The organism is Thermoflexibacter ruber (genome assembly GCF_900113045.1).
Classification (GTDB): domain Bacteria; phylum Bacteroidota; class Bacteroidia; order Cytophagales; family Thermoflexibacteraceae; genus Thermoflexibacter; species Thermoflexibacter ruber.
The window spans coordinates 1-115,343 of the sequence record NZ_FONY01000016.1; the positions used below are offsets into that span (position 1 = coordinate 1).

The window sequence follows — 115,343 nt, forward strand, 5'->3', positions numbered from 1 at the left end:
ACCTATGGTGCGCCTGATTTAGTGATAGAAATTCTTTCAGAAAGTACTATACACCAAGATTATGAAGAAAAAATGAAAGTTTATGGCAAATATGGAGTAATAGAGTATTGGATAGTGAATGTAGAAAAAGCAAGTATAGAGATTTATCACAATGAAAACGGTGTAATGCAATTAGCCGAGCAAGTAGCAAAAGGCAGCCCTATTCAAAGTAAGGTCATAGAAGGTTTAGTAATAAATACAGGAGAAATTTTTTAAATACTTTTTCTATCTTTGCCGAGTGAAAATTGATGCTTTATGAAACATAGTCTTTCTGAGATAGACCTTGACAAAACCTATACCTATGCAGACTACCTTACTTGGCAGTTTGATGAGTGGGTAGAGTTGATTAAAGGGAAAGTTGTGCCTATGGCAGCACCGCTTCGCCTCCACCAAAGAGCATCAAAAAGAATACAATATCAGTTTGAGCATTTTTTTAGTATAAATCACTGTGGTTGTGAAATTTATAATGCTCCCTTTGATGTTCGCTTTCCTACTAAGCCCGAGGCAAAAAAAGAAAAGGAAATTTACACGGTAGTCCAGCCAGACCTATGTATTTTTTGTGATAAAGAGAAATTAGATGATAAAGGCGGGATAGGTGCCCCAGACCTCATCATTGAGATTATCTCACAAGGTACTCAAAAAAGAGATAAAATATTAAAAAAGGAGCTTTACCAAGAGTTTGGCGTAAAAGAGTTTTGGATTGTTTACCCCAAAGATAAATTAGTAGAAGTTTTTTTATTAAATGAAAGTGGAAAATATGCAGAAGCACAAGTTTATGACCAAGAGGATAACTTGCCAACAAGCATCATTCCCCAATTTAGTGTTAATTTAAAAAAAGTATTCGAGGATTAAAGCAAAATAATTTTTATGCAAGAGCAACTCCATCAAATCAATCAAATTATTGAAGAAATTAAAGACTTTCAAGCAGATACCAAAGAAAAATTAGAAGTTTTCAAAAGCAAGTTTACAGGGAAAAAAGGGGTAATTACTGCCCTTTTTGACCAAATGAAAAATATAGCGGCAGAGAATCGCAAGGCTTTTGGGCAGGAACTTAACAAACTCAAAGACATCGCCCAAGAAAAGTTCAAAGAACTTGTAGAGGCAGTAGAAGCAAAAAGTGAAGGCAGCAGTGGTAAGCCTAACGACCTGACGCTCCCTCCCATTCCGCATACCTTGGGTTCTATCCACCCGCTCGTACAAACGCGTGCGCGCATTGTAGAGATTTTTGAACGAATTGGTTTTACCCAAACGGAAGCGACTGAAATTGAGGACGACTACCACAACTTTACCGCACTGAACTTCCCTCCTAATCACCCCGCCAGAGAGATGCAGGATACTTTTTTTATAGAAAAAAAGAAAAGTGATAGCGAAACAAGTTCGGATATACTCTTGCGAACTCATACCTCTTCGGTGCAGATTCGCTTGATGGAAAAGCAAAAACCGCCTATTCGTTCCCTAATGATAGGACGTGTATATAGAAATGAAGCTATCTCTGCCAGAGCGCATTGCTTGTTCCACCAAGTAGAAGGACTGTATGTAGATGAGAATGTGGGGTTTGCAGATTTAAAGCAAACACTTTATCATTTTGCTAAGGAAATGTTTGGTAAAGATACCAAAGTACGTTATCGTCCTTCTTACTTCCCATTTACAGAACCAAGTGCAGAAATAGATGTTACCTGCTTGATTTGCAAAGGAAAAGGCTGCAATGTCTGCAAATATTCAGGCTGGGTAGAGATTGCTGGCTCGGGCATGGTTCACCCTAACGTGTTGGAAAACTGCGGAATAGACTCAGAAAAATATACAGGCTTTGCTTTTGGCATGGGCATAGAAAGGGTAACTATGCTCAAATACCAAATCAAAGACTTACGTTTGTTTACTGAAAATGATGTGCGTTTTCTAAGACAGTTTTAAAGTAGGGTATTTTTACCTATCTACTTCTCCCATAACTAAGTCCAAAGAACCTACAATAGCAATCAGGTCTGCCAGCATTACGCCCTTGCTTAGTGCAGAAAGCACTGACAGATTACAAAACGAGCAAGCTCTGGCTTTTATTCTGAAAGGAATATCGCTATTAGGGATAGTTCGGAAAAAAAATCCTAACTCTCCCTTGGGGTTTTCCGCTCTTGCATAGTAGTCTATCTGTTCTTTGAATCGTATTTTCTTAGGAACTGCTGCTTGCGGGTCAAACTCTCGTGTGCGTTTCAAATCCGTTGTGAGCCTTAGTAAACACTGTTTGACGATTTTTAAAGACTCGGCACACTCCATTGCCCTTACATAAGTCCTGTCCCAGCAATCACCCAAAGTCCCCATTTGCCCTTGCCCTACGGGTATTTCAAAATCCAACTCAGGATAGACAGAATAAGCATCAACCTTTCTTAAATCAAATTTCAATCCTGAAGCCCTCAGCATAGGACCTGTAACTCCGTAGTTAATTGCCATTGCTAAGGGAAGCACGCCTATATTTGCTGTTCTTTCTACAAAAATCTTATTTTCTACTAACAGTTGCTGAAATTCTGTCAATTTGGGTTGTAGATAGTCTGCAAACTCTTGGCACTTCTCCTCAAAGCCTACAGGCAAGTCGTAGTAAAGCCCTCCAATCCAAATGTAGTTATACAACATTCTTGCCCCTGAAACCCATTCTAAAAGCCTCAAAATATGTTCTCTATCTCGCATTAGCCAGAGAAAGGGAGTTACCGCTCCTATATCCAAGCCATACGTTCCCAGAGCCACAAAATGAGAAGCAATACGATTTAATTCTGCCACTAACACCCTGATATACTCCACCCTCTTAGGTATCTGCTGCGTAATGCCTAACATTTTTTCTATGCCCAAAGCGTAAGCGTGTTCAGAGTTCATCGCCGCTACGTAGTCCATTCTATCCACATACGGAATAGTTTGGTTATAAGCCATAGACTCGGCGTGTTTTTCAAAGCACCGATGCAAATAGCCTATATGCGGAACTACCTCCTTGATAATCTCTCCATCAGTTATCACTTCCAGACGCAATACTCCGTGCATGGAGGGGTGCTGAGGTCCTAAATTAATCAGCATTTCCTCCGTCCTGAGCTGCTCCGCCTTGTGCTTGGTTGGCTCGGAAATAGCAAGATTTTCTTTTTTAAATTGGTATTGAATTTTACTCATCTGCTTAAATAGCCTACTTTAATTTTCCCAAATTTCTATAATTTTACAAGAAAACAAGAGCATAAGGCTTAAAGAAATGGTAAAAATTCTAAAATGATGCAGGAATGATTGCAAAAGTTATATCTTTGCTTAGGACAAACAAAAACTCTTGACTGAATGACTAATCTATTTACGGAATACTCTCCTTATTTCTTGATTTTGTGCGTATTAGTGGGTTTGGCGTATGCTATTTTGCTCTATACCAAAGAGGCACCTTGGGGACTGTCGCTAAATCGTATCTTGGCTTCTTTGCGCTTCCTATTAGTAAGTCTGATATGTTTTCTATTGCTCAATCCCTTTATCCGACTGATAAAAAACTACTTTGAGAAACCTGTAATAGTCATTGCCATAGACAATTCTCAGTCAATTCCCCTTACCAACGATACTACGGCTATCAATGCTCTTAAAAAAGAATTAGATGTATTATCTAATGAGTTGAAAGACAAAGAGTTTGAAGTAGCTATTCAAACACTGAACGAGGGAACTTCAGAAGAAAAAGTAAGCAATGTAAAGTTTGACCATCCTTCTACTAACTTAGGTAACTTACTCTCTACCGTGCAAAGTAACTACGAAAATAGAAATCTTGCAGGCGTAATCTTACTTTCCGATGGTATTTACAATCAAGGAGTTGCTCCTACCTATAGCACCTATAATATGAGCATACATACCATTGGCATTGGGGATACCGTCCCACAAAGCGATTTGAGCTTGAAAGCAGTATATCACAACAAAATTGCTTATTTGGGTAATAAATTTCCAATTTTAGCTGAAATCAATAATACAGGTTTTTTAGGAAAACAGACTTCTTTGGTGCTTTCTCAAAATGGGAACATCATAGAAAGCAAAACTTTAAATTTTACAAAGGAAAATGAACTGCAACAAGTACAATTCTTGGTAGAGGCAAAGGAAAAAGGCATGAGCCATTATATAGTAGAGTTAAAAGCCTTAGGAGGGGAGTTTACTGCTCGCAACAACACCAAGCACATCTATATAGACATTTTAGACGGTAGAGAAAAAATTTTGATGCTTGCCGCCTCGCCCCACCCAGACATCAAGGCGATACGCTCTGCAATGGAGAAAAATGAAAATTACCAAATAGATGTTTTTATTCCAGACCTCATGCCTGCTGAGCAGTTGAAAAAAAATGAGAAATACGATTTAGTCATTTTCCACCAACTGCCCTCTAAAAGAGGAGTTACTGCCAATAACCTGATGAAGGAAATCATGGCAAAAAATATTCCCTCTATTTTCATCATCGGAAGCGAAACAAATTTATTGAATTTCAATAACTTGCAAGTAGGTGTAAATGTGTTGGCAAGTGGCTTTCAGACAGACAAGGTTACTCCTGCCTTTAACAACAATTTCAATAGATTTAACTTTTCTGACGAGAAAAAGTCAGTAGTAGGAAGGTATCCCCCTATCACTGTACCTTTTGGCAACTATCGCATAGCGGCAAACTCAGAAGTAGTGCTTTACCAAAGAGTAGGGAGTTTAGTAACGGAGAAACCTCTGCTCGTAGTCAATGAAAATAATGACAAAAAAACAGCTATTGTCATTGGAGAAGGCTTGTGGCAGTGGAGATTACAAGAGTATGCTAAAAATGAGAATCAAGAGGCTTTTGATGAGTTTTTTCCCAAATTGATACAGTACGTATCTGCCAAAGAAGACAAGCGAAAGTTCAGGGTAAATACCACCCTTAGCGAATACCTAAGTACCGAAAGCGTACTTTTTGAAACCGAAGCCTACAACGACATCTACGAGAAAATCTACGGGCAAAAAATTGATTTACAACTTACTGATGAAAAAGGAAACCGTACTAACTACACTTATACCAATGCTTCCGAAGGCTTCAAGTACAAAATTAATGAACTGCCCCAAGGCATCTACCGCTTCAAAGCCAATACTGTCATAGAAGGCAAGCAGGAAAGTGCCACAGGTGAGTTTACCATCAGGGAGTTGCAAATAGAAGCACTGAACACCACTGCGGATTTTAACCTACTTAGGCAACTTTCCAAGCAGACGGGAGGCATCTTTGTAAAAAGCGAAAATCTCAATCAACTCAAAGAAAAACTGCTCACCGCCAAAGCGCAAAGCACTATCCACAGTAGCGAAGAAGTTAGCGAGTTGATTCATCTTAAGTGGTTATTTTTCTTGCTCATCAGTTTGGTAAGCGTAGAATGGTTTGTAAGAAAGTTTAGAGGAAGCTATTAGGACAAAAATACTTAAAGTTTTACTTTAACTTTTTACTGTAAAAATTTGACTATTAAGTTTTTTTACTTAATTTAGCGGTAGAATTACTTATGCCAATCGCTTACTCATGTTATTTTCTCGTAAAAATATGAATATCAATATTAGAAAAAGTATGATTTCGCAAGCAAGCCTCATTCGGATTGTAGTAATTATACTTTTGGCAGGTTTGGGGGTGTACTTGGTAGCGAAGCCCAGTCTTTCCCAAGAAGATGAGCAGATACTTCGCAATCTCGAGGCAAGTAACCAAGAACTTGCTAAAATAAATGAATCGCATTTGAAAACGATAAAAAATCGCGAAGAGGAAATAGTGGACTTAAAAAAGAGTATAGAAGAATTGAAAAAAAACATAGAAAAGCGCGACCAAATGCTCGAAGCCAAGGGGCAACAAATGAATGAAAAACAGATGACACTCTCCGAGTTAGAAAATATGATTCGCGAACTCAAAGATGATAAAAAGCGTCTGCATGACATCATAGAAACTAAAAGTAAAGAGTTAGAAGCCCTCGCCGAGAGAAGCAAAGAACAAAACAACTTGCTCAAATCTAACCAAGACCTGCTCGCAGAATCTCAGAAACAACTTAAAGAAGCCAAAGAAGAACTAAAAAGGACGCAAGATGACCTCAAAAATATTACACAATCTAATGGCAACGCACAAAACGAGGTCAAAGAACTTAGAGCGCAGGTCAATAAACTCATGGAAGAACTAAGCAACTCGCGTACAGAATTGAATAAATCAAAGATTGAGTTAAGCGATGCAAAAACGGAACTCCGCATCATCAAGGATTTGACTGCCACTACCCAAGCCAAAATGCAAGCTGAAGATACTAACTCTGGCTTGCTCAAACTTTTGGCAGTACTTTGCGTAATCATAGTATTTGTGATGTTTGTGATTTACATTTGGCAGCGTTCCCCTAATCAAAATCACTCACAGCACAATAATAATGGTGGGAACTTTAATTCTTCTCATTTTTAAAGTTTGATAGTATATTGACAGAGAATAGTATTTTTGACAATATCAGTTCCTTAGACGGAATTATTTTGCTTTTTCTGATTTTAGGAGCATACAAAGGCTACAAAAAAGGACTGATTGTAGAAATTATCTCCTTATTGATTTTTATTGTACTTTTAATTTTGATTTTCAAAGGCTTGCAAGTAGGACACGACTGGGCAGAGCTTTCTAAAAGTGTTTCATTTACAAGTTTTTTATTATTCTTTGTGTTGATAGCCTTGGCAGTGAGTTGGATAGGTAAGCTGCTCAAAACCATAGTAAAAAAAGTGCTTTTTGAAGGTTTTGACAATATTTTAGGAGCAGTATTTGGAATGTTTAAGTATGCAGTGGCGATGGCGATTCTCTTACAGCTATTTACCTACATAGGCATTACCAATGCCAATAAACTTTCCAATTCCAAATTTTATCCCTTACTTACACGCTCAGCGGAAGTTACCTCCCAAGTTCTGTCCCATATTCCTCAATATCAAGAAATGATAGAGGCAATCCAACAACAACTACAGAGAAAGTTTTAAACTGATTTACGACTATGGCATCATTTGACATTGTAAACAAAATAGACCACCAAACACTTGATAATGCTATCAATACCTCAAAGAAGGAAATTACTACGCGCTTTGATTTCAAAGACTCTAAGACAGAGATAGAATTGGATAAAAAGAACCTCATTGTGCATATCACCACAGAAAACGACCTGAGAATGAAGGCGGTCATCAAGGTTATCATAGAACGCATGGTCAAACAAGGTTTAGATGCCAAATCTTTGGACCTGAGCCAAGAGGAATACCAATCTGGTGCAGTATTGAAAAAAGAAATCCCTATCAAAGAAGGTCTGGACAAAGAGATAGCCAAGAAAATAGTCAAAGAAATCAAAGACCTTAATCTCAAAGTCCAATCTGCCATCATGGACGACCAAGTACGCGTAACAGGGAAAAAAATAGATGATTTGCAAAAAGTGATTGCTTTTTGTCGCCAAAGACAAGAGGCATGGGGTGTTCCTTTGCAATTTGTCAATATGAAAAGTTAGAGAATTTTATCGCTCTCGAGAATTGGAGAAGTAAATTTGATGACTTCATAAGGCTATATTTAGAAGCTATTTTCATAAGTACTTCAAAATTAATCTAATAAATTCAATTTTATCTACAAAGATGTGCCTTTTGCCTCCATTTATCTTCTTGCCTTCGTCAATCTAATCTTTTTTGCACAACTATTAAAAAAAGTAGTAGTGAGTTTCTAAAGATAGTCTTAGGAAAAGTTATTTATTTTGCAAGCCAACATCATAATAAAGAAAGACTATAAAAGCGTATGATTCCGCACATAGCAGATTTACAAGGTAAAAAAATTTATTTTGCCTCAGACTTTCACCTTGGTGTGCCTAACCGCAAGGAGAGTTTGAAAAGGGAGTTAAAAATTATTCGCTGGTTGGATATAGCGAGGCAAGATGCGGCACATATTTTCCTGATGGGAGATATTTTTGATTTTTGGTTTGAGTATAAGCACGTTATTCCTAAGGGTTTTGTGAGGTTTCAAGCCAAAGTAGCCGAGATAGTAGATGGTGGAGTGCCCATTAGCTTTTTTACGGGGAATCACGACTTGTGGATGTTCTCTTACTTTACTGAGGAGTTGGGAGTAAGCATATATGATAAACCACAAACTGCTCGCTTTCAGGGAAAAGATTTTTTGCTCGGGCATGGAGATGGTTTAGGGCATGGAGATTATAAGTACAAAATGTTAAAAAAGTTTTTTTTTCAAGTACGGCTTTTCCAGTGGCTTTTTGACCGATTGATGCCTTCTTATTTTGGAATGTCCTTTGGACATAGATGGTCTAAACATAGCAAACTTATCAAAGGCGACCCTCCTGCTTTTTTAGGCGATAAAGAATTTATTTGGCAATATTGCAAAGAGGTAGAAAAGCAGTGGCATTTTGATTATTATGTATTTGGACACAGGCATTTCCCTCTTGACTTAGAAGTTGGGGGCAATCCAAATGCTCCTGCGGGCAGGTATTTCAACATCGGTGAATGGGTAAAAAAGTGTACTTTTGGGGTTTTTGATGGGGAGAAGTTTCATCTCAAAACTTTTAAAAACGACATCATAGAAGATTATCTGGCTTAGATGGTAATTTCTATTCTGTTATTTTCAGGGTCTAAAACCACACTTTCGTAATAGCCGTCTCCTGTCCATCGTGCCTCACCCAATACTTTATAGCCTTCAGAACGCAGTGTTTCAGTAAGTTCATCTACTTTTTCCTTGCTTCCTACTGACATAGCAAAATGAATCAGTCCAAGATATTGCTTATCCAAGTCATTTTGATTGGCAGGAATAGTAGGAATGTGCATCAGTTCGAGTCTTGCCCCTGTATCAAAACTAATAAAGTACGAAGTATAATTTTTCTTCGGATTGGTATATTTTTCTCCTGCTTTCCCACCAAAAAAACGAGTGTAAAAATTTTTTTGGGCTTCTAAGTCTTTTACCCATAGAGCGATGTGTTCTATTTTCATTAAGAATATAATTAAGTAAAGTTTATTGAGTAATCAAAATTTTCTCTAATCTACGGGGTATAATATTAAATTAACTGCTCTACGCAAATAGATAAGTTATTTTTCAAAGAACTTCGGTCAGCAAGATTTCCTCTTGCTGAGGAAGTTTATAAGCCTCTGCAACCTCATTAATCTTCTCTATAACTTGGAAAAAATGGGCTAATTGCTCTTGAGTAAGTTGCTCTTTGACTTTGCGGTTAAACTCTTTTACGACTTGGCGTGCAAACTCTCTTTTTTCCTTTCCTTTTTCTGTAAGACAGACTAAAACTTTTCGCTTGTCTTTTTTATCTATCTGCCTGTAAATCATCTGTTCGTCTTCCATCATTTTGAGCATTCTACTCAGGCTACGTGCTTCCATGCCCATCAGGGGAGCTATTTTAGTGGCAGGCGTTCCATGCTCTTTGTCTATATTGAGTAATACATATCCTATGGAGTGGGTAACATGATGGTCTGCTCCTAAGGCATTATACATCTTGGCAATAGCTAACCAAGCGGCTTTTACGCTGAAGTCTAATGACTGCTTCTTCTTATTATCTTCCATACTTTATCCTAATCTATGACAAAGATAATAAAAAATATTATGCAAGCATACTATTTCTCAAATTATATCAAATTTAATTGGAAAGGCAAGGGCTAATATTCTTATCGGTAATCAGCAAACTTTGACTATTTCCACAGATGTCTATTTGCTTAATGATGCATTGGTGCTTGTCTGTATCGATGAGCTTCACATCGTAAATGTTACACTTTGCTTTGATAATCACTGCCCCCCCTCCCGCTACAAGCCAATGATTGTCAGAAAGCAAATTCTCACTCCAATCATTTTTACCTACTTCGCTTACTTGTATGGAAGTAATTTCCCACACCGACTCATTTACTACACTAATTCTTTGCATAGACTCAATAGCGGTATTTTCGCTTATTGAAACTATAAAAAACAAATAAAAAGCTATCAGTAGCATATTTTTAAAAATTTTGATTGAACAGGAAAACCAATAAGAAGAACTATCAGTTAGGTTGCTAATAGGTAGCTTTCGTTAGTTTTGTTAGAGTTGGATTGTAGTGATGATTTACTATGCAAAGATACGCAATCTCAGGTAGATACGTTCTATGAATACTTCTTGTATTCTCAGATATGTAAGAATGCAGAGATGATTCTACAATAAATTAACAAGATAAGTACCTGAAATAATTGATTTACAAGTGTTTAGATAATATGCTATAAATAACATAATTATTTGTTTTACAATATTTTAACTTAATAAAATGCTATTTTTAGCTTTTTTTAGGTTATTTTTGGTATTATTAAGTCAAAAGCCACATTTTAACACACCGCCAAATTAGATACAGATATGATAAGCGTTCTTTCTAAAGCTCTATTTTCGGTATTCTTAACTCTTTTTTTTACATTTTCTCTTCTGGCGCAAGTCATAGAGGAGAGAAGATGTAACTTAGAAATGACAGTACCTAACAGCGAATTTCAGCAGAAATTGACCCAACTTGTCCAAGAAAAAAAGAAAAAGCAAGCCGCCTTTCGTACAGAAGAAGACCAAGAAATATATCGCCTTCCCGTAGTTTTTCACATTATTCACCAAGGCGAGCCAATAGGTACAGGCACGAACCTCAGTGCAGAGCAGATTTATAGCCAATTCCAAGCCCTTAACTTAGATTTTAGAAGGCTTAATCCTGATACAGTAAGAACTCCTATACGTTTTAAACCTGTGGCGTCAGATACGCGTATAGAGTTTGTGTTGGCTCGTATAGACCCCGCAGGCAAGATATTAGAAGAAGCAGGCATCCACCGCTACAATGGGCAAAAAAGTCAATGGACGCAAAGCGATTTTAACCAAATTATCAAACCTATTACTATTTGGGATACAGATAGTTATGTAAATATTTGGGTTACTAATATGGCAGGTGGGATTCTTGGAGTGGCTACTTTACCTATACTATCGGGAGTCCAAGAAACTACTAATTGGGCTAACTTTGTAGGTACAGAGAGTACGGACGGGGTAATCGTAGATTTTAATGCTTTTGGGTCAAATAGTAGAGGCAATTTTTTTAGTATCTCTCCCAAGTATAATTTAGGGAGAACACTTACTCATGAGATTGGACACTTTTTAGGGCTGCTTCATATCTCTGGCGATGGAGGGTGCAATGTAGATGACTTTTGTGAAGATACGCCTCTCCAATCCAACAACTCGTTTAACTGCCAAACAGGGCGAGTATCTTGTGGGAATATTAACATGGTAGAGAATTACATGGACTACTCCGATGATTCTTGTTTGAACCTTTTTACCAAAGAACAAGCACTAAGAATGAGAACTGTGCTGGAGAATAGCCCACGTAGAGTTTCACTGCGTTTTTCAAGAGTAGGAAATATCCCTGCAAATGGGGCTTATGCCTACTTTGAAGCTACTGAGCGTAATTTATGCCCTTCGCAAACGGCAGTTTTTACTCAGAAAGCAGCGATTTTCGGCGCAAATACTAAAATTGAGTCTTTCCAGTGGTTTTTTCCTAATGGTACTCCTTCCAGTTCTACTTTGCCCAACCCACGAGTAAGATACACACAATCAGGAACTTACGATGTAATATTGATAGTGCGAAGTAATTTTAATACGGATACACTCATTCGGAAAAATTATGTAAGGATAGCCCTGCCCGATGCCAATATCCGAGCTCTTCAGCAAAATTTTGAAAACTTGGCGTTGATAGATGGGTGGAGAATCACAGGCAACTCTTGGGGAAGGACTAACATTGGGGGCTTTGGACTTAGCACGGGTTCATTTTTGGCTACTAATACCAAAGATAGAGATAAAATCTCCACCATTATTTCCCCTATACTGAATACCCAAAACAAAAGTCTTTTGCATATCACTTTTGATATGAGTTATCGTGCTATTGCTGGCAAGACCGATTCATTGGAAATCATGCTTTCTAATGATTGTGGAGAATCTTTTAAAACGATTTGGAAACAAGGAGGCAATTTCTTAGGAACGGCTGTTCAGTCGCTTTTCAGGACTACACCACGAAACAATGATTGGGAAAAAGTCAATTTGTTTGTGGACATCAGCAAGGCGGCAACAGCAAGGTTAATTTTTAAAAACATCAATTATGAAGGGAGTAGCCTTTACATAGACAATATTGCGATTACAACCTTAGACGAAAGCCAAGTAATACAGGCTAATGTTGATTTCCAAATAGTTCCCAACTTTTTACTTAAAAATGAAAGTGCAATAGTCAAAGAAAATGTACAAGGTATGCCTGTAAACTTCAATTGGAACTTTGCAGACGGCTTGCCTTCTACTTCCACAGAAAGAATTTTGTCAGTTAAATATACCTCAGAAGGTAGGAAAAATATTTCTTTGAAAGTAGATAATATGCGTTTCCAAAATGAAGTAAGTAAGCAGGCAGTACAAGTAGTTGCTGGAAATAAACTGAGCAATACAGGAAGTAAAAAATTAGAAATTAAATTTATAGGGACAAATAACTACTTAGCAGGGCATAACACATTGTTTGACAGGGCAAAGGCGGAGCATTTTACTGATTTTGGCAAGTATGAACTGCTGCACGGGGCAGATATATTCTTTGGCTATGTGGAAATCTTTAACAACTTATCAGAAGTTACTTTTACTGTTTGGAGCGAGCAGAACGGTAAGCCCAGCCAAGTCTTAGCCACTAAAAAGCTGCTACTTTCAGATATAAAGCGCGATGTGGTACGCCGCCAGCCTACCAGAATTATTTTAGATAGTCCTATTCCTGCACCAGAAAGTTTTTTTGCAGGGATTCAGCTAAATTATAGCCCATTTAGCAATGAAAAAGTAGCGATTTACACAGCAGAAACTTTGAGAAATACGGCATGGGAACTCACTGCTCAAAATATTTGGCAGCAGTACAACGAGCCTGTGGTTGGAAAAACAGGTACTTTTGCCTTTGCCCATGCCATCTATCCAATTCTCAGCCCAGAAAAAGGGCAGTATGACAAGGATTTTGCCAGTAGAAAAATCCTTCTTTACCCTAACCCCACTACTCAAAGTGTCAATATAGATTACAAAGAAGTCAAAATCTTGACTTGCCAAATCTACAATAGTATGGGGCAATTAGTAAAAAAGCAAGATTTTGAACAGTTAGCTACACTTACTAAAATTGAGTTTCCTACTATGAGTGCAGGAATTTATCTGCTTGTTTTTGAAACAGATAAGGGAGTAGCTGTGAAAAAGTTAATACTTGTAGAGTAAACCTTTAATCCAAGTAGCTCGGCAATGCTCCTTCATACAGCTTTTTTGCCTCCTCTGTAGTGATTAGCACTTGATTGTCCACGGTAAAATAGTTGTCTTTGGTAACTTTGCCTAAAAAGGTGAAATCTGTTTGGCAGTTTTTCTCAAAGGCTTCTTTTTGTTCAGGTTTTATAGAAACGACTACTCTGCTTTGGCTTTCCCCAAAAAGAAAGGCATCTTTTCTGTAAGTTGGTGAAGTCAATATGTTGAAACCAAAACCCTTGTGCATAGCAGATTCAGCTAAGGCAATGAATAAACCTCCTTCGGAAATATCGTGAGCAGACTGGATTAACTTGTTTGCAATCAATTTTTTGAGGGCTTGATGTACCGAAAACTCATAGTCCAAGTCAAACATAGGGGCAGGAGATTCCTTCACCTTGCAATAAGAATAGAGGTATTCCGAACTTGAAATGCAGTTTTTTGGCAAGCCAATTAGGTAAATCAAATCTCCTTCATTTTTAAAACTCAAAGTCATTTTGTTTTCTACACCTTCTAAAAGCCCTAACATTCCGATAGTAGGTGTTGGGTTTACGGCACTTTCTACTCCCGCCACTACATTTTTAGGCGTACTTTGATTATAAAAACTCACATTCCCCCCTGTTACAGGCGTTCCAAATTTTTCGCAAGCTGCTTTCATACCTTTGATAGCCCCCACAAACTGCCAATAAACTTCTGGTAAATAAGGATTCCCAAAGTTTAAGTTATTGGTAATAGCCACAGGTTCGCCTCCCGCACAAACTACATTGCGAGCCGCTTCGGAAACAGCAATCATGCAACCTACTTCAGGGTCAGCTTTGACATAGCGAGAGTTGCAGTCGACAGTAATGACTATGTTTTTATTAGTACCTTTTACGTTTACCACTGCCGCATCAGAAGGCTCGTTTACGCCTGTAAAGGCTGTGCCTACCATAGAATCGTACTGCTGGTAAATCCATTTTTTAGAAGCAATATTGGGGTGAGAAAGCAAGTATTTGGCAATTTTTACATAGCCTTCGGGATTAGGCTCATGAATTTTATCAATGTCAAATTTCTTATATTCTTGATAATAAGCGGGTTCTTTCCACTCTCTATAGTAAACAGGTGCGCCCCCTCCCAACACTAAGTCTTTGGCAGGAACGTCAGCGACCAATTCGCCATTCATGTAAAAATGCAAGCGTTTGGTATCAGTAACTACCCCGATTTGAGCGCAATTCAAGTCCCATTTATCAAAAATTGCCTTCATTTCTTCCTCCTTGCCTTTTTTTGCTACTATCAACATTCTTTCTTGGGACTCAGAAAGCAAAATTTCAAAAGGTTTCATATTGGGCTGACGCATAGGTACTTTGTCCAACCAAATTTCCATACCATGCTCGCCTTTGGTACTCATTTCTGAGGTAGAGCAGATAATTCCCGCTGCTCCCATGTCTTGTATGCCTATATAGAGTTCTTTATCAATAATTTCCAAAGTTGCTTCTAAAAGCAATTTTTCTTGGAAAGGGTCGCCCACCTGTACGGCAGGGAGTTTTTCTGCTGTTTTCTCAGAAATATCTTCAGAAGCAAAAGTAGCCCCATGAATACCGTCTTTGCCAGTCGCCGAACCAACTATAAATACTGGATTCCCCACACCATAGGAGGTTGCTTTGGCAATTTTCCCATTTTTCAAAATTCCTGCGGAAAAGGCATTGACAAGGGGGTTTACATTGTAGCAGTCATCAAAATAGACTTCTCCGCCCACTGTAGGAATCCCAAAAGAGTTGCCATAATCACCAATTCCCTTGACTACGCCTTTCACTAACCACTTGGTTCTTTCTAACTCTAAGTTTCCAAACCTCAATGAGTTCAGCTGAGCAATAGGTCTTGCGCCCATAGTGAAAATATCTCTATTGATACCTCCAACTCCTGTTGCCGCCCCTTGGTAAGGCTCAACAGCCGAGGGGTGGTTGTGAGATTCTATCTTGAAGCAACAAGCCAAGCCATCGCCAATGTCCACTAAACCAGCGTTTTCTTCTCCTGCTTTGGCAAGCATACGAGGAGAATCTTTGGGTAAGGTTTTGAGCCAAACGATAGAGTTTTTATAAGAGCAATGCTCTGACCACATCACAGAAAAAATGCTCAGTTCAGTAAAGTTGGGTGTTCTGCCAAGAATTTCCTTAATTTTTTCAAATTCCTCAGGCAGCAAGCCTAATTTTTTGGCGGTATCTACGGTTGGGAGTGCTTCCATTTTTTTAAAATTAGAAATTAAAAATCTGGAATCTGGAATGAGAAATGACGAACTTTTTAATTCCAGATTTTCAGATTCTACATTCCAGATTTCACCTGCAAACTTAGCTATTTTTTAAAAGAGTGGAAAAAGAAAAAGGGAAATAAATAAAGAAAGGCTATTTTGTAAAATATACTACTCCCACACCTCTTGCATTAAGCGATAGCCTATTGGGTCAAAGGTTTTCAGTTCTTGTCTGGTAAAGGGTATGTAGTAGCCTCTTCCAAAAAAAGCTACGGTCAGTTCTGCAAAATACTCGCCTTCATTATCTAAGGCATAGTGCCTGACTATCTCCCCTTGAAAATCCTCTACCTGCTCGTACTTTTTACTTTTTAGTGCATTGTTATAGGCAGCAGCTATTTTTTCTTTGAGTTCTTCTGAGAGAGAATGGTGATAAGCATGTCCCAATTCGTGCAAGATGACATTATATGGCTGGTCTTGCTGAAAGTCAATGAAGTTCTGAATATCACAAACCTCTATGGAATTAACCATTTGTGCAGGGTAGCCATTATTAACCAACCAGCCTTCTGAGATATGGCACCATGCTAAAGCTTTTCCATATTTTTTGAACTCTAACCAAATAGGTATAGTTTTTAGAAAATTCAACGGCTTTGGTTTCAAGGCTTTGGTAACTTCCTCCAATTTTTCAGAGAGAATACTCATGATTTTTTTTGTTTTTTCCTCTTTTTCTGTTCCTTTTTTGACCATTACCTTAAAGCCGTGTAAAAGTACAGCCTTGAAATCTTCTAATTTTGCCTCCGTTTCTTCTGTATCTTCCTCAAGCGAATAAATAAGTTCCATTTTCCAAAACTGTCCGCCTACACTCTCCGTATTCGCCATTTGCAAGTAACTCCCCGTGTCATCATTTAGCACATCTAAAGACTTTCCATCTCCTAACCACTTGTTAGTCAGGCGATAGTAACCGTTCCCCAAAGGAGTAAATTTCCAGAGTTGCCCAGTAACATTAGTGGTATTTGCCATTTGCAAGTGGTTATTAGTTCCATCATTTACTATATCCAATGCCTTTTCCTCACCTTGCCACTGGTTAGTCAAGCGATAATATCCATTTCCCATAGGAGTAAACCTCCAAAGCTGACCAGAAACATTCTCTACGCTTGCTAAGGTCAACTGGTCGTTTTGTCCATCATTTACTACGTCCAATGCCTTACCTTTTCCTAACCATTTTGTAGTTAGCCGATAATAACCATTTTCAAATGTTTGTGAATATATATTTGAATAAGATAGTAGGGCAAATAAAATCAGTACTGAGAAAAGAACTTGCTTCATAAAATTGAATTGATAATTGGTAAAAAGTAAAGAAAAAAAGGAAGGCTAAGATTCTATGATTTTAACCAATAAACTTCTTGCGAAAGTGTTTCTTTATCGCCTCACCCCCTGCCCCTCTCCTTCTGAGAGGGGAAATAGGTACTTTCACAAGAACTCTACTTAATAACTAAGACCATAGAACCTTTTTATTTCTCATGCAATGTTTTACAAAAACCTTGCCCTACTTGCCGCCTCAGCCATTGCCTTGTTGCCTTCAGGAGTAGTAAAATAACTCATGTGGTCGCAAGCAGGATAAATCACTTCGCTTTCTTGTACCCACTTTACACTCCTGATGCTTTCTAAACTTACTGCAATGTCGTTAGGCGAGCCAAAAAGGAAATCGTCCAATACTTTGCTTTGGATTTTGCCTAAGAGTTTTTTCAAAGCCCCATTTTCTGCTGTTCCTTCTGCCAAAAGTGGAGTGAGTTTGGTATTGCCTGCGATGATGGTGTAAGGTGTTTTGGGTTGTGCCGTTTTTGCCAAGTTCTGCAAAAAAGGCTCATTTCCATTGAGTTGCTTGAGGCTAACCCCTATTTCTTTCATGGTTTTGTTGAAAAGGAAAACCATAGGAGCGGTAGCCCATGCAAACAAGGCTATCTTACTCATTGCCATAGAAATAGCCATTTGTATCCAATCTTTAAGGGCAGAAAAAGGCGAGCCAGCATTAGGCGTACCCAGCATAATGAGGTGATTGACTATCTCGTCCCCTCGCAAGTTTTCTATCATGTATCGACTGACCAAACCTCCCATAGAGTGTGCGTAAATATGCACGTTTTTGTCATGTCCCGCTTTGATTCCGATATGCTCCAAACGTTCCTTGAAAAATTGAGAATTTGCCTCTATGGGGGTGTTGAGATTTTCGTAATCTAAGGTCAAAACTGCATCATATTTTTCTAATAATGGATTGCCCTTGTCGTCTTTTGCCAAGACTAAACTTTGAGGCATGGTTTCTGTGTCGCCAATGATGCCATGCACAAAAACAGCAATATTCTTTTTCGTTTCTATTTCGCGAGCTACTTTGTCAAGTACAAACCCATAATCTTTATCGCTGTGAAGTTGCCTCATATATTTGAAGCCATCTGCTCTGATGTCGGTTGCCATGTCCAACAAAGGATATTGGAACTCTCGTCCTAACTTTTTACTGACTACTTTTTGGAAGAAAATCTTGACCGAACCTGTCAGGCTTCGGGTTTGCGTTTCGGGGTCTATCTTGGGTTCTGCTGCATCTTTGGGGAGGTCGTCCACGCTTACGACCACTTCTCCATTTTCGTTTACTTCCGAACTTGCTTTGATAGGTAAGAAAAATTCCCCATCAAAAGTAATAGGGAAAACCACATCGCTTTCCTCTGCCTGAGCATCTAATTTGAGGTTGAAAAGCGGTTTGCTCTCATCTGTTTTTTGCAAGTTAGCAATGCCTTTTACTTCCAAAATACTTAAATCGGTGGTATCACCATCAGAGTTATTAAAGCTAATCGGTTGGAATTGAGGACTTTCTCTAAAAACCTGTGGAATAGCAAAGTCTTTAGGTTTTTGGCTTATATCTCTGGTCGCAAACTGCTGTTGTGGACTTGCCAAAGCTACCTCAATGCCCCCTGCGAAGTTGCTGGTAATGCTATTTTTACCCAACAAACCTGTAGGTTTTCCTGTCATAACTTTTTGAGGCTGAGAGGGTTGAGTTACGGTAATGAATAAGTTAAATACTGACCAATCCGCCCCTGATGCTTTTCTTACCAAACCTCTGGTCGCTGAGTCTTCGTCAGGTGTAGCAGGGAAAGGCAGAGGAGTTAAAGTCATATTTTTTACAAAATCAGGAGAAAATTCTTCTGTGCTGTAAATCAATTTAATCACTATTTTTTCTTGAAATTCTCCTCCTCTAAGCAAGTTTTCGTTTACCGTCAAATTCACTGGTGAGCCATCTAAGATGTCAAAACTTGAATTTGGAGGTAATGGACGATTGAAAATTTGTAAACTTGCCTCGCTGGTAATATCTGCCCCAAAGTTTTGCGACATCCAAATCGCTGTGCAGTAGAGTTGTTTTCCTGTATTATTTTTCACTCGCCAATACATATCTGGGGTAAGCATGATGCCTTCATACGCTTGATTAGCAAGCAGATTTAAGCCATTAGACACGTCCACTGTAACTCGTTCTTCAATTTTCTTTTCTATTTCTTTAGCATCTATAACCTCTATTACTACTGCATTATCAGAAAAAGAAGTATCAGGATTGCTCATTTCCAAAGTTTTCTCCCACTTTGCTATAGTTTGTATGTAAGCCCATGCTTTCTGTGCCATTGCACCTTCTCCTACCTGCATGGAGTTGGCTGGAGTAACTACTTGTCTGCCTTTTACATCTTTGCATACTTTTTTCCCATCTTGGTTGAGCAAAAACTCATATTTCTTAGTGAATTGGTCTTGGGAAACAACTACCCTGTATTTGGCTTCGGCAGGATTGTCTGTAAACTTGGCGTAAGGCTGGCTTCCACCATCAGTTTCCACCATGTTTCTCAAATATTTGGTGTCCTCTTCTGAACCTTCCATGTAAAACAAAGTAGGTTTGACGGAAGAAGACGTTAATTTTGCCTTGTAAATCGCATGGAGGTCTGGAGAAAAAGGAGTGCGTTTGGGGTGGTCTTGAAATTCTATCTTGCTGTAATCTTTTTCTACTTTGGTAATGATAGCCTTTGCTACATCATTGCCTTTATTTTCATCAGTCATCAACTTATATTCCTTATTCCCAGAGGCATCAGCAAAATTGAAGACAGAAAGAATATTGGGGTCGGAAGGAGAGGTGTTTTTGGGCAACCCTTGCATCTGCCCCATATTTACCACCCAACTTTTTACGTCATCTCTGTAATAAATCCTCAAAAAATCTTCTTTGGGAGGCAAACCACCTAAAAAAGTATTGTCCAAACTTGCTAATTGCATTGCTCCCTCTATCTGCGTAGGTACGCAAATCTCGATTTGTGGGTTTTGCTCAGGCACAAGGCTAATGACTTTTGCCTTCACCTTGGACATCAAATCCCCATAGCTCAAATCCCCTTTGGCAGATTTCAAAGTTTCTATCAAAGAAAAGTTAAAAGCACCGCGTTTTTGACCGTCCAGTATAGTTTCTTTGGCAAACTCATTGGCGCGTGCGGCTGCCAAAGCCACGTAGTTCCCTCGCTTCATGATGACTTGCCCGTCTGCACGTATCTGGTAAAAACCTTCATTAAAGCCCAAATATTCATTGATTTTACGCATCTTGTTTGCTGTAGGGATTTGGCGAGTGGTGTACTCCACCTTAGAAGGGGCAGCACTGCGCGTTCCCGAACCCGAGTGGCAACAATCCATGACTACCAAAATACGCGGATTTTTGGCACTGACTTTCCACAGCAAATAGCCTATCTCTTTATCTACCAAATCACCTACGCCTCCGCTTTCTGTACGGCTGTCCACACAAACCATAGATTCATTGAGTTTATCTGGCTCCATTTGCCAAAACTCAGGGGGAGCAACTTCCTGCGCTCCATGCCCGCTGTAGTAAAAAAAAGCATCATCTTGGTGAGTCGCCGAGCCAAGATGCTCCAAAAAACCTTTGACAACATTTTCCTTAGTGGCTTCGTGGTTTAAGAGTTTCAAGACTTTGAGTTCAGTATTTTCTGATTGACAGCGAAAGTCTAAAAATTCGTGCATAGCGTTCACATCGTTCACACAGCCATTGAGTTTATGGCTGGCAATAGGATAGTCATCAATGCCGACCAAGAGCGCGTAAATAGTTCGTTTGGACATATTTTTATTGGTTTGTTGAAAATTTGTTGTGAGTGAGAGTACGAATCGTAAGTTTAGCAAAATTTACTTTGAAAAACCAAGATTTAGGTAGGAAAAGTTAAAACTTGGCTTATTGGCTTTTATTTTTCGTTCCCCCAAAACCTATTTTGTTTAGGTACGCTTTAACTTCACTTAATTATTCAACAGGCAGTATCTTGCTATCATGGAAAACGAAGACAACACAAGCAGAAGTAGAGGGGGCAGGGGTGAGGCGATAAAAAATACTTTCTAAAGAAGTCTTATGTACTTTCTGAATACTTCCACATTATTTTGCTATTTTATCTTTTAACAAGTTTGGCAAGGAGTTTCTGAACACTCTGCCAAATTAGATTTTTATTTAATCGGATAATTATTTAAAAATCAACTTTATACAAAAAATAAGGTAGGAAAGGGAACTGATATTCTGTATTGATGTCTTTGATGCTATTATCATAGTAAAGTCTAAACACATTTTCACGATTGGTGAGGTTTTGTATGTCTATGGCAAAGGTTCGAGAATAGTTTTGCTTATCCTTTTTCCAACTCAGACGCAGGTCTGTGCGAAAGTAATCAGGGAGTTGTGCCTCATTGACCTTGTCTGCAAAACCTACCTCCCTACCTGCTCTGCGAGATGCTTCTAAGTTGATAGGGGTGTATCGAAAGCCACCTGTATAGACTATGCGAAGGTTTATGCCTAAGGTGTGTACTTGCCTATTTTTGTTTAAGAGCCATTCTTTCCCAGTGGTGAGGCTATGAGCAAATTTGCCGTTGAAGCGAGTATTTCGCTCTTTCCCATCAGCGGTCGTATATTTGGATTCGTACAAAGAAGAAGAAAAAAGAAAATAGTAGTTGTTACTAAAAAATCTTTCCAAAGTCCACTCCAATCCGTAGTTTCTACCCTTCCCCTTATTTACCAAAGAGTCAGTTACAAAACCACTTAGTTGATTGAGGATAGAGAAAGTACTTGTAGGATTAGGATTAATAGGCACATTAAACAGAGATTGATGATAAGTTTCTATCTTACTTCGCCAATTTTCATTCATTACCCAGTCATAGCCCAAGACGAAATGATGAGATTTGGTAAAGTCTAAATTAATATTGGCTTGATTGATAGAACGGTCGCTTGCTCGAACATTAGCAAAATAAGTTCCTATGGGGTGATGCTGAGCATGTAAGCCATAGCCCAGCGTAATAGCATGTTGAGGGCTTATTTCATAGCGTAAAGATGCTCTTGGTTCAAGTGTATATTTTTGATTAAGACCAAAGTATAAAAAATGTAGCCCTGTTTGAAAAGTAATAGCTTCATTGATTCGGTATTTCCATTGGCTATACAACTGCCAAAGCATTGCCCTATTTTTTTCTAAGAGATTATCTCTCAAAGGTTGGTTTTCCGCAGGACGCGAGCGGTTGAGCAAGTCGTAGCCTATATTTTTCAGGAAAAATCCTGAACGCCAAGTACTTTTTGCATTGAACTTGTGATTGAGCATAGCTGAGAAAGTAATCCTATGCTCAAAATATCTATTATTTCGGTTTTCGAAGAGTTCGTAGCGGTTATTGTACCTTTTTTCTATGAATTGATTTCCACCGTCAGAAAGGGCAAGCATTGTTTTTAGGTAGGTATTAGTGCGAAAATTGTAAGTATGGGTAAAGCCGATGACACCCATTTGATAGTCATAACTTCTTTGATTCCTTAAACTTCCATTTTGTTTCCAACGAGCAGAGTCAGCTACAGCCTGTACGAATTGCTGACTTATACCTCCCAATCCAAAAATAGTGAAACTTCCTAATGTTTTCGTGGGAAGATGAAGGTTAAATGATAAGTCTTGGAAAGTAATCAAGCCACTTCTCAAGGTTACTACTTTGCTTACTAAACCTAAGGTTGAGTACCTGTAATTGATTAAAAAAGAGGCATTTTTGTTTTTAGAAAGAGGAGATTCTACGGCAATATCCAATCCTATGACACTAATTTGGGTTGTAATTTCGCGTTTTTCGTTATTGCCTTTTCTTAGTTTCAAGTCAAATGCGCCAGAGATAGCATTTCCATACTCTGCGGGAAAGGCACTAGTCATAAAATCTGAATTGGCTAAGACCTGCGCACTCAACATACTAATACCCCCGCCTGCGGAGCCTTCGCTTGCAAAGTGGTTAGGGTTGGGAATATCAATGCCTTCTAATCGCCAAAGCAAGCCGACAGGAGAGTTTCCACGAATAATTATCTGATTATTAGCTTCCGAAGCCGCTATTACGCCTGCATAAGAAGCCGCCATGCGCAAAGGGTCATTGAAGGCAGCGGCATAGCGTTGAGTTTCTTCCACAGAGAAGGTACGCCCGCTAATGGCTATCATCTCGTTCAAAGGTTGGCTTTTGGAGGTTTCTGCAAGTACTGTTACAGCATCCATTTCTTTGAGTGATTCTGTAAGTTCTATGGTCAAAATCACTTCTTTGCCTGCATTTACTTGGAGTTCTGGGATAGCAAAGTCTTCATAGCCTACAAATTTGACTTTCAACAGGTGTCTGCCTACAGGGACTTTCTCGATGCGAAAATTTCCCTGCTCATCGGTAGCTGTTCCAAGCATAGGAGAGGTTTGAGGTAAGAAAACCATCGCCCCTACTAACGCCTCATTAGAGGCTTTGTCTATGACTTTACCTCTGATAGTTTGGGTAATGAGCTGACTGTAAGATATATAGGGGAAGAGAAGAATAAAAATAAGTACATTTTTTTTCATATTTTATTGGCGAAATAAATAAACCAGATGCCAATAAAGCCTATCAGATGTAATAAGCGGCAAAACACTTACATTTTGATACCTATGATAGTAATATCATCTCGTTGTTCTACATCTTTCATGTGTGTATCTAAAATTTCCTCTAATCGTTGCTTTTGCTCTTCTGTGCTAAGAGAGGCATTGGCTTCGATAATTTCTGAAAGTTTAGACGAAGTAAAGCGATGTCTTTCTGTATCGTTTTGGTCTGCAAAGCCATCAGTAGTAAGGAAAATCATATCTCCCTTATTCAAAATGATTTCGTGGTTTTGGAAAGGGTGTTCTTTTTTGTACTGCCCTCCGATTGAGCGTTTTTCACCTTTGATGATTTCCAACTTGCCTTCATCTTGTCTATAATACAAAAGAGGTCTTTTGGCACCAGCAAATACTATTTTGGTTTGCCCGTCCAAGAGTTTTTCTATCGTGCAAAAAGCTACGTCCATGCCGTCATCGTTCATCTTTTCGTACTGCTTGAGTGCTTCTCGGAAGCGTGCATCTAATTGTTCTAACACAAGTGCAGGTTTGTAATAGGTAGTATCAGCCCCTCTCTTACTCAAACCCACCAATGAAGTTTCTACCTCACTTAGCAAGTAACTTGCTATTACTGACATAAATCCACCGGGTACGCCATGTCCCGTGCAATCAATCAGTGCAAAAGAAGTCCATGTTCTTCCGTCAGTAATGATTGGATTGTGTCCGAGCCAATAAATATCGCCAGATACTATGTCTTTGGCTCTATAAATGACAAAGTAATCGTCAAAAAAGGTACGCATCTGGCTTTCCGAAGGCATCACAGCCTCTTGGATAGTTTGGGCATAGCGAATACTATCAGTGATATTTTTATTTTTACTTTTAATAACATCGTAAGCATTGGCATTAGAGAGTGCAACAGAAACATAAGATGCCAAAGTTTGCATCATTTTCAGGTCTATGTCATTAAAAGCATTTTTTTCCAGACTTTGAGCAGTAATTACGCCTAATATCTTATTCTCAAAAGTGAGCGGTAGGTAAATCATAGACTTAGGGGTATGCTCATCTATTTTAATTGGTTTTTTAAAATAGTTCCTATATTGCATTTCTAAGTTATTGATAGTTACTGGCTGGTTGTTTTTGATACACCAAACACCAAACTTGTCCTCCTCGTCCATGTACTCAAAGTGGTCTTGCTGTGCCTCTCCTTTTACAAAGTCTAAAAACTCGATTCTTGCCTCTGCCTCATCATAAATCCCTACACCAAAGAAAGAGGAGTGAATCAAAGAAGCCATGTTAGAATTGGCGGTTTGTACCATAGTACGAAAGTCCAAAGTAGAGGTTACTTTTTGCCCTATACTACTGATATTCTTAATGTTCTCGTAGGCGTGTTGTATTTCTTCTTTTTGTTTGCGAAGACGCTTAGATAGAAAATAAAATCCTACCACCAACCCTAAGAGAATTATCCCTGCGATAATAGCTACATAAAGTTCTATTTCTAAAATATGAAGTTTTTGGTCTTCTTTTTTAATTCTTTCACTTTGCTCAAGAATAATTTTCCTTAGTTCTTCTACTACCTTGTTAGACTGGTCTTGTAGTGCCTCAAAGGTACTATCATTCTCAATGAGAGCATCTTCTAAATTCCTCAGATATACTTTCAATGCAGAGCGTTGGTCAGGACTAATTTCTTTTTCATTTCTGAGTTTTTGAGCAATAGATTCCATTTCCCCACGAATCACCGTGCTTTTTTCCATAAGGAATTGCTTTTTGAACTCCAATTCATTAATTACCTTCTTAAAATCAGCACGATAATCTAAAATTAGCGAATCAAGTTTTACTTGTGCAGGTATTATCTCTACCTTAGTAGCATTTTCAGAATCTTTGGCGCGAATCACCAAGAATACATAGTTCCCGTTGGCATCTACATTGAACTTGCTAATCTCAAATCCATTAATTTTAAATTTATCTACATGAATATCAGAAGTTACTACTTGAAATCTTCCTTCTTTATCAGTTTGATATTCTTTTTCCTCTACTTTGACTTTTAAATTGCTTATAGGAGAATAATCCTCTTGGAACAAAACCGTTACACTAAAGAGTTGGGGGTTGCTTTTATCATCGATATGGCTACTTTCCGAACCGCTGTGCGTTATGGCAGACTTGATAGTATAGTAACCTCTACTTTTATCATAAGTATAGCTTTCATTCCCTATGATAACTCCTTCTATATCAAACTTAATATTCTCATTTGGTTCTATCTGAGGGGGCAGATCCATGATAAACTCCCCGTTATTATTGGTAAAAACAGGGCTGACTTCACTTACTCCTGCCAATGAAACAGCGATATTTCTCACGATTTGCCCTTGGTTGCCTAAGAGTTTACCTGTAAGAAAATTATTAGAAGAATATAGGGAGATTTGGATTTCGTCGCCTGCTAAATCCCATTTTTTTAGCTTATATCCTTTTTTTAAAGCTCTTACCTTTTGTGGTTTAGCCCCTTTGAGTGCAAGTGTATTAAATTCTCCTTTGGCGTTAGAAGTAAGGCTCACACTATCATTTATCGTAACTTCTACTCCTTGCAAGGGTTTGCCTTTATCATCTCTGACCTTGCCTGTAATGATGCGGTTTTGAGCAGATAAAAATGAATTGTTGAAAAAAACAACAGATAAAAAAAGGGATATGAAAAGGAATCTTATTTTCATTAGTAATCAACCAAATGTCTGCGATAACTTCGTGCAAATATATTCTAAAGGGGAATTTGCTATTTTCCCTTACAAAATTAGGGAAATGATTTTTCTTTCCTGCAAAATAAAAATTATTTTATGTATTCCCAAAACATAAAGAAGTATTTTTAACATTTTAGAATAAGGCATAATGGTATGCTGCTTAGCAGACAAACTGATGTTTTGCTATCTCTAATCTTTTTTGAGCAATATCAAAATAAGTTTTATCTAATTCATAACCAATAAATTGTCGATTGTTTTCTATGCAGGCAACTCCTGTGCTTCCGCTCCCCATAAATGGGTCTAAGACCGTCTGCCCCTCAAAACTTACTAATTTGACCAAATGGCTCATTAGGTGAGTGGGTTTTTTAGTAGGGTGAATATTAAAATCCTCAGCGTGTTGGCGTACTTTGGGGACAAGGAAAAACTTGTCATAACCGTCATTGAGTTCTTCTGTTCTTAAAATATTGGCAGTTACTCTGCCTTTGGGGTGTGGATTATGCCCTACCTTCCCTTCGCCTTCTTCGTAGGGGATACGGGTTTCTTCCAGATTTAATGCGCCTACTTGGTGCTTGATGATGTTTTTAGCTACTGTCAAGCCTTTTTCCAAAGGCTTTTGTATCAATATAATAGGCTCATAAGCAGGTTTGATTCCTAAACCAGCGCCCTTGTATTTCAAGGCAGTTTTAGAAGTTGGTTCGTGCTTATTTTTACCTTCTTTGGCATAGTAGTCTTCTGCCCCTCCTTTTTTATAGCCCTGCACATAGGTATACTGCCCCACAACTTTGCTCTCTACTCCTAATTCCTTATCAATGTCTAAGGCTATGTCCCTGCTCTTAGGCATGCCATTTAAGTATGCCCAAAAAAGTACATCTTTAATGAGAAAGCCACTATCTTCTAAGCTCACCATTAGCCTGTGCATCAAGCGGATAGAGGAAAAAACCAAACCAAACCCTCCACTTTTCAAGACTCGTAAGCTATCTGTCCAAATCTGCTTATCGGGCAAGTCCCTGTCCCAATAGCTATTTTGAAATGAAATACCATAAGGAGGGTCGGTAACTAAAGCACTGATGGAGTTGTCAGCAAGTTCAGCAAGTCCGTAAGAAGATTGATTATATATCCAATAATCAATGTTTTGCATAAATTTTATACTGATAAAGCTTATACTTTGGGCAATTTCCAACCGTTTTGGTAATTGGACTTCATCAACTCATTTGCTTTGCTGTCTGCGACAAATTCATTTTTAGTATAATCCCAAAAGACTCGCCTACCTGTTTTAAAAGCAATGTTTCCCATTTGACAGACAGTAGCCACATGCGCCCCTATTTCTATACTACATTTGGGCGTACCTCTGGTTTTGATACAGTTGATAAAATCTTTGGCATGTTCGTCCAAATATCCACCTCCTTGAGGCTGGAAAGGAAGTTTCTCCATTTTATAAACAATGTTTTTTCTGTCATCGTTATTGACCTCTGGCAGGATTTCCCAACCTCCTCTATCGACTACCAAAGTGCCATTATTCCCGATGAAAGCGATACCATGATTTCTTCCGTAGTTACCGCCGTCTATGCCTACAGCGTGTTCCCAAATCATGCTAAACTTATCAAATTCGTAAACAGCTTGCAAGGTGTCTGGAGTTTCTGCTGCATCATCAGGATAGGCAAACTTTCCTCCCAAAGCCACTACTGAGCGAGGCACAGAGGCGTTCATACCTGCTAAAGCAATGTCTATGAGGTGAACTCCCCAATCGGTCATCAAGCCACCTGCATAATCCCAAAACCATCGGAAAGTAAAATGAAAGCGATTTTTGTTGAATCTTCGCTTGGGAGCGGGACCAAGCCACATATTGTAGTCCACGCCAGGAGGAGGGTCAGAGTCTGGTACAACCGGTACGGATTTCATCCAACCCTGATATGCCCAAGTTTTTACCAAGCGAATCTGTCCAAGTTTTCCTGATTGTACATATTTGATAGCATTATCAAAATGATAACCACTCCTCTGCCACTGCCCTACTTGCACCACTTTTTTATACCGCTTTGCAGCAGCTACCATAAGCTGACATTCTTCTATAGTATTTGCCACAGGTTTCTCTACAAAAACGTCTTTGCCCGCTTCGCAAGCATGAATCATTTGGAGAGCGTGCCAATGGTCTGGTGTGCCGATAATGACTGCGTCTATGTCTTTATTGTCCAATAGTTTACGGTAATCGTCATATTGCTTAGGTTTCTTCCCTTGTATTTTCTCTGCATCAGCTGTGCGTTGGTCAAGCACGCTTTTGTCCACATCGCAAAGTGCTACACATTCTATCTCAGGGATTTTGAAGTGTGCATTCATATTTGACCAGCCTTGCCCTTTACAGCCAATCAACCCTATTCTTACCTTGTCATTGGCACTTATTTTTTTCTTTGCCGCCAGCAGGTCAGCAGGCAAAAGCGTGAGCAAACTCGTTCCTGCACTTATTTTTACTGCATCATTGAGAAATTTTCTTCTTGATTTTTCCATATTTACCTTGTATTTTATAATCATACCTGACAAATTTGTGAAACCTCTCAGGTGTAAAAGATTTTGGTTATAGCATGTCAAATTTAGCAAAGATATTGATTTCCCCCAAATGATTTGATAAACCTTCTGAAATTTAAAAAGTTCTGCTTATACAAACTTCATTTTATGGATAGGTGTTTTTGTACTAAAACAACAAGTATTTACACTTATGCAAGATTTTTGCTATTTTTTGTGTTTTAATCAAAAAATGCACTTGTAATTATACAAAATTTTACCATGTTTGCGTTCTATAAGATTACCCTTTTAGAAAAGTCTTTGTGTCTGTTCCTTTGTACCTTAATCAAACTTAATAAAGCATAATTAGAATTATTGGGGAAAGGTCTAAATAAAAATATCATACAATCCTATACATTCAAATCAAAATAAACTAAGAATTAACAAGCTGAAAATGGCAATTGGCGTAATAAAATAACTGATAAGGAGAACAATAACATGCTATCAAATGATTTTGCTGGCTCTGAGGACTTACTTCAGGCAATTTTTGACAGTAGTTTTTACGCATTAGTAATTATGGATACTGATTTGCGTATTAGAGCTATGAATGAAAAGGCAGTGGAAATTAGACATTTGTATTTTGAAAAAACAATGAATATAGGAGACTATGTAGGTGATATTGTATTGCAATCTAACAAGGAAGCTATTGTCAAACAACTGCAAGAAGTATTACAAGGTAAGGTCATACACACAGAAAGTGAGGTCAAAGCGAAAACAGACCAAAAAACATATTGGTTTGACATTACTATCTCTCCTATACATAACAAGGAAAGAAAAGTATTGGGGATATGCTACGGTGCTATCAATATTACCGACCGCAAAATAGCAGAACAGAAAATAGAGAATATGCTCGCCCAAGAGCAACTTCTTACAGAAGAACTCAATGCACAAAATGAGGAACTTCAACAAAACTTAGAAGAGCTTAACCACACACAGAACGCGCTCTTTGAATCCCAGCAAAATCTCCAAGCTATTTTTGACAGTAATTTGATTAGTATTGTGGTGTATGACCGCAATTTTAGAATAGTGCGTATCAATAGGAAAGCTCACGCAGACTATTATAAAATATCAGGTTTGGACTTAAAAGAGCGAGATGATATTTTGCAAGCTATGAACGAAGAGGAAAAAAAATATTTTTGGGAAGCATCTCAGCAAGCTTTTAGTGGACGTACTATTCGTGCAGAGCGGCGTTTCACGGCTAAAAAACGGGATATTTGGATAGACGTTATTTACACACCTGTTTTTTCTCGCCACCAACAAGTAGAGTACGTAGTGTTTGGGGCTTTGGACATTTCTGAACGCAAAAAAGCAGAAATAGAAGTAAGGCATACGAAAGAACAGCTACAAAATATTTTTGATACTTTAGACGAAATTTTCTGGTCTTATGATATTGCTAAGAAAAAACTAACCCTCCTTTCTCCTGCATTTGAGAAAATCTTGGGCTACAGCGTAGCGGACTTTATCAAATATAGGGGGAGTTTGCAGTCCATAGTGCATCTGGAAGACCGTCCAGCTTTTGAAGCGGCACTACAGCAGGCTACCCAAGCAGGCAAGGAGGCACATCTGGAATACAGAGTTTACACCATAGACAATCAAGTCAAATGGGTGCAATCCCATATCAAGCCGTATTATGGAACTTCACGCACATATCCTATTCAATTAGAAGGCTTTACTACTGATATTACAGCACGCAAACAAGCAGAGTTAGCCCTCAAAGAATCAGAGGCTAATTTAAGGGCTACTTTTAATAGCAGCCGTCAGATTTTTTACCTCATTGATAAAAATTATAAGATAGAGGGATTCAATAAGTTAGCTTACGAGAACGCCAAAGAAACCACAGGTTTTATTCTGGAAAGAGGTGATTCGGTCTTAGAGCAGATGAACGCATGGGGGTTTGCAGAATTTTCAGAAAATTTTATCAAAGCACTTGGAGGAGAGGTAGTTACTTATGAGAAAAGGCTACTTACCCCTGAAAGAAGAGAGCAGTGGTACGAAGTTACTTACTATCCCGTAACCAATGATTATGGAGTCATAGACAGAGTGGTGTTCAATGCCCAAAGTATTGCAGCTCGCAAAGAAGCAGAGAAAGCCTTAGTAGAAAGCGAACGCAATTTTAGGTCGGTATTTGAGCAAGCCGCAGCAGGGATTTTCCAATTAGACCTCAACAAAAACATTATCCAATGCAATGACACTTTCAGCGCGATGGTTGGCTACTCGCTTGAGGAGTTAAAAAACAAAGGATTGTGGACAATCATACAGCCTGATTTCCTCATAGAGGCAGAAAAAGTATTTGACCAAGTAGCTAAAGCAGAGTTGGAAAGTTTCAGAGCAGAAACGCGTTATGTGCATAAAGACGGACATATCGTTTGGGCTTTAGTAACGATTTCGCTGGTGAGAGATATTAATGAAAAGCCCAAATATATTCTTGGTATTGTGCAGAATATTTCAGAACTCAAAAAAATTCAAGAAGACTTGTTATTCAAGAAAAATGAATTAGATACCTTCCTTTATCGCACTCCTCATGACCTAAGAGGTCCCGTAGCTACCCTCAAAGGATTAAACTCCATTGTAAAATTAGAGGCACAAGAGCCCTCTATAGGGGCTTACCTCAAAAATATGGAAAGAACTGTTAATCAGTTAGATAATATCATTACTAATCTTATGGAGATTACCAAAATCAAGGAATCAGAAATTTTCAAAGAAACGGTAGATTTCTCAGCCTTAGTCAAAGACTGTATTTCTACGGTCAAAGACCTGCCAAAATTTTCTCAAATTGATTTTAAAACACATATTAGCGTCAAGCGAGAGGTACGTAGCGATGTAGGGCTTTTGCGTATTATTTTACAAAACTTGATAGAGAATGCGGTTAATTATGCAAGGAATCGCGTGGACTCTTTTGTAGAAATCTTTATAGAGGAAACGGATTTTGGCAATATCAAAATCATAGTAGCTGATAACGGCGAGGGTATTCCTGAGCAGTACCAAAACAAAATTTTTAATATGTTTTTTAGAGGTACAGAAAGCTCAAAAGGCTCTGGATTAGGGCTTTATATTCTTAAAAACGCCTTAGATAAACTCAATGGCACCATCAATGTAGAGAGTGCCTATGGGAAAGGTAGCAAGTTTACCATTTTCTTACCTAAATAAAATAACCCAGCTTAGGTAGAAATCCCCTTGTATTTAGAAAAAAAAACTTTCCCATATAGAGTAGTGTAAGAAATTTTTTATATTAGCAAGTGTATTAGAAAGTGCAAACTATTAACCAAAACAAAATTTTTACAAACTATGGCGTATAAAATTATTGATATCGAGGGCATCGGACCCGTTTATGCTGAAAAATTGGAAAAAGTAGGAGTGAAAACTGTAGAAAAATTGCTTGAAACAGGGGCTTCTAAAAAAGGTAGAGAAAAATTAGCTGAGGACACAGGCATAGATGAAAGCAGGATTTTAAGCTGGGTGAATATGGCTGATTTGTTTAGAATCAAAGGAGTAAGTTCGCAATATGCTGAGCTGCTCCACGCCGCAGGCGTAGATACAGTCAAAGAATTAAAGCACCGAAAAGCAGAAAACTTGCACGCTAAGATGATAGAGGTAAACAACGAAAAAAACTTAGTAAACCAAATTCCCTCGCTTAGCATGGTAGAAGGTTTCATCAAGCAAGCAGCAGAATTAGAGCCTGTGATTACACACTAAGTATTATTCTTTAAAAATCTACTTGTAAATTCACTTTGATACCTATTGGGTACATCTATGCCTAATAGGTATTTTTATTTTCCACTCAATCCAACTTTTTTGCATAACTTTGAGTTCTCAAATAACATCATTAGCAATATACCTTAGTTATGTCAGTTATATTACAGTCTTTCACCGTCAAATTTGAATACAAAACTTATTTTACTGAAAATGTCTTTTCTATTGACAATGAGCTTTTTAAACAAGTCATAGCAGAGGATGGAAGTCAGGGCAAAAGAAAACTTTTCTTTATCATAGACGATGGAGTAGCCCAAGCACACCCCTATCTACCAACTCAAATCGAGCAGTACTGCCACCAATACCATGCAGTATTAGACTTGAGAGGGGAAATATGGATAGTACAAGGCGGGGAAGCAGTGAAAAATAGCGACATAGAGGTCAAAAAGATTCTGCAAGCGGTCAATGACTATGGTATTTGTCGGCACTCTTACATAGTAGCTATTGGCGGTGGAGCAGTCTTAGACATGGTAGGTTTTGCGGCAGCGATTGCTCACAGGGGCGTTAAGCACATTAGGATTCCTACCACAGTACTGTCGCAGAACGACTCTGGCGTAGGGGTAAAAAATGGCATTAATACCTTTGGGAAAAAGAACTTCACAGGAACTTTCAAACCCCCTCAGGCAGTCATCAATGATGCCTCGTTCTTGACTACTTTGCATATAAGGGACTGGCGTGCAGGCATTTCTGAGGCTATCAAAGTAGCACTTATCAAAGATAAAACCTTTTTTGACCAGATTGTGGCTGATGTGCCTTTGCTCAACCATCGCAATATGGAAGCGATGAGAAAACTTATCTATCGTTGTGCAGAAATGCACATTCAGCATATCGCAGGCGGCGACCCCTTTGAGATGGGCTCTTCGCGTCCCTTAGATTTTGGGCATTGGTCAGCTCATAAGTTAGAACAACTGACCCATCACCAAATCAAGCATGGAGAAGCAGTAGCTATAGGCATAGCCTTAGATACTACTTATTCCTTTTTAAAAGGGTTGCTTACAGAAGCAGAGTGGAAGCAAGTGATTCATCTGCTCAAAGATTTAGGATTTGAGGTTTATCACCCCGCACTGGATTTGGTAGTGCATGGGGAACACCTTATCATCAAAGGACTTCAAGAGTTCAGGGAACACTTAGGAGGGGAACTTACTATTATGCTTTTGGAACGTTTAGGTAAGGGCTTAGAAGTTCACAGCATAGACACAGAAACAATGATAAAGGCAATTAACTATTTAAGTTCCCTCTAAGTAGATTGGCAATTCGATATTACCTCACCTGAAATAATCTTTAATCTTTAGGTTGGGTCTTAGAGTTAATCCTTGTAAGCACAAAGATTAAAAAGGATATAAATAAAATTTCAGTGATAATCATAGGAATAAGAAATGTACTTTTACAAAAGCAAAGACGCAATTTCCCTGCTAATGTTGCAAATACCTAAAAAATATTATGTTAAATATTGCTAAGACCTTTCCTTCTTTGGAGGTTTAAACTGACTTATCTAATAATTTTATAATTTTGTAAGAATTTTAGGATTAAATATGCAATGCAAAACATAGAGGAACTCAAGCGAATATTGTCCTCTCCTAAGAAAGTGGTCATTATTCCTCACCAAAAGCCTGATGCAGATGCTTTGGGATCTTGCTTGGCTCTGAAAGGGTATTTGAATAAACTTCAACACGAAGTGCAAGTTATCTCACCCACAGATTATCCTCAGTTTTTAGCTTGGATGCCTGAGAATGAGAGCGTGCTAATGTGTGAATCATACAAGGAAACTATATGCAAACAGATTATTTTACAAGCAGATGTAATATTTTGTTTAGATTATTCAGATTTGGCAAGAATAGCCCCCTTGGATACTTGGGTATCTCAGGCTTCTGCTATCAAGGTAATGATAGACCATCACATAGATAGAAAAGCATTTGCCCAGTTTGAGCTATGGAAACCTGAGGCTGCCGCTACCGCAGAGTTGGTCTATGATTTTATTTTGCTTATGGGAGATGAGGCTTTGATAGATATTCCTATCGCAGAATGTATCTACGCAGGTATTTTAACAGATACAGGCTCTTTCAAATACCCAAGCACAAGTAGCAAAATACATCGTATAGTAGCCAAACTTATAGATATTGGGATTAATCATTCTAAAATTCATCACTATATCTATGATACCAATTCAGAAAACCGCCTTCGTCTGATAGGTTTTGCTCTCAAAGAGCGACTTACTATCCTGAGAGAATATCGCACCGCTTATTTTGCACTTAGTTCTGCTGATTTGCGAAATCATTATTACCAGACAGGCGATACAGAAGGTTTGGTAAATTATGCTCTTTCTTTGGAAGGAATCATCTTTGCCGCCATTCTCATTGAGGACATAGACAAAATCAAACTTTCCTTCAGGTCTATTGGTGACTTTTCCGTGAATGATTTGGCTCGTATCCATTTTAGCGGCGGAGGACATAAAAATGCAGCAGGAGGTCGCGTAAATAACGCTAAGTTAGAAGAGGTAGTCCAGCAGTTTGTTAGCATCTTACCAAATTATAAAGAGCAGTTAATCAGTGTTTAAAAATAAATTTTCAAATTGGTTATTAATCATTCATCATACATAGAATAAAACTCATGAAATCAAATCAATACTTTAATTGTTTTACGAAGTTCAGTAAATCGTTACTTTTTTCATCATTCATGCTACTTATCATAGGTTTGGTAGTTAGCTGCAACCAAGGTAGGCAAAAAACTAACTTTGGCTTAGAGTATGAGTATCATTTGAAAAATGGCGGGAAAACACCCAAACAAGGTGATAATATTAGCCTTAATTTTAAACTTTTTGCTAAGACACTCGACCAAACAGGCAAAGAAAAAGACACCTTGCTAAGAAATACATATACCTCCATGCCAATTAATCTGACCTATGATACAGCCTCCCTTGACCCTATTGTCAAAGGAATGAGGATGGTATCCGAGGGAGATAGTATTACTTTTTACATGAATGCCGATTCTTTATTCAGAGGACAAAGACCATTTTTTGTCAATGCAGGGAGCGAGGCTCGCATAGTAGCTAAAATATTAAAAATACTCTCAAATGACGAATATGTAAAAGAGCAGCAGAAAAAAATGGAGGAAATGCAAAGAGATGACAATTTTAGCTATACACATTTTATTAAAAATAATGGTAGAAAACCTCAAAATGGAGACATTGTTTCTATGCACCTCCTGATGTATGCCAAGAGCAATGGCAGAGATACGCTCATCAGAAGCACCTACACGGAAGGGGTGCCTTTCGCTACCCAATACAACACTTCTGCTATTGACTCTATTAATAAAACACTCGCTATCGTTTCCCCTAACGATAGTATTGCATTTGATATAAGTGCTGATGTTCTGTTCCAAGGACAGTTGCCTCCTTTTGTTGATGCAAAAAGCAGGGTAAAATTGACCGCTAAAATCGTCAAAATACAGTCAAGAGATGAATACCAAGCCGATGCTCAAAAAGAGAACGAAAAGAAACAAAAAGAAATGGAAAAGAAAGCAGAGGCACAGAAAAGCATAGACGACCAAATCATCAAAGATTATGTGAAGAAAAACAACCTCAAAGCTACTAAAACCGCCTCGGGATTGTACTACGTCATTACCGCTACAGGTAATGGCAATAAGCCTAAGAATGGCGAGCAGGTAAGCGTACATTACAAAGGTTCTTTACTTAGTGGGCAGGTATTCGATTCATCTGAGGGGAAAGACCCTCTATCTTTCGCTTTCAATACAGGGGCTATGATTAAAGGATTTGATGAAGGCGTTGGCTTACTTGCCAAAGGAGGGAAGGCTACCCTGATTCTTCCTTCTCACTTAGCATATGGAGCGCAAGGAGCAGGCGGGTCTATTCCTCCCTTCTCTGTACTTAGGTTTGACATCGAATTAGTAGAGATTAAAGACGCAAATCAATAAACCTCTTAGCACTCAACTTTTATAAGGCTATACATGCCTTATAAAAGTTTGCTACAAAGCAACCTATTCATATTTGTTTACGTATTGGGCAAAAAGTTTTAAAAGATATGAAAAAAAACGGTTTATACTTTGTTTATTTATTTGTACTTGTTTCTTTAAGTGCTTGTTTGAAATCAGAAAATTCTTTTTTAAACCAACAGCAGGAAGACGAGCAGAAAATTCTGGCATATCTCAATCAGAACAACATTAATGCTACTCGTTCGCCTACTGGACTATATTATGTAATTACACAACAAGGAACAGGAAAAAAGCCAAATTCGCTTGAGGAGATTGCTAACATAGATACGGATATATTTTTATTAGATGGAGTAAAGATTATTACAGAAAAAGACTTTACATTTCGTTTTAAAAATGGTATTTCTATTAATGGACTTTTAGAAGCAACTTCGCTCCTTAATGAAGGAGGAAGTGGACGCTTTTTTATTCCTTCTGATAGAGCATTTGGGCAAGGTTCTGGTACTATTAACGGGGTAAATGTACCTGCTAATGCCATTTTGATTGCAGAAGTTAAACTCAATAGTCTTAGAGATGATGAACAGCAAAAAGTTTGGGAAGCCCAACAGATAAGTAATTACTTTACGCAAAAAAATCTTACCCTTACCAAAGATACTATCGGTGTTTTTTACAGCAATCTACTGTCAGTTGCAGAGGGTACTCGTATCAGAACGGGCAATAGAGTAAGTATATCTTATAAAGGTTTGCTACTAAATGGAAAAACTTTTGATAGTGGTAATATTTCTTTTGCAATAGGTACAGGAGCGGTCATTCAAGGTTTAGATATAGGGATTCGCCTTATGAAAAAAGGAGAAAAAGGAATATTGGTCATACCTTCTCATTTGGCTTACCAAGACAGAGGGAGGGGAGAACTTATCAGACCGTTTGACCCTTTAGTATTTGAAATAGAAGTTACAAATGTGGAATAAAAAGATAATCATTATAAATATTTTATATTATGAAATTTATTAGCCTGATAGCTATTAGTTTGATTACCTGCCTTGCTTTGTTGGGTTCTTGCAAAACAAAGAGTGCTTTAGATGCGGAAGCCTTAGCTAATAGAGAAGACATGATTATCAGGGAATATCTGGCTGATAAGGGAATCAATGCAGAAAAATTCTCCTCTGGGGTTTATTATCAAAGACTACAACAAGGGTTAGGCAGTAAACCCTCCAACGGAGATACTGTTTTTGTACACTACACAGGAAATATTATCTACAGCTATGTTTTTGATAGCAGTAGATTCAAAGGAGAACCTTTCCGATTTAGAATAGGAACTAACCAAGTAATAAAAGGCTGGGACATTGGCGTAGCTAACATGAGTGTAGGAGAGCGTGGTGTTCTTTTTATCCCTTCTACTTTAGGATATGGTAGCTGCGGTTCTCCTTGTGGAAGTTCTACCAGCAGCATTAAAACTATTCCACCCAATTCTATCCTTATTTTTGATGTTGAGTTGTTAGAAATACGCAAACAGCGATAGATAGCCAATACTTTGGAAAATATTGCGGGGTTATTTGTAGGACACAAACAACAGCACCATCACCTACTTATCTCACGGAACAGCCTTGCTTTTGTGAAGTCTATGTTATTGCATTATAGAGATGTATTTTAGTGATGCTGTTCCGTTCTTGTCAGTTCTGAGGAACTGACAGCGCACAAATATTTGCTGTAGGTGGGTTGGGCTTACTCTTTTCTACTAAGATGATAGCCATACGTGCTTAAAGTTAGATGTAGTATTGTTCATTGGCTAACTCCACAAAAAGTGTCAGAAAACCAAAGTCCCTTTCTCTGCAAGAGAAAGGGATTGAAAAACCATTTTATTTTGAGTATAATAAAAAATAAAAGCAAGTAGATTTTGAAGTTTTGCCTAAGCAATGGATAGTTAAAAGAACTTTGGCTCGGTGGGAAGGAACAGGGAGGTTAGCTAAAGACTATGAAATTACTACAATTTCAGCAGAAGCATCTATCCTTATTTCTATGATTAGACTAATGCTAAAATTTATAAAAATTTCCAAACAGATTCTAAACCCTTCCTCTTTTTATTACGTCTAAGCAAGGCTAAATCTAATTATCTCTAAATTTATCTAAAAATGTCAAACCTTGCGTTTCTATGTAACTCTAACTCATGGGGAGGGTTGGAGATGAACATCTTAAAGATGCTCAAATGGATTCAATCAGAAGGAAAACAAGTCATTCTTTTTTGTCCACCTTATAGTAAGATAGCTCATCAAGCCCAACAAGCAGGAATTGCTGTTTATCCTTTCAAACAAAAAATCAAGTTTATCGATTTTAGTGCTGCTTACCGAATAGTTAAAACACTTAAATCACTCAAAATTAGATATTTATTTCTATCTCAGTCAAATGAAATAGCTACAGGGGTAATGGTTAAACTGTGGGTAGGAAAAGAACATGGATTGAGGCTAATATACTTCCAACAGATGATGATAGGGATAAAGAAGAAAGATTGGCTACACAACTTCATGTATCAAAAATTGGACTCTTGGATTGTGCCTTTACCTACCGTAGTTGAGAATGTGCTAAGATATACGCAATTACCCAATGAAAAAATAGAACTGATACCTCTTTGCATAGAAACAGAGAGGTTTATCCATAAAAAATACACGAAAGCAGAAGCAAGAAAAATGTTTCGTCTGCCAGAGGAGGGCTTGATAGTAGGTATTGTAGGACGCATAGACCGCCAAAAAGGTCAGGATTTTCTTATCAAAGCCTTGCATATTATCAAACAAAAAGGTATTTCCTTTTATGTAGCATTTTTTGGAGAAGAAACTAAGGGAGAGGAAGGAACTTATTTGCCTTACTTGCAGAGTTTAGTCCATGAATTGGGCTTGGAAGATTTGGTGTTTTTCAAACCCTTTGTAGAGGATACAAGTTTGGCTTATGCCTGCTTAGATGTGTTTGTCATGGCTTCTTGGCAAGAAACTTTTGGCATGGTGACCATAGAGGCAATGGCTACCGGGCTACCTGTCGTAGGGGCATACTCAGGGGGAACCAAAGACCTAATCAAAGAATATCAAAATGGGCTATTTTTTGATGCCAAAAGTCCAGACTCGCTTGCCCTCCAATTAATTAAACTAATTAAAAGTAATAAGCTGAGAGATGTGCTTGCTTCTAACGCACTTGAGAGCGTAAAATCACAATTTTCTCACAACGTTTTTCTGAATAACATGAGTTTTTTGATAAAAAAACTTCAATAGGTAGGTAAAAGCTAATGGATTTAATTTAGGTTGTGATAAGCGTTTATGCTTCGCGGCAAGATGTGTTTACGTTTGGAATAAAAAAGTAAACTGGGCAAAGATGTGCTGAGAGAGAGGTAATCGCTATTTTGATTGGTATGTAATACAAAATCATATAGAATTTTACATTTTTTGCGATTTTAAAAAATATTTGCCAAATTTACTTTTGAGTTAGGCAACGCTCCCCCTCTTTTCCTCATTTTTAAATAAAAATTCGTCTTAAAAGCTCTATCTATGAACGACTTTGATTATGATGATTACTTGATGATAGCCCTTAGCTATCTCATTGATATATTTTTTATTTGGATAATTTTTAAAATTGGTACTTTCTTGCCCTTGAAGCCACGTAAAAAGAAAATGATTAGCAGTTTGCTGGCTGTCTTGGCTTTTTCTCTTTTGTACCTGAGCGAAAACTACATTTTTGGCATTACAGACAAATTTACAGACAAGCATAAAGAATATGCCCAGTATGGCGTAGGGGTTGCTTGGTGGCTTTCTATTGCTTATTTTTTTAGTCAGTTGGCACACTCGGTACTTTGGGAAGGCATTTTTGCAAGGCAACAGCAAAGTATTGTTCCTCAGCTATTTAGGAATATATTTGATGCCATAGTATATGCGATAGCCCTCATTCTTATTATGCACTTTATCTTCGGGCAACCTGCCAATGGGCTAATTGCCGCCTCGAGTGTGCTGGCATTTATATTAGGCATTGCTGCCAGAGATGCTTTGGCGACTATTTTCTTAGGTATTTCTCTAAGTCTGAATGAAAGTTTGAAAAAAGGAGACTGGATTACGATTAATCACCAAACCGGACAGATTATTGACATGGACTGGCGAGCTGTTACCTTGCAAACTCTGCAAAATGCCATTTTGATTATCCCTAACAATGTATTTGCTAATGCTACTATTGCCAATCATTCTCGTACTCAGCCACACAAAATGTTGGAAATAACAATATTGCAATCTTACGAACACTCTCCTCAAAGGGTCAAAGACTTGCTTCTGAAATCTGCAAGCCAATCTTTCTTAGTACTGAAAGACCCTAAACCACAGGTTTTCGTAAGCAAGTATGAAAAAGATGGTATTAGGTACACCCTTCAAGTCTATACTAACGAGTGGCAAGACCTCAAAGTAAGCAATGAGGTGCTTTCTATTGCTTGGTATGCTTTTTATCGCGAGGGCATAGACTGGGACTTAGACCCTTCTACACAAATACTCCCTCACTTACAAGTGCCTGAGGATAAGTCAGATGAAGAGATTACTAAGCATGTTACTATTCTGAAGAACAAAGGTATTTTTACTGCCTTGAATGAAAGAGAACTGACGGCGATGATTGCTATTGCCAAGAAAAAAGTCTATGGGGCATTGGAGGTAATTGTGAAGCAAGGAGATGAGGGTTCGTCTTTATTTTATGTAGCTGAGGGAGTCTTAGAAGTCCTGATAGACCAAGAGGACGGTTCAAAACTCAAAGTAGCGGAACTAAAAAACGGGGATATTTTTGGAGAAATGGCTTTACTCACAGGACAGAGGCGTACAGCTACCGTAGTAGCCGTAACAGAGGTAGCCCTTTATGAGATTTCTAAAGAAATTATTACCCCTGTTATAGACCATAGAAGGCAGATTCTCAATGATATGAGTATGCTGTTGGCACAGCGAGAGGTAGAAAATTACTTGAAAAAATTGGACTATAAAGACCAAGACCGCGAACGCAAGCTACAAGAAGCTGAATCTAAATTTATGCAGTTGATTAATCAGTTTTTTGGAAGTTAATGCTCAAAGGGTAGAGTTATTTTGTTGTCGTAATCGCAATTTTCTAAAAAAAAATTATTTGTTTAATTTATTGATTATAAATGAGGTAAAATTTATTCATATTAAAATAGTAAAATATAATGGAAATGAAAAAAATCATTACTAATATGCTTTTATTAGGGATTGGTTTCTATTTTGTACTAATCACCACCAGCCAATATGTTCAAGCTCAGGGAGTAGGAGTGGGAGTGAAAGCCCCTAAGGGAGCAGAAATTTTCTTTGATGGCTCTCGCAAGATGTTAGACAAAAAATGGACATATTGGAAAGGCCCAAGATTGAAGGCTACCTTACCTATCAAGTGGCAGATAGAAAAAGACCCTGTGGACGAGGGTACTGTGATGAATAGCAATGACCCCGCCGCCGCAGGAGGACTTTATGGTGCGGCAGACATCGTAACTAAAAAGAAATTTAGAGATTTTCGCTTGCACGTAGAGTTCCTTATCAAAGAAAAAGGAGGAAACAGTGGTGTATATTTACAAAATCGCTATGAAATACAGATACTTGATGGAGATAGTACTACTCACGGTATGGCTACCGTCATCAATGAAACCCCCTCACCGTACTATGCTTACAAAGGAGTAGGAAAATGGAATGCGTATGACATAGTATTTAGGGCGGCTCGTTTCAAAGACGGAAAGTTGGTAGAAAAAGCCATGGTTACAGTTTATTTTAATGGTATCAAAGTACATACTAATCAAATCATTAATCAAGTATGGGGAGGTCCCAACTCAGGAGTAGATGGAGGGAACGATAAGGGCAAAGGCATTACAGATACCGAAGAGGGCTTAAAACTGCAAGCAGAGGGGCATAATGTACTGTACCGAAATATTTGGATACAAAAGTTGAATTTAGAAAAGGCAGATACCAATTTTTGATGGGCATACTGCATTTTGAACTTTCATCATACAAATAGGTTTATATTTACAAAATAAACTGAAAAAATAGACTTATAGAGATGACTGTTTTAGACGAAGATAAAATCATCAATAAAGTAGCTAATAGCTCTCTGATAACATTGGACTTAGAAGACTACTACGACCACAGTGAGAGGGTAGTCTATGACCTCAAACAAAATCTTTTTCAGGAGTTGATTTTGAGAGAAAAAGACTTGCGAGATTTTGTTAAAACACATGATTGGAGCATGTATGAGGGGAAGCACGTAGCAATTACCTGCTCTGCTGATGCCATAGTACCTGTGTGGGCATATATGCTCATTGCCTCCCAATTAGCCCCTTATGCTAAAAAAGTGATTTTCGGAACGTTAGAAGATTTAGAAAATCACCTTTTTAGAGAGGCTCTGTCCAAGATAGACCTTAGTAAGTTTCAGGAGGCGAAGGTAGTCATCAAGGGCTGTAGCAAATATCCCGTTCCCGTGGCTGCTTATGTAGAAATCACTCGCTTACTGCGACCTTTGGCAAGCTCTATCATGTACGGAGAACCTTGTAGCACCGTACCAATTTACAAGAAAGCAAAAAAGTAAGCGTTATAAAAGAATTTTACCAGCAAGCTAACAATTTACTCTTACAGATGCTTTATTAAGCATAGAAAGTTAAGAATATCTATGCAAAACTTCGCAGAATATCTTGAACAGTGCCGCTATCAAACAGACGCTTTGGCTGATAAAGTGACTCAGCAACTTTTTCAAGAAAATTATTTTCATTCGTTTAACGAGCAAATCAAATGTATCCATACCAATCAGGCACTTGATTTTTCCAAGTTCCCAAAGTACGTTCAGACTTATTTCAAAGAAACCATGATACTGCCTGATTGGGCTGATACAAAGAAAATGCAAGTGGGGAGTGAGTTTTTCAATCGCAATGCAGATAACATTATCCTCTTGCTAAGTTTTCTTTCTTTACCTTATTGCTATGCCAACGCAAGCGGCTCAAAAGTACTGAGTTACTCTCAACGCATTGCTAATCAAACTCAAAAAAGGCTTTACGAAACTGCCCAATTTGTTTTTCATGTAACTTCGGACAATGCCTTTGAAAAAAATGGAGCGGGTTTTATCTGTATCCAAAAAGTGCGTCTTATGCACGCTACTATCCGCTATTATATCAATAAATCCAATCGTTGGGATACTTTGCAGTTGGGTGAGCCTGTGAATCAAGAAGACTTAGCCATGACACATCTTTCTTTTAGCTTCATAGTTTTGCAGGGCTTGAGAAAAATCGGGGTAAGCGTCAGTAAAAAAGAAGCAGATGCCTATTTGCATCTGTGGAAAGTCATTAGTTTTTTATTAGGCGTGGACAAGGAATTACTACCTGATAATGAATTGGAAGCACAAAAACTTGACTTACTTATACAGCAACGACAGTTCAAAAAATCAGACGAGGGAATAGCTCTCTGCCATGCCTTGTTTGCTTTTTTGGAAAAATCCATGCAAGAGGCTGCCAATCCCTTAGCGCGGGTAAAAGGTTTCGTAAGTAGTTATGCTCGCTTTGTTTTAGGAGAAAAATTGGCGGATTTGTTAGCTATCCCTGCGGCAAGTTGGTCTGGAGAAAACATAGCCTATTTTCTGAAGCTGTCCAATGGATTTCAGGACATTTTTTCTACTTCTAAACCCAGCAAAGGAGGCAAAGATATTTTGAATATGATTTATAAAACCGAAGGAAAAACTGATTTTAGCTTACCCATAAGGTAATAATGAGGTAGCAAAAATTAGGTTTCAACGGAAATAGTTTTCATTGCAATCCATTCTCCATTAGGAAGCTGGGCGATAATGTAGATATGTACTTCTATCTCCCCAAACTTGTAAGCACTTACATTTTTTACTTCTTCTTTGAGTAGAGAAAGAAACTGACGATATTTCTCGGCAGTAGCTAACTCCTCTGTACTGTACCAACTCTCATCTTTGGTATGATTTCTAAGTAAATGCTCTACCTCTATGGGACGTGCTTGGGATACATCAAAAGGAAGGCGATTCAAAGCTTGTGCTTTATCTTCGCCCAAGTACAAAGTTTGCCAAGGATATTCAGATTCGCTGATAAAAAGCAAGTCTTTGGTAAGTGATTGAATATAAGAAGTATAAAGTTGAGTCGTAATGTCCATAGGTTTATCATTAGTTAGACTTTAGCAAAGTTAGCAAATTTAGTAAATCATTTTTTGATGGTGAAAATGTAGAAATCCACTTTATTTTTTAAAATTTTGTCAAAAAAAGTTAATAGTTTTGTTTTTCAATAGATGCACTCATTGGTTTGCCTAACAAACCAATTCCTTAGTCAATGTCAAGTTATTGATACCCCAATATATACTTTTTATCTTTTCTTATTCAACTTGGCTTAGTATCGTTTTATCGGATTTTCAATATTACGAAATTGTTAATTTTCTTAGCAATTAATTAATCTATTTCAATAGGAAAGTTTTATGTTGAAACATTAATTTCGCACCGATTATAAAAAAACACGATTTAATCATGAAGAAACTTATACTCGTTTTTATTAGTATTTTGTTGGCTGTAGCAGTTCAGCAAAATACGTATGCGCAGGGGGTTACTACATCCTCTATGACAGGTTCTATCAAAGATGATAAAGGCGAAGGTCTGCCTGGAGCCAACGTAGTGGCAATTCACCTACCTTCTGGGACACGTTACGGAACTTCTACACAGTTAGATGGTCGCTATAATATTCCGGGTATGCGTACAGGCGGTCCTTACAAGGTAACGGTGAGTTTTGTAGGATATAAGGAGCAGTCTAAAGAGAATATTTATCTTGCTTTGGGAGTTGCGTCAGAGATTTCCTTCGTTATGCTGGAAGATGGCAAGGAATTATCAGAGGTAATTATTACAGCAGAGAGGAGTAGTGTTTTTGGCGCAGACCGTACAGGGGCTGCAACTAATATAGCTAACGAGCAAATTAATAGACTACCTACTATTAGTCGTAGCTTTGCTGACTTTACACGTCTGACACCTCAAGCAGCAAGTGGTGGTTTTGCAGGTAGAAACAGCCGTTTTAATAATATTACTATTGATGGTGCATTATTTAATAATGCTTTTGGCTTATCAGGCACAGTGGGTGGTCAAACAAGTGCGCAGCCCATTAGTTTGGATGCAATAGAGGAAATTCAAGTAAATATTGCCCCTTATGATGTGCGACAAGGTGCTTTTACAGGTGGTGGGGTTAATGCTGTTACACGTAGTGGAACAAACGAGTTTAGCGGGTCTATATTTAACTATTCTCGCAATGAGAACTTTTTGGGAACGAAAGTTGGTGATGTTACAGTTACTAATCAAGATTTATCTGTTCGTCAAACAGGTTTTAGGTTAGGCGGTCCTATTATTAAAAATAAGTTATTCTTCTTTATTAATGGAGAACAGGAGAGAAACAGCAGACCTGCTACGAACTTTATCGCTTCTCGTCCCGGTTTGTCTGGTACAAATGTATCACAAGCCTCAGCAGCAGACTTAGATGCACTAAGTGCTTTCTTGAGAGAAAGATATAACTATAATACAGGTCCTTATGAGAACTTTAATTTGAGAACAAATAGTGATAAAGTTCTTGTAAGACTTGATTGGAATATTAGTGATAAGCATAAGTTTAGTTTGAAGTATAATTACCTAAAATCTTTTGCAGATATTAATCCAAGTAATAGTGGTGCTTTGCCAAATGGTAGAAATCCAAGTAATACTAATATGCCTTTTTTTGCATCATACTACATTATCAATAATAACCTGAATTCTTTTATTGCAGAGCTTAACAGTAGATTCAGTAACAACGTTTCTAATACCTTTATTGCTGGTTATTCTGCCTTTAGAGATTTCAGAGAAAGCCCAGGCGGCGTTTTTCCGTTGGTCGATATTGGAAATGGTAGCGGTCAGGCATTTACTTCTTTTGGTTATGAGCCATTCTCAGCTAACAACCTATTGAATACTGATGTCTATCAAATATCAGATAACTTAAGTATCTATAAAGGTAAACACACAATTACTTTAGGAACTTATAATGAGTTTTACAAATTTACCAATGGTTTTGCTCCTGCTTTTTTTGGACGCTATCAGTTCGCAAGTCTTCAGTCTTTTTATGATAATGTGAATGGGGTTGCTGGTGCAAACCCAACGCAGTATGAAATTCGCTACTCTGCTGTTCCCGGCGTAGAATTCCCTTTTGCTAAATTTAGTGCTTTACAATTAGGATTCTTTGCCCAAGACCAATATACTGTAAGTGACAAGTTTAATGTAACCTTTGGCTTAAGAGCAGATATTCCTATTATTCTTCCAGAAAATTTGAATCAAAACCCAGACCTAAATAATAGGACTTTTCGTGATGGAATCAAAATAGATGTTTCTAAAGTACAAAAAACAACAGCATTATGGTCTCCAAGAGTAGGTTTTAATTGGGATGTATTTGGGAATCAACAAACCCAAGTTAGAGGTGGTACTGGTATATTTACAGGTAGAGTGCCTTATGTTTGGATTTCTAATCAAATCAGTAATACAGGGAATTTGTTTGGTTCTATCTTCGTTACGAATCCAGCACAGTTGGCTCAGTATAGATTTAATCCCGATGTAAATGCCTATAGACCATCTGGAGCGGCAAGCCCTAACTACAATATTGCTTATACACAGGAGAATTTTAAATTCCCACAAGTCTGGAGAACAAATATTGGTATTGACCAACAATTACCTTGGGGAATAGTGGGAACGTTGGACATTATGTACACTAAGGACATTAATGCTGTTTACTTCCAAAATGTAAACCTTCCCAATTCTACACTGAACGCAAATGGAGCAGATAATAGACCCATTTTCTTTACTCGTAATACAGCTGGAAATTTAGTAGCTACAAACCGAATTCATAGCAATATATCTGATGCTATTTTACTTGCTAATACTCGCTTAGGGTATTCCTTCAATACAACAGTTCAGTTAAAGAAAAATTTTGGCAAAGATTTATTTGCAATGATTGCCTATAGTTATACCGATGCTAAATCTGTAAACGATGGTGGTTCTATTGCTCAATCAAGTTGGAGAGACCGCTTTATTTCAGGCGACCCCAATGCTAATGTTTTAGCAAATGCAGATGCTCTAATACCACATAGATTCATTGCTTCTATTTCTTACAGAAAAGAATACTTGAAATCTATGGCTACCACTGTATCAATATTCTTTGAAGCATCGTCAGGACGTAATTTCTCTTACACTTATGCAGGCGATATGAATGGAGACGGAAGTGGTGGAGGAGGAAATGATTTGATTTATGTTCCAAGAAATCAAAGTGAAATACGCTTATTAGATATTACAGGAGCAGCAGCTGGTGGGACAGGACAAGTATATACAGCAGACCAGCAATGGGCTGATTTAGATAGATTTATTAACCAAGATAAATATCTGAGCAGCCGCAGAGGGCAGTATGCAGAACGAAATGGGGCGTATACTCCAGGTGTTACAAAGATGGATTTAAGTATCAAGCAGGACTTTTTTGTAAATGTTGCAGGAAAGCGTAATACTATTCAGTTAAGCTTTGATATATTTAACTTCACTAATTTTTTGAATAAAAACTGGGGTATTGAGAGGTTCCCAATTAGAAGTGCACCTCTCACTTTTGTTGGTTATACTTCTGATGCTACACCACAATTCCGCTTTAATTACTTGAATGCAGCAACGCGTACACCATTGACAGAATCTTTCCAAAATGGCGTTGGTTTAGGTTCTCGCTATGTGGCTCAGTTTGGCATACGTTACATATTTAATTAATTAAAATGTTATAAATAAAAGAAAAACTATCAAGTTATTAGAGTTCTTGCGAAATCACTTATTTTCCCTCTCAGAAGGAGAGGGGGCAGGTGTGAGGTGATAAAAAAAACACTTCCGCAAGAAGCCTACCATATAAAAATAATGACTTGATAGTTTTTCTTTTTAATTTTATCTAAATAATTCACTAAACAAGACTAACCTTTTTATGAAAGCTTCTATTATTTTTTATACAATTTTACTATCCTTTCTATTTTTAGCTGTGAATATCAGAAAAATAGTGAACACATAGAAGTAAAGGAAGTAACTTTAAATCAGATTGAAATTTTAAAGGCAGACGTTGATTTTATTACTTACTGTACTTTTAGAAGCAAGGTGAGAAAACAAGCAGATAAATGGGTAAAAAATCTGGAACAAGACGAATTAATAAGATACAAACAAGATTTAGTTTTATTCAAAAAAACAGGTACTACGCCTTCTTTAAATTATTATTTTGCTAAAGAAGGTTTGGAAAATATTAAAGAATCTAAAAGATTACTAAAAATAGTGTTAGCTAAATATCCTTTTTTAGAAAACATATCATCACAGCAGTATATTGATTTAATTTTAAAAATAAATAGAGAAAAGCAGGAAAAATTAAGTACTGCAAAAGTAGAAAATGAGCAGTGTGAAACTTGTATGGAAGGTTGTAGCTAACAATCAGAGCAGTGTTATGATTTTGCAGACGGACAATATGAGCATTGTGTTTTTATGTGTGAATTGAGATCTTCATAGAATAGTTCTTGGGATAGGTATTGTGACTATAGTTGTGAATGGGGAAGACATTATGCTCAGCAATCTTGTTCACAAAGCGATGCATATTGTACTCAGTATTGTTTGGAAAATGTATGTCAGTAATTAAGCATTTCTAAAGAATACTTACTCTTTGCATAATTTTTTTGACGTTTGGCAGGCACAGTTTAGTGTAAGATACATCTTTAACTAAGCAAACTACTTAGCCAACAAAATAAAAGGGGTTATTTTTACAAATAACCCTTTTTTTTGTTTTGATAGAAAAGTTTAGTGTAAAGTAAAAATGATAGGAATGACCATTCTTTGACGCACAGGTCGCCCTCTTTGCTTGCCGGGCTTCCACTTTTTAGCATCTCTGACTACTCTCTCCGCCTCCTCATCGCAGCCTGCCCCTATGCCTCTAACTGCTTTTACATCAGTAAGGCTACCGTCTTTTTCCACTACGAACTGCACAAATACTCTCCCCTCTATTCCCATGCGTTTGGCTTGGGCTGGATACTTTATGTTCCTACTAATGTATTTGTAAAAGGCTTCCATACCCCCTTCAGGTTCTGCATTTACTTCCAACAAGCCAGAGAAGATTGTTTCTGTTTCTTCCTCTTCCGTAGGTTCTTCTACTTTTTTGATGAAAACAGGGGCGGAAATAAGGGTATGGCTGTTGGCTTCTGTAGAGAAGTCAATATTGTCAAAATCTTCCAATGCCTCCTCCTCGGGTACAATGACTATTTCTGGCTGTACTAATTTGGGTGGCGGCAGGGGCGTATGTATAGTACGAGGTACGTCTATGATTTGCTCGTCATCTTTGGTCAGTGTTCCCAAAGAAACTATCTGATTGTCGTTATAGCTTTTCCACTCAAAAGCCACCAAAGTCAGGGTTAGGCTTAGGGTCAGCCCAAGGTTGAAGCGCAAGCCCCAGCCTCTGCTCCAAGTACTTTTTTTGAAATAGTCCATTGTTTATGTAATTTGGGTGAATAATTTTTTATCAAAGGCATAATGCAGGACAAGTAGGAAAAGATACAGACAGCAGAAAAAAGATGAAAGAATAAGTAAAAACACTTAACTTTATAGGAGAAAATTATTTTTTTAATAAAATTGATTGTAACTTCTAACAATATTTTAACTTTGCAAACTTATCCTGAATTTACTTGTAATTTAGCTTTAATGTAAGAAGCTACTTTTTATTTCAGTCAATAGCTAAAACAAGACAAAAACCATAAATTAATAGCCTTAATTCATTAGATATATGAAATTCATTATAGCGTCTTCTACATTACTCAAACAGTTGAGTGCTTTGAACGGGGTAATTGTTAGCAATCCCGTTGTTCCTATTTTAGAAAATTTTTTATTCGAAATCAAAGATGGCGGATTAACCATTACCGCTTCTGATTTGCAGACCTCTGTTACCGCAGAAGTAAGCGTAGATGCAGATGAAGACGGGGGAGTAGCCATTCCTGCCAAAATGCTCCTTGAAACATTGCGCAACCTGCCCGAGCAGCCTGTTACCTTCAAAGTTGATGATGACACCTACTCAGTAGAAATTATCTCCGAAAATGGACACTACAAACTGGCTGGTGAAAATGCTACTGACTTCCCCAAAGTGCCAGAACTCAAACAAGGTCAATCTGTCGAACTTTCTTCTGAGTTGGTCAATACGGCGATTGCTTATACACTTTTTGCTGTCAGCACTGACGAGATGAAACCTGCAATGAACGGGGTGTACGTAAATATCAAAGAAGGGAAAGCGATTTTTGTTTCTACAGATAGCCACCGACTCATTCGCTATATTCGTACAGATGTAAGTTCTGTTGGCTCAGAAACGGCAATTATTATTCCTCGCAAAGCATTGGCATTGCTGAAGAATACACTTCCTATGGACAATACCCCTCTTACGCTTTCATTTAACAAGTCTAATGCTTACTTCAGCTTTGGAAATATGAGCATGATTTGTAGGCTCATAGACGAAAGATTCCCTGATTACGAAAATGTAATCCCTCTCAATAATACTAATATTTTGGAAATAGACCGCTTGGAGTTTATAGGTTCTCTCAGACGTATGTCTATCTATGCCAACAAATCTACCAATCAAGTACGCCTTAAACTTACAGAAAATAGCTTGGAAATTTCTGCAGAGGACATAGACTTCTCTAACGAGGCAAATGAAAAGTTGCATTGCGAGTACACAGGAGATGATTTGGAAATAGGTTTCAATGCAAAATTTTTGATAGAGGGGCTAAGCAATGTTTCTTCAAGACATGTCGTATTTAAGTTTTCTGAACCCAATCGTGCTGCAATTATGAACCCTTCAGACGTTGATGCCTCTGAAGACTTAATGATGCTGATTATGCCAGTGATGCTGAATAGCTATTATTAAAATAGGATATTAGTTAAGACAAGATTGCCCAAGAAACACAGCACACAATCAAATAAAAATTCCATTTTCTCAATGAAAATGGAATTTTTATTTTGCTAATAACCTCAAACTTAGCACCTATGCCAATATCCACCTAAATTTGTACTCCAAAGCAGGGGCTTTAATTCTTTCGGCAATTCTGCTGAGGCGGTCGGGCAGTTTCATTAGGTACTCTCTGGCTTTTTCTCCTGAGTCTTTCAAACCTGTAATGTTTTCGATATTCCAAGTTTTTATCAAAGTTTTCAAAATCTCAGCATAATCAATAGCAGTATAAACGCCAAGACGCTGTGCGGCATCAGTGAAATGCCCAAAAGTTTTTCCGATTTCTACACCTACCTCACGTAAGAAGTGTGCTGGCATGACTATCTTCTTCTTCATCATGTCCTCAAAGGCAAGCATCATTTCATTAGGGTCGACTTCAAAAATTTTCTCTATGAAGTGCATATAGGCTTTGGCGTGCCTTGCCTCGTCCCCTGCAATGATTCCACAAATCTTGCTCAGGAGCGCATCACCTTGTTTTCTTACTAACGTTCCTACTCTGCGGTGCGAAATATTGGTTGCTAACTCTTGAAAACTTGTGTAAACGAAATTACGATAAGGGTCATTTCCCGTCTGAATATCAAAACCATCAGCAATCAAATACTGAGTAGAAACTTCCATTTCTCTCATATCCACCTTTCCTGTCAAATACAAATATTTATTCAATACGTCCCCATGTCTATTTTCCTCCGCTGTCCAGTGGCGTACCCATTTTTTCCAACCACTCTCTTCGTCTGCCTGCATGATGCCCTCTACAGCAAATAGCCAAGACTCATAAGTAGGCAGTGCCTCCTCTGTGATAGTATCGCCAATCAATACAGCTATCAAATCGTAGGAAAGGTCATTAGCTCTTTCTTGGAGGCTTTTTACTTCTTCAAAAAAGTTTTCTTGGCTGGCATTGGGTAAAAAGTCAGCAGGTTGCCAATTTTCTTCTATGGGTTTGAGAAACTGATGAATTGCCTCTGAAATATACCCTTCCAAATGCTTCATTACTTCCGAACGCGTCAAATCTGAAAAGTTCATTGCTTATTGTGTATGTTTAAATGAAAGAATTATATATGCCAAAGTAATAAAAGTAGATTCGTATAAATGTAATTTTACTAATAACATATAGCTTAAATTACTTTGCAATATCGCATAGTTTTCTTTACAAAACTATTTTTAAGCAGATTAAAAATTAGCTTTTTAAAAATCTCCTTCTGCCGCGCCCTTGCTTTTTTGCTTAGGAGGACGCACACCAACCATAAGCGAGCTAAATTCTTTGGCTTTCCATATCCCTTTCTCATTCTTTACTAAGGTAATGGGTCTATCAGAATCTGCCCCAGTGCATTGGACAAAGACTTTGAGCATACCGTCCTGCTCGTTTCCACTGTAAGGATTCGTAGCACAGGCAATCTTGTAAGGTGGGGAGTTGAGCATATACCCTTTATCGGGTGAAGTTCCTTGAATATAGCTGTGAGGCACGTGTTTCTTATCATCTAACTGCTTAATAAGAAAGTTAGTAGAACTGCCAAAGTCAAAACCTTGATACCCTTTGGAGGAGGGCGAAAGTAAGGACTTATCAGAGGCAATGATGAGGCACTGCCTACCCAATTCTTGATTTTGTACGTATATAATAGAAGCTACGACAAAGACCGCCGCCCCTCCCTGAGGGGTATCTGCAATCTTGTCCCTGAGTTCAAAAAACTCCTCTATACTTTGTGGTATTTTATCAACCTCTACGACAGGAAGTGCTTTTTTCTGAGCAAACGCTGTTATACTTATCAGTACGAACAGCAAAAAAATACTTTTTTTCATGGTTTTTATGTTTTGGTGGAAAATTCATTATTTATTTGCTTTTAGCTGTTTCAATTCACAGTTATATGGAGTAATGTCTTTGGAAATATTTTTAAAATTATTTGCTGCATCTAAGTTTGCAAAAGTCTGATTCTGATTATTTTTAATACAAATCCTTGATTCTAAGGCAATTTCACCATTTTCATTTTTAGTTTTTGGGTCGACTATGCCATCATAAAAGATGTGAGGCACATCTTTACCAAACTTCAACTTGAAACGAAACATTTGCCCGAACCTTCCTTTCCCTGTGGGTCTGACGTTGGCTCTTTGATAAACGTTATCATGAATGTAAATTCCCGTAGGGTAAGGATAATAAGCCTCATCTTTGATAGGATTTTCCGTCATAAAATAGCTAATAATACCCGTACCTACAGATTTATTGTTAATAATGTCATTTTCAAAAACTTCCACATTATTAGTCGCTAAAATCAAGATTCCTGTGCCATCAGGAACTTTGGCTACGATGTTTCCTTTGGGTGCAAAGTTGGGGAGGTTATTATCATGGATTTTGTTTCTGAACACCCTGACATTTCCCCCTTTTTTCTGAATCAAATCGGGCAAATCAAAGACCAATAAACCTCCAGTATTGTGATATGCTTCATTTTCAAATACATCAGCATTGATAGAGTTTTCTATTTCTATGCCCGCTACGTTGTGGTATGCCTTAGAGTTTTTTACCACGATGTCCTTAGATTGCCCTACGTAAATCCCTGCATCAGAAGCTCCAATCGCTACACACTTATCTATCAGCACATTGGTGCATTGGACGGGGTACAAGCCATAGCCTCCGTTTTTCTTATTGGGCTTGCCTGTCCATTCTGTTTTTACCTCTCTAAAAGTAATTCCATTGACATTCTGAGTTTTAATCCCATCACCTTTGGAATCCTGAACAGTTAGCCCTTCTATGGTAATATTTTGAGCATTAGTAACTTTGATACCTTCCGCACCTTCGGTTTGTCCTTTGAAAGAAAGGATAGTTTTGTCCATGCCCTTGCCTTTGATAGTAATATTTTTCTTATCGTCTAAAGAAAGGCTTGCCGTGAGTTGGAAGTTACCTTCTTCTATTTCAATCACATCGCCATCTTTTGCCATGATGAGTTTGGTTTGGAGGCGTTTTTGAAAATCTTTTTGGGCAAAAACCTGCAAAGAAAAAATCAAAGGTAAGAAAATGAGCAGAAATGATATTTTTTGCGCTGTTTTCATAGGAGTAAAAAATTTTAAAGGTTACTTAAGAAAGTTATATCTAACAGAACTTAAATTTAAGCAATTATTTGTAAATAATTTATCTTTTGCAATTAACTTTCTCTGAGTTTCCTTTTACCATACTGCGCTATTTTTAATGCCTCTGCCATATATTCTTGAGTAAAATTTTTTAGTTTTCTCAATTTCTTAATTTTATTGCCAATCGTCATAGAAATAATTTTTGTAATTGTCTTTATCTTGTTTCAAAATGAAAAAAACAACTATCACATTAGTATTTTATTTTTTTGCCTTAGTCTATTTGCACAGCAAAGGATTATATCTGGTTATGTTATAAATGAATCTAAGGAAAGGATACCCTATGCAAGCGTTTTCATTTCTAACAAGCCTAATATTGGCACATTTACCAATGTGCAAGGTTTTTTTAGCCTTAAAGTAGATATTTCGGATACACTTTTAGTTTCTCATATTGGCTATGAAAGTATCAAAATAGCAGTAAGTGATTTTATAGGCGCAGTCTTTTTAAAAGAAAGTATGTTTCAACTTAAAGAAATTACGGTATCTACAAATAAAAAAACACGATATATCGTCCAAAAACTCGGAGCTTACTGGGAAAAACCAGATATAAATTGGTTTTTGCGTGGTAGAGATAATTATGCTTTATTAATTCCAAATAGCATCAAGCAAGAAGGGTTTATAAAAAATCTTTACTTTAAAATAAAACATGAGAGAGATAAAAAATCTAAAAAATATAAGAATAGTCAAATTCAGCTAAGAGTCCGAATTTATGCAGGCATTGATTATCAAAATAGCTCACAGATAGATTTGTTAAGGGAAAATATAATTGTAATAATGAAACAAAGCAGTACGGATATTAATATTAGCGTAGAAAAGTACAAGATTCGTTTCCCCAAAGAAGGAGTTATTATTGGAATTGATATTATGGGCTATATAGATAAAAACAATAAGCTGATAGAAGGCAGTATAGAAGAATGTCGGAAAAACATTTATATAAGGCAGACGAATAAAATTGAGAGAGAAAATAGTTTTTATAAAAACTTCAATACTACAAAATGGTATCCTATTTCAAAATTTATTAAGCCTCAAACAAATGAAATGATTATTATGAATGTAATGTTTGGAGCGGAAGTCATTTTTGAGGAGTATTGATTTTTTTAATTATAGATTTCCAACAGATGATGGGTAATGACTCCAATCGTATGATGGTATTTTATCTACCTGTTATCAATTTGATGAGAAAAGTGTTTTTTGAATAAAAATCTGTGTTTATCAGCCCAATCCGTATTATCGGTGTTCTATTTGGGAACACTGATGACACAGATTGTACCGATGAAAACGGATTTTTTTAACACATAAAATTATCATACATTTGAAAGCACCACCTGACTTAACATTAACTAAATATAAGGCTTTCTAAGCGAAAAAGTAAATTTCCTTTCTATATTTCTGCATTTTTCGTTGAGTACACTGTATATTTGTGCCTTTCTATTACATCAGTCAAATTACTTTTATTGTAATTTATTGATAAACAAATATTTAAAAGATATGCCGAATGGTTACGAAAGAAACAAGAAAAAAGGACTCGGCACTATTCCTGTGTTTTTCTTATCCCTCTCGACCTTAGTAGGAGCAGTGATGTTCTTGCGTTTTGGTTATGTAGTAGCTCATGTGGGATTACTGTCAGGTTTGGGTATGATTTTATTGGGACACTTAGCTACTATCCCTACTGCCTTAGCCCTTTCAGAAATAGCTACCAATCAAAAAGTAGAAGGAGGTGGCGAATACTTCATCATTTCGCGCTCTTTTGGGCTTATCATTGGGGCATCTATTGGTATCGTGCTTTACATGGCGCAGGCGGGTTTAGTAGCAATTTATATTGTTTCTTTTTCTCGTGCCTTAGAGCCTTTTTTTGAGTATTTACTTGCCTCAGATTTAAGTATTTATGTTACGGATTATAGAGTAGCGAGCATTCCTGCCTTTATTTTTCTTTGCATACTGATTTATTATCGCGGAAATACGATTTTGTACCAATCGCTTTTTGTCGTAGTTCCATTGCTTACGGTAGCAGGTGGGCTTTTTTTACTGAGCAAAAACAACTACCACCAGTCTTTGTCTTTGTTGGAAATGAATCAACATATTCCGCATAATCTCCGATTTTTTGATGTATTTGCTTTTTGCTTTCCTGCTTTTTGTGGTGTTACGGCGGGTTTGGGCTTTTCGGGCAACTTACGCAATCCCAAGCGTGCTATTCCCTTGGGCATCATTACCTCTGTCATCTCGGCGATGATTATTTACATTATTGTCATGGTAAAACTGCACTTAGCCGCTTCGCCTACTGAACTTGCCTCTGATAGTTTCTTGATTTATAAGTTGGCAAAGTCCAACATCATCGTTCCTATTGCTTTAGCGGCGGTTTGTATCTCATCTGCACTTGGCTCTATGCTCATGGCAGGGCGAACTTTGCAAGGCATGGCGGCGGATAGGGTATTCCCTTCGGTAAGGCTCAATAGATGGCTGGCTCGCGTCCATCGCGACCAAAATTATCTGCCTGAAACGCTCAATGCTATTATCATTACAGCCATTTTTGTACTTATTTTAGTTGTTATCAATAACTTGGATTTGCTGCTCCAAGTAGTTTCTGTTTTATTCACGCTCACTTGTGGCTCTATTTGCTTAATTTCTTTTTTAGAACACTTTGGAGCAGACCCTGCCTACCGTCCTTCGTTTCGTTCTCGCTGGTTTATTTCTTTGATAGGGGCAGTAGTTTGTATCTTTTTGGGATTCAATATCAAAGCCAATTATACCCTGCTATTTTTAGCCTTTATGGTCTTGGTGTATTTTGGCGTAAGTACCTTCCAACACAAGACGCAAGGCTTATCTGTCATTTTCCAAGGAGTTACTTTTCAAATTAGCCGCCGCTTGCAAGTTTTTTTACAAAAAGTAAAAAAAGAGCCAGAAGCAGAGCATTGGCGACCTTCTATTGTTTGCTTGTCCTCTGCCTCTTTTGAACGTACCGCTGTTTTTGATTTACTCCGTTGGTTTTCTTATCGTTATGGATTTGGTACTTATATTCACTTGATTCATGGCTATTTTTCCAAAGAAACCAATATAGAGGCAAAAGAGGCATTTAAAAGATTGGTAAATGTTTCTGAGCAAACAGAGAGTAATGTATTCATAGACACGCTGATAAGTCCTTCTTTTACCACAGCGATTGTGCAGGTGATTCAGATTCCGGGGATAGCAGGAAAAGAAAACAACGTAATTTTATTTGAGTTTTCAAAAAATAACTACGAGGAAGCAGAAGATATTGTAGATAACTTTCAGTTGGTGAAAGTGGCGGATTTTGATGTATGTGTGTTGGCGAGTTCAGAAAGGCATTTTGGCTTTAAAAATGAGATTCACGTCTGGATCACCACCAATGATTATGAAAATGCCAATTTGATGATTTTATTAGCTTATATCCTCTTGGGACACCCTGAGTGGAAAGAGGCAAGTATCAAAATTTTTGCTATATATCCCGAAGACGAGTTGGCAGAGGAAAGGCAAAATCTGATGGATTTGATTTATGCAGGTCGCCTGCCCGTTTCTGCAAATAATGTAGAGTTTCTTTCTCAAAAAGAAAGCGGAGATACTAAGCGAATCATCAACCAAAAATCTAAATATGCCGACTTGACCATAGTAGGGATAAGAACCGAACTTATCAAACACAGTGGCTCAGAGGTTTTCAAAGGCTACGATGGAGTGGGCGATGTGCTGTTTGTCAATACCCAGACGATGAAGATTTTGAGATAAAGTATTGAGAAATAACTTGCTTGAAAGGTTATTTCTCAATAATGTATTTTCCTCTTAGCCTATTTTTACCCAAAAGTAGTTCTTCTTGCCTTTTTGCACTAAAAGGTATTTACCTTTCAAGAACTCAAACTGCATACTTGTTGCTTCGCTTACTTTCTCTTTATTAATGCTTACTCCTCCTTCTTTTAACATGCGTCTGGCTTCTCCCTTAGAGGTAAAAATTTGATTTTGAGTTACTACCGAAAGAAAATCTACTATGCTGCTGGTATTTTTGTACTCACTTTGGCTAATTTCTATTTGAGGTACGCCCTCAAAAATTTCGTTTAAGATGCGCTCTTCGGTGGCATTAAAATCTGCTAATGTACCCTTAAACAGTAATTCACTTGCTTTGAGGGCTTGTTGGTAATCACTCTCTGAATGTATGCGAGTGGTCAAGTCTTTGGCTAACTCCCTCTTTACCTTGTTTTTATCTGCTTCCTTATCAAAGGCTTCGATAGTTTCTCTGTCCCATAAAGTAAAAACTCGCAGCAGTTTAGGTAAGTCGTCATCAGCTACATTGAGCCAAAACTGATAAAATTTGTATGGGCTGGTCATGTTGGCATCGAGCCATACGTTTCCTCCTTCTGACTTTCCGAATTTCTGCCCGTCGGAGCGGGTAAGCAACGGTGTAGTTAGTGCAAAAGCCTCTCCACTTTCTTTCCTGCGGATAAGTTCTGTTCCCGTAGTGATATTTCCCCACTGGTCAGAGCCACCCATCTGGAGTTTGATATTTTTATTTTTGTAAAGCCAATAAAAATCGTATCCCTGCAAAAGTTGATAGGAAAATTCAGTAAAAGAAATACCTGTTTCTAAGCGTTTTTGTACAGAGTCTTTGGAAATCATATAGTTGATAGTCAGGTGCTTGCCTACCTCTCTTAAAAACTGTAAAAAGCCAATCTCTTTGAACCAGTCATAATTATTGACCATTTCTGCCGAGTTAGCCCCACTATCAAAGTCCAAAAACTTTTCCAACTGCTTTTTTATGCAAGTTTGATTGTGTTTTAACACTTCCTCGTCTAAAAACTTGCGTTCTTCTGATTTGCCAGAGGGGTCGCCTATCATGCCTGTTGCTCCTCCCACTAAGGCAAAAGGCTTGTGTCCTGTGCGTTGGAGATGCACCAATAGCATAATTGTTGCCAAATTACCAATGTGCAGGGAACTTGCCGTAGGGTCAAATCCAATGTAACCCGCCGTCATTTCCTTGTTTAGTTGTGCCTCTGTACCGGGGGTCATGTCATGTAACATGCCTCTCCATTTCAGTTCTTCTACAAAATTTTTCATGTTGCAAATTTATAACAATGTGCTTTGGTTTTCAAAACCTCTTTATAATGTTTTTTTATAGAAAGTTGAAGGAATATGAACATGAATGTCAAAAAATGCTTAGTTTTAAGAGGCAATTTTCAAATCATCTTAACCTTCCAATTCAATGACAGGACTTTTTCTTACAGATAGGCTAAAGAGCTTACTGCCTCGTATTCAAGAATTTATACGCAAAGAGGTTGTTCCATTAGAAAAATTATTAGCAACTAAACCCTTTATTGATTTAGAAAAAGAAGAACTACTCCATTTAAGGCAAAAAGTAAAGCAAGCAAGTTTATGGGCACCACATCTACCTGAGCATGAAGGGGGTATGGGCTTATCCTTGACAGAGTTTGGACAAGTCAGCGAAGTTTTGGGCTATTCTCCTTTGGGACATTATGCGTTCAACTGTCAAGCCCCAGATATTGGTAACATGGAACTATTGCATGCTTACGCTTCTGAGGAATTAAAGAATAAATATTTAAAGCCTTTGCAAAGTGGACAAATTCGCTCTTGTTTTTCTATGACAGAACCAGAGTTTGCAGGTTCTAATCCTACGCGCATGGCGACCACTGCTACAAAAGAAGGAGGATATTATGTAATTAATGGGCATAAGTGGTTCACCTCCAGTGCTGACGGGGCAGACTTTGCCGTAGTGATGGCGATGACTGATGCAGAAAATCCGAATCCTTACCTAAGGGCAAGCGTGATAGTAGTACCTACCAATAATACAGGTTTCCAATTAGTTAGAAATATATCTATTATGGGAGAAACCGGCTCAGGACATCATAGTCATGCAGAGGTACGCTATGAGAACTGCAAAGTTCCTATTTCTCATCTCATAGGAAAAGAAGGCGAAGGATTCAAACTTGCACAAGAAAGACTCGGACCTGGACGTATCCATCACTGTATGAGGTGGATAGGAATATGCGAAAGAGTTTTTGAAATGATGTGTAGCTATGCGGCTCAGCGAGAATTGGCGGAGGGAATGCCTATAGCCAGTAAGCAAATGGTGCAGCAATGGATAGCAGAAAGTAGAGCTAACATCAATGCAGCTCGCTACATGGTGCTACATACAGCGTATGGAATAGATAAGCAAGGGGCTGCTGCGATGAGAGTGGAGATTTCTACGATTAAGTTTTTTGTAGCTAATGTATTACAACAGGTCATTGACAGAGCAATTCAGGTGCATGGCGCATTAGGGGTAACAGATGATACGCTTTTATCTTATTGGTATAGGCACGAAAGGGCAGCACGTATCTATGATGGTCCTGACGAAGTACACAAATATGTTGTCGCAAGAGAAGAACTAAAGAAGTTTGGTGTGAAGATATAAGTATTCGTGTAAGCAGCCCAAAAATAAAGCCCTGATAATGTTTTAATCAGGGCTTTATTTTTTTCTATCTACTGCTTCAACATCTTTTGGGTCATTTTATAAGTGCCTTGCGAAAGTTCTATGATGTATAAACCATTTTTTAAGTGGCTCACGTCAAAATTGTCCTCCATCACATCGCGCTTCTTTTCTATTTCGCCTGTCATTACTTTCCTGCCCAATTCGTCATAAATCACTATTTGTAAGTTTTCGGCTTGTTTGCTTAATACTTTTACTTTCAGTTCCTCTTGGACAGGATTCGGAAAAATGGTGATTTCTGCCCACTCAACAAAGTTAGTATTGGTATTGGGAACGATGTGAAGTTGGAAACGACTATTTTCTGCTCCATTATTGGCAGTAGTAGTAAAAGTATAAGGCTTGGATTGGAGGTCGTGCAAAATGCCTAATGTTTTATCTTCTAAAATCACTAAAACATTTTCTCTAAAATGAGAAACATGGGTAGCGGAAATGGTATGCTGCCCGTTTTCATAGGTCATGAAATACAAGGGAATTACTTGCCTTTGAGTAAGTGAAGGCAAGCCGTTAATGGCGATTCTTTTATCTTTATTTTTAGTATAGAAATTAGGTGCATTGTTGGAGTTAAGCATGACCTTTTCCATATCAAAGTTGGTATCTATCTCTTCGGTAGCTTTGGCATAAAAAGATATGATAGTTCCGTCAGCGATTCTACTATTTTTTAGTTCTATGCGTAAGAAACCCTCCAGTTCATTTTTCTCTTCTCTTTCCTCTGTCCTAAAAAACTGAGGATTGGAGTAACCACTTGTGGTTCTTACGGTATTGTCCATAGTCAGCGTACCGTTGGTAGTTGCTCTGACAAAAAAGCCTTGCGAGGACTGAATCTCGGCAGTCCCGCCGTTAGAGCCAACAGGTGTGCCTTGGATGTAATAATCAAAAATGCCTGTGTACTGCCCTGTCGCTATCCTTCGCCAAATGCCTGTGGTTACGATGCTACTATTTAAGCCATATAAGGTAGTCCAATTGATAGGAGAGGGGTAAGGATTACCTACTAAATTCCAGCCTGATTGTGCGGCACCGCCTCGAGTGATGGGTACGTTTACCGTTCCATTATTCAAGTATCCTCTGAAGTTCATGGTTACACCCGAATTGAGATTGGCGATGTAGCCTCTGCCAACTTCTAAGACTTCGTTGATAGCGGGACAACGCCAGCCTGCTTGGGGAGCAGCGCCTCCCTCAAAAATAGCATTATTCCCTTCTACGTATTTAAAGAAAGTAGGAAAATTAGAGGCAGTATAAAAAGGATTGAACCAATAATAAGGGTTTACCCCAACATCTAAGACCAAGTTCATAATGGGAGCAAAATCAGACACCCTTGTACCTTGCACAGGAGAGGAGAAGTAAGTATAGCCTAAGCCCACAGGTCTTGGAGCATAAGGGGTTACGTATCGTTGGACAATCACGTTCCTATTGGTATTCATAGGGTTAGTACCTAAAATGCTATAGGTATTGTTAATGAGCATGGCAGTATAGTTGGCAGTAGAAAGTAGTGCTAAGTTATTGTCTATGTAGAAATTGCCCACTGCAAGCCTAAGCAATCGCTTGACAGCAATCAGTTGCGAACTACCTACAAATAAATCGTCATTGTTATTGACAGTAAGATAGTTAAAAGTCAATCTTCCCGAAACAATGGTGTTTTTCTGCGAAAGATTGTAAGGAGGGAGATGGCAGTCATTCTCAAAAATGACAGTTTCTGTCCCTTCTCCACTGTTAAAAGTTCCACCAGAGCGTTGGAAAAGCCTTTTTACTGAAAGTTGTGCGTTGCTGTTCATAGTAAAAGTTCCCCCTTCTAAGTAAACCGCATGAGCAGCAGAGTTAGTATTCATGGTTACAGCCCCGCTACGTATAACCACGGTGAACGCGTCAGAGGGAATAGCATATTCAGTAGTGGGTAGTAGCTGTTCAGGAGTCCAGTTATCAGCTACATTCCAGTTGCCTGTACCTGCGGTGCTTGCCGTATTGCCTATGCCTCCTGTCCAAAGTCTTTGCACTTCTATCGCACCTATGTCAGGGATACAAGAGCGAATATAGCCAAAGCGGTCATCATTTACTTCTGGGGAAAGTACTGCTCCTTTCTCAGCAGCAGGGCTTTTAGGTACTATCATCACGTCCTCAGCGTAATCAAAAAGAAACTGAGGGTCTTGGTTAAAAATGCAAGTTCCTGCATCATAAGAAATGTTGGGGTGTGCCGTAGCAAAAGAAGTTTCATCTTCTTCAAAAAGGCAGTTAAACATCGAGGGAAAAATACCACCTATGTTATTGGCAGTGACGCTGTTTGGGCTTGGTACATTATCTCTATTTCCCCAAAAAAGTGTATTGTATATATCTATGGTTTCAAAAGAACCTCCTCCCGAACCTTGTACGAACATTCCCGCTCCCTGATTAGCTGTATTGCCTTTGAAAGTAATATGTTGAACTTTCGTATTATCGCATTGAAACAGCAAGATACCACCACCATTATTGGTAGCTATGTTGTCATTAAAAATCATATTCGTTAGGTTGAGATTGTTGCAATTAGAGGCAAAAATCCCCCCTCCTGCATTAGCCTCATTGTTGAGAAAAGTAGCTTTGGAAATGGTATTGCTTGGGTAAGTATCCCAGCCTGTAACGCTGTTTAAATATACTGCTCCTCCAGCCCCTGCGGTTACTTTATTATCTCTAAAAGTCAAATCCGCGTAAAAATCTGTAACTACTACGCTGGAGGCCACATAAATAGCTCCTCCTGTGGAGGTAGCCGTATTATTCCCAAAAAAGATGTTATTGGCTTTCATTTCCCCAGAGGCATAGTAAATAGCTCCCCCTGAGGTAGCTGCAATATTATTATCTAAACCAAATCCACCTATGACGGTATAGCCACTGCTCATATTAGAAAGGTAAATCAAAGAGTTGTCCGAGTACATTCCCCCGCCCAGTGAAGCATAATTATTAGCAATTCTGACAAATTCTAAATCAAAAGTGCTATTTGAAGCTAAAATACCACCACCATTGCTGTCAGTTCCCGCTCCGTCTGCTCTGCCTCTGGTGATAGTAAAGCCCCACATTTTGCCTTTGGTAGTGTTTAAAATTTGTACTACGTGGTAGCTATTGTCTGTATGTACCCCTACTGTCCCAATATCTCCACTCAAAATAGTTGTATTAGCGACAGGATTGGCTAAGGGAATTAGCCCACCTGCTACGGTCTCGAGTTCCGTGCCTAAGTACCCTCCATAGAGGTAAACTTCCTTCGTATCAATCACAAAGGATTTGCTACGGTCAGAACCGTTATCAGGTTTGTAAGTTCCTTGCTTCACGATAATCGTATCGGCAGGAGAGCCTGTATTCGCTGCATCTATGGCTTCTTGGAGCGTTTTAAAAGCAGTTGCCCACGAAGTACCCACCCCACTTGTTGCTATGGCTTCGTCCACATACAAATAACGGCAATCGAGAGGGCATTGTGCTTTTATTTGTTGATGAAGGAAAAAACAAAAAAGAATAAGGAGATAAATAAATCTACTCATATTAGTTAAAATAAAATAGTTTAATAGTCAAATAAAATAACTTTGAATCGGTAGCAATAGTTACAAAGTTTGTAGGTCATTCTACTGCCGAGTGGAGTAGTTGGATAGTGCCTTTGTCTGTATCTATCTCTGCTTCTATGCCTATGGGAATGGTAAATTGGTTTGCAATATGCCCAATCATCGTCCCTTGAAAAGCAGGAATATCCAATGGATACAAATAATCATGTAAAATCTCATCTACGGTCAGCGAGCCATAGCCTCCACTTGGTTTGCAGTTGGTGCATTTTCCAAAAACTACTCCGCTAACCTCCTGCAAAATTCCTGCTAATTTGAGTTGTGAAAACATCCTATCTACTCTATAAGGCTCTTCATTGACCTCTTCTAAAAATAAAATTTTATTTTTCCAATTGGGCAAGTATCTGCTTCCTACAATCCCTGTTAAAACAGACAGATTACCCCCTACTAATATTCCTTTTGCTTTCCCGCTTCTAATGGTTTGGATACGGTCTTCAGTTTGCACGAGGTTATCGCCTTTTCTTTCAGGATTTTGTAAAAGAGGACTTTCTTTTTCAAACAATATTTTCTTGAAATGCCCATAACTAAAGCTGTTCCATGTAGAACTTGCCACAGGGGCATGAAAAGTAACTAAGTCCGTTTGCGAGTAAATAGCTAATAACAAAGCGGTTATATCACTATACCCTGCAATGATTTTTGGGGTTTTCTTAATTAGATTGTAGTCCAATAGGTCTAAGATTCTTGCACAGCCAGAACCTCCTCTAATGGCAATGATAGCTTTTACTGTATCATCGGCAAAAAATTCATTGATTTCTGAGGCTCTTTCTTTATCCGTACCTGCCAGATGCCCATAGCGGGCTTTAAGAAAACGACTTGGTTTTACTTTTAAACCCATAGCTTCTAAGGCTTCGGTGGCTAATTGGAAAGGGAGAGATTCATAAATAGCACCAGCAGGGCTAATCAACCCCACTGTGTCGCCTTCTTGGAGGGCTTTGGGCTTCATAGGTTTATTTTTATCAAAGGAAAAATTCATAGAAACAAAGGGCATAGCCAAACCTGCTATGCTTGCTAACTTTACAAAGTTCCTTCTTGAAACAGAAGTCATTTTTTAATATTTCCTATTAAAAATTTCAGACATAATAAATGCCTGTTGGATTGATTGAGGATTGTTAAGCATATTCAAAATAGAGGCATTAGACTGATTTTGTTTGCTTTCATATTCTTTAAATTTGCCTTCGCTATGCTCTATTTCAAATTTAGGACCTTCCTGAACACGGACTTCTGTTACTCTGGGCGATTCTCTTTTGGTTTTAGAGGCGACTCTGTCAATCTGTGAATATTCTGTGTATTTATCACTGACCAAAGATTTTTGGGTTTTCTCAGGCAAATCTTTTCTTTTTTGCTTGACTTGTTGCTTTTGATTCTCGTCTGTATCTATATTGATTTCTCTTTCTTGAAGCATTTTCCTAAGTTGGGCAGGACGCACTTTTACCATTTCTTGTGGTGGGAGGTTGAGCGTTTGATTGGAATTATCGTACTCAAACTTTTTTAAAATATCCTCGAAAGTAACTGTTTTCTCTTTTACTTCTTCTATGCGTGGTATATGTCCCACAGGTGAATTTAAGTCTTGTGGGCTTCTTTTGGTATTTGTATTGGGTTTTGACCTAAATAGGTAGTAAAGTATAGCTACTACAATGGCAAAAACTATTTTTAAAAATTCTTCCATGATGCTAAAAGTTAATCGATGATAATTTAAAGAGATGATGCTTTAAAATAATACTTTAAAGTTAGTAGATAAGTTACACAAAAACAAAAAAAGGAGAATATTTGGATATTACTTTTAAGATATTTAGCTTTGAACGGATAGAGTTGTATCACTGTCTTTCTTGCCTCAAAGTGTTCATACATCTTTGATTATAAACACTTTTCTTTAAAACTTACTTTTAAAGTCCAAACCTTATTATTTAGTTATTTTATTCATTATCCTTTTAGAAAATCTGTAAGTTTTCATTCTAATAAATGTTTACTTATACTTCTATTATTGTTTATATCTCAATAACCTAAATACTTACAAATGAAAAAGTTAATCTTTTCCTCATTGCTTTTACTTATTAGTTGCTGGGCTTTGGCACAGTTCAATGTAAACATCTCCGCTGGAGCAACGGCAAATGTAACCATTACTAATGCTGGCACAGTACGCACCTTTACAGCAAACGCTGTAGGGGCTAATGTGCAGATTGCAGACATCATTGCTGCCTACACTGGCGGAGTTACCGAAGTACGTATCCTTACGGGTACTACCGGTGGAAGTGAAAATGGCAACATCACACTTTCAAATGCGATAGATTATAACGGTATAGGGCTGGGAAAAACCTTGACTTTGATTGCTCATAGCAACATTTCTATTATTAACCCAATTACAGATGGAATGGTGGGTGGAGATTTGCTCAACTTAAATCTGACAGGGAACGGCACTTTACCCACAGGAACAAATGCAGGGGTGCGTATAACCACTACCGTCATCACTAATGGAGGAAATATCACTATTGTAGGTACGCAGAGTGCCCCAGGAGCGAAGGGAGTAGATATTCCAAGCGGGACTATCCTCACGGGTGGAGGTTTTCTGAACATTACAGGTACTGCTAATGGGGTTAATGCAGGCGTAAATACTTGTGATGGCATAGATATACAATCAACAAGTACCAACACCAACGGGGGGGCTATCGTACTTAATGGAACTTCCTCTAACATCAATGGCAACAATGGCGTACAAATAGACTCGCCTCTGAACAGTGGTACTGGTGCTATTTCTATTACAGGAGTAAGCAACGGAAATGCTACAGGGGTAGTAAATACCTTAGGGAGTATTACCACTACGAGCGGGAGTGTAACTATTACAGGGACGGCAAACAGTACACTTTTGACTGCGGTACCTCAAGTATTTGCCTCAGGGGTTTCTATAGTCCAGCCTATTACGACAGGTTCAGGAAATATCAATATTGTAGGAACAAGTGCAGCAAACGCGCCTGCCTTTTTTAATGCAACTGCTATCGGTAATGGAACGGTAACTTCTGCCTCAGGAAATATTACTATCCAAGGTACAAATACTAACAACAATGTAGCGGCTACATTGGCTTTAGGAATAAGGATTCTTCAGGCGATTACTACTACTTCAGGAAAGCTAACTTTTACAGCACAAACCAATGCAAATGCCTCTGCCTTTTCTCTTGGTTTTGTTACTGCACCCATAGCGAGTAGTGGGAGTATTACTTCAACGAGTGGAGAATTAACAATTGTTGGTAAAGCTAACAATACCTCTGGGGGGCGAGGTGTATTAACGGAAAGACCTATCAATGTAGGGGCTGGTAAAATCACTATCACAGGAGAAAATAGCGGAAATGCAGAGGCAGTACTCATTACAAGTACGCTCACTTCTTCTAATGATATTACATTGAACGGTCTTGCCAAGTTGGTTGGAGGCATTTTTTTTAATGATGCCATCCTTATAGGAGCTACTGCTAATGTTTTTTCTACAGGAGGGAAAATTACGCTTAATGGAGAATGTTTAGGCAGTGGCTCCGGCGTTACTAATTTCTCCTCAATTTCAAATACTACAGGTGATATTATTATTAATGGAATTACAAGAGGAACAAATAATTTTGGTAGAGGGATTACTATGGTTGCTCCCTTGGTTACTACTACAGGAAAAATCTCACTTACAGGCTATTCTGATAATTTTTTTCCCGGTATTGCTACCTTTGCTGCTATTACTACATCTGGCGGAGATGTAACTTTAGATGGGAAAGCCACCAATCCAACAGTTACAGGTGGAGCCTTGCCCTTTGGTACAGAAATCCAACAGCCTATCAATACAGGTGCAGGCAAGATTACCATTAAAGGAGAAAATAACGCAGGAGTACCTGCCTGTATTATTTGGCAAAGTGCCAGTTTGACTACTACAAGTGGTAACATAGAAATCACTGGCTTTGCAAAAAGCATCTCAGGGATAGGTAGGGCAGTAGATATTCGAGTGCCTATTACTACAGGCTCAGGGAACGTAAGTATCATAGGGGAGAGTGATAGTGATTACCCGGGTAGCAGTTTGTTTAGTAGTATTACCTCTACAAGTGGTTCTTTTTTTCTTAAAGGAATAAATAAAAATACTACTACCAATTCTACTGTGGCGTATGGTATAGAGTTTTTTTCAAGTATTACTACTGGAGGGAATGGTTCTATTACTATTCAAGGGGAAAACAATGCTAATGCAAGTGCTGTATATAGTTTATCATCTGCATCAATTTCTACAGTTAATGGGAATATTCATGTTAAAGGACTAAATAAAAACGTAAGCAATACCAATTTTCTCAGTTTTGGTGTATTGATTGGTGGCAATGTCAATATTACAGGTTCAGGGAGTATCGTCTTAGAGGGAGAGAACAGCTCTAATATTGCAGCCATACGTGTTACAGGTGCCACGCCTATAGCCACTAATACAGGCAATATCCTTATCAAAGGAAAAAATAATAATACAGCTGCGAGTGGAGCGATAGGCGTTGGAATATCCCAACCCTTACAGTCTGCACTTGGTAGTATCTCTATTGAGGGCGAAAGTAATAGCCCTGGTACTTCAATAGGTATTACCAGCCCTATCAGCACTACCATAGGCAATATCCTCATCAAAGGACAAGCAAAGAATACAACTACCATGAATGGAAGTGGAATAATCATAGCCTCCCCTATCAGCAGTACACAAGGCAATATCACTATTGAGGGAGAAATCAATGCTGGTAACACTGCAAGTGCTATTGAAACATTTATAGGAGGTACAGGATCTATTATAAGTACAAGTGGTAACATATTTTTAAAAGGTATTGCCAAAGGTACAGGACGAAAAGGTATTACGATTAGTAAAAATATTACCTCGCAGACTGGTAAAATTACACTGATGGGAGAAAGCGAAGGGGCAGGTGGCTCTGATAGCTGGGGGATTAACTTACTATCTGATGGTACACAAGCTATCGCTACCACAGGAAATGGAGGAGATATTACTTTAAATGGCATTGTAAAAAATGCTGACGGGGGTAAAGGTGTAGCGCTAATGAATATGCCTATTACTACGACTACAGGAAAAATTAATATTACAGGCGAAACCGCAGGGCAAGCTGATGCCGTGCATATAGATTTTAATAGTGGCTTAGTAAGTACAGGGGGAGATATTTCCATTGATGGCAAATGTACCAATCCTATCTCAGGAGCAGGGGTGAGAGCCAACGGGGCTATCAATGCAGGTTCAGGAAAAATTACGATTATTGGAGAAAATAATGCCGATAACATTGAGGCAGTCAGAGTTGCTAATGCTCTGAATAATACCAATGCGGACATCAGCATCAGTGGGAGAGCCAAAAACCCTAATAATACCGTAGCAGGAGTAAGAATTACCGCACCTATTAACGCCTCTCGCCATCTCAATATCATAGGAGCATCACCTAACAATGGAATTTTGTCTTTACAACGCTTACAAGCAGTCGGAAATATCAATTTATTGACGGAGAGAGGTGGCTTGCGAGTGGAAGATGTGATTCAGTCCATTGCTGGCGGTAGCATAGATATTTGCGTAGCAGTAGGTGGAAATTTAGCTGTTACAGGGGTAGCAGGGGGCTTGAGTATCAGTACTACCAACAACGCCAACATCAATATCACCAATGGAACAGGCACATTATCGGTAGGAAACCCTATGGCAAATGTCAGAGGTTTGATTGCTAATGGTGGAAATATAGTTCCTGAAGGTGTTTATCCTAACACTATTTTTGGCAACATTCGCATCAAAGGAAGCGTAGGTATTCAAACTTTTAATCCTTTATTCACTACAAATCTGAATGGATTTACTTTTATCCTCAACCTTGATGCTTGCGTTCCTATGGTGAAGTGGGCGAGTACCTTAACAACTGCCAACTTTGATATTGCGAATTTCCCTACGGGAACAAGTATTCGCTCAGTAAGTAGGCTAAATGATACACAAGTCCGAATAGTCATGAATTTTACAGGTGATGACATAGACTTTGATTTCCCTCTCGCCCAACTTATCGCCAAGGCAAGTGCCTTTACACCTCTAAGTAACGATGTAGCTTTTGCTACTCCAGTGAGAGCAAGTCAAATTTTAGCCCCTGTTATCAGAGGAAGAGCAGGAAGCCAAAGCATTAGGTTAGAATGGGCAAGTGTAACAGGTGCAGTGAATTACGAAGTGTATAGCCTTACCGCAGGGCAAGCCCAGCAACTCATAGGTACGACAAGCGATACCGTTTTCACTGTTACAGGGTTGCGAAATGCTACTACTTACTTTTTTAAAGTCATCGCTGTAAGTAAAAATGGTTTTAAAAGTGATTTTTCTAACACAGTTGAACTTCGCCCTTCTATTATCCTTGGTACAGATGAAGAAACAGAAAATCGTATTTTTAAGGTTTATCCCAACCCAAGTAACGGGAACTTCTATCTACAAGCCAATGAGTTGAAAGGTAAAAACGCAACTCTTACCATTACTGATTTGAGCGGGAGAGTAATTTATCAGCGCAATTGGCAGATAGTGGGAAGTATGGAAAGCCAAGTAGAACTAAATCTGGCAGAAGGAATCTATCTCTTGCAACTTGATACAGAAAAAGAAAACTTTAAGCGAAAGTTATTGATAGAAAGATAAAAAATAGCAAGACCTATAAGTTTCCATTGCTTATAGGTCTTGTTTTATTATTTTTTAAAACTCGCCAATTACATCTATTTCACTCAACTGGACTAAACTTCTGGGATTATTGTAGTCGTATTGAGTAATTTTATTAGAGCCTACCATCATCAAGATTTTGCGGTTTTGGTCTGGAATCACATCGTATGTATTGATATTCCTGAAATGTGAAATCATATTGCTGTCTATTCTTCCTACATCTCTGGCATCATAGACTTTCAAACCATCGCGACCATCGCAGATAAATAACAGTCCATTGTCAATCCCTAAACCATGTGGATTGGTCATGCGGTAAGTTTTTAACTTTCTTGGAAAAGAAGGATTAGCAATATCAATTACATCAAGTTGATTTACCCCGCCTGCACAATCTGTACCATCTCTGAGCGTTACAAAGGCATAGTTTCCTTCCACTACTACTGGGTCGCAACTACGAGTGTGTGCATAAACTCCTAAACGTCTTGGATAGAGTGGGTCAGTGATGTCGTAGATATACATTCCTGATTGTGAGCCTATGAATAACTTATTATCGCTTGGGAAAATGGTTTCTATGTCTGTGCCTACGTTTACTTTTTGTCCTACTAATCTTGGATTTTTCACTTCCGAAATATCAAATATTTGCAAATCAAAAGCATCTATAGCGTAAAGGTAATTCCCTACGATAGTAAAGCAAGCCATAGAACCTCCTTTGCTTGTACCTCCTGTGGAGACAGAATTGGGTTGGTTGAGGCTCATAGCCAGAGGGCTGTTGATGCCTGTAGTGCCTGCTCCCATCATATTAGTATTTCTCATATTCAACATATTGTTCAGTGCGCGACCAGTAGAGGTATTATTTCCACCAAAAATCATGGGAACGAAAGAAAACATATTTTCCCCTGTACGCCATGCTATCATTTCTTGGTTGCCGTTGGTACTCCATTGGCTACTGCGGTTGCGGTGGTTAAATACATTAGAAATACGAGCCAATTCTTTAACATTTTTCAAGTCGCTGATGTCTATAGCCACCAAGTCGCGATTATTATTAGCAAACATCACCGTTCCTCTCACTGCCAAGTCCACATTCCCAGGTATTTGAACGAAACCTACTTTGCGGGGTGTTTTAGGATTATAGTTATTGATGACTACTACCCCTTCATTGACCACATTCACGTATAGAAAACCTTGGTCGTACCAAATCTTACCTGCTTGACCGATAGGATTTTGAGCAAAAGTAGAAGCATACATACTGCATAATAATACAGTAAGGGCAAAAATACATTTGGATAAAAATGATTGCATTCGCTTGTTCATAGTATCTTAAAGTTTAAGTAAAGCCTATATTAGATTTTAAAATATTTACGGATTAAATTTAATCTTTGTTTGTTAGAGAGTATAATTTTACCAAAAGGTTGCTAAAAATTTGAAAAAAAATTGAATCACTAAATCTATCCTAAAAAGTTCTCAACAAAATACCTTCGATACCCCTGCTTTTATTCGCATTTTTATTTATTTTGCTTAACTTTAAGTTCCAATAGACTTATTTTTGAAACTAAAATATATACAACCGTATGTTAAAGATTTTTCCTTGGGTGCTTATTTTGTTATTAGGTGGAGCATTATATTATTTTGCAGTGGGTAGGAATAGTACTCCCCCGCCACCAGAAGTAAACTTTGCTACTGTGGTAGAAAAAGTCGAGGCTATGGGCAAGATGCAATTAGTAAGGTATCAAATATCTGATGCAGTAGAATATGTCAAGCCCAGTGGCTCTCGTTTTGTGCCTGATGCCAAAGCCATGCTCATAGTAGCAGGAGAGGCGATAGGCTGTGTAGACTTAGCCAAAGTCAAACCTACTGACTTGGTAGCTACAGACAGCTTAGTTACGCTGACCATTCCTCAGCCTGAGCTTTGCGTTTTCAAAGTCGACCATCAGAAATCGCGCGTGTACGATACTAAATTTACACGCATTACAGGCGAAACAAAAATCATAGACGATGCCTTCAAGAAAGCAGAAACGCAAATCAAAAATGCCGCTTTGGAAAATGGCATTTTGGAGGAAACCAAGAAAAATGCTCAGTTGATTCTAAAGCCAATGTTGGAGCAGCTGACAGGGAAAAAAGTCAATTTGGTCTTTGAACTTCCCCAAGAAAATATTGAAAAAAAGTAAAACATCAAAGTAATGAATTGGATAAATAGACTAATCAGCACTTTCGTAGGTGGCTTATTTATTTTTTCTGGACTTATCAAAATCAATGACCCCGTAGGCACAGCTATCAAATTAGAAGAATATTTTGAGGTTTTTGCCCTTGACAAAGAACAACTTAATCTTTCCGTCTTCCATGGATTCTGGGAGTTTTTAGTGCCTTATAGTCTTTATATTGGAGCTTTTCTGTGTGTGTTGGAAGTAGTATTGGGGGTAGCTTTGTTAGTAAATTACCGCAAAGTCTGGACGGTCAATCTACTGTTGGCTATCATTGTCTTTTTTACTTTTTTGACTTTCTACTCAGCATACTTTAATAAAGTTACTGACTGTGGTTGCTTTGGAGATGCTATCAAACTGACCCCTTGGCAATCCTTCTACAAGGACATCATTTTACTGATTTTAATTTTAGTGCTTTGGGTACAGCGAAAAACTTTTGCCAATACGAGTAATGCAATTAGCCAAAGTTTGGTATTAGGCTCGGCACTAATTTGCTCACTTTTAGCCTATTATGCAGTAGCCCACCTGCCTTTCATAGATTTTAGGAACTATAAGGTAGGCAACCATATCCCAACTTTGATGAAACAGCAAGAGCCTTGCCAGTACGAGTACATCATGGAAAAAGAAGGCAAATTGCAGACTTTCAAAGACTACCCTTCTGATACAACCTATAAGTTCAAGGAAATGGTGATTACGAATGGTGAGGCTTGTGAACCTAAAATCAAAGATTTCAAATTGTGGAATGAGGAGGGAGAATTTACAGAAGAAGCCCTCAAAGGTAATAAGTTACTCATCATCATTCATGACTTGAATAGAAATAATTACATAGGCAGAACCCACGTAGAGAGTTTTCCTGCGATTGTGAGACTAACTAATGAATTAAAAGGAGTAACACCTATGGTGCTTACCTCTGCTGAGAGTAGGTTTTTTGAGCAGTTTAGGCATGAAGTTCAGTTAGCCGTTCCATATTATTTGGCTGATGCCACCTTATTAAAAACCATGATTCGTTCTAATCCGGGATTGATTTTGCTTAAAGATGGTACGGTCAAAGCTCAATGGCACTATAACGATATACCTAATGCCAATGACGATATTTTTAAATAATTTGTAGAAGTTATACGAATTATCTAAAAAAAATTTGAAAATTCGCAAGGCAAAAGTAGTTCTAACGTATGTTACAGTTTATTCTGAAGAGGTTGGGGTATGGTCTTCTCGTCATCTTAGGAGTGATGTTGGTAGTTTTTTTCATTTTTCATGCCTTGCCCGGCGACCCTGTAGAGGTATGTGCAGGCAAGCACCCAAGCAAAGAAGAAAGGGAACTACTCAACAAGGAATTTGGTTTTGACAAGCCTTTATTAGTACAGTTCTTTTTGTATCTCAATGATTTTTCACCCCTTTCTTTTCATGAAAACACTCCCGAAAATCAAAAAAAATACCGATTTCAGAAATTACTTAGCTTAGGAAGTAGTGCTTTTGTAATTAAGTTTCCGTATCTGCGACAATCCTGCCGTACCAATAGACAAGTGGCAGAGCAGTTGTTAGAAAATTTGGAGGGAACGCTTTGGCTTTCTCTTTCTGCTATTACCTTAGCCACTGTGTTGGGTATTTTCTTGGGTTTAGTCGCTGCACTGAAAAAAGGTACTTTTACCGATAATTTCATTGTAACTTCTTCGGTAGTTGGCTTTTCTACTCCTTCCTTTGTCATGGCAATCTTGATTTCTATTATTTTTGGTTATTACTTAGCAGACATCACAGGTTTGCCTATCAGGGGGCATTTTTTAGAACTCAAAGATAATGGAGAAAGAGTTTTCAGAATTAAGTATTTGATTTTACCTACTATCACCTTAGCCCTTAGACCTTTGGCTATTATTATCCAACTTACGCGCAGTGCTATGATAGAAGTGCTATCGCAGGACTATATCCGCACAGCTCGCGCCAAGGGCTTACCTAAGTGGAGGATAGTAGGCAAACATGCCTTGAGAAATGCTCTGAATCCCGTAATTACTGCTGTTTCTGGTTGGTTTGCTGCCCTGATGACAGGAGCATTTTTCGTAGAGTACTTATTTAACCTCAAGGGTTTAGGCTACGTTACCATAGAAGCCGTAGATTACAGAGATTTTCCTATTGTGATAGGAGCCACAGTCGTCATTGCTATTATTTTCGTGCTTATCAATATTATCGTAGATATTATCTATGCCTTGACCGACCCAAGAATTAGGCTAAGTTAAATTAACAAGAGTATGAATCAAAACGAAATACCTATCTTACAACAGCCAGCGACTAACAATCCGTATATGAAAGCGGCAAGCCTCATCAGGCATCGTATTTTTTGGGATTTGCACGCTGAGTCTTGGCGTTCTCGCAGGCGGCTCAGAGCTATGCTTAATAAGTTCAAAGGAAAAAAATTAGTGATTCTATGCAATGGACCCAGTTTGCTCAAGGTAGATTTTGATTTGCTCATGCGGTCAGGAGTGCATACTTTTGGTCTAAATAAAATTAATTTGTTATTTGAAAAGACAAATTTCAGACCTTCCTTTATTGCCGCAGTCAATCATCTCGTCATAGAGCAGAACCAAGAATTTTATAATCAAACAGATATTCCTCTCTTTTTAGAAAGTTATGGAACAAAGTTCGTCAAATCTCGTAACAATGTAACTTTTATCAAAGAAACATACCACCCCGCTTTTGCAAGGGACTGTTCTGTAAGTGTTTATAGTGGCTTCACGGTAACTTTTGTAGCGATGCAGTTAGCCTATCATTTTGGTTTTGAGCAAGTAGCCTTAGTAGGTTGCGACCACAACTTTGTTACCAAAGGACACGCTAACCAAGCCGTAGTTTCAGGAGAAACAGACCCCAATCACTTTGACCCTCGTTATTTTGCAGGTGGAGTAAAGTGGCATCTGCCTGACCTTTTCCAGAGCGAAGTTTCCTATCAAATGGCAAAAGAAGTATATGAAGCCTCTGGCAGAAGAATATACAACTGCACAGAAGGAGGCAAATTAGAAATTTATGAAAGAATGTCTTTACAGGATTTTTTGCATTTGTAGTTGGCGTTTTTCTTTTTTATTTTTAAATTCGTTTTCTATTGGATATTTCCACCATCTCAGTTTAATAAAAAACTAAGTTTCCAAATAGTAAATCAAGTTGCATAAAGGAGTATAAAAACTCTTCCCCCATAGTTTATACATTAAAAATCAATCATTTAACTTGCTAAAATATGGCAAAAAATCTTCTCTTAGTTAGACATGCAGAAGCAGAAACCCCTTACATAGGTCAAAGAGATTTTGACAGAGAAATTACCTCGCATGGTATCATTTCTGCTTCGCAAACAGGCAGAAAACTCAAAGAAATAGGCTTTAAACCTGATATTGTGCTAACAAGTGCAGCACACAGAGCCAAAGCAACAGCCATGCTTCTTTCCGAGCAGGTGGGCTTTCCCGTAGAAAGCATACAAGAGTCAGAAGAAATATACAGTTGCAATCTCAAAGTACTATTAGACTATGTGAATAATATCAACGATAGATACCAAACGGCTCTTTTGGTAAATCATAATCCTAATATTACCTATTTAGCGGAGTATCTGACAGGCGAATCTATCTATGGTGGGTTCAATCTGTTAGGAATTGCTAATATTACTTTTGACTTAGACCAATGGAAATTAATCGGGCAGAATACAGGAAAATTATTGTGGTATAAGGAACTATATGAGCCTCGTTCGTGATAATAAAGTATATACTGACTTTTAAATCTAATGGAAAAAATAGTAAAGAAACAAGAATTAGCCAATGCTCTTACACACGGCTTGGGGGCAGTACTTAGCATCGTGGGGCTAATAGTGTTGCTCATAGATGCAATCAGCAAGCATGATAATAAACTTTTTGTTAGCTTTTTGATATACGGAGTGGGAATTAGCTTCCTTTTTACAGCCTCTACCTTGTACCATAGCCTACATAGACCTAAGATAAAAAAAATCATGCAAATCCTTGACCATGTCGGTATTTATTTGATGATAGCTGGGACTTACACCCCATTTGCTATGGTTTCCCTGCAAAAATCTTGGGGAGATTTATTACTTATTCTGATTTGGGCTATGGCAGGAGCAGGTATTATCTTCAAGCTATTTTTTACAGGCAGATTTAAAAAGCTATCTACATTTATCTACTTGGCTATGGGCTGGTTAGCTATTTTTGCTCTGAAACCTATGCTCCAATACATTCACTTTAACGGCATGATACTCATTTTGGCAGGTGGTTTATGCTTCTCCATAGGTGTTTTTTTCTATCTGAGAGATACCAAATACATTTATAATCACGCCATTTGGCACCTGTTCGTATTAGCTGGCGGGGCTTGCCATTATTTTGCAGTCCTATTTTATACTCAACCTGCTACTACTATGGTGCTTGTTCCTTAGAAATACAAAAGTTTTATATTAAATTTGTAGCATGGTAACGAAGTCAAATGTTCCCAATTATTTAGGAAAATATGCAAATTTTTGAAAATCAAGGACATAAAATTATTCAAGCTGACTGTATAGAAGCCTTGCAAACGCAAATTTGTGATAATTCTGTGGATTTGATTTTTGCAGACCCACCTTATAATATTGGCAAAGACTTTAATGGACTTGCTGACAAGTGGGAAACAGAAGAAAGTTATTTGGAATGGTGCTATGAATGGTTGGATTTGTGCATTGCTAAACTCAAAAATAATGGTAGTATGTATGTGATGACGGCTACCCAATTTATGCCGTTTTTTGATATTTATTTGCGTAAAAAAGTAAGCATTATTTCCCGAATTGTTTGGTATTACGATAGTTCAGGCGTACAGGCAAAAAACAAGTACGGTTCTTTGTATGAGCCTATTTTATTTTGTGTGAAAGACGAAAAAAACTATACCTTTAACAGCGAGGCAATTTTGGTTGAGGCTAAAACAGGTTCAAAACGAAAATTAATAGATTACCGTAAAAATCCACCACAACCTTACAACACCGAAAAAGTTGCGGGTAATGTGTGGGAATTTCCTCGTGTGCGGTATCGTATGCCCGAATACGAAAATCACCCTACACAAAAACCTATGGCACTATTGGAACGAATTATTAAGGCGAGTTCTAATGAAAACGACTTGGTTTTAGACCCTTTTTCGGGTACATTTACCACTTGTGCGGTAGCCCAAATGCTCAACAGACATTCAGTAGGCATAGAAATACAAGAGGAATATGTAAAAATTGGCTTGCGTAGACTTGGGTTACAAAATGAGTATCAAGGCGAAAAATTGCTAAAAGAATTGAAAAGTTACGAAAAGCCAAGCAATGAATTGGCTCTAAAATTATTTGAACCGAATGGAACAAGCATTTACGGAAACCATTAAGGTTGTTTTGAAAAAACACTTTGGCAAACAATCCGAAGAAGTTTTTGAAAACAGCCAACTTTTGCAATATCTCAATCAAAAAACAAAATCGGCAAATAGAGGGGCAAAAGCAAGAGGAAGTTTTGCTAATTTGTATGCTATTTATGTATTGGTAGAGGACTATTTAGCCAATGATTTTCAAAATCGTAAAGGCGAATATACTGATTATGAAGGTGCTTTATATACAAAGCTATTCCAAAGACAAAAGACATTACCTTTTGGAAATAAATTACAAAATCATGCATTGAATAACAGAGTAAATGCAGAATTTCAAAAGTTTTTCCCTACTTCTGGACACACTCCCATTTTGCGAAATTTGGAAACAAATAGGTATTGGATAAATGAAAAGTTACTGATTTACAAGGATTTAAACTTGTCAAAGACAATTATTGAAATCATAGACGAGTATATTAAAGCCAAACAAGATGCTTTTCAAAAGTTTATTCAGACTTGTGAAACTTTACAAGAAATAGAAAACTCAGAACCTCAAAAAGTACAAAGTTTTATTTTAGGGTTGCTTGCTCCAAACATTGATGCGAGGCTTTTTGAAATCGTGAGTTATGCTATTTTGAAGTATTACTACCACGACCAAGTGATTTATTTTGGTTTTGAATTGGACAAACTGAGCAAGGAAAATTTGAAACTTTACAAAACAGGTAGAACCAATGCCAACGATGGTGGAATTGACTTTGTAATGAAACCTTTGGGCAGATTTTTCCAAGTTACTGAAACTTTGGACGTAAAAAAATATTTTTTAGACATTGACAAAACGGAAAGGTATCCCATTACTTTCGTCATAAAGTCTGAAAAAACTACGCAAGAGTTATTAGACAAACTCAGAAATAACGCAATAGAATGGTACTCGGCAAAGGCTATTGTTGAAAAATATATGGCTTGTATTGAGGGAATTATCAATATTTCTACCCTCATTGAAAGATACAAAACTGTGGTTCAGCAAGGTTACTTGAATGAAATTTTATCTGAAATCATCAAACAAAGTAAGATAGAGTTTAACTACGAGGTCAATTTCTAAATCATACAAAAAACAAACTTTATTTATTATTTTAACAAGGATTAATCCTAAAAAAAACTTGAATACTTACAATAAAATACTGATAATTAGCTTATTTCTGTTTGTTTTGAGTGGCTGCGGGGACTCTCAAAATATAGGAAAAAAAGAAGTACAAAAATATACGGGACCTATGGTAGAGTTTGACAGTGTGCATACGCTTTACAGCCAAGATGCTACACTCAGAATCAAACTTTATGGGAATAAGCAGATAGTTCTCCAGTCTGGAGATATTTTGTACCCTAAGGGCGTTCTGGTCAATATGTATAATGCACAAGGTGTCAAAACTACTATTTTGAAGGCTGATTCTGGTCGGTATGAGAAAAACCTAAGAATATACAGGGCGTATGGGAATGTAGAGGTCGTCAATATAGAGCAGCAGCAGACACTTTACTCTAATCAAATGAACTGGGACCAAAATAAAAGAGAAATTTCTACCGAAGATAGCATTAAGATAGTTACCCCTGAAGAAATTTTATATGGTGTAGGTTTGGTTTCTAATGATGAATTTAGTAAATATCGGATTAAATACCCAACAGGGGTTTTCAAAGTCAAAGATAACGAATGAAACTCGTAGATACACTTATTCTCTCCGCCTCGGTCGCCTTGTTTATTATTGGAGTCCACCAACTCTTCGTTCTGAGCAAAACAGGCATGATGACTGCTATTATGGGCAGTTACTGGCTTTTTATGCTGGTAGCGGGTTTGTTGTTTTGGTATAGGCTGAGGCGAGCAAAAGAAAAGAATATGGACAATCAACAGAGCTTCATTTCAGATAATAAATCAAGAGTAAGTCAAACCTCCAAAAATAAACAGCGCAAGAAAAAATAATTTTACACTTTACTACTAAGCAATGAGTTTTGCAACCATAGTTATTATTCTTTCATTAGCCTTCTCCGCTTTTTTTTCAGGGGTAGAGTTAGCCTTTGTATCAGCTAATCGTTTGCATATTGCTTTGCAAAGAAAAAAGGGCAAGTTCTGGGCAGAAATTATTTCCCAACTCATAGAAAAACCCTCCCTTTTTGTAACTTCTATGCTGATAGGAAATACTATATCGCTTACTGTGTATAGTATCTACATGGCACAGATTTTTGACCCGTATATTAAATCATTCATAGAAACCTACGTCCAACTGCCCCAAGGTGCCAAAGACACGCTTACGCTCATCGTTCAGGCTCTTTATTCTACGGCTATTGTATTGGCATTAGCAGAGTTTTTGCCCAAAGCTATTTCTTTAATCAATCCTGAGAAATTGCTTGCTATTGCAGCAGTTCCTATTAACTTTATTTATAAGCTACTTTATCCTTTTGTGTATGTCATATTGAATACCTGCCGTTTTGTCATTACTAAGATTATTAAAATGGAGTATATAGAGGCAAAGCCTGTTTTTGGACTCACAGACCTGACACATTACATTCACAATTTGAGTATAGATGAGAATAACAGGGCAGAAGTAGATGCTAAAATTTTTTCAAATGCCCTCAAATTCAAGTCAGTGAAGGTAAGGGAGTGCATGATACCACGAACAGAGATTATTGGCATAGATAAAAGTGAGGGGATAGAGGCTCTCAAGAAATTAATGACAGAATCAGGACACTCTAAAGTGATTGTTTACGAAGAAGCAATAGATAATGTAGTGGGGTATGTACACGCCTTAGCCTTGTTCAGAAAGCCTGAAAGCATAGATAGTATCCTCACGCCCATTATTATAGTGCCTGAAACGATGTCGGCAAACGCACTCATGCTTGACTTTATCAATGGGCACAAAAGCATGGCATTGGTAGTAGATGAGTTTGGGGGAACTTCAGGTATAGTAACCATCGAGGACTTGATGGAAGAAATTTTTGGAGAAATAGACGATGAATACGATACAGATGAAAACAATATTCAGCAGATAGACGAGGCTAACTACATTCTCAATGCTCGTCTTGAAATTGACTATCTGAACGACCTCTACCAATGGAATATCCCCAAAGGTGATTATGATACGCTGGGCGGATACATTATTTCTATTACGGAGAGTATCCCTCAAATCGATGAGCAGATAGAAACACCCAAATTTACCTTTACCGTGTTATCTATGCAAGATGCTCGCATTGACAAAGTGAAAATGACCATTAAACAAGCAGAAGAAAGCTAAAATGAAAGTCAGATTTCTGGGTACAGGTACTTCGCAAGGAATCCCTGTCATTGCTTGTGAATGTAAAGTGTGTAAATCTTTAGATTTTAGAGATAAAAGGCTTCGTACTTCTATACAAATTGAGGTGGATGGGCTGAGTATCGTAATAGATACAGGTCCTGATTTTCGTCAGCAGATGCTATCTGCTCACATTACCCAGTTAGATGCTGTCCTATTTACTCACGAACACAAAGACCACACGGCAGGATTAGATGACATCAGAGCATACAATTTCAAAGACGACCGCGATATGCCCGTCTATGCTATGGAAAGGGTAGCAAACAAAATCAGGCAAGTATTTGATTATATTTTTGCAGAACACAAATACCCTGGTATCCCCAGAGTAGTGCTTCATTCCATAGAAAATGCCCCTTTTTACATCAATCAGACCCAAATTATACCTATTGAGGTTATGCACTACAAACTACCTGTTTTTGGATTTCGCATAGAGGATTTTACTTATATTACCGATGCTAAAACAGTGGCAGAGAAAGAAATAGAAAAAATAAGAGGAAGTAAGATATTAGTAGTCAATGCACTAAGAAAAGAAGAACACCTTTCCCACTTTAATTTGGAGCAGGCATTGGATTTTATCCATAAAATAAAACCACAGAAGGCTTTTCTGACTCACCTGAGCCATAACATGGGCTTGCATAAAAAAGTCTCGGCAGAGCTTCCTGACAATGTATTTATTGCGTATGATGGATTAGAGATAAACTGTTAAGTTATAATCGTATTTTTTACTTAAACTTATTGGGGTGCTTTTCATCAAAATCTGTGGCATCTTGAAATATTTTAGCCACAGCTAAAATAGTAGCCTCGTCATATAAGTTGCCTAAAAAGGAAATACTTGTCGGCTTACCGTCTTTGAATCCATTAGGAACAACTACAACAGGGTGCCCTGTGAGGTTGGTAATTGCAGAAAAGTTATTTTGAAAATTAGGAGAAATAAGTACATCATATTGGCTAACGATGGCATCTATTTCTTCTATCATTTTCATTCTCAAACGATTTGCGTTTATATATTCTACCGCAGGAATAAAGCGAGCCGCACGAAAAAAGTTAGACCAGCTATTCTTACTTTGTTGCACCAATAGCTCATCTTGGTCTGTACGAGTAAGTTCATCAAAAGCCGCCGCCGCCTCAGACATCAAGATTACATTGATGATATTGGTAGGGACGGAAGTTTGAAAATTGACAGGCTGTATATCTGCACCTAATTTTTTCAAGGTTTCTATGGTTTGGAGTTCTATACTTGCCTCTTTGAGGCTATCAAAGTTATTTTTCAGATAGCCTATTTGTAATTTTTTGAAATCAACTTTCCCTGTATAATTAAAAGGAAAGTCTTTGACTGTTTTGTCCTTGCCGTCTGTTCCTCTGATGACGTCAAAAACTATTGCTGCATCTTCTGCACTGCGCGTAATAGGTCCGATTTTGTCTAAACTCCAACTCAAAGCCATTGCCCCATATCGACTTACCCTGCCAAAAGTAGGACGTAAACCTGTTGTTCCACAGCGAGTTGAAGGCGAAACGATAGACCCCCAAGTTTCTGTACCTATGCTAAAAGGTACTAAACCCGCTGCGGTAGCCGATGCAGAGCCTGCTGACGAACCACTCGAGCCTTGCTTCAAATCCCAAGGATTTTTTGTTTTCCCTCCAAACCAAACATCTCCCATAGCTAACTCTCCTAAGGTAAGTTTAGCTACCATCACTGCGCCGGCCGCTTCTAACTTACTTACTACTGTGGCTATCTGGTCAATGACTTGCTCTTTGTGCGAACCAGCCCCCCAAGTAGTTTTAGTGTTAGGAACTGCCAATAAGTCCTTGATGCCGTAGGGAATCCCGTGTAGTATGCCTCTGTATTTGCCCTGTCGGATTTCCTCATCTGCTTGCTTAGCTTGCTTGATAGCAATTTCCTCTGTTAGAGAAACTATGCACTGCAAAGTATCTCCCCAAGTTTTAATGCGTTGGAGAAAAAACTGAGTCAGTTCCAAGGAAGTGATTTTCTTATTCTTAATCAAGGAAGCTAATTGAGGAATAGAATAAAAAGCCAAGTCATTTTTATTTTGAGGTAGTTTTACATCGTTTGGAATGAGCCAATTAACTGGCTTTTGAATGGGGTTAATTTTCTTCCCTACGGGCAGAGGGTCAAAAAGTAAAGCAGGACTTTCCCAATTTTTCAAAGATTGCTTGTGTATGGCTTGATAAATACGCAAATACAGAGCGACATCGCTCAGGGCAGAATCTCGCTCACTTTCCGTAAATTGCAAATCAAGTAATCGCTCTGCTTTTTGCAAGTGTTCTTTTTCTATGGTATTTTGAGCAAAAGCAGGCAATCCCAAAAGAAGGGATATGAATAAGAGAAGGGGGTAATACCTACTAAAACAAGTCTTTGAAAATAGGTAAGTTATCATATATGGCTTATTTGATTTTATTGAGTTGAAACATTCGGCAGCTAAGTTAGCAGTTAATCTACCACTTTGGGTACTCTGAAATAGTCTGCATCTTTTTTAGGAGCATTCAGCAGACCTTTTTCATGGCTAAGAGGTGGTAGTACTATATCGTCCCTAAAAGCATTAACCTCTTCGGTAAGGTGCGTTAGAGGCTCTACATTGGTAGTATCTACCTCCTCTAACTTTTGTACCCAAGCGATGATTTCATTTAAGCTATCTATCATTTTCTGCTCGTCTTGTTCTGTAATCTCCAAACGAGAAAGATGGGCTATTTTTTGTAAAGTTTCCTTGTTTATTTGCATGACCCGATAATCAAAACTATTTTAATTCATATTGTATTTAGCTTAGTCAATAATCTCTGCCGAGATGCCTCTATCACAAATGGCGGTTCGCATAGGCAACAACTCATCAAAAGAACCGTTTTTCACCACATATTTCCCCTTGGTGTGAATAATCCAAGCGCACTGCTCTGCCTGCTCGTAAGTATGCCCACATACCTCTACCAATGTTTCTATCACATGGTCAAAAGTATTGACATCATCATTAAAAACCATCAACTTTTTCAAGTCGAGTTCTTCTGTGATAATATCCTCTATTTCTAAGGTTTCAACTTGTCCAAAATTGAGTATCATAAGCAAAAACAAATTATGTCAGCTAAAATTTAGCAATTAGTTTTACACTGCAAATTTAGGCAATTCATGTTAAATTCGCTAAAATTATGCAATTTGATTGCTTTCTAAATTTTTTGCCCTTTCCCAATACTCGTCCATCTCGGCTAAACTCATTTCTTCTAACTTTTTGCCGTCTTTTTTACTTTCCCTTTCTAAGAAATTGAACCGATGAATAAACTTGCGATTGGTTTTTTCTAAGGCAGTTTCGGGATTGATGTGCATAAATCTTGCGTAGTTTATCAAGGCAAAAATCAAATCGCCAAACTCTTCTTCTGCTTTTTCTTTGTCTATCTGCTCATCGGGGAGATGTTGGTAGGTTTCTTTAAATTCTTGGAGTTCTTCTTCTACTTTTTCCCAAACTTGCTGCCTATTGTCCCAATCAAAACCTACGCCTCTTGCTTTTTCTTGGATTCTCATGGCTTTGACCATAGCAGGGAGCGAAGTAGGTACGCCTCCTAAGACCGTATTTTCTACTTTTTTTCCGTTTTTCTCTTGGAGTTTTATCACTTCCCAATTTCTTTTTACGGCTTCTTCGTCTTCTGCTTTTACTTCTCCGTAGATATGCGGGTGGCGGCGAATGAGCTTTTCTGCTAAGTGATGAATAACCTCTGCTATGTCAAAAGCCTGATTTTCAGAAGCAATTTTGGCATAAAAAATAATATGCAGAAAAATATCTCCTAATTCATTTTTGATTTCTTGCCAATCTTCGTTGAGTATAGCATCGGAAAGCTCATAAGTTTCCTCAATAGTCAGATGCCTGAGCGAGTGAATAGTCTGCTTTCTGTCCCAAGGACATTGCTCACGTAACTCATTCATAATTTGCAAGATACGCTGGAAAGCAAAGCTATATTTTTCGTCTGTTGGATTCATGTTGTTAGCAAAGGGTTTTGTGATAGTAAAAGTAGGAGATTATTTGATAATTAGTTCCAGATTTTTACTATTTTTGATGAATCATATTTTATTTATTCTAATGCTTTTATGAAAAAACAAGTTGTTTTATTTCTAATGTGCTGTGGAATGGTGGTGAATCTTTTTGCCCAAACGCCCAAAGTACCTTATACAAGTTCTAAGTTTGAACAGTTAGGTGCAGAACTGCCCTCCCCTAACAATACACGCATGGCAGATGGCTCTCCTGGACATGAATATTGGCAAAATCGCGCTGATTATAATATCAAAGTGGAGTTAGACGATGAGAAACAAAGCATCAAAGCCTCAGAAACCATTACCTATACCAATAACTCGCCCAAAGATTTGCCTTATTTGTGGGTGCAATTAGACCAAAACCTATTTGATAAGCAGTCAGATACTTACAAAAGTTTGACTTATTCCTTAGAGGACAATTTTGGCTTGTTTATGTTTATAGAGTACATGCGCCGCACCAATTTTGACGGAGGGTATCAGATTCTTTCTGTCAAAGACAAATTGGGTAAGCCCTTGAAATTCACTATTCAGCGTACGATGATGCGTATAGACTTACCTACTCCACTTAAAGCCAAAGGAGGCATCGTAAGTTTTTCTATAGATTGGTCTTTCAATATCACCGATGCGGCAGCAGACCCTATTTATACGCGTTCAGGTTTTGAGTTTTTTGAAAAAGATAAAAATTATGTGTATGAAATCGCCCAATGGTTTCCAAGAATGGCTGTTTACAGCGATGTAAGAGGGTGGCAACACAAGCAATTCATGGGAAGAGGTGAGTTTGCCCTGCCTTTTGGCAACTATGAGGTAGCGATTACCGTACCTGCTGACCACATCGTAGCAGCAACAGGAGAACTACAAAATCCGCTTGCCGTGCTTTCCCCTGAGCATCTCAAACGCTTAGAACAAGCCAAAACAGCCCAAGAACCCGTTTTTATTGTAAGCCAGAAAGAAGCAGAAGAAGCAGAAAAGAAGAAAGCAAATACAAAGAAAACTTGGATTTATAAAGCCCAGAATGTCAGAGATTTTGCTTGGGCAAGCTCTCGCAAATTTATTTGGGACGCTATGCAAGTAAGCGTAGAGGGCAAAAAAGTATGGGCAATGTCCTACTATCCCAAAGAAGGCAATCCCCTGTGGGAAAGAACTTCCACCAAAGTAGTTGCTCATACGTTAAAAGTTTACTCCAAGCATAGTATAGCCTATCCTTACCCTGTGGCAATTTCTGTGCATGGACCTGTAGGAGGCATGGAATACCCCATGATTAGTTTTAACAATCAGGGCAGACCTAATCCAGACGGCACTTATGATAAAAAAACCGAAGCGGCTACTATCTCCGTGATTATCCACGAAGTAGGGCATAACTTTTTCCCTATGATAGTCAATTCTGACGAAAGGCAGTGGACATGGATGGACGAAGGTTTAAATTCATTTTTACAGTATTTAGCAGAAAAAGAATGGGATAAAGATTTTCCTTCGCAAAGTGGTCCCGCAAAGAAAATCGTTTCCTATATGAAAGGCGACCCTAAAAAGTTAGTCCCTATTATGACCAACTCTGAGCAAATAGACTTGATGCAGTTCGGACCCAATGCGTACAGCAAACCTGCTACTGCCCTGAATGTTTTGAGGGAAACCGTCATGGGCAGGGAACTTTTTGACTATGCCTTCAAAGAATACTCCCGCCGTTGGGCTTTCAAGCACCCTGAACCTGCTGACTTTTTCCGCTCTATGGAAGATGCCTCCGCCATGGATTTGGATTGGTTTTGGAGAGGTTGGTTCTTTGGCACAGAGCCTGTAGATATTTCTTTGGACAGTGTATTTTTTTACAAAACACCTGACAATAAGAATGTAAGCGAAAATGGAAATATCAAAATGAAAAACATTAACCCATTTATTTACACCAATATCAAGGGAATCTTAGGGGCAGATGCAAATAAAGCACTGAATGAAAATGTATATTTGTACGGCTTGCATCTCAGCAATGTAGGAGGGCTAATTTCCCCTGTGATTATTCAGGTGAATTACAAAGACGGCACAAGCGAAATCATTAGACTTCCTGCGGAAATTTGGCGATACAATCCAGAGAATATTACCAAAGTGATTCACTTGCCCAAAGAGGTAAGCTCATTTGCTCTTGACCCCCACTTGGAAACGGCGGATATAGATGAGGCAAATAATCACTTCCCAAGAAAGCAGATGCCTTCTCAATTTGACAAAATCAAGAATGGGGCAAACGCTGGCATAGAAGAAGAGGAAGATTAAGATTAGAGATGATGTTTGATTACTATTTTGCTTAAAAGTCTGGTTTTGCACCAGACTTTTTTGTTGGCTTTGACAAGAGAATTTGATACAGGAGTTTGTCATTTTGTTTCTTATGAATTTTTATTTCCTTAACTTTGCAAACTTTTTAGTATTGCACAGCAAAACATACGTTTTTTAACTATGATAGAGAAATTAGAGGAAATCAAAAGGCGATTTGAGGAAGTAAGCGAGAAAATAGTATCTCCTGACGCTATGTCAGATATGAAAGCATACGCCAAACTCAACAAAGAGTACAAAGATTTAGGCAAAATAGTAGATAAATACAAAGCATACAGAAATATTTTAGATAATATTGAGAGTGCCAAAGAGGTACTCAAAATGGAGAAAGACCCAGAGTTCCGAGAAATGGCAAAAGAGGAACTCGAGGCACTTAGTCCACAAGCAGAAGAATTGGAAAAACAACTCAAAGAGATGCTTATTCCCAAAGACCCCAACGATTCCCGCAATGTGATTTTAGAGATTCGTGCTGGCACAGGTGGCGACGAGGCCGCTCTATTTGCAGGAGATTTGAGCCGTATGTATCAGCGTTTTGCAGAGAAAATGGGTTGGAAATTTGAGGTCATGGACTATGCAGACGGTACTGCGGGAGGATTCAAAGAGGTAATATGCTCGGTAGTAGGAGAGGACGTTTATGGTATGCTCAAATACGAGTCTGGCGTGCATCGTGTACAGCGTGTGCCAGATACAGAAACACAGGGAAGAGTACATACTTCTGCGGCAACGGTGGCTGTCTTGCCAGAAGCTGAGGACGTAGATGTGGAAATTAATCCAGGCGATATAGAAATGCAGACCTCTCGCTCTGGTGGAGCTGGTGGACAAAATGTCAATAAAGTAGAAACTAAGGTACAACTTACCCACAAACCTACGGGCATAGTAGTAGTGTGCCAAGTAGAGCGTTCTCAGTTAGCCAATAGAGAGCGTGCTATGCAGATGCTAAGGACAAAGTTGTACGAGTTGGAATACGCTAAAGTGAACAAAGACATCGAGGAGCAACGAAAGTCAATGGTCAAAAGTGGCGACCGCTCTGACAAAATTCGCACTTACAACTACCCTCAAAGCAGGGTTACAGACCACCGCATTGGCTATACGGTTTACAACCTCCCTGCCGTTATGGACGGTGAAATAGGGGACTTCATAGAGCAGTTGCGTATTGCTGAGAATGCAGAGCGTTTGAAAGAGGGCGTAAGTGCTTAAAAGTAAATAGACAATGTAAAAAACCTTCTAAGATTAAATATTTCTTAGAAGGTTTTTCTTATTTCCCTAATTCCCAAATGTCCAAATAATTTACTTTTATCTTGCCTCCATTGCTAAATAGGCTCAGTCCATCACTCTCTTGGTCAGGGAAAATTAAAGAAGTCATAGCTACTTTCCCGCCATTAGCAAAAACCTCTATTGAGCAGTGGTCTAAAAAGATATGTAAAGTAATTTTTCCGTTTTCTGCTTGCAAAGGGGCTTGGTCTTTAGAGGGAAACTTAGGACTGAAGTCTATCATACCTGAGCGAGTTCTGTCAATATAAAGTTGTTGATTATTAACGAGATAACCTATTTCAGTAGCCTGTTTTTCGCCTTGTGCGACTCTTATTCCAAACTCTTTGGCATCTTGTAAAAGGACTTCCAACTTGATTTCTAAGGCTCTTCCCTCTATGCCGCTCAGTAAATCCGATACATTATCAATTGCTATATTTTCAAAATGATGATGTTTTTGCCTCAAAGTTTCTAACTCTTTTACGGGCTGTTGGACTATTCTTATTCCTTCTGGGTATTTTTTAAGAGATAAGCTACGCGGAATAGACATTTGCCCACGCCAAGGCGAGGTAGGCACATCACCTGCATAAGCCCAGTTGTTCATCCAACCGTACAAGATGGTGCGTTTATCGGGAACATGATTCCAAGGAATGGCAGCGTAAAAGTCTTTACCATACTCTAACCAAAGCGTGGTTGTATTAGGATGGTCATTTTTAAATGTTTTGCCGTCAAATTCACCTACGAAATACTGCATTCCTACGTATTTCTCAGTACTATCAGGGTGTGCGGCAGAGATAAGTAGTACCCATTTGCTTTTCCCTTTCTCCCAAGGCAATTCTATCAAGGCAGGACATTCCCAAATCATTCTTTGGTTGCCTGCATTTCCAAACTCACTTAGCAATGTCCACTCTTTTAAGTCCTTAGAGCCATAAAAAAGACATTTAAACTCCGAAGGCAAGACTACTGCCATTATCCACTGGCCGCTTGCTTCATGCCAAAACACATTAGGGTCGCGGAAATCTTTTTTTCCTAAGTCAAGTACAGGATTTTTTTCATACTTTGTCCAAGTTCTTCCTTTGTCAGTGCTGTAGGCAATGTGCTGATTTTGTTTGTACGCATCAGGATTTGCCGTGTGATAGTGAGCAGTGTAGATAGCTACCAAAGGCGGATTTTCTTGCGTACCAAACCCACTGCTATTATTTTTATCTACTACGGCACTTCCAGAGAAAATCATAATACTATCTCGCTCATTTTCAGGAATAGCAATAGGTAAATTTTCCCAGTTTACAAAATCTTTGCTTATTGCATGCGCCCAAGTCATGTGTCCCCACTTATCTCCGTATGGATTGTATTGGAAAAATAGATGATATTCCCCGTCATAATATACCAAACCATTGGGGTCATTCGTCCAATTTTTAGGGGGTGAGTAATGATAAAGCGGTCTAAAATGGCTTTCTACTAATAAGCTGTCCGAAGTTACAGCATCTTGATTATCAGCATTTTTTTCATTATTACATGCAGATAAAACTATCACCGACAAAGCAATGCTAAGAAGTATTGGAAGTATTTTCATATTTAACAAATATCAAAGTTAAGGACTAAAAAAGTAAGTAGTATCAATTTTGCTGAAAGATAGTGTTTATTAATGACTTTCTACTTCTGCTTCTAATTTTTCATAGTCAAAAAAACCTGTCTTGCTTGCCTGCTCGGCAATTTTATGAGATTCTTCCTTGCCTAAATACTGCTCTATAATGTAATGAGCCACATACAAGATAGGAGTCATCAGTATCGCAATTAGGAACTTATAAGAGTAACCTACACTACCTACGGAGAGGATTTCTTTCATTGTCCATTTAGGATTGCCAAAAACATAAAAAGCAATCGTAATCACTACAAAACTATCTACTAACTGCGAAATGATAGTAGAACCCGTAGCCCTTAGCCAGATTTTCTTACTTCCTGTAATTTTTCTAAGTCCTTGGAAAACTGTAACATCGAGCATTTGTCCTATGATAAAGGCAGTGAGCGAGCCGATGATGATACCCATGCTTTGATTAAAGATTCTACTAAACGACTCATTGATATTCAAGGGATTGCCCGTAGAGTCCTTGCTATTTAGCTCCACCCAAAACTGAGCAGGTGCAAGCGAAGTGATTATCCAAAGCATCACAAAAATATAGATGATAAAAATGACCGTAAGCATGGAAATTTTGCGAACGCCCGCTTTACCAAAGTATTCATTGATAATGTCAGTAGTGATAAAAACTACAGGCCACATGATTACGCCTGCACTCAGGTTATAATCTAATACACTTCCCAGTATAGGGATTTGAGCAGGAGGCAAGCCAAGCGTAGCCTCTAAGGAAAAAATCTTTACTCCTACGATTTCGGCTAAAATGGCATTGGTAAGAAATATACCGCACAGTACGATAAATAAATGTGTCTTTTTCTGCTGAATCTGATTAGCTGTTTTCAATGGTAAAAATGTAAGATGAATAAAAAAATAACTTAATCAAAAATAAAACAAGTTGATAATTTGAAAGGTTTAGCTTAGTTTGAAAAAAACAATAAATTTGTGCATGGAAAAGCAATATTATCAAGAATATTACGAATTAGAACGAAAAAATTGGTGGTTTCGCGTAAGAAATCAAATTTTAATGGAGCGGGTAGCCAAACTTTTAAAAGGAAAACAAAACCTTAAAATCCTCAATGTGGGGGTAGCTACAGGCTCTACCTCAGAACTTTTAACCCAATTCGGCGAGGTAGTTTCCATAGAATACGATGCAGATTGCTGTGAGTTTGCCAAAGAAAAAACAGGATTGAATATCGTGCAAGGTTCTATATTAGAATTACCCTTCGAGGACGGTAGCTACGACTTGGTTTGTGCCTTTGATGTCATAGAACACGTAAAAGATGATATCAAGGCGGTAAGTGAACTTAAAAGGGTTTGTAAGTCAGATGGTTGGGTGGTGGTGAGTGTACCTGCTTTCATGTTTTTGTGGAGTCATCACGATGTCATCAATCACCACTATCGTCGCTACACGATGTCTATGCTCGAGGAGGTTTTTCTCAAAGAAAAAAATGGACAAATTGCTTACAAAAGCTATTTCAATTCTATTTTATTTCTACCTATTGCCTCCTTCCGTCTTGTGTCTGAGGCTATTCCTAAAAAATGGATTAGGAAAGGAACAGGGGCAGATAATCATGTGTTTCCCCAAGAAAGTATAGTGAGTAAGTTGCTTTTTCAGATTTTTAGCATGGAAAAACCTTTGCTCAAATCAGGCATCACTTTCCCTTTTGGAGTATCTGCTATGCTTTGTTGGAAAATGCAAAAATAAATATTATCTTTGTTTGGATTAAAAAAATTAACAACTATGGATTTTTCAAAAGAAGAAATCGCTCCTTTGGCGAGCATAGAAGAATGGGAACAAGACGTGCTGCAACGCTATCCTGAACCTCACAAGAGCAAAGATGAATTTCGCAACTATGAAAACCCACAAAGGGACACCGTGCGAGAGTTCTATCGCTTGAACCATACTTATCAAACTTTTGATTTTGTGCAAAGTAAAAGGGCAGAGTTTTTAAAATTTGATAAAAAAGAAATGCCTATTTGGGAGGCTTTTGACTTCCTGAATACTTTGGTAGATGACTCCGACCCCGACATAGAACTCGACCAATGGCAACACCTACTCCAGACATCTGAGGCTATACGTGCTGACGGACACCCCGATTGGTTTGTGCTTACAGGACTTTTACACGACATGGGCAAGGTGCTTTGCTTGTTTGGCGAGCCGCAGTGGGCAGTAGTAGGCGACACTTTCCCAGTCGGTTGCAAACACTCTGACAAAATCGTTTATCCTGAGTTTTTTGAGGCAAATCCTGATACCAAACACCCTATTTACGGCACAGAATACGGTATCTACGAACCTCACTGTGGGTTGGATAGTGTTTATATGTCTTGGGGACATGATGAGTACCTTTACCAGATGGTCAAAGATTACTTGCCCGAGCCTGCCCTCTACATGATTCGCTATCACTCTTTTTATGCCCAACACCGCGAACACGCCTATGAGCATCTGTTGAATGAGCATGACCGCGATATGTTTAAGTGGGTGAAACTCTTTAATCCGTATGACTTATATTCCAAAGCCCCCGTTCCGCCTGATACAAAGGCTCTGAAATCTTACTATGAGGATTTGTTAGCTAAATATCTGCCACCGACTTTGAAGTTTTAGCACCAAACTACTCGCTTTTTTATTCAAACTCAAAACTATATTATGCTTAGAAAAGCAAAATCATCAGACTTTTCCTTTGTTTACCAACTCTATATGCACCCTCAGACCAATCCTTATTTGCTCTACGAGGAGATGCCTTTAAGTGATTTTGAACCTATTTTTGAGGAATTGGTTACAGACAAAGAGGCTATTTATATTTATCAAGCTGATAATCAAGCTATGGGTATGTGCAAGCTTTTGCCTAACGAATACCGCCTCGCACATGGTATTTACTTAGGCGGGGTAGCTATCCACCCTGACTACATGGGCAAAGGACACGGAAAACAAATGATGAAAGAAATCATAAATTATTGTGTAAATCAAGGGTTTATCAGAATAGAGCTTAGTGCAAGGATAGACAACGAAAAAGCAATCAAACTTTACGAAAGTGTAGGCTTTCAAAAAGAAGGAATCCTTAAAAAATATGGCTTCTTCCAAAAAGAAAATAAATACATAGACGAAGTTTTGATGGCTTATGTTTGTTGAAATAATACACAGGGCTTTACATCTTAGCGATTAGCTAATGTTAGATGTGGGCAAAATCGGAGAATATTCGTTAAACCGGTATTATCAGCGTTCCAATATTAATGAAAAATAGAAAAACATGAAAAAAATCACCTTTTCTTTTATCCTGTTATGCTTTATGTATTCATGGGCTTTGGCGCAACCAGAGCAGCCCTTGAAAATTGCTAAACTTAAATACAACGGCGGCGGCGATTGGTATGCCAACAAAACTTCCTTGCCCAATCTGATTAGTTTTTGCCGTAAAAACCTCAATATCAACTTAGCTCCAGAAGAAGAAATCGTAGAAGTAGGTAGCCCAGAGTTGTTTTCCTATCCTTTTGTTCACATGACAGGGCATGGCAATGTAGTTTTTTCAGAGGCAGAAGCGAAAAATTTACGTAATTACCTCATTGCAGGAGGCTTCTTGCATATTGACGACAACTACGGCTTGGACAAGTTCATCAGAATTGAACTTAAAAAAGTTTTCCCTGAATTAGAATTGGTAGAACTACCTTATAACCACCCTATTTATCATCAGAAATATAAGTTTCCTAACGGACTACCCAAAGTGCATGAGCATGACGGCAAATCGCCGCAAGGTTTTGGCTTGATTTACCAAGGACGATTGGTTTGCTTTTATACTTATGAATGTGATTTGGGCAACGGCTGGGAAGACCAAGTGATTTACAATGACCCTGAGGAAGTACGCCAAGAAGCCCTCAAAATGGGGGCAAATATCATTGCTTTTGCTTTTACACAAAACCAATAAAAAATAGCTTGCTTAAAATTAAGCAATTAATTTTGAAAAGTAGCATTTGATTTTGCAACTTTGCAGGAATTTTTTATCCATATAACTATTGTATATCCGATGAGTGCAAAAACCGTTAAGCCTACAAGCAAAAGTAGCACGAAAAAAACAACAGGGGAAAATAAACCTCAGCAACTACCTAATTTTGCTTTTGATAGAGAAAACTACCGATTGATGCTCATAGGCATTGGTATCATATTGTTAGGTTTTGTAGTAATGTCTTTGGACAAAGAACCTCATGGCTTTGGCTTTTTAGGACTTACTTTAGGACCTATCATTGTGGTTTTAGGTTTTTTCTTTCAGTTTTTTGCTATTTTTTATAAAAAGAAACCACAAGAATAAAAGAGATTCATGTTTATGCTTGCTTCTGCGGCGTGTTCGCTACCGTAAAGCAAAAACCAAACTTAGATAATATTATAATTCCTACATAGACTAAGAAAAAATAAAAATTATAACTGATAACTCAAAATTCATAATTCATAGAATATGTCATATTTATTCACTTCGGAATCCGTATCAGAGGGACACCCAGACAAGGTAGCAGACCAAATTTCCGATGCTATATTAGATGCAATGCTTACCCAAGACCCCGACTCTCGCGTAGCTTGCGAAACCTTAGTAACCACAGGCTTAGTAACCTTAGCGGGAGAAATCACTACGAAAGCGTATGTAGAAATTCCTGACGTAGTGCGTGAAACTATTAGGCGAATCGGTTACACCAGCGATTTGTATAGATTTGATGCTGAGTCTTGTGGGGTAGTGGTAGCACTGCACAGCCAATCCCCCGACATTGCCAGAGGCGTAGATGAATCCGCAGGGAAAGAGCAAGGAGCAGGAGACCAAGGCATGATGTTTGGCTATGCGAATAGGGAAACGCCTGAATTGATGCCTATGGCTTTAGCTTTTTCACATCGCATAGTGAAAGAATTAGCTACTATTCGCAAAAATACCCCTGAGTTGATGCCTTACCTCCGCCCTGACGCTAAGGCTCAAGTAACCATAGAATATGACGATAATCACAAACCACTTAGAGTACATACCATTGTCGTTTCTACTCAGCACGATGAGTTTGACACAGATGAGAAAATGTTGGCAAGGATTGCAGAAGACGTAAAGAAAATCGTTATTCCAAGAGTAGTCCCTGCTGAGTTGTTAGACGCTAATACTATTTACCATATCAACCCCACAGGCAAGTTTGTTATTGGGGGACCGCATGGCGACTCGGGTCTGACAGGAAGAAAAATCATCGTAGATACTTACGGAGGCAAAGGAGCGCATGGAGGTGGTGCTTTCTCTGGCAAAGACCCCTCCAAAGTAGATAGAAGTGCGGCTTATGCGGCACGCCATATTGCTAAAAATATGGTAGCAGCAGGAGTAGCCGATGAAGTATTGGTACAAGTAGCGTATGCAATTGGTGTAGCCAAACCTGTTTCCTTGAATATCAATACCTACGGCACAGCCAAAGTAAACCTCAAAGACAGCGAAATAGCAAAAATCATAGAAGGCTTGTTTGATATGCGTCCTAAGGCAATCGTAGAGCGTTTAGGTCTGAAGAATCCTATTTACTCACCTACTGCTGCTTATGGACACGTAGGGCGTGAGCCATATACCCAAGAGGTCGAGCTTTTCCGCGTAGAAGTCAAAGAAAATAACGGCACTAAAGAGGAAATTCGCCGTAGAGAAAAACGACAAATCGAGTTTTTCACTTGGGAAAAATTAGACTATGTAGAAAAAATTAAGGCGGCCTTTAATTTACTGTAAATACGCAGTCTTATGTAAAAATTATAAAACTCTACCTCACATATTGGCTGTATAGGTAGAGTTTTTATGTATTTATACTTAATAAAAGATTTTTTAATCCTTTTCAAAAGAATTATTCTAATATGTGCTTTTTTTGTATTTTTATTTGAATTTACAAAGGTTTAGCTTAAATTTGGAAGAACGGCTGATTTTTACATGAACCAATCAAATGCAAAATATTTATTCTACATTTGCTAAAACGTACTTTTGTTGTCTTTTTTACTTACTGATAACTTCTGCATCTTGTTTTGCACAAGATGAAGCAAGTGCCAGATTAGAGGCTATGGTTCAGCGTGGAGAGAGTAAAAATGCAGTAAATGAAGCCCTCAGGATAGCCAAATCTTTGCATGAACAAAGACAAGACCACAATGCACTTACCTATTATTTGAAAGCAGTTGAGATAGCAGAAAAATCAAACGACTTGGCTTTACGAGCAAAGGCTCATGAAGAATTGGGCGATGCCTATTATAGGTTGAATGATGCAGATAAAGCCATTAGAAATTTTAATGCCGCCGCTCAGTATTATGCCAGTGTAGGAGCAGTCCAAGCACAGACCTTCGTCATTAATCGCATAGGTTATACTGAAAAAAATAAGAAAGGAAATATAGATGCAGCTATTGCACACTTCAAAAGGTCTTTGCAAATAGCACAACAAAACAACATATTTGCCTCACAACTTAAAAGCTATGAATTGTTAGCCTCTGCTTATGATGAGAAAAAAGACTCTTACAATGCCCAAGTATATCGCAAATCTTATGACCAACTAAAAAATACCCCCAACTCGGATAAGATAGACAAGTACGAGTCAGAGCTCCAAGCCACTAAGCAGCAATTAGAGCAGATAAGAGCGTCCAATGAAACACAAAAAAGAGAACTCCAATACAAAATTCAAAATATAGAAAAAGAAAAAAATAAACTTAATATAGAACTTACTTTACAAGCCGACTCCTTAGAAAGGGCGAATTATGAGGCTAAAATGGCAGAAGCAAGAGCCGTAGCTGTAGCTGAGGAGAAAAAACGCACACAAACACAATTATATTTTTCCTTAGGGGGTATAGTACTTTTGCTGGTATTCTCTGTATTTTTATTCTCTTTATATAGAAGTAGAAATATTGCTAATAAAAAATTGGCAGAGCAACATATCCAACTCAAAAAGCAAGCAGAAGAATTGGAAAGAAAAGGAAAAGAATTGCAAAAAGAAAAAGAAAAATCAGAGCGACTTTTGCTCAATATCCTTCCTGCCAAAGTAGCTGAAGAACTCAAAGAAAATAACTACGCCGCACCGAGATATTACGAAATGGTAACTGTATTATTTACAGACTTCAAAGGATTTACAAGTATCGCAGAGAAAATGACCCCAGACCAAATCGTCAAAGAACTAAATATGATTTTCAGTGAGTTTGACCGCATTTGTAAAGAATACCGATTAGAAAAAATCAAAACCATAGGTGATGCCTACATGTGCGCAGGAGGAATCCCTGAGCCGAACACTACTAACCACATAGATGCGGTGAATGCAGCAATGGAAATGCAAAACTATATGAGAGTATTGGCAGAAAAGAGGCAGGCTGCTGGAGAGCATTATTTTGAACTTCGTTTGGGGATTAATACAGGACCTATTGTAGCAGGGGTAGTCGGTGAGTCCAAATTTGCTTATGATATATGGGGCGATACGGTTAATCTGGCGAGCCGCATGGAATCAGGAGGCGAGCCAGGTCGCGTAAATATCTCAGGAAATACTTATGAACTTGTCAAAGATTACTTTGATTGCACTTACCGAGGCAAAATCAATGTCAAAAATAAGGGAGACGTAGATATGTACTTTGTCAATTATAAAAAATGGTGGTAGTGATTCTCCTTTTTAGCTTATCTTTCTCAATTGTTGTTTATCTGCGAATTCTATTATGCACCAAGACACTATTATTGCCTTAGCTACTGCACAAGGAATTGGCGCAATCTCAGTCATTCGCCTTTCAGGAAAACAGGCTATCAAAGCCGTAAATCAAGTTTTCCATGGCAAAGATTTGGAAAAACAACCAACTCATACACTTCATTTTGGCACAATTAGGGACGGCAATGAAATCATAGATGAGGTAGTGGTTTCACTTTTTGTCGAACCCAAGTCTTTTACAGGGGAGAATGTGGTAGAGATTTCTTGTCATGGCTCACCTTATATTGTTAAAAGAGTTTTGCAACTATTTATTAATCAAGGTGTAAGACTTGCTAAAGCAGGAGAGTTTACGCAAAGGGCATTTTTAAATGGAAAATTTGACTTAGCTCAGGCAGAAGCAGTAGCTGACCTCATTGCCGCAGATTCTGAAGCGGCTCATAGGGCGGCAATGTATCAAATGCGGGGTGGTTTTTCTCAAAAAATCAAAGAATTGAGAGAAAAATTGATACATTTTGCTTCTTTGATAGAGTTGGAATTGGACTTTGGAGAGGAAGATGTGGAGTTTGCAGATAGAGAGGATTTAAGAGTTTTAGTAAAGGAAATACTTGCAGTCATTCAAGCACTTATTCAGTCTTTTAGCTTAGGTAATGTAATCAAAAATGGTGTGCCTACGGTCATTGCAGGCAAGCCCAACGCAGGCAAATCTACACTACTGAATGCACTTTTGAACGAAGAGAGGGCGATTGTTTCTGAAATAGCAGGGACGACCAGAGATGTGATAGAGGACGAAATCGTGATAGAAGGCATGGTTTTTCGCTTTATAGACACAGCAGGTCTCAGAGAAACCGAAGACAAAATAGAAAAAATAGGCGTACAGAGAAGTTATGAAAAAATCAAATCTGCTTCACTTTTGCTTTATGTATTTGACTTGACTGAGATAAAAACTCCCCAAGACTATGAGCAGGAGTTAGCTGATGCTCAGTACTTTGGCATACCTTATATCATGGTAGGGAACAAGGTAGAATATGCTTCAGATATGGTTTGGAGTACACTTTCCTCCTATCCAGAAGTAGAACTTATTTCTGCCAAAAACAAAGAAGGCTTAGAAAACCTCAAACAGCACATTTTGAAAATCGTACAAGGAGAAAACTTCTCTACAGGAGATACCTTCATTACCAATGCCCGACACTACGAAAGCCTCTTACAAACAAAAAATGCTCTGGACAATGTGCTTGCGGGATTAAACCGCGGTGTTACAGGCGATTTCTTGGCAATGGACATCAGGCAAGCGCTCTATCATTTAGGAGAAATTACAGGGCAGATTACAACTGATGACTTATTAGCAAATATTTTTTCCAAGTTCTGTATAGGAAAGTGAAGTAACTTTTTATCGATAAACGATTGATTTTAAAACCAAAATGCGAGCCTACAAAATATTTATTTTTACAAGTCAGTTTATTACCAAAACTATTTCTCTTTTATATTTGTAAGTAGGTTTGAAATTTGTTTGAAACCTAATCATCTTTTGCATACTTTTTTAACAAACTTAACTGACAAAGGACTTGAAAGTAACAGAGCATTTAAAAAACAATCAAGGCAAAACACTTTTTTCTATTGAAATATTGCCGCCTCTAAAGGGAGAAAGTATCCAAAATATATTTGCGGCAGTAGATACGCTAATGGAATTTAAACCTGTATTTATTGACGTTACCTATCATCGTGAGGAGTACGTCTATCGCGAAATACAAAATGGTTTATTAAAAAAGGAATTGACCCGAAAGCGTCCGGGAACGGTAGCTATCTGTGCCGCTTTGATGAACAGATACAAGGTAGAAACTGTACCTCATATCATTTGTGGTGGTTTTTCCAGAGAAGAAACAGAAAATGCTTTGATAGATTTACATTTCTTAGGTATAGACAACGTATTGGTTTTGAGAGGGGACCCTGTGAAGTCAGAGGGAGTATTTGTGGCACATGCTGAGGGAAATAGATATGCCTCAGAACTGCTCCAACAAGTAATAAACATGAATCAGGGGAAATACTTAGACCCTCATTTGCAAAATCCAGTCCCTACGAACTTTTGTATAGGAGTAGCCGCCTATCCAGAAAAGCACTTCGAGGCACCCAACCTTTCTACAGACATGAAGTACCTGAAAATGAAGATAGACATGGGGGCAGATTATGTAGTTACGCAAATGTTTTTTGACAATCAGGTGTATTTTGATTTTGTTAAGAAATGTAGAGAAATAGGCATTGATGCACCGATTATTCCCGGATTAAAACCTCTTACTACCAAAGCACAACTCTCTGCCCTCCCAAGAGCTTTTCATATAGACATGCCCGATGATTTGGTCAAAGCAGTAGAGCAATGCAAAGACAACGAATCCATCAAACAAGTAGGGATAGAATGGTGCATACAGCAGTCTAAAGAACTCATTTCTTTTGGTGTTCCTTGTTTACACTATTACACCATGAGTAAATCTACGGCTATCAAAGAAGTAGCTCAGGCTGTATTTTAAAATAAAGATATACTTTGCGTAGAAAATATTTTTACTTTTAATAGCTAAGCCGACAAAATTTTTGAACTTTACCGCTTTTAAAAATTTACATCAAATAGTGAAAGTAATATGAAACATTCGTTACAGTCTTTATTGCTTATTTTATTCTTTTGCATAAGTATTCCTCAAACCTTCGCTCAATCTATCCAATCTCCTGAACAGTTTTTAGGGTATCCTTTGGGAAGTCGGTTTACCCCTCATCATCGTATTTTGGCATATTTCGAGCATTTAGCAAGCTCGGCAAGAGATAGAGTAAAATTCAGCCAATACGGAGAAACTTACGAGCATCGCCCACTGACTACGGCTATCCTCTCCTCTCCTGAGAATATGAGTAGATTAGAAGAAATACGTACCAATAACCTTAAAATCACAGGCTTAATGGAAGGTTCGCCTGCTTCTGATGCTAAAGCTATTGTTTGGCTTAGTTACAATGTGCATGGAAACGAGTCGGTTTCTTCTGAGGCAGTAATGCAAACAGCCTACGAACTACTTACCTCGCCCAAGGCTACTGCATGGCTTCAAAATACAGTCGTTATCTTAGACCCTTGCATCAATCCTGACGGTAGGGAGCGATATGTGAATTGGTACAACCAAGTAGTAGGCGAAAAGCCCAATGTATCTCCTTATGCCAGAGAGCATTATGAACCTTCACCTACTGGAAGACCTAATCACTACTTATTTGACTTGAATAGAGATTGGGCATGGCAGTCCCAAAAAGAAACCCAACAACGCATTGCCCTTTACCAGCAATGGATGCCCCATATTCATGCAGATTTCCACGAAATGGGAGTAAATAGTCCTTATTACTTTGCCCCTGCCGCAGAACCTTATCACAAAGAGGTAACTACTTGGCAGAGAGACTTTCAAGTAACTATTGGGAAAAATCATGCAAAGTATTTCGACCAAAACAACTGGCTCTACTTTACCAAAGAAACTTTTGATTTGCTCTATCCAAGCTATGGAGATACTTGGCCTACTTTTCATGGAGCGATAGGCATGACCTACGAGCAGGGTGGCTCAGGCAGAGCAGGTTTGGGAATTATTATGGCAAATGGAGATACCCTTACTTTGAAAGACCGCATAGACCATCACCATGTAGTCGGGCTTTCTACAGTAGAGGCAACTGCGTTAAATAGAGAAAAAGTGGTGCAGGAATTTAAAAAATATTTTGATATAAATAATAACAATCCAACGGGAACTTACAAAACCTTTGTTATTTCTGCGGATAATGAAACTAACAAGGTAAGCGAATTATTGGCTTACTTAGACAAGCAGCAGATTCGCTACGGTTATGCCAAAGGCATTCCTGCCAAACTTTCAGGATATAATTATTTTACCAATAAAGAAGAAAACATCAGTTTGCAAAAAAACGATATTATTATCAACACCTACCAACCTAAATCGACTTTGGTAAAAGTATTATTTAATCCCCGTACTATCCTCTCTGATTCTGTTACGTATGATGCTACAGCTTGGGCTATTCCCTACTCTTATGGATTAAAGGCATTTGCCCTCTCGCAAAAAATAGAAATAGAGCCTTTCAAAGGAGTAGTTTCCCAAACCTCTCGCCCAAACATAGACAGACCCTACACTTATCTTGCCAAGTGGAAATCTTTTAAAGACTTACAGTTTTTAGTCAAATTGCTCAATAAAGGCATCAAAGTAAGGTTTGCAGAAAAGGAATTTTCTTTACAAAATAAGAAATACGACGCAGGTACCTTGGCAATTACCCGCACTGACAACGAGTTTGTCAAAGATTTTGATAACATTGTTGCTTCGGTAGCAAGCGAATTTAACCTTCCTTTGGACTATGCCAGCACAGGTTTTGCCAATGCAGGTTTCGATATAGGCTCGAGCAGTATGCGTTTTTTGAAAAAACCAAACATTGCACTGCTTACGGGTGACGGGGTACAAACTAATGCCTTTGGAGAACTTTGGCATTTCTTTGACCAACAATTGGGCTATCCTGCCAATGTCATTAATGCCAATACTGTGAATAACATTCGTTTAAGCGACTTCGACGTGATGATACTCCCCGCAGGAAGCTACAATGCAGGGCTTATTAGCCAGTTGCGTTCTTGGGTACAGCAAGGCGGTAGGCTAATAGTATTAGAAGAAGCTAATTTTCAATTTGCTGATAATGAAAATTTTGAACTTAAAAAAGCCAAAATAGAGCAGCCCAAAGACGAGAAAGAAAAGAAGAACTTAGAAGAGTACTTACGCAAATATGGAGATAGAGAACGCACTGCACTCAGCGACTACATCGCAACAAGTATTTTCAAAGTTGCTATGGACAATACTCACCCGCTTGGCTACGGTTATGACAAAGAGTATTATTCCCTGCGCCAAATCGCTGAGGGATTCGAGTACTTGAAAAGTGGCTGGAATGTAGGTGTGATAAAAGAAAATGCTTACATAGACGGTTTTACAGGTTATAAAGCCAAGCAAAAACTCAAAAATACCCTTGTCTTTGGTGTGTCAGAGATTGGCAGAGGGACAGTCGTGCATCTGGTCGACAACCCAATTTTTAGAAGCTCTTGGGCGAACGGTAGGCTACTTTTGGGCAATGCTATTTTCTTTGTAGGGCAGTAGAGATGTTACAAACTCAAAAATACAACTACAATAAATTAATTTGATTACTTGACCGATAAAAACCAGCGATATTAGAGAGAAATAGAAAATTGATTGAACTTTATTAGGGATTTGAAACAAAATTTTAGCACATAAAGTATTTGATAGTTAAGTAAATTTCCGAAATTTAGTACTCATTAGTCATTTACTTACTCATCACTTCATTTCCCTAATAAAGTTATGCGTTTCTTGTTTACAACATTTCTTTTCTTATTGGTTATCTGTTTATTTTCTTGTGAAAATAAATCTCAAAAGCAAGCCAAAAGACCGCTTTCTCCCGAACTGCAAAAAGCATTGGCAGACTTTGAAATTGCCGAAGACTTTGAGATAGAACTCTTTGCGGCAGAGCCTCTAATTGCTGACCCTATAGCTATGGAGGTAGATGCTAACGGCAAAGTGTATGTAGTAGAAATGCACGGCTACCCTTTGGAAAAAAGCGGAACAGGTAAGGTAAAAATGCTTATAGATACCGATAGTGATAGCTACCCCGACCAAAGCACTATTTTTGCAGATAGTTTAGTGCTTCCCACAGGCATCATGGCTTGGAAAAATGGTGTCATAGTTACTGACCCGCCTCATGTGTGGTATCTGGAAGACAGCAATGGAGACAACAAAGCAGATATTAAAAAAATACTATTAACAGGCTTTGCGCTTTCCAATCCTCAGCACAACCTGAACAACCCTATCTTCGGTTTGGACAATTGGATTTACATGGCTCACGAAAGTTCTATTACCCCAATCATTTACAAAGAGGAATTTGGAGATGAAGGGACAGAAATTTATTTCCCTAACAGACCCGAACCCCGACTACCTCAGAATGCAAATGGACGCAATGTACGCTTTAAACCAGATACTTACGACTTGGAGATGCTCTCAGGAGAAAGTCAGTTTGGGCAAACTTTTGATGAGTTTGGGCATCATATCCTTACCAGCAATGCACATCACCTGTTTCATGAAGTAATTGCAGACCGCTATTTGCGTAGGAATCCTACACTCTTGGTGGCAGATGCTACCCAGTCTATGCCCGACCACGGCGATGCTTGTGAAATCTATCCAATTACGCAAAATCCAGAACACCAACTGCTTACCGATGTAGGGGTAGTTACCTCTTCCTGTGGCGTTACTTGGTATTTGGGCGGGCTTTTCCCTGAAAAGTACAAAAATATGACTTTCATTGCCGAGCCTGTGCATAATTTAGTTCATGCTGATATTATCGAGAACAATGGGACAAGTTTTATCGCAAGTAGAGCCTTTGAAAAAAAGGAGTTTTTAGCTTCCAAAGATGCTTGGTTTCGTCCCGTAAACTTTTATGTTGCTCCTGATGGGGCTTTGTATGTTATTGATTATTACCGACAAATAGTAGAACACCCTGAATGGATGGCTGAGGACATGGGCAAGTCCGATAAACTCTACAATGGTACTGACAAGGGAAGGATTTATCGAGTTTTTCCAAAAAATACAAAAACTTTGCCCAAGTTTGAGCCTTTGACAAAGCTAAATGACAAAAAATTAGTGGAGTTGCTCAAAAGTCCAAATATTTGGTATAGGCGTACCGCTCAAAGACTTTTGTTGGACAGAAAAAATGTAGAGGCTGTTCCCTTGCTCAAAGAAATCATCAAGAAAAATGAATCCGCAGAAAGTGTAGTCCATGCACTTTGGACATTGGAAGGGCTGGAAGTATTTGAGGAGGAGATATTGAAATGGGCATTGAAAAATGAAAATGCAGGAGTAAGGGAAAATGCGATAAAAATTGTGGAATACGAGCTAAATAAAAAACTAAAAGCAGGGGCAGGTGTTACTAAGGCTTATGTTTACCAACTTTTAGACATAGATAATTTGAAAAATGACCCTTCCCCTAAAGTGCGTTACCAACTCCTTTGCACGCTTGGCTTTTTTAATGATGAGCAATCTTTGCAAGTACGCAACGAACTCTTAGTAAAAGATATAGAGGACAAGTGGGTACACTACGCTGCGCTCTCCGCTGCACAAGGCACAGAAATAGAAGTCTTTGACTTTGCAGTAAAGAATCTAACTCACCAACCCTCAGAAGGGAAAGCTTTGCTTTTTGCCAATGTCAGTGCCTTGATAGGTTTGGGAGATGACCAAGAGAAAATTAGCCAGTTAATGCAAAAAATAATGCAAAACCCTGCTCAAGAAAATGCTTGGTGGCAGGCGGCAAGTCTGGAAGGTTTGAGCAAAACTTTAGCATACAAATATAGAAAATCAGAAAATGGGAAAAATACAAGTTTTAGCAATAGTAATATTTTTGAAAATGAAAAGAAACTATTGCTTTCTAATTTAGGAATAGTAAAAACCACTGATTTAGGTAAAGCAATCTTGAATTTGTTAGAAATCATAGGCTTACCTGATGCCAATACTTGCGATCCCTTTGTTTCCAATGCCTTAGCAGTTTTAAATGATAAAAATGCAGATGAAGGCAGGAAAGCCCTTGCCATTGGTCTATTGGCTTTGATGCAGCCAGAGAAATACATGAGTCAAATACAGCAAGTCATCAATCCGCAAAGCCCTATAGACATTCAAAAAATTGCTATGCAAGCTCTTAGCAAAACCAAAGGCACAACAGTATGCAGTTTTTTGGTGCAAGAATGGAGAAATTTTACCCCTGAAGTCAAAGAAGAGGCGATAGAAGTATTTATGAAGAACCGAGAACGTACCTTCTTTTTACTTACTGCCTTAGAAAGAAAGCAAATCCCTACTACTGCGATTGCTTGGCACAACCAAGTACGCCTGATGAACAATGATGATGTAAGTATTCGCAAAAAAGCACGAAGCGTATTAGCAAGTAATGAATCAAATAAGGTAGAAATCTTAGAAAAATACAAAAATGCCTTTGATGAAAAAGGCAATGAGGTCAATGGATTGAAAATTTACAATACCTACTGCGCTCAGTGTCATCAAATCAGTGGGAAGTTAGGAAAAAATATCGGACCTGACTTAGGCACGCTTCGCAATCGACAACCACTTTCTATTGCTTTAGAAATACTGCTTCCAAGTAATTCTATCGCAGATGGCTACGAATATTGGGCAGTTACTAAGCAAAATGGGGATAGGATTTACGGCATTATTAGTACGGAAACAGCTACAGCTATCACCTTGAAAGATTTGGCTGGCAAAGAAACAGTAATTCCAAGAAATGAGATTGCTAAACTCTCTGCTTCTAATACCTCCATTATGCCTACAGGTTTTGAGCAGTCTATCAACCCCCAAGACATGAACGACTTGGTAAGTTTTATTAAAAGTTATAGAGAGTAAGAATTTCTATGCACTTAAACAAAATGGACTTAAAATTGTAAAACATTGATATTTACATTATTTTTCATAAAATTTAAAATATCAAACTATAATGTATTCACTTACAATACTTTAATTAAATCCAAAGTATTTTTTATTTATTTACATAATTATAATGAATGATGAGTAAGCATTTTAAAAGGTTAATTTTCTCAGGCATCTTTGCTTGTGCCACTACATGGGTTGCGGCGCAGAGTGCAGAAGAGCCACCTAAAAACTGGTTTAACTTAGACCCAAAAACAGACAAAGTCAATGGCGTAAGCACAGAAAAATCCTATCAAGAATTGCTCAAAGGCAAACCTTCACAAACAGTCATCGTGGCTATCATAGATTCAGGAGTGGACATAGAACATGAAGACTTGAAAGATAAAATCTGGAAAAACCCAAGAGAAATCCCCAATAACGGCATAGATGACGACGGCAATGGCTACATAGATGATGTACACGGGTGGAACTTTATTGGTGGGAAAGACGGCAAACACGTCAATCAGGATACTTATGAGTTTACCAGAATCTATGTAAAGTTCAAAAATAAATTTGAGGGGAAAAAAGAGGCTGATATTAGCCCTGCTGATAAAAAAGATTATGAAATTTTCCTGAAAGCAAAAAAAATATATGAAAAGAAATGGGAAGAGTACAAGCCACAGCAAGAACCTGTTAATACTTTCTATGTCAATTTTCAATATGCAAAAAAGCTTTTGGAAGCATACTGGAATACCGAAGAATTGACTATGGAGATGTTAGAAGAAACTCCCACCAAAGATGCACAAATAGAGCGTGCTAAGAATATCTTGATGCAAAGTTATTCTATTTTTGGAAGTCTCGATGAATCAAAGCTAAAGGAATACAAAGATTACATAGACGAACAGGTAAACTATAACCTCAATATAGATTTTGACCCAAGAAGTATAGTAGGGGATAACTATGAAGATAAGAAAGAAAGATTTTACGGCAATAATGATGTCAAAGGACCCGATGCTAAGCATGGTACACACGTAGCAGGCATAGTAGCCGCTAAGCGTGGAAATGGAATAGGCATGGAAGGTGTAGCTGAAAATGTACGTATTATGCCTATCAGAGCTATCCCTAATGGAGATGAAAGGGACAAAGACGTAGCCAATGCGATTCGCTATGCAGTAGATAATGGAGCAAAAGTAATTAATATGAGCTTTGGGAAAAGTTTTTCTCCAGAAAAAGAGATTGTAGATGAGGCTATCAGATATGCTGAGCAGAAAGGAGTTTTATTGATTCATGCGGCAGGAAACGACAGTGAAAATATAGATGAAGGCGAACACTATCCCAGAAAAGAAAGCCTGAATGAAAGAAAAAATGCAACGCATTGGATAGAGGTAGGGGCACTTTCTTGGAAAGGTGGAGAAGATGCTGTAGGCAATTTTTCTAACTTCGGGAAAAAATCTGTTGACGTATTCTCTCCGGGCGTAGATATTTACTCGACTACCCCAGAGAATACTTATCAAAGTTTGAATGGTACGAGTATGGCGGCTCCCGTAACAGCAGGCATAGCGGCAGTATTATTTTCTTACTATCCGCACCTGACAGCCGTCCAAGTAAGAGATATTATCCTGAAATCCACGATTAAAATGCCTAACCTAAAAGTGAAAAAACCCGGCGCTGAGGAAGGAGATGCTTTGGTAAACTTTGGCGACCTCTCTGTAACAGGTGGAGTAGTGAATCTCTACGAAGCGATTAAATTAGCAGAGTCTATCAAACCTACTATACCTAAGAGATAGGGGTAAAGTAATAAGTAAACCAATTAAGCACAACAATAAAAAGAAGAAGTATCAAGTTTTACAAAATTTGATACTTCTTCCTTTTTCAATTATTCCTCTACTCTCCTCAATATCTCTCCAAGCGGATTGGGTGCAGGCTCTATAATCCTGATTTTTTCATTAATAAGCGTTTTAATTGGCAAGATGAGTTTGCCTTCCTCTGTTTTAAGCGTTACCGAAATATTGTCCATTTTGACGATTTCGCCTACAGCACCGTCTTCTAAAATAATTTTTTGACCAATTTGGAAGTTATTTTTGCTATACAGAGAAGCTAAAAAATTGTTGAGAATATCTTTGGAAGCAAAACCATAAGAAATAGCAAACGCTAAAACGGCACCACCTATGATGATTAGTACATTGGAAGTAATAATCGTAGTGTCTATATCCAACTGCTCCAAGGCTATCACTACTACGAAAAGCAATAAAAAATAAAAAAAAGCACTGCTCACCAACTTGCCAAAAGAAAGTCCAAAAGAGAGGAATGCCGCTATAATAGTCTGTCTGACCAAACTCGCAATGTATAATCCTATTATCAAAATAATAAGACTAATAAAAACTTTAGGTAAGAAATTGATAAACAGGGAGATTTTTTGAGAAACGGCACTCCAGCCCAAAGTTTCGGAGATACCCACCAAAAATATCAAGAGGACTACCCAATAGGCAAAGCGTGCAATAATCTCAGCGACAGAAGTCTTAATCTGAGCTTTTTCAAATAAATCGTGAACTTTGAGTTTGTGCATCCACTCGTCAAAGCGTGTGATTCTAAGAGTTTTAATGATGATAACTGCAATCAAACGTGCAATGATAATTCCTAAAATGAGCAATAAAATAGCCCCCAAAATCTTTGGTACGGCACCTAAGAGTTCGGAGAGCAAATGTTGAAAAGAATTTAGAAATAACTCTGACCAGTTCACAATTTGTTCCATTTTGTTTGATTGCTAAATATCCCAAAATTATTTGTATTTGCATACGGTGAATTAATAATCTATTTTTGGGGTAAAAACAAAACAAATCTGATTGAAAATTACTAAAATTGCAAATTCAATACCAAAACATTAGAAATAATTTCTCAAAGGGACACGTATAACCGTATAATATGACAGAAGAAGAAATCATTAAAAGGCTAATTCACTCGAATGATACTTCGGCTTTCTCTCTTTTATACGATAAATATGCAGATAAAATTTATTATAAATGTATTTCTTTTGTAAAAGATAAGCAATTAGCCCAAGATTTAACGCACGATATTTTTGTAAAAATTTTCATTACTATTAAAAAGTTTAAATTTCAATCTTCTTTTTCAACTTGGGTGTATAGAATTACGTACAACTTTTGTATAGATTTCCTGAGAAAACAACAAAAACAGCACTTTATACGTTTAGAAGATGATAACGATACTATAGAAGAAGAAGAAAGCGATGACGAACTTTTTGCAATTTCAGTAGATAAACTGGAACTAATTTTAGAACAGATTTCGCCTGAGGAAAAAGCCATATTGTTGATGAAATACCAAGATGACCTTTCTATTAAAGACATTGTAGATGCTTTGGATATTTCAGAAAGTGCAGTGAAGATGCGACTTAAAAGAGCCAAAGAAAAAGTAATCCATATCAGTAAACAGATGTAGTTTATGAAGCAAAACCCATTTAAGCAAATCGGGCAAAAACAAGAAAAACTGCCTGAAAACTTCAAAAAAGACGTAATGGAAAGCATCGAGATGTCCAAAGTGCTACTTGGAATAGCAGACCTTTTTACGGTAAAAATGGGGGAAACTTTTACTGGTATTTTCCGCACCGAACAAGACAAATACAACAAAAAATAATATAGGAGTTTTTTAGTTAAAATAAATACAATTTTTTAGGAAATTGTATTTATTTTTTAAGAAATTGCATAAATTAAAGAAGCATACATACACATTCAACATTCAGTGAGTTTACTTAGTAATTACTAAATCCAAATACCATGAAACAGCAATTACAAATTTTTACTGTTTCGGTATTGATTTTGTTCTGTGTTGGATATAAAATCAATGCTCAATCTGTAGAGTTTGCCTCCATTACTATCAAGCAACTACCTCAAAGCGTAGATGAATTTCTTGATTTAAGAGACCAATTAGCACAATCTCCTAACGGAGGTGCGGCTTGCTTTTTAGTAGCCTTAATAGTATATGCAAAAAATAATCATCTTGGGACTAAATTACTTACTATCACCGTAGATAGAGAGTTCTTAGTACAAGGCAATAGCTATAATGGATTTCAGCCTCGCAGTACAGACTTAAACTTCATTAATGATTTATTAAAACAGAAGCCTTATTTCTTTCATGCGTATATATCAGCAAGTCAGTCAGACAGAGAATCTGCTTCGTTGAGTGGTGAGATTACTTTTGATTTTGTCCGTAATCCCCCCACGGCGTACAAAGAAGGCAATGAGATACATCGGGTGTTGGTCAGGTGCAATGCTGATGCCAAGCCAAGAATGATTAAATTGAGAAAAGATTACAAAGATTTTTGGAAAGTTTATGATTGGAGTAGTATCTTAGCAGACTTTCCATCTAAAAACAATTAGTTTCAGATTTCAAACTTCCCCTCTTACTTGTTTAACTCTTTTATTGCAAAGGAGTTATTTGCTGTTTTCAAAAGTTTTCTCAAAGAAAGATTTATTTTTGTGTTAAAATTTTTGTGCAGTATCATTTTAAAATTCTATTTAAAAATCTATATTTAGCACATCAAACTCAATAGAAGCATTTAGCTTTTTTAAATTTTCATATATGAAGAAAATTCAGCTATATTTTTTATTCTTTTTTTCTATTTGCTATTCCCAACTTTTGGCTCAGGAGTTCACGCTGATAGGTAAACTTACAGATGAAAAAGGTAATACCATTACTGATGCTAAAGTATCAGTGGACGGTAGTGCTTTTGTAACTACTAATAAGCTGGGACAGTTTAAAATCACATTATCGAAAAAAATCAATAATCCTGATGAAGTAGTAGTATTAAAAAAGCATTATAGGGTCAAAGAATATAGCTATAAACAAGATAAAGGACAGTTGTTTATCACCATGCAAACCTCCACGAGGTACTTTCAAGGACAAGTAAGCGATAATGCCAATCCTGTGAGAGGGGCAAAGGTGGTGATTGGGAACGTAAATGAAAAATCGCCTGCTATTACAGATGCTCGCGGTTTCTTTTCTCTCAATCTCCCAGAGGATTTTCCTGTAAGCAGACAGACAAAAGTTAAGGTCAACAGCATGGAATTAGACTCAGATGACATGCAAGTCTTTGATGAATATGATTTTGTTTATATCAAATTACCTAAGAAAAAAGCAATATCAGAAACTAAACAAAATGAGAATAATGCAAAAACTAAGAAAGAAACAACTACAAATGATGATGCGATTAGCGTAACAGCTTACTATGATGATTACTCACCAGCTAAAGGGCTAAAATTTGTAGTTGAGGGCAAGGAATATCAAACTGATGAGGAAGGGAAGTTTCAAATGGACGTAAATGAAGTTGATGTAAGTAGGTTTGTCGTCTATGGTTATAATATTACCAAGTTTGATTTTGATAATGAAGGGAACTATGTATTCATAGTGATTAAGAGTGATTCTGATAACCCTACGCCTGTGATGCCACGCAGAGAAACTTTGGATACCATGATTATAGACTATCAAAGAGATTTTAACCAGATAGTCAATGAGTTAGAGCTTCGCAAGCAACTTTTGTCAGAGAAAAGTGTGTACATCAGAGATGAGATAGAAAAGGTAAGTAATCGCTTATCACAAGAAACTAATATCACTCCACAGCAAAGAGTAAACTTGAAAAAATACTTGCATACATTAGAAACCGCACTGATAGCCAATGACTTAGAATATGAAATTGCCCAAGAGAAATCTAAAATACTCTTAGACAAACTCAAGATGACTATTTTGGAAAAAGATGAGTTAATCCAAAAAGAAGAAGAAGAAATCAAATGGCTAAAATACGAACTTATCATTTCTATTGTACTTGCCTTAGTTTCAATTACTTCTGCCATATTCCTCTACCGCTTAGGAAAGAGATTAAAAAAACAACAAGAAGAAATCAAGAAACAAAAAGACGAGATAGAACATTCCTACAATAATATTAAAACTATCAGCGACATAGGTCAAAGAATCACAGCTACTCTGGATTTTAAAAATCTGGTCAGCACAGTAAACTCTTACTTACCTTCTTTGGTAAATGCTTCTGTTTTTGGTGTAGGTGTATATAACGAGGAGGAGCAGAAAATAGAGTTTATGGATTTCCAAGGGACAGACCAACTGTACCATTCAGAAGATATGAGTGATAGCAGAAGTTTTGCGGCTTGGGCTGTAAAAAATCAAAAAGAAGTAATTATAGGTGATGTAGCAAGTGAGTACAAAAAATACCTTAACTTATCTTCTTACTATCTCAATGCCAACCAGCCCCAATCTTTACTTTATGTACCTTTGGTAAATGAAAATCGTTCTGTAGGTGTAATTACAGTACAACACCCCAATAAAAATACTTATTCGGAAATAGACGTAAGAATAGTAGAAACTTTAGCCGCCTATGTATCTGTGGCACTCTCTAACAGTAAAGCATACGAGGTCATTCGCCGCAAGAATACAGATATTACTGATAGTATTCGCTATGCTCAAACTATTCAAGAAGCCATACTTCCTGACGACAAACAGTTAGATGAGTTATTCAGCGAGCATTTTATTATCTATCAACCCAAAGACATTGTTTCAGGAGATTTCTTCTGGTTAGATTACGTGCCAGCCTCCATCGCTAATGCCGAAGTAGATGCCAATGCTAAACCTACCAATTTTTCAGATGAGATATTCCTTGCGGTAGTAGATTGCACGGGGCATGGGGTTCCGGGTGGGTTTATGTCAATGGTTGCCAATCACTTGCTTGGGGAACTGGTCAATATCAAACGCATCTATGACCCTGCTAGCGTACTAACCCAATTAGACGTCAGAGTAAGAGAGGCACTCAAGCAATATGACAAACTCAATGATGATGGCATGGATATCTGCCTGTGCAGAGTAGAAAGAGTAGATGAAGATTTTACCAAAGTTACTTTTGCGGGGGCGAGGCGTCCCTTGTTCTACTATTCGCAGGTAACATCTGACTTAGAAGTGGTCTATGGCGACCGCCATTCTATTGGGGGCATGCACAGGAAAGAAAAAGAGTTTAAAAATCACGAAATTCTACTTAAAAAAGGGGATATTATCTACTTGACAACTGACGGTTTGGTCGACCAGCACAATGAACACAGAGAAAAGTTCTCTACCAAACGTTTTCAAGAAATTATAGAAAGAATTGCTACACTGAATGCCAACGTGCAAAAATCTATGCTCGAGGAGGCATTGAAAGACCACATGAAAAATGAGGAGCAGAGAGACGATATTACCGTAGTAGGAATTAGGATATAGCATCTGAAGCCTTATGTGGGTTTTTAGAAAATATGATAGAGGTAAGTTTTTAATTAAAATGCCTATTTTATTTTGAAAAACAAGTATTTAACTTTAAACTTTCAATAAAACAGGCTAACTTTATATAGCCTCTATTATAAAAGGACAATTAAATAATTACAGACTGAGGTTACAAATATGTTTAACGAAATCAAAATAGGCAGTAAGATTACCGCACTTCTACTCGCAGTAGTGCTATTGTCTGTTTTTGCTATCAGTTTCCTTTCTTATCGCCTAAGTAAAGATTCTATAGAGGAAAGGTATTGGGAAAGCCTTAAAGTAATGAGTAGCTTGAAAGCCAGCCAGTTGGAAGCTATTTTCCAACAAGTAGAATATAATATCGACCTTGTCCGCGAGAGTGGGCGAGTAATAGAAAGTTTGGAGTTAGCTAACCGCTCTCGCTTAGCTGATAGCATATACCTTTCTGTTGCCAGAAAATTAGACGCATACTTATATCCTATACAAGAAATCTATCAGTATAAAAATATTCTACTTATAGACAGAGAAGGCAAAGTTATCTACCGCACCAATAAGAACCAAACTGATATTTTAGAAGGAGAAATTTTTGCTGACTACGAACAAATTAGGATTCATGCCAGCGAAGGTATCTACTTTGGAAGTCTGAACCTATATGCTAATACC

87 protein-coding genes (1 of these 87 running past the window's edge) are annotated in these 115,343 nt (G+C 38.0%); 59 read left to right on the top strand and 28 right to left on the bottom strand.

Annotated elements, in window-relative coordinates:
- The 3 genes from BM141_RS09940 to pheS form a co-directional block, all read left to right on the top strand.
- Positions 1–255, top strand: a 255-nt coding sequence (locus tag BM141_RS09940) for a Uma2 family endonuclease (protein ID WP_143090883.1), incomplete at its 5' end; no start/stop codon positions are given.
- A 39-nt stretch (positions 256–294) separates the two neighbouring features.
- Positions 295–891 carry a Uma2 family endonuclease gene (locus BM141_RS09945; protein ID WP_091544757.1) on the top strand — a complete coding sequence of 199 codons (597 nt, stop codon included), beginning with the start codon at positions 295–297 and terminating at the stop codon, positions 889–891.
- A 15-nt stretch (positions 892–906) separates the two neighbouring features.
- Complete coding sequence (gene pheS, locus BM141_RS09950; protein WP_091544759.1) at positions 907–1,950, top strand: phenylalanine--tRNA ligase subunit alpha; 1,044 nt, start codon at positions 907–909, stop codon at positions 1,948–1,950.
- A gap of 12 nt (positions 1,951–1,962) precedes the next feature.
- Here the strand turns inward: pheS and BM141_RS09955 are convergent, their stop codons facing one another.
- Positions 1,963–3,180, bottom strand: coding sequence for an NADH-quinone oxidoreductase subunit D (locus BM141_RS09955; RefSeq protein WP_091544761.1), 1,218 nt, complete (start codon positions 3,178–3,180; stop codon positions 1,963–1,965).
- Positions 3,181–3,336: 156 nt separating this feature from the next.
- Here BM141_RS09955 and BM141_RS09960 point away from each other — a divergent pair, with 156 nt between their 5' ends.
- The 5 genes from BM141_RS09960 to BM141_RS09980 all read left to right on the top strand — a co-directional run bounded on the left by BM141_RS09960 (position 3,337) and on the right by BM141_RS09980 (position 8,593).
- Positions 3,337–5,430: a vWA domain-containing protein gene (locus BM141_RS09960; protein WP_091544764.1), complete on the top strand. Its 2,094-nt coding sequence runs from the start codon at positions 3,337–3,339 to the stop codon at positions 5,428–5,430.
- 127 nt (positions 5,431–5,557) lie between these two features.
- The gene (locus BM141_RS09965; protein ID WP_091544766.1) at positions 5,558–6,442 is read left to right on the top strand and encodes a coiled-coil domain-containing protein; all 885 of its coding nucleotides are present in this window, start codon (positions 5,558–5,560) and stop codon (positions 6,440–6,442) included.
- 14 nt (positions 6,443–6,456) lie between these two features.
- Positions 6,457–6,993: a CvpA family protein gene (locus BM141_RS09970; RefSeq protein WP_177217333.1), complete on the top strand. Its 537-nt coding sequence runs from the start codon at positions 6,457–6,459 to the stop codon at positions 6,991–6,993.
- Positions 6,994–7,007: 14 nt separating this feature from the next.
- Complete coding sequence (locus BM141_RS09975) at positions 7,008–7,505, top strand: YajQ family cyclic di-GMP-binding protein (RefSeq protein WP_091544770.1); 498 nt, start codon at positions 7,008–7,010, stop codon at positions 7,503–7,505.
- Between the two features lie 278 nt (positions 7,506–7,783).
- Positions 7,784–8,593, top strand: a complete 810-nt coding sequence (locus BM141_RS09980) for a UDP-2,3-diacylglucosamine diphosphatase (protein ID WP_091544772.1) — start codon at positions 7,784–7,786, stop codon at positions 8,591–8,593.
- Here BM141_RS09980 and BM141_RS09985 read toward each other — a convergent pair.
- From BM141_RS09985 to BM141_RS09995, 3 genes are all read right to left on the bottom strand, one after another.
- Positions 8,590–8,979 (bottom strand): VOC family protein, encoded by a 390-nt coding sequence (locus tag BM141_RS09985; protein WP_091544774.1) that lies wholly within the window; start codon positions 8,977–8,979, stop codon positions 8,590–8,592. The genes BM141_RS09980 and BM141_RS09985 overlap by 4 nt on opposite strands.
- Before the next feature lie 103 nt (positions 8,980–9,082).
- On the bottom strand, positions 9,083–9,559 hold the full coding sequence (locus BM141_RS09990; RefSeq protein WP_091544776.1) for a MarR family winged helix-turn-helix transcriptional regulator: 477 nt from the start codon (positions 9,557–9,559) through the stop codon (positions 9,083–9,085).
- Positions 9,560–9,632: 73 nt separating this feature from the next.
- The gene (locus BM141_RS09995; RefSeq protein WP_091544777.1) at positions 9,633–9,980 is read right to left on the bottom strand and encodes a hypothetical protein; all 348 of its coding nucleotides are present in this window, start codon (positions 9,978–9,980) and stop codon (positions 9,633–9,635) included.
- A 390-nt stretch (positions 9,981–10,370) separates the two neighbouring features.
- Between BM141_RS09995 and BM141_RS10000 the strand changes: the two genes are divergently transcribed.
- Positions 10,371–13,256 (top strand): M43 family zinc metalloprotease, encoded by a 2,886-nt coding sequence (locus tag BM141_RS10000; protein WP_091544779.1) that lies wholly within the window; start codon positions 10,371–10,373, stop codon positions 13,254–13,256.
- A 4-nt stretch (positions 13,257–13,260) separates the two neighbouring features.
- Here the strand turns inward: BM141_RS10000 and purL are convergent, their stop codons facing one another.
- From purL to BM141_RS10035, 7 genes are all read right to left on the bottom strand, one after another.
- Positions 13,261–15,495, bottom strand: coding sequence for a phosphoribosylformylglycinamidine synthase subunit PurL (gene purL / locus BM141_RS10005; RefSeq protein ID WP_091544781.1), 2,235 nt, complete (start codon positions 15,493–15,495; stop codon positions 13,261–13,263).
- Between the two features lie 174 nt (positions 15,496–15,669).
- Positions 15,670–16,821 (bottom strand): RICIN domain-containing protein, encoded by a 1,152-nt coding sequence (locus tag BM141_RS10010; RefSeq protein WP_091544783.1) that lies wholly within the window; start codon positions 16,819–16,821, stop codon positions 15,670–15,672.
- A gap of 204 nt (positions 16,822–17,025) precedes the next feature.
- A complete protein-coding gene (locus BM141_RS10015) occupies positions 17,026–20,628 on the bottom strand; it encodes a caspase family protein (RefSeq protein WP_091544785.1) in 3,603 nt (1,200 codons plus the stop codon).
- A 392-nt stretch (positions 20,629–21,020) separates the two neighbouring features.
- A complete protein-coding gene (locus BM141_RS10020; RefSeq protein ID WP_091544787.1) occupies positions 21,021–23,372 on the bottom strand; it encodes a TonB-dependent receptor in 2,352 nt (783 codons plus the stop codon).
- Positions 23,373–23,440: 68 nt separating this feature from the next.
- Complete coding sequence (locus tag BM141_RS10025; RefSeq protein ID WP_091544789.1) at positions 23,441–26,080, bottom strand: SpoIIE family protein phosphatase; 2,640 nt, start codon at positions 26,078–26,080, stop codon at positions 23,441–23,443.
- A 184-nt stretch (positions 26,081–26,264) separates the two neighbouring features.
- Positions 26,265–27,242, bottom strand: coding sequence for a DNA-methyltransferase (locus BM141_RS10030; protein ID WP_091544929.1), 978 nt, complete (start codon positions 27,240–27,242; stop codon positions 26,265–26,267).
- 20 nt (positions 27,243–27,262) lie between these two features.
- Positions 27,263–28,603 carry a Gfo/Idh/MocA family protein gene (locus tag BM141_RS10035; RefSeq protein WP_091544931.1) on the bottom strand — a complete coding sequence of 447 codons (1,341 nt, stop codon included), beginning with the start codon at positions 28,601–28,603 and terminating at the stop codon, positions 27,263–27,265.
- Positions 28,604–29,095: 492 nt separating this feature from the next.
- On the opposite strand from BM141_RS10035, the gene BM141_RS10040 reads away from it, so the two are divergent.
- The 12 genes from BM141_RS10040 (at position 29,096) to BM141_RS10095 (ending at position 44,098) form a co-directional block, all read left to right on the top strand.
- Positions 29,096–31,804, top strand: a complete 2,709-nt coding sequence (locus BM141_RS10040) for a PAS domain S-box protein (protein WP_091544791.1) — start codon at positions 29,096–29,098, stop codon at positions 31,802–31,804.
- A gap of 138 nt (positions 31,805–31,942) precedes the next feature.
- Positions 31,943–32,350 carry a DUF4332 domain-containing protein gene (locus tag BM141_RS10045; protein ID WP_091544793.1) on the top strand — a complete coding sequence of 136 codons (408 nt, stop codon included), beginning with the start codon at positions 31,943–31,945 and terminating at the stop codon, positions 32,348–32,350.
- A 149-nt stretch (positions 32,351–32,499) separates the two neighbouring features.
- Positions 32,500–33,648 (top strand): 3-dehydroquinate synthase, encoded by a 1,149-nt coding sequence (locus tag BM141_RS10050; protein WP_091544796.1) that lies wholly within the window; start codon positions 32,500–32,502, stop codon positions 33,646–33,648.
- Between the two features lie 296 nt (positions 33,649–33,944).
- Positions 33,945–34,961: a DHH family phosphoesterase gene (locus BM141_RS10055; protein WP_091544798.1), complete on the top strand. Its 1,017-nt coding sequence runs from the start codon at positions 33,945–33,947 to the stop codon at positions 34,959–34,961.
- A gap of 53 nt (positions 34,962–35,014) precedes the next feature.
- Positions 35,015–36,337, top strand: coding sequence for an FKBP-type peptidyl-prolyl cis-trans isomerase (locus tag BM141_RS10060; protein WP_091544800.1), 1,323 nt, complete (start codon positions 35,015–35,017; stop codon positions 36,335–36,337).
- A gap of 107 nt (positions 36,338–36,444) precedes the next feature.
- A complete protein-coding gene (locus BM141_RS10065; protein WP_091544802.1) occupies positions 36,445–37,320 on the top strand; it encodes an FKBP-type peptidyl-prolyl cis-trans isomerase in 876 nt (291 codons plus the stop codon).
- Between the two features lie 29 nt (positions 37,321–37,349).
- Positions 37,350–37,871, top strand: coding sequence for an FKBP-type peptidyl-prolyl cis-trans isomerase (locus tag BM141_RS10070; protein ID WP_091544804.1), 522 nt, complete (start codon positions 37,350–37,352; stop codon positions 37,869–37,871).
- 610 nt (positions 37,872–38,481) lie between these two features.
- Positions 38,482–39,606, top strand: a complete 1,125-nt coding sequence (locus BM141_RS10075; RefSeq protein ID WP_091544806.1) for a glycosyltransferase family 4 protein — start codon at positions 38,482–38,484, stop codon at positions 39,604–39,606.
- A gap of 273 nt (positions 39,607–39,879) precedes the next feature.
- Positions 39,880–41,415 (top strand): mechanosensitive ion channel family protein, encoded by a 1,536-nt coding sequence (locus tag BM141_RS10080; RefSeq protein ID WP_091544809.1) that lies wholly within the window; start codon positions 39,880–39,882, stop codon positions 41,413–41,415.
- 119 nt (positions 41,416–41,534) lie between these two features.
- Positions 41,535–42,329, top strand: a complete 795-nt coding sequence (locus tag BM141_RS10085; RefSeq protein WP_091544810.1) for a 3-keto-disaccharide hydrolase — start codon at positions 41,535–41,537, stop codon at positions 42,327–42,329.
- Between the two features lie 80 nt (positions 42,330–42,409).
- Positions 42,410–42,934: a DUF2480 family protein gene (locus BM141_RS10090; RefSeq protein ID WP_091544812.1), complete on the top strand. Its 525-nt coding sequence runs from the start codon at positions 42,410–42,412 to the stop codon at positions 42,932–42,934.
- A gap of 81 nt (positions 42,935–43,015) precedes the next feature.
- A complete protein-coding gene (locus BM141_RS10095; RefSeq protein ID WP_091544815.1) occupies positions 43,016–44,098 on the top strand; it encodes an oxygenase MpaB family protein in 1,083 nt (360 codons plus the stop codon).
- 17 nt (positions 44,099–44,115) lie between these two features.
- On the opposite strand, the gene BM141_RS10100 is transcribed toward BM141_RS10095, so the two are convergent.
- Positions 44,116–44,505 (bottom strand): nuclease A inhibitor family protein, encoded by a 390-nt coding sequence (locus tag BM141_RS10100; protein ID WP_091544817.1) that lies wholly within the window; start codon positions 44,503–44,505, stop codon positions 44,116–44,118.
- Positions 44,506–44,869: 364 nt separating this feature from the next.
- On the opposite strand from BM141_RS10100, the gene BM141_RS10105 reads away from it, so the two are divergent.
- On the top strand, positions 44,870–48,145 hold the full coding sequence (locus tag BM141_RS10105; protein ID WP_091544819.1) for a TonB-dependent receptor: 3,276 nt from the start codon (positions 44,870–44,872) through the stop codon (positions 48,143–48,145).
- Positions 48,146–48,517: 372 nt separating this feature from the next.
- A complete protein-coding gene (locus BM141_RS10110) occupies positions 48,518–48,838 on the top strand; it encodes a hypothetical protein (protein WP_091544821.1) in 321 nt (106 codons plus the stop codon).
- Positions 48,839–49,201: 363 nt separating this feature from the next.
- Here the strand turns inward: BM141_RS10110 and BM141_RS10115 are convergent, their stop codons facing one another.
- The gene (locus BM141_RS10115) at positions 49,202–49,885 is read right to left on the bottom strand and encodes an energy transducer TonB (protein ID WP_091544823.1); all 684 of its coding nucleotides are present in this window, start codon (positions 49,883–49,885) and stop codon (positions 49,202–49,204) included.
- Between the two features lie 292 nt (positions 49,886–50,177).
- Between BM141_RS10115 and dnaN the strand changes: the two genes are divergently transcribed.
- Positions 50,178–51,305 (top strand): DNA polymerase III subunit beta, encoded by a 1,128-nt coding sequence (dnaN, locus tag BM141_RS10120; RefSeq protein WP_091544825.1) that lies wholly within the window; start codon positions 50,178–50,180, stop codon positions 51,303–51,305.
- Between the two features lie 117 nt (positions 51,306–51,422).
- Here dnaN and BM141_RS10125 read toward each other — a convergent pair whose 3' ends face one another.
- From BM141_RS10125 to BM141_RS10135, 3 genes are all read right to left on the bottom strand, one after another.
- Positions 51,423–52,406 carry an acyl-ACP desaturase gene (locus BM141_RS10125; protein ID WP_091544827.1) on the bottom strand — a complete coding sequence of 328 codons (984 nt, stop codon included), beginning with the start codon at positions 52,404–52,406 and terminating at the stop codon, positions 51,423–51,425.
- A 162-nt stretch (positions 52,407–52,568) separates the two neighbouring features.
- The gene (locus tag BM141_RS10130; protein ID WP_091544829.1) at positions 52,569–53,180 is read right to left on the bottom strand and encodes a DUF6935 domain-containing protein; all 612 of its coding nucleotides are present in this window, start codon (positions 53,178–53,180) and stop codon (positions 52,569–52,571) included.
- A 27-nt stretch (positions 53,181–53,207) separates the two neighbouring features.
- Positions 53,208–54,422, bottom strand: coding sequence for a parallel beta-helix domain-containing protein (locus tag BM141_RS10135; protein WP_091544831.1), 1,215 nt, complete (start codon positions 54,420–54,422; stop codon positions 53,208–53,210).
- A 237-nt stretch (positions 54,423–54,659) separates the two neighbouring features.
- Here BM141_RS10135 and BM141_RS10140 point away from each other — a divergent pair, with 237 nt between their 5' ends.
- Positions 54,660–55,589: a carboxypeptidase-like regulatory domain-containing protein gene (locus BM141_RS10140; RefSeq protein ID WP_177217335.1), complete on the top strand. Its 930-nt coding sequence runs from the start codon at positions 54,660–54,662 to the stop codon at positions 55,587–55,589.
- A 396-nt stretch (positions 55,590–55,985) separates the two neighbouring features.
- Positions 55,986–58,232, top strand: coding sequence for an amino acid permease (locus tag BM141_RS10145; RefSeq protein ID WP_091544933.1), 2,247 nt, complete (start codon positions 55,986–55,988; stop codon positions 58,230–58,232).
- Positions 58,233–58,286: 54 nt separating this feature from the next.
- Here the strand turns inward: BM141_RS10145 and tyrS are convergent, their stop codons facing one another.
- Positions 58,287–59,552, bottom strand: a complete 1,266-nt coding sequence (gene tyrS, locus BM141_RS10150; protein WP_091544835.1) for a tyrosine--tRNA ligase — start codon at positions 59,550–59,552, stop codon at positions 58,287–58,289.
- A 145-nt stretch (positions 59,553–59,697) separates the two neighbouring features.
- Between tyrS and BM141_RS10155 the strand changes: the two genes are divergently transcribed.
- Positions 59,698–60,906 carry an acyl-CoA dehydrogenase family protein gene (locus tag BM141_RS10155; protein WP_091544837.1) on the top strand — a complete coding sequence of 403 codons (1,209 nt, stop codon included), beginning with the start codon at positions 59,698–59,700 and terminating at the stop codon, positions 60,904–60,906.
- Between the two features lie 68 nt (positions 60,907–60,974).
- On the opposite strand, the gene BM141_RS10160 is transcribed toward BM141_RS10155, so the two are convergent.
- From BM141_RS10160 to BM141_RS10170, 3 genes are all read right to left on the bottom strand, one after another.
- Positions 60,975–64,475 (bottom strand): T9SS type A sorting domain-containing protein, encoded by a 3,501-nt coding sequence (locus BM141_RS10160; protein ID WP_091544840.1) that lies wholly within the window; start codon positions 64,473–64,475, stop codon positions 60,975–60,977.
- A gap of 76 nt (positions 64,476–64,551) precedes the next feature.
- The gene (locus BM141_RS10165) at positions 64,552–65,595 is read right to left on the bottom strand and encodes a S66 peptidase family protein (protein WP_091544842.1); all 1,044 of its coding nucleotides are present in this window, start codon (positions 65,593–65,595) and stop codon (positions 64,552–64,554) included.
- 3 nt (positions 65,596–65,598) lie between these two features.
- On the bottom strand, positions 65,599–66,216 hold the full coding sequence (locus BM141_RS10170; protein ID WP_091544844.1) for a hypothetical protein: 618 nt from the start codon (positions 66,214–66,216) through the stop codon (positions 65,599–65,601).
- A 348-nt stretch (positions 66,217–66,564) separates the two neighbouring features.
- On the opposite strand from BM141_RS10170, the gene BM141_RS10175 reads away from it, so the two are divergent.
- A complete protein-coding gene (locus tag BM141_RS10175; protein WP_091544847.1) occupies positions 66,565–71,181 on the top strand; it encodes a T9SS type A sorting domain-containing protein in 4,617 nt (1,538 codons plus the stop codon).
- 54 nt (positions 71,182–71,235) lie between these two features.
- On the opposite strand, the gene BM141_RS10180 is transcribed toward BM141_RS10175, so the two are convergent.
- Positions 71,236–72,507, bottom strand: coding sequence for an LVIVD repeat-containing protein (locus BM141_RS10180; RefSeq protein WP_091544849.1), 1,272 nt, complete (start codon positions 72,505–72,507; stop codon positions 71,236–71,238).
- 257 nt (positions 72,508–72,764) lie between these two features.
- On the opposite strand from BM141_RS10180, the gene BM141_RS10185 reads away from it, so the two are divergent.
- The 12 genes from BM141_RS10185 (at position 72,765) to BM141_RS10240 (ending at position 82,769) form a co-directional block, all read left to right on the top strand.
- Positions 72,765–73,361 carry a DUF4230 domain-containing protein gene (locus BM141_RS10185; protein ID WP_091544851.1) on the top strand — a complete coding sequence of 199 codons (597 nt, stop codon included), beginning with the start codon at positions 72,765–72,767 and terminating at the stop codon, positions 73,359–73,361.
- 12 nt (positions 73,362–73,373) lie between these two features.
- On the top strand, positions 73,374–74,498 hold the full coding sequence (locus BM141_RS10190; protein WP_091544853.1) for a BT_3928 family protein: 1,125 nt from the start codon (positions 73,374–73,376) through the stop codon (positions 74,496–74,498).
- 68 nt (positions 74,499–74,566) lie between these two features.
- Positions 74,567–75,622: an ABC transporter permease gene (locus tag BM141_RS10195; protein ID WP_091544855.1), complete on the top strand. Its 1,056-nt coding sequence runs from the start codon at positions 74,567–74,569 to the stop codon at positions 75,620–75,622.
- A 12-nt stretch (positions 75,623–75,634) separates the two neighbouring features.
- Positions 75,635–76,441, top strand: coding sequence for a 6-hydroxymethylpterin diphosphokinase MptE-like protein (locus BM141_RS10200; protein WP_091544857.1), 807 nt, complete (start codon positions 75,635–75,637; stop codon positions 76,439–76,441).
- 170 nt (positions 76,442–76,611) lie between these two features.
- Positions 76,612–77,115 (top strand): SixA phosphatase family protein, encoded by a 504-nt coding sequence (locus tag BM141_RS10205; RefSeq protein WP_091544860.1) that lies wholly within the window; start codon positions 76,612–76,614, stop codon positions 77,113–77,115.
- 30 nt (positions 77,116–77,145) lie between these two features.
- Positions 77,146–77,805, top strand: coding sequence for a PAQR family membrane homeostasis protein TrhA (trhA, locus tag BM141_RS10210; protein WP_091544862.1), 660 nt, complete (start codon positions 77,146–77,148; stop codon positions 77,803–77,805).
- Positions 77,806–77,876: 71 nt separating this feature from the next.
- The gene (gene yhdJ, locus BM141_RS10215; RefSeq protein WP_091544864.1) at positions 77,877–78,758 is read left to right on the top strand and encodes an adenine-specific DNA-methyltransferase; all 882 of its coding nucleotides are present in this window, start codon (positions 77,877–77,879) and stop codon (positions 78,756–78,758) included.
- Complete coding sequence (locus BM141_RS10220) at positions 78,730–79,830, top strand: restriction endonuclease (RefSeq protein WP_091544866.1); 1,101 nt, start codon at positions 78,730–78,732, stop codon at positions 79,828–79,830. Before yhdJ ends, BM141_RS10220 begins: the two co-directional genes overlap by 29 nt.
- A gap of 58 nt (positions 79,831–79,888) precedes the next feature.
- A complete protein-coding gene (lptC, locus tag BM141_RS10225; RefSeq protein WP_177217336.1) occupies positions 79,889–80,434 on the top strand; it encodes an LPS export ABC transporter periplasmic protein LptC in 546 nt (181 codons plus the stop codon).
- Positions 80,431–80,697 (top strand): hypothetical protein, encoded by a 267-nt coding sequence (locus tag BM141_RS10230; RefSeq protein ID WP_091544870.1) that lies wholly within the window; start codon positions 80,431–80,433, stop codon positions 80,695–80,697. The genes lptC and BM141_RS10230 overlap by 4 nt, the downstream gene beginning before the upstream one ends.
- 22 nt (positions 80,698–80,719) lie before the next feature.
- Entirely contained in the window at positions 80,720–82,006 is a 1,287-nt protein-coding gene (locus tag BM141_RS10235; RefSeq protein ID WP_091544872.1) for a hemolysin family protein, read from the top strand.
- Between the two features lies 1 nt (position 82,007).
- On the top strand, positions 82,008–82,769 hold the full coding sequence (locus BM141_RS10240) for an MBL fold metallo-hydrolase (protein ID WP_091544874.1): 762 nt from the start codon (positions 82,008–82,010) through the stop codon (positions 82,767–82,769).
- Between the two features lie 16 nt (positions 82,770–82,785).
- Here the strand turns inward: BM141_RS10240 and BM141_RS10245 are convergent, their stop codons facing one another.
- The 4 genes from BM141_RS10245 to mazG form a co-directional block, all read right to left on the bottom strand.
- The gene (locus tag BM141_RS10245; RefSeq protein ID WP_245764039.1) at positions 82,786–84,387 is read right to left on the bottom strand and encodes an amidase; all 1,602 of its coding nucleotides are present in this window, start codon (positions 84,385–84,387) and stop codon (positions 82,786–82,788) included.
- A gap of 125 nt (positions 84,388–84,512) precedes the next feature.
- Positions 84,513–84,800, bottom strand: coding sequence for an Asp-tRNA(Asn)/Glu-tRNA(Gln) amidotransferase subunit GatC (gatC, locus tag BM141_RS10250; RefSeq protein ID WP_091544878.1), 288 nt, complete (start codon positions 84,798–84,800; stop codon positions 84,513–84,515).
- A 42-nt stretch (positions 84,801–84,842) separates the two neighbouring features.
- Positions 84,843–85,130 carry an ATP-dependent Clp protease adaptor ClpS gene (locus BM141_RS10255; RefSeq protein WP_091544880.1) on the bottom strand — a complete coding sequence of 96 codons (288 nt, stop codon included), beginning with the start codon at positions 85,128–85,130 and terminating at the stop codon, positions 84,843–84,845.
- A gap of 84 nt (positions 85,131–85,214) precedes the next feature.
- The gene (gene mazG, locus BM141_RS10260; protein WP_091544882.1) at positions 85,215–86,039 is read right to left on the bottom strand and encodes a nucleoside triphosphate pyrophosphohydrolase; all 825 of its coding nucleotides are present in this window, start codon (positions 86,037–86,039) and stop codon (positions 85,215–85,217) included.
- Positions 86,040–86,147: 108 nt separating this feature from the next.
- On the opposite strand from mazG, the gene BM141_RS10265 reads away from it, so the two are divergent.
- On the top strand, positions 86,148–88,346 hold the full coding sequence (locus tag BM141_RS10265) for a M1 family metallopeptidase (protein WP_091544884.1): 2,199 nt from the start codon (positions 86,148–86,150) through the stop codon (positions 88,344–88,346).
- A gap of 180 nt (positions 88,347–88,526) precedes the next feature.
- A complete protein-coding gene (prfA, locus tag BM141_RS10270) occupies positions 88,527–89,600 on the top strand; it encodes a peptide chain release factor 1 (protein ID WP_091544886.1) in 1,074 nt (357 codons plus the stop codon).
- A gap of 58 nt (positions 89,601–89,658) precedes the next feature.
- On the opposite strand, the gene BM141_RS10275 is transcribed toward prfA, so the two are convergent.
- Both BM141_RS10275 and BM141_RS10280 read right to left on the bottom strand, forming a co-directional pair.
- A complete protein-coding gene (locus BM141_RS10275) occupies positions 89,659–91,224 on the bottom strand; it encodes a glycoside hydrolase family 32 protein (RefSeq protein WP_091544888.1) in 1,566 nt (521 codons plus the stop codon).
- A 69-nt stretch (positions 91,225–91,293) separates the two neighbouring features.
- Positions 91,294–92,127, bottom strand: a complete 834-nt coding sequence (locus BM141_RS10280; protein WP_091544890.1) for a queuosine precursor transporter — start codon at positions 92,125–92,127, stop codon at positions 91,294–91,296.
- Positions 92,128–92,230: 103 nt separating this feature from the next.
- Here BM141_RS10280 and BM141_RS10285 point away from each other — a divergent pair, with 103 nt between their 5' ends.
- From BM141_RS10285 to BM141_RS10340, 12 genes are all read left to right on the top strand, one after another.
- On the top strand, positions 92,231–92,989 hold the full coding sequence (locus BM141_RS10285) for a class I SAM-dependent methyltransferase (RefSeq protein ID WP_091544892.1): 759 nt from the start codon (positions 92,231–92,233) through the stop codon (positions 92,987–92,989).
- Positions 92,990–93,025: 36 nt separating this feature from the next.
- Entirely contained in the window at positions 93,026–93,886 is an 861-nt protein-coding gene (locus BM141_RS10290) for an inositol oxygenase family protein (protein WP_091544894.1), read from the top strand.
- Between the two features lie 42 nt (positions 93,887–93,928).
- Complete coding sequence (locus BM141_RS10295) at positions 93,929–94,411, top strand: GNAT family N-acetyltransferase (RefSeq protein ID WP_091544896.1); 483 nt, start codon at positions 93,929–93,931, stop codon at positions 94,409–94,411.
- Positions 94,412–94,529: 118 nt separating this feature from the next.
- Positions 94,530–95,198, top strand: a complete 669-nt coding sequence (locus tag BM141_RS10300; RefSeq protein ID WP_091544898.1) for a DUF4159 domain-containing protein — start codon at positions 94,530–94,532, stop codon at positions 95,196–95,198.
- A gap of 99 nt (positions 95,199–95,297) precedes the next feature.
- Complete coding sequence (locus BM141_RS10305) at positions 95,298–95,579, top strand: DUF3098 domain-containing protein (protein ID WP_091544900.1); 282 nt, start codon at positions 95,298–95,300, stop codon at positions 95,577–95,579.
- A gap of 144 nt (positions 95,580–95,723) precedes the next feature.
- Positions 95,724–96,998, top strand: coding sequence for a methionine adenosyltransferase (gene metK / locus BM141_RS10310; RefSeq protein WP_091544902.1), 1,275 nt, complete (start codon positions 95,724–95,726; stop codon positions 96,996–96,998).
- A gap of 208 nt (positions 96,999–97,206) precedes the next feature.
- Positions 97,207–98,886 (top strand): adenylate/guanylate cyclase domain-containing protein, encoded by a 1,680-nt coding sequence (locus BM141_RS10315; protein WP_091544903.1) that lies wholly within the window; start codon positions 97,207–97,209, stop codon positions 98,884–98,886.
- Positions 98,887–98,941: 55 nt separating this feature from the next.
- Positions 98,942–100,306, top strand: coding sequence for a tRNA uridine-5-carboxymethylaminomethyl(34) synthesis GTPase MnmE (gene mnmE, locus BM141_RS10320; protein ID WP_091544905.1), 1,365 nt, complete (start codon positions 98,942–98,944; stop codon positions 100,304–100,306).
- 184 nt (positions 100,307–100,490) lie between these two features.
- Complete coding sequence (gene metF, locus BM141_RS10325) at positions 100,491–101,447, top strand: methylenetetrahydrofolate reductase [NAD(P)H] (RefSeq protein WP_091544908.1); 957 nt, start codon at positions 100,491–100,493, stop codon at positions 101,445–101,447.
- A 108-nt stretch (positions 101,448–101,555) separates the two neighbouring features.
- The gene (locus BM141_RS10330; RefSeq protein WP_091544909.1) at positions 101,556–104,078 is read left to right on the top strand and encodes a M14 family metallopeptidase; all 2,523 of its coding nucleotides are present in this window, start codon (positions 101,556–101,558) and stop codon (positions 104,076–104,078) included.
- Positions 104,079–104,306: 228 nt separating this feature from the next.
- Positions 104,307–107,390 (top strand): PVC-type heme-binding CxxCH protein, encoded by a 3,084-nt coding sequence (locus BM141_RS10335; protein WP_221407664.1) that lies wholly within the window; start codon positions 104,307–104,309, stop codon positions 107,388–107,390.
- 158 nt (positions 107,391–107,548) lie between these two features.
- Complete coding sequence (locus tag BM141_RS10340) at positions 107,549–109,180, top strand: S8 family peptidase (protein WP_221407665.1); 1,632 nt, start codon at positions 107,549–107,551, stop codon at positions 109,178–109,180.
- An 89-nt stretch (positions 109,181–109,269) separates the two neighbouring features.
- On the opposite strand, the gene BM141_RS10345 is transcribed toward BM141_RS10340, so the two are convergent.
- Positions 109,270–110,145, bottom strand: coding sequence for a mechanosensitive ion channel family protein (locus tag BM141_RS10345; protein WP_091544913.1), 876 nt, complete (start codon positions 110,143–110,145; stop codon positions 109,270–109,272).
- A 170-nt stretch (positions 110,146–110,315) separates the two neighbouring features.
- Here BM141_RS10345 and BM141_RS10350 point away from each other — a divergent pair, with 170 nt between their 5' ends.
- The 5 genes from BM141_RS10350 to BM141_RS10370 form a co-directional block, all read left to right on the top strand.
- Complete coding sequence (locus BM141_RS10350; protein WP_091544915.1) at positions 110,316–110,846, top strand: RNA polymerase sigma factor; 531 nt, start codon at positions 110,316–110,318, stop codon at positions 110,844–110,846.
- Between the two features lie 3 nt (positions 110,847–110,849).
- Positions 110,850–111,041, top strand: a complete 192-nt coding sequence (locus BM141_RS10355; protein WP_091544917.1) for a hypothetical protein — start codon at positions 110,850–110,852, stop codon at positions 111,039–111,041.
- A gap of 140 nt (positions 111,042–111,181) precedes the next feature.
- The gene (locus BM141_RS10360; protein WP_091544919.1) at positions 111,182–111,784 is read left to right on the top strand and encodes a DUF6935 domain-containing protein; all 603 of its coding nucleotides are present in this window, start codon (positions 111,182–111,184) and stop codon (positions 111,782–111,784) included.
- A 202-nt stretch (positions 111,785–111,986) separates the two neighbouring features.
- The gene (locus BM141_RS10365) at positions 111,987–114,662 is read left to right on the top strand and encodes a GAF domain-containing SpoIIE family protein phosphatase (RefSeq protein WP_091544921.1); all 2,676 of its coding nucleotides are present in this window, start codon (positions 111,987–111,989) and stop codon (positions 114,660–114,662) included.
- 177 nt (positions 114,663–114,839) lie between these two features.
- A protein-coding gene (locus BM141_RS10370; protein WP_091544923.1) for a PAS domain S-box protein crosses the window boundary here: on the top strand, positions 114,840–115,343 show its 5' end (the start). It continues 2,946 nt past the right edge of the window; 504 of the gene's 3,450 nt are visible here — the first part of the coding sequence; it begins with the start codon at positions 114,840–114,842; its stop codon lies off the right edge, out of view.

Coding starts and splice junctions, on each gene's coding strand:
- BM141_RS09945 (WP_091544757.1), top strand. CDS start 295: ATGAAACATAGTCTTTCTGAGATAGACCTTGACAAAACCTATACCTAT.
- pheS (WP_091544759.1), top strand. CDS start 907: ATGCAAGAGCAACTCCATCAAATCAATCAAATTATTGAAGAAATTAAA.
- BM141_RS09955 (WP_091544761.1), bottom strand. CDS start 3,180: ATGAGTAAAATTCAATACCAATTTAAAAAAGAAAATCTTGCTATTTCC.
- BM141_RS09960 (WP_091544764.1), top strand. CDS start 3,337: ATGACTAATCTATTTACGGAATACTCTCCTTATTTCTTGATTTTGTGC.
- BM141_RS09965 (WP_091544766.1), top strand. CDS start 5,558: ATGAATATCAATATTAGAAAAAGTATGATTTCGCAAGCAAGCCTCATT.
- BM141_RS09975 (WP_091544770.1), top strand. CDS start 7,008: ATGGCATCATTTGACATTGTAAACAAAATAGACCACCAAACACTTGAT.
- BM141_RS09980 (WP_091544772.1), top strand. CDS start 7,784: ATGATTCCGCACATAGCAGATTTACAAGGTAAAAAAATTTATTTTGCC.
- BM141_RS09985 (WP_091544774.1), bottom strand. CDS start 8,979: ATGAAAATAGAACACATCGCTCTATGGGTAAAAGACTTAGAAGCCCAA.
- BM141_RS09990 (WP_091544776.1), bottom strand. CDS start 9,559: ATGGAAGATAATAAGAAGAAGCAGTCATTAGACTTCAGCGTAAAAGCC.
- BM141_RS09995 (WP_091544777.1), bottom strand. CDS start 9,980: ATGCTACTGATAGCTTTTTATTTGTTTTTTATAGTTTCAATAAGCGAA.
- BM141_RS10000 (WP_091544779.1), top strand. CDS start 10,371: ATGATAAGCGTTCTTTCTAAAGCTCTATTTTCGGTATTCTTAACTCTT.
- purL (WP_091544781.1), bottom strand. CDS start 15,495: ATGGAAGCACTCCCAACCGTAGATACCGCCAAAAAATTAGGCTTGCTG.
- BM141_RS10010 (WP_091544783.1), bottom strand. CDS start 16,821: ATGAAGCAAGTTCTTTTCTCAGTACTGATTTTATTTGCCCTACTATCT.
- BM141_RS10015 (WP_091544785.1), bottom strand. CDS start 20,628: ATGTCCAAACGAACTATTTACGCGCTCTTGGTCGGCATTGATGACTAT.
- BM141_RS10020 (WP_091544787.1), bottom strand. CDS start 23,372: ATGAAAAAAAATGTACTTATTTTTATTCTTCTCTTCCCCTATATATCT.
- BM141_RS10025 (WP_091544789.1), bottom strand. CDS start 26,080: ATGAAAATAAGATTCCTTTTCATATCCCTTTTTTTATCTGTTGTTTTT.
- BM141_RS10030 (WP_091544929.1), bottom strand. CDS start 27,242: ATGCAAAACATTGATTATTGGATATATAATCAATCTTCTTACGGACTT.
- BM141_RS10035 (WP_091544931.1), bottom strand. CDS start 28,603: ATGGAAAAATCAAGAAGAAAATTTCTCAATGATGCAGTAAAAATAAGT.
- BM141_RS10040 (WP_091544791.1), top strand. CDS start 29,096: ATGCTATCAAATGATTTTGCTGGCTCTGAGGACTTACTTCAGGCAATT.
- BM141_RS10045 (WP_091544793.1), top strand. CDS start 31,943: ATGGCGTATAAAATTATTGATATCGAGGGCATCGGACCCGTTTATGCT.
- BM141_RS10050 (WP_091544796.1), top strand. CDS start 32,500: ATGTCAGTTATATTACAGTCTTTCACCGTCAAATTTGAATACAAAACT.
- BM141_RS10055 (WP_091544798.1), top strand. CDS start 33,945: ATGCAAAACATAGAGGAACTCAAGCGAATATTGTCCTCTCCTAAGAAA.
- BM141_RS10060 (WP_091544800.1), top strand. CDS start 35,015: ATGAAATCAAATCAATACTTTAATTGTTTTACGAAGTTCAGTAAATCG.
- BM141_RS10065 (WP_091544802.1), top strand. CDS start 36,445: ATGAAAAAAAACGGTTTATACTTTGTTTATTTATTTGTACTTGTTTCT.
- BM141_RS10070 (WP_091544804.1), top strand. CDS start 37,350: ATGAAATTTATTAGCCTGATAGCTATTAGTTTGATTACCTGCCTTGCT.
- BM141_RS10075 (WP_091544806.1), top strand. CDS start 38,482: ATGTCAAACCTTGCGTTTCTATGTAACTCTAACTCATGGGGAGGGTTG.
- BM141_RS10080 (WP_091544809.1), top strand. CDS start 39,880: ATGAACGACTTTGATTATGATGATTACTTGATGATAGCCCTTAGCTAT.
- BM141_RS10085 (WP_091544810.1), top strand. CDS start 41,535: ATGGAAATGAAAAAAATCATTACTAATATGCTTTTATTAGGGATTGGT.
- BM141_RS10090 (WP_091544812.1), top strand. CDS start 42,410: ATGACTGTTTTAGACGAAGATAAAATCATCAATAAAGTAGCTAATAGC.
- BM141_RS10095 (WP_091544815.1), top strand. CDS start 43,016: ATGCAAAACTTCGCAGAATATCTTGAACAGTGCCGCTATCAAACAGAC.
- BM141_RS10100 (WP_091544817.1), bottom strand. CDS start 44,505: ATGGACATTACGACTCAACTTTATACTTCTTATATTCAATCACTTACC.
- BM141_RS10105 (WP_091544819.1), top strand. CDS start 44,870: ATGAAGAAACTTATACTCGTTTTTATTAGTATTTTGTTGGCTGTAGCA.
- BM141_RS10115 (WP_091544823.1), bottom strand. CDS start 49,885: ATGGACTATTTCAAAAAAAGTACTTGGAGCAGAGGCTGGGGCTTGCGC.
- dnaN (WP_091544825.1), top strand. CDS start 50,178: ATGAAATTCATTATAGCGTCTTCTACATTACTCAAACAGTTGAGTGCT.
- BM141_RS10125 (WP_091544827.1), bottom strand. CDS start 52,406: ATGAACTTTTCAGATTTGACGCGTTCGGAAGTAATGAAGCATTTGGAA.
- BM141_RS10130 (WP_091544829.1), bottom strand. CDS start 53,180: ATGAAAAAAAGTATTTTTTTGCTGTTCGTACTGATAAGTATAACAGCG.
- BM141_RS10135 (WP_091544831.1), bottom strand. CDS start 54,422: ATGAAAACAGCGCAAAAAATATCATTTCTGCTCATTTTCTTACCTTTG.
- BM141_RS10145 (WP_091544933.1), top strand. CDS start 55,986: ATGCCGAATGGTTACGAAAGAAACAAGAAAAAAGGACTCGGCACTATT.
- tyrS (WP_091544835.1), bottom strand. CDS start 59,552: ATGAAAAATTTTGTAGAAGAACTGAAATGGAGAGGCATGTTACATGAC.
- BM141_RS10155 (WP_091544837.1), top strand. CDS start 59,698: ATGACAGGACTTTTTCTTACAGATAGGCTAAAGAGCTTACTGCCTCGT.
- BM141_RS10160 (WP_091544840.1), bottom strand. CDS start 64,475: ATGAGTAGATTTATTTATCTCCTTATTCTTTTTTGTTTTTTCCTTCAT.
- BM141_RS10165 (WP_091544842.1), bottom strand. CDS start 65,595: ATGACTTCTGTTTCAAGAAGGAACTTTGTAAAGTTAGCAAGCATAGCA.
- BM141_RS10170 (WP_091544844.1), bottom strand. CDS start 66,216: ATGGAAGAATTTTTAAAAATAGTTTTTGCCATTGTAGTAGCTATACTT.
- BM141_RS10175 (WP_091544847.1), top strand. CDS start 66,565: ATGAAAAAGTTAATCTTTTCCTCATTGCTTTTACTTATTAGTTGCTGG.
- BM141_RS10180 (WP_091544849.1), bottom strand. CDS start 72,507: ATGAACAAGCGAATGCAATCATTTTTATCCAAATGTATTTTTGCCCTT.
- BM141_RS10185 (WP_091544851.1), top strand. CDS start 72,765: ATGTTAAAGATTTTTCCTTGGGTGCTTATTTTGTTATTAGGTGGAGCA.
- BM141_RS10190 (WP_091544853.1), top strand. CDS start 73,374: ATGAATTGGATAAATAGACTAATCAGCACTTTCGTAGGTGGCTTATTT.
- BM141_RS10195 (WP_091544855.1), top strand. CDS start 74,567: ATGTTACAGTTTATTCTGAAGAGGTTGGGGTATGGTCTTCTCGTCATC.
- BM141_RS10200 (WP_091544857.1), top strand. CDS start 75,635: ATGAATCAAAACGAAATACCTATCTTACAACAGCCAGCGACTAACAAT.
- BM141_RS10205 (WP_091544860.1), top strand. CDS start 76,612: ATGGCAAAAAATCTTCTCTTAGTTAGACATGCAGAAGCAGAAACCCCT.
- trhA (WP_091544862.1), top strand. CDS start 77,146: ATGGAAAAAATAGTAAAGAAACAAGAATTAGCCAATGCTCTTACACAC.
- yhdJ (WP_091544864.1), top strand. CDS start 77,877: ATGCAAATTTTTGAAAATCAAGGACATAAAATTATTCAAGCTGACTGT.
- BM141_RS10220 (WP_091544866.1), top strand. CDS start 78,730: ATGGAACAAGCATTTACGGAAACCATTAAGGTTGTTTTGAAAAAACAC.
- BM141_RS10230 (WP_091544870.1), top strand. CDS start 80,431: ATGAAACTCGTAGATACACTTATTCTCTCCGCCTCGGTCGCCTTGTTT.
- BM141_RS10235 (WP_091544872.1), top strand. CDS start 80,720: ATGAGTTTTGCAACCATAGTTATTATTCTTTCATTAGCCTTCTCCGCT.
- BM141_RS10240 (WP_091544874.1), top strand. CDS start 82,008: ATGAAAGTCAGATTTCTGGGTACAGGTACTTCGCAAGGAATCCCTGTC.
- gatC (WP_091544878.1), bottom strand. CDS start 84,800: ATGCAAATAAACAAGGAAACTTTACAAAAAATAGCCCATCTTTCTCGT.
- BM141_RS10255 (WP_091544880.1), bottom strand. CDS start 85,130: ATGATACTCAATTTTGGACAAGTTGAAACCTTAGAAATAGAGGATATT.
- mazG (WP_091544882.1), bottom strand. CDS start 86,039: ATGAATCCAACAGACGAAAAATATAGCTTTGCTTTCCAGCGTATCTTG.
- BM141_RS10265 (WP_091544884.1), top strand. CDS start 86,148: ATGAAAAAACAAGTTGTTTTATTTCTAATGTGCTGTGGAATGGTGGTG.
- prfA (WP_091544886.1), top strand. CDS start 88,527: ATGATAGAGAAATTAGAGGAAATCAAAAGGCGATTTGAGGAAGTAAGC.
- BM141_RS10275 (WP_091544888.1), bottom strand. CDS start 91,224: ATGAAAATACTTCCAATACTTCTTAGCATTGCTTTGTCGGTGATAGTT.
- BM141_RS10285 (WP_091544892.1), top strand. CDS start 92,231: ATGGAAAAGCAATATTATCAAGAATATTACGAATTAGAACGAAAAAAT.
- BM141_RS10290 (WP_091544894.1), top strand. CDS start 93,026: ATGGATTTTTCAAAAGAAGAAATCGCTCCTTTGGCGAGCATAGAAGAA.
- BM141_RS10295 (WP_091544896.1), top strand. CDS start 93,929: ATGCTTAGAAAAGCAAAATCATCAGACTTTTCCTTTGTTTACCAACTC.
- BM141_RS10300 (WP_091544898.1), top strand. CDS start 94,530: ATGAAAAAAATCACCTTTTCTTTTATCCTGTTATGCTTTATGTATTCA.
- BM141_RS10305 (WP_091544900.1), top strand. CDS start 95,298: ATGAGTGCAAAAACCGTTAAGCCTACAAGCAAAAGTAGCACGAAAAAA.
- metK (WP_091544902.1), top strand. CDS start 95,724: ATGTCATATTTATTCACTTCGGAATCCGTATCAGAGGGACACCCAGAC.
- BM141_RS10315 (WP_091544903.1), top strand. CDS start 97,207: ATGCAAAATATTTATTCTACATTTGCTAAAACGTACTTTTGTTGTCTT.
- mnmE (WP_091544905.1), top strand. CDS start 98,942: ATGCACCAAGACACTATTATTGCCTTAGCTACTGCACAAGGAATTGGC.
- BM141_RS10330 (WP_091544909.1), top strand. CDS start 101,556: ATGAAACATTCGTTACAGTCTTTATTGCTTATTTTATTCTTTTGCATA.
- BM141_RS10340 (WP_221407665.1), top strand. CDS start 107,549: ATGATGAGTAAGCATTTTAAAAGGTTAATTTTCTCAGGCATCTTTGCT.
- BM141_RS10345 (WP_091544913.1), bottom strand. CDS start 110,145: ATGGAACAAATTGTGAACTGGTCAGAGTTATTTCTAAATTCTTTTCAA.
- BM141_RS10350 (WP_091544915.1), top strand. CDS start 110,316: ATGACAGAAGAAGAAATCATTAAAAGGCTAATTCACTCGAATGATACT.
- BM141_RS10355 (WP_091544917.1), top strand. CDS start 110,850: ATGAAGCAAAACCCATTTAAGCAAATCGGGCAAAAACAAGAAAAACTG.
- BM141_RS10360 (WP_091544919.1), top strand. CDS start 111,182: ATGAAACAGCAATTACAAATTTTTACTGTTTCGGTATTGATTTTGTTC.
- BM141_RS10365 (WP_091544921.1), top strand. CDS start 111,987: ATGAAGAAAATTCAGCTATATTTTTTATTCTTTTTTTCTATTTGCTAT.